108 protein-coding genes and 1 pseudogene (2 of these 109 cut by a window edge) are annotated in these 113,140 nt (G+C 70.6%); 60 read left to right on the top strand and 49 right to left on the bottom strand.

Going from position 1 to position 113,140, the window contains the following annotated elements; translation table 11 throughout:
* Positions 1-633: the beginning of a MocR-like transcription factor YczR gene (yczR, locus tag QRN40_RS09295; protein WP_285115310.1), read on the bottom strand. 846 nt of this gene lie to the left of the window's left edge; 633 of the gene's 1,479 nt are visible here — the first part of the coding sequence; its start codon is at positions 631-633; its stop codon lies off the left edge, out of view.
* 63 nt (positions 634-696) lie between these two features.
* Between yczR and yczE the strand changes: the two genes are divergently transcribed.
* Entirely contained in the window at positions 697-1,590 is an 894-nt protein-coding gene (gene yczE, locus QRN40_RS09290) for a membrane protein YczE (RefSeq protein WP_285115308.1), read from the top strand.
* Positions 1,591-1,614: 24 nt separating this feature from the next.
* On the opposite strand, the gene QRN40_RS09285 is transcribed toward yczE, so the two are convergent.
* Positions 1,615-2,373 (bottom strand): MerR family transcriptional regulator, encoded by a 759-nt coding sequence (locus QRN40_RS09285; protein WP_285115307.1) that lies wholly within the window; start codon positions 2,371-2,373, stop codon positions 1,615-1,617.
* An 83-nt stretch (positions 2,374-2,456) separates the two neighbouring features.
* On the opposite strand from QRN40_RS09285, the gene QRN40_RS09280 reads away from it, so the two are divergent.
* Positions 2,457-3,191: an MBL fold metallo-hydrolase gene (locus QRN40_RS09280; RefSeq protein WP_285115305.1), complete on the top strand. Its 735-nt coding sequence runs from the start codon at positions 2,457-2,459 to the stop codon at positions 3,189-3,191.
* 16 nt (positions 3,192-3,207) lie between these two features.
* On the opposite strand, the gene QRN40_RS09275 is transcribed toward QRN40_RS09280, so the two are convergent.
* From QRN40_RS09275 to QRN40_RS09255, 5 genes are all read right to left on the bottom strand, one after another.
* On the bottom strand, positions 3,208-5,403 hold the full coding sequence (locus tag QRN40_RS09275; protein ID WP_285117468.1) for an APC family permease: 2,196 nt from the start codon (positions 5,401-5,403) through the stop codon (positions 3,208-3,210).
* 232 nt (positions 5,404-5,635) lie between these two features.
* On the bottom strand, positions 5,636-6,265 hold the full coding sequence (locus QRN40_RS09270) for a PadR family transcriptional regulator (protein ID WP_285115304.1): 630 nt from the start codon (positions 6,263-6,265) through the stop codon (positions 5,636-5,638).
* Entirely contained in the window at positions 6,262-7,095 is an 834-nt protein-coding gene (locus tag QRN40_RS09265) for a DUF4097 family beta strand repeat-containing protein (RefSeq protein ID WP_285115303.1), read from the bottom strand. The genes QRN40_RS09270 and QRN40_RS09265 overlap by 4 nt, the downstream gene beginning before the upstream one ends.
* Before the next feature lie 170 nt (positions 7,096-7,265).
* Positions 7,266-7,847: an antibiotic biosynthesis monooxygenase gene (locus QRN40_RS09260; protein ID WP_285115302.1), complete on the bottom strand. Its 582-nt coding sequence runs from the start codon at positions 7,845-7,847 to the stop codon at positions 7,266-7,268.
* Between the two features lie 46 nt (positions 7,848-7,893).
* The gene (locus QRN40_RS09255) at positions 7,894-8,940 is read right to left on the bottom strand and encodes a LacI family DNA-binding transcriptional regulator (RefSeq protein ID WP_285115301.1); all 1,047 of its coding nucleotides are present in this window, start codon (positions 8,938-8,940) and stop codon (positions 7,894-7,896) included.
* 331 nt (positions 8,941-9,271) lie between these two features.
* On the opposite strand from QRN40_RS09255, the gene QRN40_RS09250 reads away from it, so the two are divergent.
* The 4 genes from QRN40_RS09250 to QRN40_RS09235 all read left to right on the top strand — a co-directional run bounded on the left by QRN40_RS09250 (position 9,272) and on the right by QRN40_RS09235 (position 14,716).
* On the top strand, positions 9,272-10,525 hold the full coding sequence (locus QRN40_RS09250; protein WP_285115300.1) for a sugar ABC transporter substrate-binding protein: 1,254 nt from the start codon (positions 9,272-9,274) through the stop codon (positions 10,523-10,525).
* Positions 10,526-10,555: 30 nt separating this feature from the next.
* Entirely contained in the window at positions 10,556-11,716 is a 1,161-nt protein-coding gene (locus tag QRN40_RS09245) for a carbohydrate ABC transporter permease (RefSeq protein WP_285115299.1), read from the top strand.
* Positions 11,713-12,630 carry a carbohydrate ABC transporter permease gene (locus QRN40_RS09240; RefSeq protein ID WP_285115298.1) on the top strand — a complete coding sequence of 306 codons (918 nt, stop codon included), beginning with the start codon at positions 11,713-11,715 and terminating at the stop codon, positions 12,628-12,630. The genes QRN40_RS09245 and QRN40_RS09240 overlap by 4 nt, the downstream gene beginning before the upstream one ends.
* A 91-nt stretch (positions 12,631-12,721) precedes the next feature.
* The gene (locus tag QRN40_RS09235) at positions 12,722-14,716 is read left to right on the top strand and encodes a glycogen debranching N-terminal domain-containing protein (protein ID WP_285115296.1); all 1,995 of its coding nucleotides are present in this window, start codon (positions 12,722-12,724) and stop codon (positions 14,714-14,716) included.
* A gap of 16 nt (positions 14,717-14,732) precedes the next feature.
* Here QRN40_RS09235 and QRN40_RS09230 read toward each other — a convergent pair whose 3' ends face one another.
* Complete coding sequence (locus QRN40_RS09230) at positions 14,733-15,806, bottom strand: NAD(P)-binding domain-containing protein (RefSeq protein WP_285115295.1); 1,074 nt, start codon at positions 15,804-15,806, stop codon at positions 14,733-14,735.
* Positions 15,807-15,949: 143 nt separating this feature from the next.
* On the opposite strand from QRN40_RS09230, the gene QRN40_RS09225 reads away from it, so the two are divergent.
* A complete protein-coding gene (locus QRN40_RS09225; RefSeq protein WP_285115294.1) occupies positions 15,950-16,183 on the top strand; it encodes a DUF3073 domain-containing protein in 234 nt (77 codons plus the stop codon).
* A gap of 94 nt (positions 16,184-16,277) precedes the next feature.
* Here the strand turns inward: QRN40_RS09225 and QRN40_RS09220 are convergent, their stop codons facing one another.
* The 4 genes from QRN40_RS09220 to QRN40_RS09205 are packed head-to-tail and all read right to left on the bottom strand — an operon-like array spanning position 16,278 to position 20,858.
* Complete coding sequence (locus tag QRN40_RS09220) at positions 16,278-17,600, bottom strand: Ig-like domain repeat protein (protein WP_285115293.1); 1,323 nt, start codon at positions 17,598-17,600, stop codon at positions 16,278-16,280.
* 60 nt (positions 17,601-17,660) lie between these two features.
* The gene (gene purM, locus QRN40_RS09215; RefSeq protein ID WP_285115292.1) at positions 17,661-18,770 is read right to left on the bottom strand and encodes a phosphoribosylformylglycinamidine cyclo-ligase; all 1,110 of its coding nucleotides are present in this window, start codon (positions 18,768-18,770) and stop codon (positions 17,661-17,663) included.
* A 43-nt stretch (positions 18,771-18,813) separates the two neighbouring features.
* A complete protein-coding gene (purF, locus tag QRN40_RS09210; protein ID WP_285115290.1) occupies positions 18,814-20,385 on the bottom strand; it encodes an amidophosphoribosyltransferase in 1,572 nt (523 codons plus the stop codon).
* A gap of 29 nt (positions 20,386-20,414) precedes the next feature.
* On the bottom strand, positions 20,415-20,858 hold the full coding sequence (locus QRN40_RS09205; RefSeq protein ID WP_285115289.1) for an MFS transporter: 444 nt from the start codon (positions 20,856-20,858) through the stop codon (positions 20,415-20,417).
* A 74-nt stretch (positions 20,859-20,932) separates the two neighbouring features.
* Between QRN40_RS09205 and QRN40_RS09200 the strand changes: the two genes are divergently transcribed.
* Positions 20,933-21,064 carry a hypothetical protein gene (locus tag QRN40_RS09200; protein WP_285115288.1) on the top strand — a complete coding sequence of 44 codons (132 nt, stop codon included), beginning with the start codon at positions 20,933-20,935 and terminating at the stop codon, positions 21,062-21,064.
* A gap of 12 nt (positions 21,065-21,076) precedes the next feature.
* On the opposite strand, the gene QRN40_RS09195 is transcribed toward QRN40_RS09200, so the two are convergent.
* Positions 21,077-21,433, bottom strand: a complete 357-nt coding sequence (locus QRN40_RS09195; RefSeq protein ID WP_285115287.1) for a sterol carrier family protein — start codon at positions 21,431-21,433, stop codon at positions 21,077-21,079.
* Between the two features lie 91 nt (positions 21,434-21,524).
* Between QRN40_RS09195 and purD the strand changes: the two genes are divergently transcribed.
* The gene (gene purD / locus QRN40_RS09190) at positions 21,525-22,787 is read left to right on the top strand and encodes a phosphoribosylamine--glycine ligase (protein ID WP_285115286.1); all 1,263 of its coding nucleotides are present in this window, start codon (positions 21,525-21,527) and stop codon (positions 22,785-22,787) included.
* 48 nt (positions 22,788-22,835) lie between these two features.
* Here the strand turns inward: purD and QRN40_RS09185 are convergent, their stop codons facing one another.
* Positions 22,836-24,080, bottom strand: a complete 1,245-nt coding sequence (locus QRN40_RS09185) for an FAD-binding protein (RefSeq protein WP_285115285.1) — start codon at positions 24,078-24,080, stop codon at positions 22,836-22,838.
* A gap of 181 nt (positions 24,081-24,261) precedes the next feature.
* Here QRN40_RS09185 and QRN40_RS09180 point away from each other — a divergent pair, with 181 nt between their 5' ends.
* Genes QRN40_RS09180 through QRN40_RS09160 form a run of 5 tightly spaced genes read left to right on the top strand, consistent with a single transcriptional unit; the run spans position 24,262 to position 27,702 of the window.
* Positions 24,262-24,708, top strand: coding sequence for a DUF6325 family protein (locus QRN40_RS09180; protein WP_285115284.1), 447 nt, complete (start codon positions 24,262-24,264; stop codon positions 24,706-24,708).
* Positions 24,709-24,718: 10 nt separating this feature from the next.
* On the top strand, positions 24,719-25,081 hold the full coding sequence (locus QRN40_RS09175) for an SHOCT domain-containing protein (protein ID WP_285115283.1): 363 nt from the start codon (positions 24,719-24,721) through the stop codon (positions 25,079-25,081).
* Positions 25,082-25,125: 44 nt separating this feature from the next.
* Positions 25,126-26,028, top strand: a complete 903-nt coding sequence (locus tag QRN40_RS09170) for a phosphoribosylaminoimidazolesuccinocarboxamide synthase (RefSeq protein ID WP_285115282.1) — start codon at positions 25,126-25,128, stop codon at positions 26,026-26,028.
* Positions 26,029-26,072: 44 nt separating this feature from the next.
* Complete coding sequence (locus QRN40_RS09165) at positions 26,073-26,759, top strand: RraA family protein (protein ID WP_285115281.1); 687 nt, start codon at positions 26,073-26,075, stop codon at positions 26,757-26,759.
* A 43-nt stretch (positions 26,760-26,802) separates the two neighbouring features.
* The gene (locus tag QRN40_RS09160; protein WP_285115280.1) at positions 26,803-27,702 is read left to right on the top strand and encodes a VOC family protein; all 900 of its coding nucleotides are present in this window, start codon (positions 26,803-26,805) and stop codon (positions 27,700-27,702) included.
* Positions 27,703-27,770: 68 nt separating this feature from the next.
* On the opposite strand, the gene QRN40_RS09155 is transcribed toward QRN40_RS09160, so the two are convergent.
* Entirely contained in the window at positions 27,771-29,444 is a 1,674-nt protein-coding gene (locus QRN40_RS09155) for a DHA2 family efflux MFS transporter permease subunit (RefSeq protein ID WP_285115279.1), read from the bottom strand.
* Positions 29,445-29,455: 11 nt separating this feature from the next.
* Positions 29,456-30,034 carry a PadR family transcriptional regulator gene (locus QRN40_RS09150; RefSeq protein WP_285115278.1) on the bottom strand — a complete coding sequence of 193 codons (579 nt, stop codon included), beginning with the start codon at positions 30,032-30,034 and terminating at the stop codon, positions 29,456-29,458.
* Positions 30,035-30,133: 99 nt separating this feature from the next.
* On the opposite strand from QRN40_RS09150, the gene QRN40_RS09145 reads away from it, so the two are divergent.
* Positions 30,134-30,655: a gamma carbonic anhydrase family protein gene (locus tag QRN40_RS09145; protein WP_285115277.1), complete on the top strand. Its 522-nt coding sequence runs from the start codon at positions 30,134-30,136 to the stop codon at positions 30,653-30,655.
* Between the two features lie 20 nt (positions 30,656-30,675).
* Here QRN40_RS09145 and QRN40_RS09140 read toward each other — a convergent pair whose 3' ends face one another.
* The 7 genes from QRN40_RS09140 to QRN40_RS09110 form a co-directional block, all read right to left on the bottom strand.
* Positions 30,676-31,281, bottom strand: a complete 606-nt coding sequence (locus tag QRN40_RS09140) for a uracil-DNA glycosylase family protein (protein WP_285115276.1) — start codon at positions 31,279-31,281, stop codon at positions 30,676-30,678.
* Between the two features lie 9 nt (positions 31,282-31,290).
* Positions 31,291-32,454, bottom strand: coding sequence for an alcohol dehydrogenase catalytic domain-containing protein (locus tag QRN40_RS09135; protein ID WP_285115275.1), 1,164 nt, complete (start codon positions 32,452-32,454; stop codon positions 31,291-31,293).
* A complete protein-coding gene (locus QRN40_RS09130; RefSeq protein WP_285115274.1) occupies positions 32,451-33,341 on the bottom strand; it encodes a phosphonatase-like hydrolase in 891 nt (296 codons plus the stop codon). The genes QRN40_RS09135 and QRN40_RS09130 overlap by 4 nt, the downstream gene beginning before the upstream one ends.
* A 26-nt stretch (positions 33,342-33,367) precedes the next feature.
* Entirely contained in the window at positions 33,368-34,525 is a 1,158-nt protein-coding gene (locus QRN40_RS09125; protein WP_285115273.1) for a TIGR03364 family FAD-dependent oxidoreductase, read from the bottom strand.
* A gap of 20 nt (positions 34,526-34,545) precedes the next feature.
* Positions 34,546-36,135, bottom strand: a complete 1,590-nt coding sequence (phnE, locus tag QRN40_RS09120) for a phosphonate ABC transporter, permease protein PhnE (RefSeq protein ID WP_285115272.1) — start codon at positions 36,133-36,135, stop codon at positions 34,546-34,548.
* Positions 36,135-36,953 (bottom strand): phosphonate ABC transporter ATP-binding protein, encoded by an 819-nt coding sequence (phnC, locus tag QRN40_RS09115; protein ID WP_285115271.1) that lies wholly within the window; start codon positions 36,951-36,953, stop codon positions 36,135-36,137. The genes phnE and phnC overlap by 1 nt, the downstream gene beginning before the upstream one ends.
* A gap of 204 nt (positions 36,954-37,157) precedes the next feature.
* Positions 37,158-38,090 (bottom strand): phosphate/phosphite/phosphonate ABC transporter substrate-binding protein, encoded by a 933-nt coding sequence (locus QRN40_RS09110; protein ID WP_285115269.1) that lies wholly within the window; start codon positions 38,088-38,090, stop codon positions 37,158-37,160.
* A 165-nt stretch (positions 38,091-38,255) separates the two neighbouring features.
* On the opposite strand from QRN40_RS09110, the gene kynA reads away from it, so the two are divergent.
* The 6 genes from kynA to purQ are packed head-to-tail and all read left to right on the top strand — an operon-like array spanning position 38,256 to position 43,312.
* Positions 38,256-39,116 (top strand): tryptophan 2,3-dioxygenase, encoded by an 861-nt coding sequence (kynA, locus tag QRN40_RS09105; RefSeq protein ID WP_285115268.1) that lies wholly within the window; start codon positions 38,256-38,258, stop codon positions 39,114-39,116.
* Entirely contained in the window at positions 39,113-40,195 is a 1,083-nt protein-coding gene (locus QRN40_RS09100) for an amidohydrolase family protein (protein ID WP_285115267.1), read from the top strand. Before kynA ends, QRN40_RS09100 begins: the two co-directional genes overlap by 4 nt.
* A complete protein-coding gene (locus QRN40_RS09095; protein ID WP_285115266.1) occupies positions 40,192-41,466 on the top strand; it encodes a kynureninase in 1,275 nt (424 codons plus the stop codon). The genes QRN40_RS09100 and QRN40_RS09095 overlap by 4 nt, the downstream gene beginning before the upstream one ends.
* Positions 41,459-42,304, top strand: a complete 846-nt coding sequence (locus QRN40_RS09090; RefSeq protein ID WP_285115265.1) for a PaaX family transcriptional regulator — start codon at positions 41,459-41,461, stop codon at positions 42,302-42,304. Before QRN40_RS09095 ends, QRN40_RS09090 begins: the two co-directional genes overlap by 8 nt.
* A gap of 49 nt (positions 42,305-42,353) precedes the next feature.
* The gene (purS, locus tag QRN40_RS09085; protein WP_285115264.1) at positions 42,354-42,614 is read left to right on the top strand and encodes a phosphoribosylformylglycinamidine synthase subunit PurS; all 261 of its coding nucleotides are present in this window, start codon (positions 42,354-42,356) and stop codon (positions 42,612-42,614) included.
* Positions 42,614-43,312 (top strand): phosphoribosylformylglycinamidine synthase subunit PurQ, encoded by a 699-nt coding sequence (gene purQ, locus QRN40_RS09080; RefSeq protein ID WP_285115263.1) that lies wholly within the window; start codon positions 42,614-42,616, stop codon positions 43,310-43,312. Before purS ends, purQ begins: the two co-directional genes overlap by 1 nt.
* A 6-nt stretch (positions 43,313-43,318) precedes the next feature.
* Here the strand turns inward: purQ and QRN40_RS09075 are convergent, their stop codons facing one another.
* Positions 43,319-43,687: a TfoX/Sxy family protein gene (locus tag QRN40_RS09075; RefSeq protein ID WP_285115262.1), complete on the bottom strand. Its 369-nt coding sequence runs from the start codon at positions 43,685-43,687 to the stop codon at positions 43,319-43,321.
* Between the two features lie 106 nt (positions 43,688-43,793).
* On the opposite strand from QRN40_RS09075, the gene QRN40_RS09070 reads away from it, so the two are divergent.
* From QRN40_RS09070 to QRN40_RS09055, 4 genes are all read left to right on the top strand, one after another.
* Positions 43,794-44,357 carry an RNA polymerase sigma factor gene (locus tag QRN40_RS09070; protein WP_285115261.1) on the top strand — a complete coding sequence of 188 codons (564 nt, stop codon included), beginning with the start codon at positions 43,794-43,796 and terminating at the stop codon, positions 44,355-44,357.
* Positions 44,354-45,172: a hypothetical protein gene (locus QRN40_RS09065; RefSeq protein WP_285115260.1), complete on the top strand. Its 819-nt coding sequence runs from the start codon at positions 44,354-44,356 to the stop codon at positions 45,170-45,172. The genes QRN40_RS09070 and QRN40_RS09065 overlap by 4 nt, the downstream gene beginning before the upstream one ends.
* 65 nt (positions 45,173-45,237) lie before the next feature.
* Positions 45,238-47,556 carry a phosphoribosylformylglycinamidine synthase subunit PurL gene (gene purL, locus QRN40_RS09060; protein WP_285115259.1) on the top strand — a complete coding sequence of 773 codons (2,319 nt, stop codon included), beginning with the start codon at positions 45,238-45,240 and terminating at the stop codon, positions 47,554-47,556.
* 100 nt (positions 47,557-47,656) lie between these two features.
* A complete protein-coding gene (locus tag QRN40_RS09055; RefSeq protein WP_285115258.1) occupies positions 47,657-48,652 on the top strand; it encodes an alpha/beta hydrolase in 996 nt (331 codons plus the stop codon).
* A 386-nt stretch (positions 48,653-49,038) separates the two neighbouring features.
* Here QRN40_RS09055 and QRN40_RS09050 read toward each other — a convergent pair whose 3' ends face one another.
* Positions 49,039-49,959: a DMT family transporter gene (locus QRN40_RS09050; protein ID WP_285115257.1), complete on the bottom strand. Its 921-nt coding sequence runs from the start codon at positions 49,957-49,959 to the stop codon at positions 49,039-49,041.
* Between the two features lie 170 nt (positions 49,960-50,129).
* Here QRN40_RS09050 and QRN40_RS09045 point away from each other — a divergent pair, with 170 nt between their 5' ends.
* The 7 genes from QRN40_RS09045 to QRN40_RS09015 all read left to right on the top strand — a co-directional run bounded on the left by QRN40_RS09045 (position 50,130) and on the right by QRN40_RS09015 (position 57,079).
* A complete protein-coding gene (locus tag QRN40_RS09045) occupies positions 50,130-51,317 on the top strand; it encodes an LLM class flavin-dependent oxidoreductase (RefSeq protein ID WP_285115256.1) in 1,188 nt (395 codons plus the stop codon).
* 44 nt (positions 51,318-51,361) lie between these two features.
* Positions 51,362-52,054, top strand: coding sequence for a CE1759 family FMN reductase (locus tag QRN40_RS09040; RefSeq protein ID WP_285115255.1), 693 nt, complete (start codon positions 51,362-51,364; stop codon positions 52,052-52,054).
* Between the two features lie 136 nt (positions 52,055-52,190).
* A complete protein-coding gene (locus QRN40_RS09035; RefSeq protein WP_285117467.1) occupies positions 52,191-53,669 on the top strand; it encodes a glycosyltransferase family 2 protein in 1,479 nt (492 codons plus the stop codon).
* A gap of 103 nt (positions 53,670-53,772) precedes the next feature.
* Positions 53,773-54,492 carry an ABC transporter ATP-binding protein gene (locus QRN40_RS09030; RefSeq protein WP_285115254.1) on the top strand — a complete coding sequence of 240 codons (720 nt, stop codon included), beginning with the start codon at positions 53,773-53,775 and terminating at the stop codon, positions 54,490-54,492.
* Positions 54,489-55,820 (top strand): FtsX-like permease family protein, encoded by a 1,332-nt coding sequence (locus tag QRN40_RS09025; RefSeq protein ID WP_285115253.1) that lies wholly within the window; start codon positions 54,489-54,491, stop codon positions 55,818-55,820. The genes QRN40_RS09030 and QRN40_RS09025 overlap by 4 nt, the downstream gene beginning before the upstream one ends.
* A gap of 17 nt (positions 55,821-55,837) precedes the next feature.
* A complete protein-coding gene (locus QRN40_RS09020; protein WP_285115252.1) occupies positions 55,838-56,152 on the top strand; it encodes a chorismate mutase in 315 nt (104 codons plus the stop codon).
* Between the two features lie 3 nt (positions 56,153-56,155).
* Entirely contained in the window at positions 56,156-57,079 is a 924-nt protein-coding gene (locus tag QRN40_RS09015; protein ID WP_285115251.1) for an SDR family NAD(P)-dependent oxidoreductase, read from the top strand.
* Between the two features lie 18 nt (positions 57,080-57,097).
* Here QRN40_RS09015 and QRN40_RS09010 read toward each other — a convergent pair whose 3' ends face one another.
* Complete coding sequence (locus QRN40_RS09010) at positions 57,098-57,388, bottom strand: hypothetical protein (RefSeq protein ID WP_285115250.1); 291 nt, start codon at positions 57,386-57,388, stop codon at positions 57,098-57,100.
* Positions 57,389-57,471: 83 nt separating this feature from the next.
* On the opposite strand from QRN40_RS09010, the gene QRN40_RS09005 reads away from it, so the two are divergent.
* Positions 57,472-58,755 (top strand): GNAT family N-acetyltransferase, encoded by a 1,284-nt coding sequence (locus QRN40_RS09005; RefSeq protein ID WP_285115249.1) that lies wholly within the window; start codon positions 57,472-57,474, stop codon positions 58,753-58,755.
* A gap of 24 nt (positions 58,756-58,779) precedes the next feature.
* On the opposite strand, the gene QRN40_RS09000 is transcribed toward QRN40_RS09005, so the two are convergent.
* A complete protein-coding gene (locus tag QRN40_RS09000; protein ID WP_285115248.1) occupies positions 58,780-60,066 on the bottom strand; it encodes an adenylosuccinate synthase in 1,287 nt (428 codons plus the stop codon).
* A gap of 132 nt (positions 60,067-60,198) precedes the next feature.
* On the opposite strand from QRN40_RS09000, the gene QRN40_RS08995 reads away from it, so the two are divergent.
* The 8 genes from QRN40_RS08995 (at position 60,199) to QRN40_RS08960 (ending at position 69,835) form a co-directional block, all read left to right on the top strand.
* Positions 60,199-62,964: an MMPL family transporter gene (locus QRN40_RS08995; RefSeq protein WP_285115247.1), complete on the top strand. Its 2,766-nt coding sequence runs from the start codon at positions 60,199-60,201 to the stop codon at positions 62,962-62,964.
* A 36-nt stretch (positions 62,965-63,000) separates the two neighbouring features.
* Positions 63,001-64,911 carry a YhgE/Pip domain-containing protein gene (locus QRN40_RS08990; RefSeq protein ID WP_285115246.1) on the top strand — a complete coding sequence of 637 codons (1,911 nt, stop codon included), beginning with the start codon at positions 63,001-63,003 and terminating at the stop codon, positions 64,909-64,911.
* Between the two features lie 50 nt (positions 64,912-64,961).
* Positions 64,962-65,624, top strand: coding sequence for a TetR/AcrR family transcriptional regulator (locus QRN40_RS08985; RefSeq protein WP_285115245.1), 663 nt, complete (start codon positions 64,962-64,964; stop codon positions 65,622-65,624).
* Complete coding sequence (locus QRN40_RS08980) at positions 65,621-66,334, top strand: hypothetical protein (protein ID WP_285115244.1); 714 nt, start codon at positions 65,621-65,623, stop codon at positions 66,332-66,334. Before QRN40_RS08985 ends, QRN40_RS08980 begins: the two co-directional genes overlap by 4 nt.
* A complete protein-coding gene (locus QRN40_RS08975) occupies positions 66,331-68,184 on the top strand; it encodes a YhgE/Pip domain-containing protein (protein WP_285115243.1) in 1,854 nt (617 codons plus the stop codon). The genes QRN40_RS08980 and QRN40_RS08975 overlap by 4 nt, the downstream gene beginning before the upstream one ends.
* A gap of 73 nt (positions 68,185-68,257) precedes the next feature.
* Positions 68,258-68,422 (top strand): hypothetical protein, encoded by a 165-nt coding sequence (locus QRN40_RS08970; RefSeq protein ID WP_285115242.1) that lies wholly within the window; start codon positions 68,258-68,260, stop codon positions 68,420-68,422.
* A 133-nt stretch (positions 68,423-68,555) separates the two neighbouring features.
* On the top strand, positions 68,556-69,401 hold the full coding sequence (locus QRN40_RS08965; RefSeq protein ID WP_285115241.1) for a metallophosphoesterase: 846 nt from the start codon (positions 68,556-68,558) through the stop codon (positions 69,399-69,401).
* On the top strand, positions 69,389-69,835 hold the full coding sequence (locus QRN40_RS08960; protein WP_285115240.1) for a DUF3052 domain-containing protein: 447 nt from the start codon (positions 69,389-69,391) through the stop codon (positions 69,833-69,835). Before QRN40_RS08965 ends, QRN40_RS08960 begins: the two co-directional genes overlap by 13 nt.
* A gap of 50 nt (positions 69,836-69,885) precedes the next feature.
* Here the strand turns inward: QRN40_RS08960 and QRN40_RS08955 are convergent, their stop codons facing one another.
* Positions 69,886-70,521 carry a TrmH family RNA methyltransferase gene (locus QRN40_RS08955; RefSeq protein ID WP_285115239.1) on the bottom strand — a complete coding sequence of 212 codons (636 nt, stop codon included), beginning with the start codon at positions 70,519-70,521 and terminating at the stop codon, positions 69,886-69,888.
* A 95-nt stretch (positions 70,522-70,616) separates the two neighbouring features.
* Between QRN40_RS08955 and QRN40_RS08950 the strand changes: the two genes are divergently transcribed.
* Both QRN40_RS08950 and QRN40_RS08945 read left to right on the top strand, forming a co-directional pair.
* Positions 70,617-71,414, top strand: a complete 798-nt coding sequence (locus QRN40_RS08950) for an HAD-IIA family hydrolase (protein WP_285115238.1) — start codon at positions 70,617-70,619, stop codon at positions 71,412-71,414.
* 27 nt (positions 71,415-71,441) lie between these two features.
* Positions 71,442-71,972, top strand: a complete 531-nt coding sequence (locus QRN40_RS08945) for a DUF4303 domain-containing protein (protein ID WP_285117466.1) — start codon at positions 71,442-71,444, stop codon at positions 71,970-71,972.
* 16 nt (positions 71,973-71,988) lie between these two features.
* Here the strand turns inward: QRN40_RS08945 and QRN40_RS08940 are convergent, their stop codons facing one another.
* Both QRN40_RS08940 and pyrE read right to left on the bottom strand, forming a co-directional pair.
* Positions 71,989-74,124 carry a hypothetical protein gene (locus tag QRN40_RS08940; protein ID WP_285115237.1) on the bottom strand — a complete coding sequence of 712 codons (2,136 nt, stop codon included), beginning with the start codon at positions 74,122-74,124 and terminating at the stop codon, positions 71,989-71,991.
* Positions 74,124-74,672, bottom strand: a complete 549-nt coding sequence (gene pyrE / locus QRN40_RS08935; protein WP_285115236.1) for an orotate phosphoribosyltransferase — start codon at positions 74,670-74,672, stop codon at positions 74,124-74,126. The genes QRN40_RS08940 and pyrE overlap by 1 nt, the downstream gene beginning before the upstream one ends.
* Before the next feature lie 116 nt (positions 74,673-74,788).
* On the opposite strand from pyrE, the gene QRN40_RS08930 reads away from it, so the two are divergent.
* The 6 genes from QRN40_RS08930 (at position 74,789) to QRN40_RS08905 (ending at position 79,539) form a co-directional block, all read left to right on the top strand.
* Positions 74,789-75,640, top strand: a complete 852-nt coding sequence (locus QRN40_RS08930) for an exodeoxyribonuclease III (protein WP_285115234.1) — start codon at positions 74,789-74,791, stop codon at positions 75,638-75,640.
* 15 nt (positions 75,641-75,655) lie between these two features.
* A complete protein-coding gene (locus QRN40_RS08925) occupies positions 75,656-76,084 on the top strand; it encodes a hypothetical protein (protein WP_285115233.1) in 429 nt (142 codons plus the stop codon).
* Positions 76,085-76,172: 88 nt separating this feature from the next.
* Positions 76,173-77,036, top strand: coding sequence for an ABC transporter ATP-binding protein (locus QRN40_RS08920; RefSeq protein WP_285115232.1), 864 nt, complete (start codon positions 76,173-76,175; stop codon positions 77,034-77,036).
* A 71-nt stretch (positions 77,037-77,107) separates the two neighbouring features.
* Positions 77,108-78,145: an aliphatic sulfonate ABC transporter substrate-binding protein gene (locus tag QRN40_RS08915; protein WP_285115231.1), complete on the top strand. Its 1,038-nt coding sequence runs from the start codon at positions 77,108-77,110 to the stop codon at positions 78,143-78,145.
* Between the two features lie 8 nt (positions 78,146-78,153).
* Positions 78,154-78,966 carry an ABC transporter permease gene (locus QRN40_RS08910; protein WP_285115230.1) on the top strand — a complete coding sequence of 271 codons (813 nt, stop codon included), beginning with the start codon at positions 78,154-78,156 and terminating at the stop codon, positions 78,964-78,966.
* A gap of 105 nt (positions 78,967-79,071) precedes the next feature.
* The gene (locus tag QRN40_RS08905) at positions 79,072-79,539 is read left to right on the top strand and encodes an SRPBCC family protein (protein WP_285115229.1); all 468 of its coding nucleotides are present in this window, start codon (positions 79,072-79,074) and stop codon (positions 79,537-79,539) included.
* A gap of 66 nt (positions 79,540-79,605) precedes the next feature.
* Here QRN40_RS08905 and QRN40_RS08900 read toward each other — a convergent pair whose 3' ends face one another.
* On the bottom strand, positions 79,606-80,445 hold the full coding sequence (locus tag QRN40_RS08900; protein WP_285115228.1) for an SDR family oxidoreductase: 840 nt from the start codon (positions 80,443-80,445) through the stop codon (positions 79,606-79,608).
* Between the two features lie 94 nt (positions 80,446-80,539).
* On the opposite strand from QRN40_RS08900, the gene QRN40_RS08895 reads away from it, so the two are divergent.
* Positions 80,540-80,791 (top strand): hypothetical protein, encoded by a 252-nt coding sequence (locus QRN40_RS08895; protein WP_285115227.1) that lies wholly within the window; start codon positions 80,540-80,542, stop codon positions 80,789-80,791.
* Between the two features lie 18 nt (positions 80,792-80,809).
* On the opposite strand, the gene QRN40_RS08890 is transcribed toward QRN40_RS08895, so the two are convergent.
* The 3 genes from QRN40_RS08890 to QRN40_RS08880 all read right to left on the bottom strand — a co-directional run bounded on the left by QRN40_RS08890 (position 80,810) and on the right by QRN40_RS08880 (position 84,036).
* Positions 80,810-82,234, bottom strand: coding sequence for an APC family permease (locus QRN40_RS08890; RefSeq protein WP_285115226.1), 1,425 nt, complete (start codon positions 82,232-82,234; stop codon positions 80,810-80,812).
* An 85-nt stretch (positions 82,235-82,319) separates the two neighbouring features.
* A complete protein-coding gene (locus QRN40_RS08885) occupies positions 82,320-83,216 on the bottom strand; it encodes an SDR family NAD(P)-dependent oxidoreductase (RefSeq protein WP_285115225.1) in 897 nt (298 codons plus the stop codon).
* Between the two features lie 7 nt (positions 83,217-83,223).
* The gene (locus QRN40_RS08880; RefSeq protein ID WP_502878906.1) at positions 83,224-84,036 is read right to left on the bottom strand and encodes a class I SAM-dependent methyltransferase; all 813 of its coding nucleotides are present in this window, start codon (positions 84,034-84,036) and stop codon (positions 83,224-83,226) included.
* Between the two features lie 166 nt (positions 84,037-84,202).
* On the opposite strand from QRN40_RS08880, the gene QRN40_RS08875 reads away from it, so the two are divergent.
* Genes QRN40_RS08875 through QRN40_RS08865 form a run of 3 tightly spaced genes read left to right on the top strand, consistent with a single transcriptional unit; the run spans position 84,203 to position 87,449 of the window.
* Positions 84,203-85,663 carry a DUF6421 family protein gene (locus QRN40_RS08875; RefSeq protein WP_285115224.1) on the top strand — a complete coding sequence of 487 codons (1,461 nt, stop codon included), beginning with the start codon at positions 84,203-84,205 and terminating at the stop codon, positions 85,661-85,663.
* The gene (locus QRN40_RS08870) at positions 85,660-86,382 is read left to right on the top strand and encodes an SDR family NAD(P)-dependent oxidoreductase (protein WP_285115223.1); all 723 of its coding nucleotides are present in this window, start codon (positions 85,660-85,662) and stop codon (positions 86,380-86,382) included. Before QRN40_RS08875 ends, QRN40_RS08870 begins: the two co-directional genes overlap by 4 nt.
* The gene (locus tag QRN40_RS08865) at positions 86,379-87,449 is read left to right on the top strand and encodes a threonine aldolase family protein (protein WP_285115222.1); all 1,071 of its coding nucleotides are present in this window, start codon (positions 86,379-86,381) and stop codon (positions 87,447-87,449) included. The genes QRN40_RS08870 and QRN40_RS08865 overlap by 4 nt, the downstream gene beginning before the upstream one ends.
* Positions 87,450-87,685: 236 nt before the next feature.
* Here QRN40_RS08865 and QRN40_RS08860 read toward each other — a convergent pair whose 3' ends face one another.
* Genes QRN40_RS08860 through QRN40_RS08835 form a run of 6 tightly spaced genes read right to left on the bottom strand, consistent with a single transcriptional unit; the run spans position 87,686 to position 93,607 of the window.
* On the bottom strand, positions 87,686-88,549 hold the full coding sequence (locus QRN40_RS08860) for a phytanoyl-CoA dioxygenase family protein (protein ID WP_285115221.1): 864 nt from the start codon (positions 88,547-88,549) through the stop codon (positions 87,686-87,688).
* Complete coding sequence (locus QRN40_RS08855) at positions 88,546-89,475, bottom strand: glycoside hydrolase family 43 protein (RefSeq protein WP_285115220.1); 930 nt, start codon at positions 89,473-89,475, stop codon at positions 88,546-88,548. Before QRN40_RS08855 ends, QRN40_RS08860 begins: the two co-directional genes overlap by 4 nt.
* A complete protein-coding gene (locus tag QRN40_RS08850; RefSeq protein ID WP_285115219.1) occupies positions 89,472-90,431 on the bottom strand; it encodes a glycoside hydrolase family 43 protein in 960 nt (319 codons plus the stop codon). The genes QRN40_RS08855 and QRN40_RS08850 overlap by 4 nt, the downstream gene beginning before the upstream one ends.
* Positions 90,428-91,321 carry a carbohydrate ABC transporter permease gene (locus QRN40_RS08845; RefSeq protein ID WP_285115218.1) on the bottom strand — a complete coding sequence of 298 codons (894 nt, stop codon included), beginning with the start codon at positions 91,319-91,321 and terminating at the stop codon, positions 90,428-90,430. Before QRN40_RS08845 ends, QRN40_RS08850 begins: the two co-directional genes overlap by 4 nt.
* On the bottom strand, positions 91,318-92,301 hold the full coding sequence (locus QRN40_RS08840) for a carbohydrate ABC transporter permease (protein WP_285115217.1): 984 nt from the start codon (positions 92,299-92,301) through the stop codon (positions 91,318-91,320). The genes QRN40_RS08845 and QRN40_RS08840 overlap by 4 nt, the downstream gene beginning before the upstream one ends.
* The gene (locus QRN40_RS08835) at positions 92,294-93,607 is read right to left on the bottom strand and encodes an ABC transporter substrate-binding protein (RefSeq protein WP_285115216.1); all 1,314 of its coding nucleotides are present in this window, start codon (positions 93,605-93,607) and stop codon (positions 92,294-92,296) included. The genes QRN40_RS08840 and QRN40_RS08835 overlap by 8 nt, the downstream gene beginning before the upstream one ends.
* 203 nt (positions 93,608-93,810) lie before the next feature.
* Between QRN40_RS08835 and QRN40_RS08830 the strand changes: the two genes are divergently transcribed.
* From QRN40_RS08830 to QRN40_RS08820, 3 genes are read left to right on the top strand one after another with little or no spacing between them, the layout of a single operon-like run.
* Positions 93,811-94,821: a LacI family DNA-binding transcriptional regulator gene (locus QRN40_RS08830; RefSeq protein ID WP_285115215.1), complete on the top strand. Its 1,011-nt coding sequence runs from the start codon at positions 93,811-93,813 to the stop codon at positions 94,819-94,821.
* Between the two features lie 50 nt (positions 94,822-94,871).
* Positions 94,872-96,659, top strand: a complete 1,788-nt coding sequence (locus QRN40_RS08825; RefSeq protein WP_285115213.1) for a glycoside hydrolase family 2 protein — start codon at positions 94,872-94,874, stop codon at positions 96,657-96,659.
* 40 nt (positions 96,660-96,699) lie between these two features.
* Positions 96,700-96,999, top strand: a complete 300-nt coding sequence (locus QRN40_RS08820) for a hypothetical protein (RefSeq protein WP_285115212.1) — start codon at positions 96,700-96,702, stop codon at positions 96,997-96,999.
* Positions 97,000-97,376: 377 nt separating this feature from the next.
* On the opposite strand, the pseudogene galU reads toward QRN40_RS08820, so the two are convergent.
* The 7 genes and pseudogenes from galU to QRN40_RS08785 all read right to left on the bottom strand — a co-directional run.
* Positions 97,377-98,261, bottom strand: a pseudogene (gene galU, locus QRN40_RS08815) (UTP--glucose-1-phosphate uridylyltransferase GalU); the annotation flags it as partial.
* Between the two features lie 25 nt (positions 98,262-98,286).
* A complete protein-coding gene (locus QRN40_RS08810; protein ID WP_285115211.1) occupies positions 98,287-99,705 on the bottom strand; it encodes a UDP-glucose dehydrogenase family protein in 1,419 nt (472 codons plus the stop codon).
* Between the two features lie 21 nt (positions 99,706-99,726).
* Complete coding sequence (locus tag QRN40_RS08805) at positions 99,727-101,235, bottom strand: glycosyl hydrolase (protein WP_285115210.1); 1,509 nt, start codon at positions 101,233-101,235, stop codon at positions 99,727-99,729.
* On the bottom strand, positions 101,228-102,796 hold the full coding sequence (locus QRN40_RS08800; protein ID WP_285115208.1) for a glycosyltransferase family 2 protein: 1,569 nt from the start codon (positions 102,794-102,796) through the stop codon (positions 101,228-101,230). The genes QRN40_RS08805 and QRN40_RS08800 overlap by 8 nt, the downstream gene beginning before the upstream one ends.
* Before the next feature lie 469 nt (positions 102,797-103,265).
* The gene (locus QRN40_RS08795; RefSeq protein ID WP_285115207.1) at positions 103,266-104,330 is read right to left on the bottom strand and encodes a zinc-dependent alcohol dehydrogenase family protein; all 1,065 of its coding nucleotides are present in this window, start codon (positions 104,328-104,330) and stop codon (positions 103,266-103,268) included.
* 149 nt (positions 104,331-104,479) lie between these two features.
* Positions 104,480-106,633, bottom strand: coding sequence for an ATP-dependent Clp protease ATP-binding subunit (locus QRN40_RS08790; RefSeq protein WP_285115206.1), 2,154 nt, complete (start codon positions 106,631-106,633; stop codon positions 104,480-104,482).
* Between the two features lie 123 nt (positions 106,634-106,756).
* A complete protein-coding gene (locus QRN40_RS08785) occupies positions 106,757-108,283 on the bottom strand; it encodes an MFS transporter (protein WP_285115204.1) in 1,527 nt (508 codons plus the stop codon).
* Positions 108,284-108,371: 88 nt separating this feature from the next.
* On the opposite strand from QRN40_RS08785, the gene QRN40_RS08780 reads away from it, so the two are divergent.
* From QRN40_RS08780 to QRN40_RS08765, 4 genes are read left to right on the top strand one after another with little or no spacing between them, the layout of a single operon-like run.
* The gene (locus tag QRN40_RS08780; RefSeq protein ID WP_285115203.1) at positions 108,372-108,767 is read left to right on the top strand and encodes a MarR family winged helix-turn-helix transcriptional regulator; all 396 of its coding nucleotides are present in this window, start codon (positions 108,372-108,374) and stop codon (positions 108,765-108,767) included.
* A gap of 26 nt (positions 108,768-108,793) precedes the next feature.
* Positions 108,794-109,138 (top strand): hypothetical protein, encoded by a 345-nt coding sequence (locus QRN40_RS08775; protein WP_285115202.1) that lies wholly within the window; start codon positions 108,794-108,796, stop codon positions 109,136-109,138.
* A gap of 55 nt (positions 109,139-109,193) precedes the next feature.
* Positions 109,194-109,817: a MerR family transcriptional regulator gene (locus tag QRN40_RS08770; RefSeq protein ID WP_285115201.1), complete on the top strand. Its 624-nt coding sequence runs from the start codon at positions 109,194-109,196 to the stop codon at positions 109,815-109,817.
* Entirely contained in the window at positions 109,814-110,752 is a 939-nt protein-coding gene (locus QRN40_RS08765) for a hypothetical protein (RefSeq protein ID WP_285115200.1), read from the top strand. Before QRN40_RS08770 ends, QRN40_RS08765 begins: the two co-directional genes overlap by 4 nt.
* A gap of 13 nt (positions 110,753-110,765) precedes the next feature.
* On the opposite strand, the gene QRN40_RS08760 is transcribed toward QRN40_RS08765, so the two are convergent.
* Together QRN40_RS08760 and QRN40_RS08755 are read right to left on the bottom strand one after the other, a co-directional pair.
* Positions 110,766-112,292 (bottom strand): APC family permease, encoded by a 1,527-nt coding sequence (locus QRN40_RS08760; protein ID WP_285115199.1) that lies wholly within the window; start codon positions 112,290-112,292, stop codon positions 110,766-110,768.
* 182 nt (positions 112,293-112,474) lie between these two features.
* Positions 112,475-113,140, bottom strand: the 3' portion of a protein-coding gene (locus QRN40_RS08755) for a class I SAM-dependent methyltransferase (RefSeq protein WP_502878905.1). Its footprint extends 453 nt past the window's final position; 666 of the gene's 1,119 nt are visible here — the last part of the coding sequence; its start codon lies off the right edge, out of view; it ends in the stop codon at positions 112,475-112,477.

Below are 113,140 nucleotides of genomic sequence, written 5' to 3'. Positions count from 1 at the left end.
GAGCCGGGCACCCGCCAGCCGGATCGCCTCGATCGCGTGCGGATAGGTCGGCACCTCGATCACGACGCGGTCGCCGCGCCCGAGGAAGGTGCGGGCGATCAGCGCGATCGCCTGCTGGGCGCCCACCGTCACGAGGATCTGGTCGGCGGACGTGGGCAGCCCTCGGCGCGTGTAGCGCTCGGCGATCTCGGCGCGCAGGTGCGGCAGGCCGACGGGGTCGTAGCCGGGGTCGGGGAGGAAGCGCGGCAGGTCCTCGGCCGCGGCGCGTGCCGCGGCGGGGAGGGATGAAGCCGCAGGGAGGGACGCCTTGGTGAAGTCGAGCATCCCCTCGCCGCCGACCGCGGGCAGCGGAAGAGTGCGTCCCGGGAGGCGGGTGACGCTGCCCGAACCGCGCACACTGTCGATGAAGCCGGCCTCGCGCAGCTGGCGGTAGGCGGCGGCGACGGTCGTGCGGCTCAGCTCGAGCCGCCCGGCCAGGTCGCGCTCGGCGGGCAGCCGGGTGCCGATCGGGATGCGGCCGTCGAGCACCAGCAGGCGGATGCGGTCGGCGAGCGCCTGGTAGCTCGCGCCGGCGGTGCGCCAGCTTCCGAGCAGGTGCTCCAGGGACCGAGCGGTGAGTTGCGCATCCGACATGCAGGCCACTTTAGTGGAATTGGCATCTTGTTGCGAGTCCAATCGTTGCGATTGGATTGGAACATGGCCGCTCGACTACTTCTCACCCGCCGCCTCGTGCAGCTGCTGATCGGACTCTTCCTCTACGGGATCGCGATCGCGCTCATGGTCCGCGCCGGCATCGGGCTGTCGCCGTGGGATGTGCTGGCACAGGGGGTCTCGCTCAAGACCGGCATCCCGTTCGGCTTCGTCACCAACCTGATCGGGCTGGTCGTGCTGGCGTTCTGGATCCCGCTCCGGCAGCGTCCCGGGCTGGGCACCATCCTCAACGTACTGCTGGTCGGTCCCAGCGCCCAGCTCGGTCTCGACCTGCTCCCGCAGCAGACGGAGCTGTGGGCGCAGGTGCTGTTCTTCGCCGGCGGCCTCGCCCTGCTCGCCGTCGCGACCGGCCTCTACATCGGCCCCCGCCTGGGACCCGGTCCGCGTGACGGGCTCATGACGGGCCTGCACGCCCGCACCGGCCGGCCGATCTGGATGGTGCGCACCGGCATCGAGGTGACCGTGCTGATCATCGGGTGGGTGCTCGGCGGGAACGTCGGCATCGGGACGCTCGCGTTCGCGCTGCTGGTCGGCCCGCTGTGCAGTCTCACCCTCCCCTTCTTCGCGATCCGGCTGCCGCAGGACGCTGCAACGGCTGCGGCACAGCTGGAGGGCGAGCTCGAGGGAACGGCCGAGCAGTCGGCCGGCCTCGGGGAGGAGCAGGATGTCGTCCGTTTCGACGTGCGCGACGGCATCCTGCTCGAATCCGACCGCGCCGCCCACGACCGCGGCTTCCGCGCGGACTCCCCCTTCGTCCAGGGCCCGCAGCCCGACCGCGCCCCGCGGGTCCCCGCGGAGCAGCTCCCGTCCCGTCCGTCCCGGCAGATCGCCGCCCACTGGCTGGACGACCGCATCACGCGCCGCCCCCGCCACCCCTGACCCCTTGTCCGGCCGGGTTGCCGGCTAAGCGAGATGGATGGCGTAGACGCGGAGGGCGTCGCGCACGAAGGTCGCACCCTCGACGCCGCCGTAGTTCGCCGCGAAGCGGTCGTCGGCGACGTACATCTCGCCCAGACCGGTCAGGTACGCGGCGAGCGGCGCGCCCGTGCCGTAGCCGGGCGTCCCGGGGATGTCGGCCAGCCACGCGGCGTGACGCCGCGCGAGCGCCTGCGCCTGCTCCGAGTCCGGCGAGACACCGCTCGCGGCGGCCGCCTGCCAGTCGGCGGCGAGCTGCGCCTGCCGCTGCTGCCACTCGGCACGCTCCTCCGGGGTTTTGCTGCGCCACCAGCGGTCGGACGTCGCGTAGGCGTCCTTCCCCCAGCGCTCCTCGACCTCGTCCTTGTACTGGGTGTGATCGAACCCGTCGAACATCTGCTCGGCCACGATCTCCTCTCCTTCCTCCACTGCGTGGATCGTCGACTCGACCGACGCGATCTGCCGCGCCAGCCGCTCCCGCTCCGCACGCAGCCACTCGAGGTGGTCGCGCAGGGCGGGCACCGCATCCGTGCGGTCGTCGAGGACCCGGCCGACGGCGTCGAGGCCGAGACCGAGCTCCCGGAGAAGCAGGATGCGCTGCAGCCGCACGAGGGAGTCGCGGTCGTAGTACCGGTAGCCGTTGCCGCCGACGCGGCTGGGCTTCAGCAGCCCGACGGCGTCGTAGTGGCGCAGCGTGCGGCTGGTGGTACCGGCGATCCGCGCGATGTCCTGGATGGACCAGTCCATGTTCTCCTCCTCTCGTGCGGTAGCAGCATCCACGCTAGGAGTTGACGTTACGTCAAGGTCAAGCGTCCGGCTACAGTGACGTCGTGCGCCGTATCCGCTCCACCACCCGTGTCGCCCCGGGCATCCTCTTCGTCGAGGGGCCGCTCTCGAACTGGACCGTCTTCCACGGCCGGGATTCCGTCGAGCTGATCGACTGCGGCTATCCGGCCGACCGCCCGCTCGTGGAGGAATCCATCCGCCTCGCCGGTGCCGACCCTGCGCAGCTCACGCGCATCCTGATCACCCACGGCCATTCCGACCATCTGGGAGCGAGCGCCCGGTTCGCCTCGGAGCGCGGCGTGGTGGTCGCGGCCGCTCCCGAGGAGCTGCCGAACGTGCGCCGCGAGGCCACCGAGCAGGTGACTGTCGGCGACCTGCTGCCGTCGGTGCTGAAACGCGGAACCGTGCGGTGGACCGTCGCGGCGGTGCGCGCGGGAGGCCTCGGCGACGTCGGCGTCCCGGATGCAGTCGCGCTGGAGGGCGAGGAGGTCCGACTCAGCACCGGTCATGTGTTGACGATCGTCCCGGCGCCGGGCCACACGTCGGGAAGCGTCTGCTTCCTCGAGCCGGAGTCGCGGGCCCTGCTCAGCGGGGACGCGATCGTCAGCGGCCATCCGCTGCTGCGCGAGCGCGGCGAACTGCAGCAACTCCCCGCGTTCTTCCACCATGACGCCGACGCGGCCGCACGGAGCGCGCGCCGACTCGTGCTGTGCGACGCCGAGGTCGTGCTGCCGGGTCACGGCCCGCTGATCGCTTTCCCGGCCTCCGCCCGGCCGTAAGTTCGGCCGCGGCGCTCTAGCGCTTCGCCCGCGCGGGAACCTTCTTCTGCGCGGCACCGGAGCCCACCGGCTCCCCGCCCTGCTGCGACTCGACCGGCGCCGGCGACTGCGACCCGTCGGGGACCTGCGCCTGCGGCTCCGGAATCGTCGCGGCGACCGACTCCGCGCTCTCCTTCGGCTCCCCGATGGTGATCGGCATCTCGTGGATGTGGATGCGCGGGTGCGTCCGCGAGGCGGGGACCAGCGGGCGCCGAGCGACCGGGCGCACCGGCTCGCCGCGGCGGTCCTGGCCGGGCAGCGGGCGCGAGCGCCGGCCGTAGATGAGCGACGACGAGTCCAGCAGCCACGGCACCAGCGCGACGGTCACGCCGTGGCACAGCATCAGCTGCCTGCTGATCCGGCGGGCACGGTGGTTGTGCAGGATGCCCTCCCACCAGTGGCCGACGATGTACTGCGGCAGGTAGACGGTCACGACCTCGGAGCCGTGCTCCTCGCGGCGGTGCTTGAGGTACTTGATCAGCGGGATGCCGAACTCGCGGTACGGCGACTCGATGATGGTGAGCGGCACATGGATGTTCTGCTCGATCCACTGGCGCTGCAGCTTCTGCGTCGCCTCCTCGTCGATCGAGACGTGGACGGCCTCGATGGAGTCGTGACGCGCGGCGATGGCGTAGTCGAGGGCCTTCAGCGCCGGCTTCTGCATCTTCCCGATGAGCACGATGGCGTGGTCGCCGACGCTGCCGAACGTCGTGACCGGGTCGACCTCGACCTCCTTCTCGACGTCGCGGTAGTACCGGTTCACGCCGAGCATGAGGAACCACAGGATGGGCATGAAGATGAAGACGAGGTACGCCCCGTGGGTGAACTTCGTGATAGTCACGACGATGAGGACGATCGCGGTGAGACAGGCGCCGAAGGCGTTGATGCAGAGCGAGCGGATGATGCCCGTGCGTTCCCGGCCCGTCTGCCCGCCGGAGCGCAGCAGCGAGATCCAGTGCTTGACCATCCCCGACTGGCCGAGGGTGAACGAGACGAAGACGCCGATGATGTACAGCTGGATGAGCTGGGTCAGGTTCGCCTGATACACCAGCAGCAGCACGGTGGCGGCGAGCGCCAGCACGATCATGCCGTTGGAGTACACGAGGCGGTCGCCGCGCGTGTTCAGCGCCTTCGGTGCGTACGAGTCGCGGGCGAGCACCGAGCCGAGCAGCGGGAAGCCGTTGAACGCGGTGTTCGCCGCGAGGAGCAGCACGACCGCGGTCGCCGCCTGGGTCAGGAAGAAGAAGAATGTGTTGTTGCCGAAGGTCGCCGACGCGATCTGGGCGATGAGGCTTCGCTGCGGATCGGTGGCGCACTGAGCCCATCCCTGCAGGTCGCAGGGGTTCTCGGCGTAGTGCACGCCGCTGATCAGCGCGGTGGCGGTCAGACCCGCGAACAGGGTGATCGCGATGCCGCCCATGAGGCCGAGGGTCACGCGGGCGTTGCGGATCTTCGGGGTGCGGAACGCGGGGACGCCGTTGGCGACCGCCTCCACACCGGTCAGGGCCGAACATCCACTGGAGAAGGCGCGCAGGAGCAGCAGCACGACCGCCGCCTGAGTGAGGGACGCGCCGTGGACCTGGTAGCCGGCGGACTCCGCGACGGGCGCATCCCCGAACGTAGTGCGGATCAGCGCCGTCACGATCATGAGCAGGATGCTGCCGATGAAGATGTAGGTCGGCAGCGCGAACGCCTTCGACGACTCGCGCACGCCGCGCAGGTTGACCGCGGCGAGGAGGATGACGAATAGCACCGCCAGCTCGACCCGCCACGCGGCGAGGAACGGCAGTGCGGAGATGATGTTGTCGACGCCGGAGGCGACGGAGACGGCCACGGTCAGGACGTAGTCGACCAGGAGGGCGGAGGCCACGATGAGGCCGGCCTTCTCGCCCAGGTTCTTGTGGGCGACCTCGTAGTCGCCACCGCCCGAGGGGTACGCCTTGACGAGCTGACGGTAGCTCAGCACGACGGTGACGAGGAGCACGACGACCGCGACGGCCACCCACGGAGCGAAGCTCAGGAAGGCGAGCCCGCCCAGCAGCAGGATCATCAGGAGCTCCTGCGGGGCGTAGGCGACGCTGGAGAGCGCATCCGACGCGAAAATGGGTAGAGCGAGGTGCTTCGGGAGCAGTTGTCCTTCGAGCTTTTCGCTCGGAAGCGGGTCGCCGATCAACCAGCGCTTCGGGGATCTCCCCTCATTTGTCACGAGGTGCGAGCATACTCGCTGGCAATGCACTGTCAAGTCGGCGCGTCGGCAGGTCGTTCGCCGGAGCCTCTGCAAACACTGGGGATCGACCCGCCGGGGGCGCCTCCGCCGCGGATTGCCGCGGCGGGGCGACCAGCAGGGGCCTCACTGGGAGCGAGATGAGCATTCGCTGGCTCTTTCCAAAAGCCGGACGCGGCGATCAGCGCCGGCTGATCGCCTCGACTACGACCCGGCGCACGCGCGCCAGTTCGTCGGTGAGCAGCGGCACGACGTCCGCCGAGAGGATGCCGCGAGCAGCCTGATGGCGGAGGTCCGTCCGGAGCTGCTGGCGGAACTCGTTGAGCACCGCCTCCGCCTCGCGGGCCGCCGCGTTCGCGGTCGCCCGCGCATCCCGTCCGGCGTCGCGCGCCTGCTGACGCGGGTCCACGCGGGTGGCCCCGCGCTTCGCCTCCCGGGCGGCCGAGGCGAGCTCGGCGCGCAGCGTGCGCATCGCGTCGTCCACCCCGGCCCGGACCTCGTCGGCGAGCCGGCGGACCGAGTCCGTGACCTCGTCCTCGATCGCGTCGAGTTCCGGCCGGCGAGCGGCCAGCTCGGCGCGGCCGGCGTCCGTGATCGCGTAGACCGTCTTGCGACCGTCGGCGCTCTTGGTGACCAGGCCCTCCTCCTCCAGCTTCGCCAGCCGGGGGTAGATCGTGCCGGCGCTGGGGCTGTAGGTGCCGCCGAAGCGCTCGGTCAGCGCCTGGATGAGCTCGTAGCCGTGCCGCGGCGACTCGTCCAGAAGGCTCAGCAGGTAGAGACGGAGGCTGCCGTGCGAGAACACGGGGCTCACGCCGAGGCCTCCTGGCCCTGCGGTGCGGCGACGCTGCGGAGGACGGCGGCGTCGCCGGAGACCGAGTTCACGGAGATCTCGACCCAGCGGCCGTCGAGCGTGCCGGAGGTGCCGGTGTAGCCCTTGCCCATCCCTCCGACGACGGTCATGTTGTCGAGCTGCACGCGACCGGACACCGTGTTCACCCGGTACCGCGCACCGACCGCTTCGGGGATGCGGATGGTCGTGTCGCCGGAGACGGTGTTGACCGCGATGTCGTCGGGGGTCCCGGCGACGTCGATCATCACGTCGGCCGAGACGCCGTCGGCGGAGAACCGGCGGATGGCGCCGCTGGCGGTCACGTCGCCCGAGACGGTGTGGGCGACGATGCGGCCGGTGTGGTCGCGGACGGAGAGCTCGCCGCTGACCGAGTTGAGCTCGATGTCGCCGGTCAGGCCGTCGGCCACGATGTCGCCGTTGACGGTGCTCAGCCGCGCATCGGTGTGGAGACCCGAGATGAGGGCGGCGGCGGAGATGACGCCGAACTTGAGCTCGACGTCGCGCGGGACCAGAACGCTCACGTCGGCGCGGGCGCTAGAGCGCATCGACTTGAACACCTCGATGAAGTTGTCCCAGCGCAGCTGCGGGTGGTCGATCTCGAGGCGGTCGCCGTCGATCACGATCTTGAGGTCGCGGCCGGTGACGGAGTGCACTTCGATGCGCGCACCCGGCTCGTCGTGCCCGACGATGTCGATCTGACCACCGATGAAACCGACCTTGAGCGCGCGGACCACCTCGAGGTCGATCGTGCGGCTCTCTCCCGGCTGGATCAGCCATTTCTCCTGCGTCATGCTTCCTGCTCCTTGCTCGTCCGGCCCGATTCCCGGGACCGTCGGTGACTCGCGTTATATCGCGATTGTTGACGCGTTCACGATATATCGCGAGTGAAGGCGATGCAAGCGGTTCTCCGGGACAGAACGGGAATCTCAGGGGCCGCTCAGGGAGAACCCCGATCGCGCGGCTACCGGCGGAGCCAGGGCTGCAGCAACCGCGTGACGAACGGCAGCAGGACGTACGTCATCGTCGGCGTCAGGCACAGCGTGGTGATGAGCACGGTCGCGACCGGCCACAGCTGGTGCCAGCCGGGGACGAACGAGATCACCAGATACGTGAACGCCAGCGAGAGCGGGAAGAACCCGAGCCAGATCGTCACGGCCTGCTTCCAGCGCGGCGGCGCTGCCGGCGCTCCGGGCTGAGGCTGGTCGAACCACCCCTCGATGCCGGTCCGCCGCTCGACACGGGAGACCTCCACGAGCTCGCGGCCCTCGTACAGCCAGTCGGCGCGCTCATCGGACGCCTCCCATGCCTCCAGCGTGTCCGCGTCGGCGAAGCGGTAGAGCATGTGCCACTCGTCCGAGTCGGCGTGCGCCCTCACCCATCCCGAGCCGAGGAAGCCCTCGAAGCCGTTCGCCAGGTTCACCCCCGACTGGACCCAGCGGGTCACCTCGGGGAGGCGGTCGCCGTCGACGCGGCGGGTGATGGAGACGGTGATGGGCAGGCGACGCGCTCGTGACGCATCCAGAAGGGACTCTTGTGGAGACATGGCCTTATTGTCCCCGGTCCTCGTTACGCGCGGATTTCGGCGCCGCTCAGCGCGGGCCGATGAGCGGCGGACCGTCGCGCACGACCAGCCGCGGGGTGACCAGCCGGTGGCGCGGGTCGGAGACCTCGCCGTCCGGCCGCACGCGCCCCCCGTGGACGCCGGTCAGCAGGTCGAGCACGCCCGCGGCGACCTCGTCGAGCTGCTGGGCGACGCTGGAGAAGCCCAGGGAGGCGGCGACGGGGGTGTCGTCGTATCCCACCACCGGGACGCGGCCGCCGGTCGCGGTCAGCACACCCAGAGCGAGCGAATCCGAGGTGCACACCACACCGTCCACGGGGCCCGACTGCGCCTCGATCCGGCGGATGGCGTCGGCGCCGTTCGGCACCCCGTCCTCCTCCGCCGCCTCCAGCATCCGGAGCTCGTCGCCGGTCAGACCACCGCTGGCCGTCATCGCCTCGAGCCAGCCCTCACGGCGGTCGTCGCCGGTGCCCGACCCGGCGGGCCAGCCGAGGAAGGCGACGCGCGGGCCGCCCCGGGAGAGAAGGTATTCGGTCGCATCACGCAGGCCGGAGCGTCCGTCGACGTCGACCCAGAGGTGCTCGGGATCGGTCATGTCGTCGATGCCCCACGGCCGGCCGAAGGTGACGAACGAGCGGCCGTGATCGATCAGCCACTCGGTGCGCGGGTCGCCGTGGAAGGTGGAGGTGAGGACGAACGCGTCCACGTCCGCCCCATCCGACAGGCGCCGGAACTGCTCGATCTCGTCCTCCGGGCCGTCGGCCGTGAAGAGCAGGACGCGCAGGCCCTGGCGGTCGGCGCGCTCGGTGAGGGCGTGCAGGAAGCGATCCAGGATGCTGCCCGAGATGCCGTCCTGCGTGATCGGATCGAGCCGGATGCCGATCGTCGAGCTCTTCTGGGTGCGCAGGCGGCGGGCGGAGGCGTGGGGCCGGTAGCCGAGCGAATGGATGGCCTGCTGGACCCGTTCGCGCGTCTCCGGGCGCACGAGCTCCGGGGCGTTCAGCACGTTGGAGACGGTCTGACGCGAGACGCCGGCGATCCCGGCGACATCGCTGACGGTCGGCTGCGCTCCCATCGCGACCCCTTCCTCCACCGGCTGGATATGACCCTACTGGTGCGCTTGACACCTTCGGAACCACGAGGTTACTGTGGCACTCATCCCGGATTTGATCGTTCAAAGTCACCGTAGCAGTTGACGATTTGATCGATCAAATAGCGGGAGTGAGGCACCAGGCACGGACCAGGGAGGTCGGATGCGCGCATCGCTGCGGAGCACAGATCCTCCCCTGTCCCCTGCCCCCGGGTTGCTCACAGCCGGCACCACCACACGGGTTGTCCACCACCTGCCCGACCCTGCACGCGTGCGCCGCATCCACCGGGCACACTCATCTCAAGGAGACACACGAATGCGCAAGATCACACACCGCTGGCTCGCGGGCGGCGCCGTCGCCGCGGCGGCAGCACTCACCCTCACAGCATGCGGCTCCGGCTTCGGCGGCGGCAGCAGCGGCACCGACACCGGCAAGCTCACGTCGTCCGACAAGGCCCTGTCGGTCATGATCGGCTCGTCCGGCGACGCCGAGACGACGGCGGTCAAGTCGGCCGTCGCCGACTGGGCGAAGAGCTCGGGCACGAAGGCCAGCGTGGTCGCGGCCAGCGACCTCAACCAGCAGCTGTCGCAGGGCTTCGCCGCGAAGAAGCCGGCCGACGTGTTCTACCTCTCGACCGACGCCCTTGCCGGTTACGCCTCCAACGGCTCGCTGCTCGCGTACGGCGACCAGCTGAGCAACAAGAGCGACTTGTACCCCAGCCTGGTGAAGTCGTTCACCTACGACGGCAAGTTCTACTGCGCGCCGAAGGACTTCTCGACCCTCCAGCTGATCATCAACACCGACGCCTGGAGCAAGGCCGGTCTGACGGACGCCGACATCCCGACCACCTGGGATCAGCTCGAAGCGGTCTCCAAGAAGCTCACCACGGGCAGCCAGGTCGGCCTCGGCATCTCCGGGGAGTACGCACGCATCGGCTCCTTCATGGTCCAGGCCGGCGGCAACCTGATGAACGACGACAGCACCAAGGCGACCGCGAACAGCGACGCCAACGTGAAGGCGCTCGACTTCGTCAAGCAGATGCTCAACGGCGGCGAGCTCAAGTACGCCAAAGACCTCGGCGCGGGCTGGGGCGGCGAAGCGTTCGGCAAGGGTCTCGCGGCCATGACGATCGAGGGCAACTGGATCACCGGTGCGCTGAAGTCCGACTTCCCGAACATCAAGTACAAGATCGCCGAGCTGCCCAAGGGGCCCGCCGGTCAGGGCACTCTCCAGTTCACGAACTGCTGGGGCATCGCGGCAGACAGCCCCAACCAGGCCGCTGCGCTCAAGCTGGTGGAGAAGCTGACCAGCAAGAGCGACCAGCTCGCGTTCTCGAAGGCCTTCGGCCCGATGCCGTCGATCAAGTCCGCCGCCGCCGAATGGAAGTCGGACAACCCCGACCTCGTGCCGTTCCTGGCTGCCGCCGACTACGCGAAGGGTGTACCGACCGCCAAGGGCTCGGCCGACGTCGTGACCGACCTCAACAGCAAGCTCGAGTCGCTCGCCACCGGCGACCCGAAGTCGATCCTCGACGCCACGCAGAAGAACCTCGAGGCTCTGGTCAAGTAGGCCCGAGCAGCACTCAGAGAGGCACACGCCATGTCTGCAACCACGAGTCGGTCTCGTCGCACCGGAATCCGGCGCGGCGAGACCGCCTCGGGGTGGTTGTTCACCGCCCCGGTCATCCTGCTGCTCGGCGTCTTCCTGGTCATCCCGGTGCTCATGGCGCTGTGGGTGAGCTTCTCCGACTGGGGCGGTCGTGGCAGCCCCTTCGCGTCGAGCGTGAACTTCGTCGGCTTCGACAACTACTCGAAACTCCTTGCGGGCGGCGGGCTGGCCGAGCAGGACTTCGGCATGTCGCTGAAGAACAACGCCTGGTACGTGGTGCTGGTCGTGCCCATCCAGACGGCGGTCGCCCTCGGCCTCGCCGTGCTGGTCAACCGCGCGATCCTCCGCGGGCGCGGCTTCTTCCGCACCGCCTTCTACTTTCCCTCGGTGACGAGCTCGGTGGCCATCACCGTGCTCTGGCTGTTCCTCTTCAGCACGAGCGGCGCGGTCAACAAGGTGCTCTCCTGGGTCGGCATCCACGGACCGAACTGGTTCAACGACCCGACCGGCATCATCCACGGTCTGCTGTCCGCGTTCGGCGTGACGCAGGGGCCGCCGGCGCTGACCCAGAACACCACCCTGGGCGTCTCCTGGTGGGACTGGCTCGGCGGTCCCTCCGTCGCGATGTCGGCCTTCATCATCATGGCCGTGTTCACGACGAGCGGTACGTTCATGCTGCTGTTCCTCGCGGCGTTGCAGAATCTCGGCGGCGACGTGACCGAAGCGGCGATGATGGACGGCGCCAACGGCTGGCAGCGCTTCTGGCGCGTCACCCTCCCCCAGCTGCGGCCGACGCTCTTCACCGTGCTGACCCTCGGACTCATCGGCTGCTGGCAGGTCTTCGACCAGATCTACACGGGCACCCGCGGAGCGCCGGGCAAGACCACGCTGACGCCCGCGTACCTCTCCTACCAGACGTCATTCGTGAACCAGGAGTGGGGCCAGGGAGCCGCGATCGCCTTCATTCTGTTCGTCATCATCGTCGTCTTCACCCTCTTCCAGCGCTGGGTGCTGCGGGAGCGGGCGGTCTCCAAACGGCGGATGCGGCTGTACCAGCCGGCCCTCGCCGCAGGCACGGCCGCGGGCGGAGCGCCCAGCAGCGCACCGTCCGCGGGCAGCGACGACTCCGACCGGAAGGGAGCGCTCCGATGAGCTCCACCATCGTTCAGGCGGATCAGTCGCAGGCGGCCGCGGCGCGGCCCGCCCAGACGGCCGGGCCGCGCCGCCGTCACCGCTCGCGCGGCACGATCGTCGCCACCTCGATCACGTACGCGATCCTGATCGCCATCGCGGTCGTCTACATCATGCCGTTCCTGATCCAGCTGGCCACGTCGTTCAAGACCGACGCCGAGGCGGCCAGCAATCCGGTGGCCCTCATCCCGCAGACGTTCACGACCGCGGCGTACACGAAGCTGTTCCTCAACTCCGACTTCCCCGTGTGGTTCGGCAACTCGGTGCTGGTCACTGTCTTCGTCACGCTGGGGCGGGTCTTCTTCGACTCGCTCGCCGGTTACGCGCTGGCCCGACTCCACTTCCGGGGTCGCTCGCTCGTGTTCGCCGCCCTCGTCGCGGTGATGTCGGTGCCCATGGTCGTGCTGCTCATCCCCAAGTTCCTGGTGATCAACCAGTTGGGCATCTACGACTCGTACACCGGCATGATCCTGCCGCTGCTGACCGACGCCGCGGGCGTCTTCATCATGAAGAACTTCTTCGAGTCGGTCCCCGCGAGCGTCGAGGAGCAGGCGCGCATCGACGGCGCCGGCACGTTCCGCGTGTTCTGGTCGATCGTGCTGCCCATGGCGCGACCCGCGCTGATCACGATCGTCATCCTCTCCTTCCAGGGGTCGTGGAACGAACTCGCCCACTTCATCGTGTCCACCCAGAGTCCGTCGCTCACCACCCTGACCAAGGGTGTCGCCGGGCTCGCCAGCGGTCAGTTGAGCCAGGGGAGTCAGTACCCCCTCAAGCTGGCGGCCGCAGCGATCATGACGATCCCCGTCGCCGTGCTGTTCTTCGTGTTCCAGCGACGGATCATGAACACCAGCGAGGGAGCGGTGAAGGAATGACGGTCGCACTTCCCCCGGAGCCTCCGCGATGACGCTCAGCCGAAGCACCACCCATGAACACCGCACACCGAACGAAGGCACGACCACCGCGATGACCCAACCCCTCCAGCCGCTCCTCCACGACAGCGTCGTGGTGCTGACCGCTCCCTCCCAGGCCTGGTCGGCCGGCGACGGGCGGATCGACGGGTACGGGATCCACGGCTTCTACCATTCGGACGTCCGCGTGCTCGACCGCGTGCTGCTCACCGTCGGCGACGGCCCGACGGAGCACATCGCGACCGCCGGTCCGGAGGCGTCGACCGCGGTCTTCACCGCACTCGCCCGCGGCCTCGACGACGCGACAGCCGACCCGCGCGTGCGCATCGAGCAGACGCGGACGGTCCGTTCCGCATCGCTGGAGGAGCGCATCGTGCTGCGCAACGCGCTGAGTGAGAGCATCCGGACCACACTGAGGATGGAGCTCGGGGCCGACTTCACGGCCATGCAGAACCTCAAGGCCGGGTTCGCGGGAAGCGAGCATCCCGTGACGGTCACGGCCGACGGGAGCGGGGCCGTCATGCACAGCGGGCCGGTCTCGGCCCGCGTCCGCGCGGAGGGCGCCGAGATCCTCGTCGCCGACACGCGCGTCACCGTGAGGTGGGACGTGGAGGTGCCCGCACACGGAGACGTCGCGGTCGGATGGCACATCGAGGTCGCGGACCCGTCGGCCGTCGTCGCCGGTGCCGCGCCGTCGGACGAATGGGCGGCGTTCCGCGCGGCCACCGGCGACTCGCGGCTCGCCGCCTGGCTGCAGCGCGCGATCGCCGACCTGCAGTCGCTGCGGATGTCGACGGTCGACGATCCGGACGATGTGTTCCTCGCTGCGGGCGCGCCCTGGTTCTTCACGCTGTTCGGCCGCGACTCCCTGTGGGCCGCCCGAATGCTGCTCCCGCTCGGTCACGAGCTCGCCGCCTCGACGCTGCGGGTCCTCGCCCACTACCAGGGCACGCGAACGGTCGCCGAGACGGCCGAGCAGCCGGGCAAGATCATGCACGAGCTGCGGCCCGCTCCGCTGGCGATCCCCGGCGAGGGCATGCTGCTCCCCCCGCTCTACTACGGCACCGTCGACGCCACCGCGCTGTGGATCTGCCTGCTGCACGACGCGTGGAAGTGGGGGATGCCCGACGACGAGATCGCGCCGCTGCTTCCTCACCTCGAAGCCGCCCTGGGGTGGATGCGCGACTACGGCGACAGCGACGGCGACGGCTTCCTGGAGTACATCGACACGACGGGCCACGGTCTCGCGAACCAGGGGTGGAAAGACTCGGGCGACTCCATCCAATGGCGGGATGGAACACTCGCGGAGGGTCCGATCGCGCTGTGCGAGGTCCAGGGCTACGCCTACGAGGCGGCGATCGGGGGCGCTCAGCTGTTGGACGCGTTCGGTCGACCGGGCGCCGAGGACTGGCGCACGTGGGCGGCCGACCTGAAGCAGCGGTTCGCCGAGGCGTTCTGGATCGACGACCCCGCGGGCGCCTACCCCGCCGTCGCGCTCGACGCGGCAAAGCGAAAGGTCGACACCGTGACCAGCAACATCGGGCACCTGCTCGGGACAGGCATCGTCGGCGACGGTCAGGCGGAACTCATCGCCCGGCGTCTGGTCTCCCCGGAACTCTGCTCAGGCTTCGGTCTGCGGACGATGTCGACCGACTCCACCGGCTACTGGCCGCTGAGCTACCACGGCGGCAGTGTGTGGGCGCACGACACGGCGATCGCGATCGGCGGGCTCGCGCGGGAAGGGTTCCGAGCCGAGGCCGGACTGCTCGCGGACGGCCTGCTCGCCGCCGCTGACGGCTTCGACTACCGGATGCCCGAGCTGCACTCCGGCGACAGCGCGCGGGTGACGAGCACGCCCATCCCGTACCCTGCGGCGTGCCGGCCGCAGGCGTGGTCCGCCGCCGCCGCTGTCGCGGTCCTGAGCGCGCGGCTGGGCCTGAGTCCGGACGCACCCGCGGGACGCTTCGACGTCGACCCCGAGCCGGGTGCCGGCCGCATCCAGGTCTCGGGCCTCCGCTTCGCCGGACGGCCCCGCGACGTGGAGGTCTGACCCGGAGGGCGGGAGGCTACAGCTGCGCCATGATCTGGCGGGCGATGATGCGTCCGGCGCGGTTCGCCCCGATGGTCGACGCCTGCGGGCCATACCCGGCGAGGAATATGCGCGGGTCCTGCCACGATGCGCCCGAGCCGACGGTCAGTCCGCCGCTCTTCTCGCGCAGCCGCAGCGGTGCGAGGTGACGGAGCTCCGGGCGGAAGCCCGTCGCCCAGATGATCGCGTCGGCGCGAGTGAACGAGCCGTCCGCCCACCGCACCCCGTGCTCCTCGATGCTCGTGAACATGGGCCGCTCGATCAGCACGCCGCGCTCGATGCCCGCGGCGATCCGGCGGGTGCGCGGCACGCCCGTCCCGCTGACGATGGAGGGCAGCGCCTGGCCGGCGCGGGCCGCCGCATCCTGCATCGCCACAGCGGCCACACCGCCCTCGATAGTGAGCTCGGACTCGTCGCGGAAGTCGACCGGACGCCGGGTCGCCCACGTCAGCGACTCGGCCACGCCCTCCAGCTCCAGCAGAAAGCCGATCGCGCTCGTGCCGCCGCCCGCAACGACCACAGACTGACCGGCGAACTCGTCCGCCGAGACGTAGGTCGAGGTGTGGATGTGCCGCCCGGCGAAGCTGTTCATCCCGGGGTAATAGGGCACGAACGGCGACCCCCAGGTCCCCGACGCGTTGACGACCATGCGCGTCGCCGTCTCGCCCGCGCTGTGCTCGACGATGAGATCGGCACCGCGATCGCGCACGCTGTGCACGGCCACCGGCCGCTGCACCTGGAGGCCGAAGTGCTCCTCGTAGCGACGGTAGTATCCGGCGACGATGTCCCTCGCCGGGAGGGAGCGGTCGGCCGTCTCGAAGCTCAGCCCGAGCTCGGCCATCCCCGGGAGGTCGTTGACGTGATGAGCGCTCCCGAGCTTGAGCGCATCCCACCGGTGCTGCCACGCGCCGCCGGTGCGCGGACCGCGGTCGTAGACGATGAAATCGACCCCCGGAGTCAGCTCGAACCGACGAAGATAGTAGGCGACGGCGAGACCGGCCTGGCCTGCGCCGATCACCACCACCTGGGTGTCGGTCCTGGTCGTGCTCACGCGCTCATCCCATCACTTCTCGCTGTGCGGGAACTCGGGGGTCCGTGATGTCCGCATGCTAAACTCCATGCTAGTTTTCACTGTTTCTATTCGATCCCCGGGGAGCCTCTCTCGCCCGGGCTGGGACCAAAAGGGGGTCACGCATGGGGCGCGGCCGTCAAAAGGCAAAACACACCAAGATTGCGCGGCAGTTGAAGTCGTTCAGTCCCAATGTGAACTACGACGCCCTGGAGCGTGAGCTCACTGGTCATTCCCACGGCGAAGACGAGCAGTACGCCAAGTGGGCCGAGTACGAGTCGGACGAAGAGACCGAGTCGGAAGACGCCTACGAGTACGAGGACGAAGACGAGGAGACGGGCACTCCGAAGCGCGCGTAGCGCTGCGGGTCGCCGTCGAGCATCCCTCGCTGAGGCCTGACGCCTGAGCGTCACGGCTTGTCCCGGACGTTCGTCACGCCTCGTCCGCGGTTCGTCATGCCCGCGCTTCGCGTACCCCCGCGGCGCGGACCAGTCCGACGGCGCCCAGGATGCCGCCACCGGTCAGCAGGACCCCGCCGAGCATCATCGCGAGGTCTTGTCCGGCCCGTGCGGTGGCGGCCGCCGGGCTGACGGCCGTGGGGTCGTCCGGCGGGAGCGCGGAGGACACCGCGCCGCCGGCGCCCGCGTGGGTGTCGCCGCCCGCTGCAGCCGCGGCGGGCGCCGGCGGAACGGCCGGCAGCGCGACGGTCGCGGAGGCGGCCGTGACCGCGGTGGACGCGCGCTGCAGCAGCACGAAGAAGGTCGCCGCGGGCGAGCCGGGCGGTCGAGAGGCGAGCGGGATGCGCACCGTGGCGGAGGCCTGCCCGTCGGCCAGCGTGACCGTGGTCGTGAGCGCCGTGTAGTCCGGGCCGGCGTGCGCGGTGCCGTCGGCGGTCATGACGTCGACGGTCGCAGCCCCGACGGCGGTCGGCCGGGTGATCGCGACGGAGACATCCGTGCTCCCGGCGACGACCGAGTCCGCTGAGACGCTGAGCGGTGAACTGGCCGCGGCGGCGTCGAAGGCGACCGTCCCGACCGAGGACAGGAGCGCGGACCCGTCGGCGGGACGGTAGGTCGCAGTCACGGTGTGGGGTCCGGCGGTCGGCACCGGCAGGTCGGCAAGCGCGACGCCCGTCGGCGAGAGGGATGCCCCGACCGGGGTGCCCCCGTCGAGAGCGAAGGCGACCGTGCCGGTGCCGGGGGCGGCGAGCAGCATCCTGGCCACCGTGGCCGACAGCGAGACGACGCCACCCGCTGCGACGGGCGCGGGGGCGCTGACGGTCACCGTGGTCGCCGCCGTGCACGCGGGAGCCGAATCGAAGGGGACCTGGGTGGTGCCGAGGCGCCACGCCAGATCCGGCTCGGCCGCCGCGTCCACGGTCAGCAGCCAGACGCCGTGGTGCTCGCCCGGTTGGAATTCCGTGGGCTGCCCGCGACCGGCGGCGCCCGCCGTGAGGTCGTTCGCTCCGGCGCCCGCAGGCATCGTGAGAGGGGCGGAGTCCGTCGAGCGGTAGCCGAGGACGACCGTGCGCGACGAGACGGCGCCGAGGGGCGCATCCTGAATGCAGTCCACGAGCGGGACCAGCGCGGCGGACGCGGGGGTCGAGGCGGGGCTCGGGGGACGGCTCGACGTCGAGGACGGCGTCGGGACCGGAGTGCTGGGAGCAGCGGAGGGCGAGGCGGACGCCGCGACCGCGGGAGCCACGACGAGGACGGCCGCGAAGGCCGCGAATGTGACCCCGAACACCAGGCGAAGGCTGGCGTGCGGTCGGCTCACACGCGCCACTCTAGCGGGCGGCCGGCCCTCGCCGCTCCGACCAAAAAGGGTGACGTGGCGTCAGCCTGCGTAGGAGCCGACGAGGCGCACCGCGCCGCCGTCGACGCCCTTGGCGCCCTGCTCGAACCCGGCCAGGTCGCGTGGCGCGGTGGAGACCGTGCCCGCGCGCCAGGTGGGGATGCCGTCGGCGGTGATCGCCGCGGCGACCGCATCCGCCGCCTCCGGAGCCACGACCGCGAACATCCCGATTCCGAGGTTCCAGGTGCCCTCGCTCGACTCGAGCGAGCTGCCCGCGAGGTCGCTCAGGATGCGGAACACCGGCGTCGGCGACCACGTCGAACGGTCCACCTCGACCCACGAGCCGACCGGGAGCACGCGTGCGAGGTTCGCCGCGATTCCCCCGCCGGTCACGTGGCTGAGCGAGTGGAGCGCGCCGGCGAGCGACGGATCCTGCAGCACCCGCAGCAGCGGTGCCGTGTAGAGCCGCGTCGGCTCGAGGAGCGCCTCGCCGACGACGCCACCGAACTCCGCGGACTGGTCGGTGAAGCCGATACCCCGGGCCGCCAGGATGTGACGCACCAGCGAGTAGCCGTTGGAGTGCAGTCCGGACGAGGCCATCGCGAGGACGACATCCCCGTCGCGCACACGGTCGGCCCCGAGCACGGCGTCGGCCTCGACGGCGCCGACCGCGGCGCCTGCGACGTCGTAGTCGTCCGGGCCGAGCAGGCCGGGGTGCTCGGCGGTCTCGCCGCCGACCAGGGCCGTGCCGGTCTGGGCGCAGGCCTGGGCGATGCCGGCGACGATCGCGGCGATCCGCTCGGGGACCACCTTGCCGCAGGCGATGTAGTCGGTCATGAACAGCGGTCGTGCGCCGACCACGACGATGTCGTCGACGACCATGCCGACCAGGTCCTGCCCGATCGTGTCGTGCTTGTCGAGCGCCTGCGCGAGGGCGACCTTCGTGCCGACGCCGTCGGTCGAGGTGGCCAGCAGCGGGCGAGCGAAGTCCTTGAGGAAGGAGACGTCGAACAGGCCGGCGAAGCCGCCGACGCCGCCGAGGACCTCCGGTCCGTGCGTGCGGCCGACCGCCGCCTTCATCAGCTCGACGGCCCGGTCGCCGGCCGCGGTGTCGACGCCTGCTGCGGCGTAGGAGGCGCTGGAGTCTGTCACCCCACCATCGTATCGGCGGCCGGGGAGGGCAGCTGCCAGCGGGCTACTCCTGCCGGGCGGGGTCGCCGAAGGAGAGGAGGGGCTCGAGTTCGGAGTCGGGGCCGGGCTCGCAGCCGTCGGACGTGGCGTCGGAGCCGTCGTCGGTGGGCGACACGGACGGGCGCTCCAGCAGGTTCTTGCCCAGGTGGTGCGCATCCGGCAGCTCGATGGGGTAGACGCCGGTGAAGCAGGCCGTGCAGAGACGCTCGCGCGGCTGCTCGGTGGCGTCGATCATGCCGTCCTCGGAGAGGTAGCCGAGGCTGTCGGCGCCGATGGACTGGCGCACCTCCTCCACCCCCAGACCGGTCGCGATCAGCTCAGCGCGGGAGGCGAAGTCGATGCCGTAGAAGCACGGCCAGGTGATGGGCGGGCTGGAGATGCGGACGTGCACCTCGGCGGCGCCCGCCTCGCGCAGCATGGAGACCAGAGCGCGCTGCGTGTTGCCGCGGACGATCGAGTCGTCGACCACGATCAGGCGCTTGCCCTTGATGACCTCCTTCAGCGGGTTCAGCTTGAGCTTGATACCGCGCTGGCGGATGGTCTGCGACGGCTGGATGAACGTGCGGCCGACGTAGGAGTTCTTGACCAGACCCTGACCGAACGGGATGCCGGACGCCTGCGCGTAGCCGATCGCCGCGGGCGTGCCGGATTCGGGCGTCGGGATGACGAGGTCGGCGTCCACGGCGTGCTCGCGGGCGAGCTGGCGGCCCATTTCGACGCGCGCCTCGTAGACGCCGCGCCCGGCGATGGTGGTGTCGGGACGCGCGAGGTAGACGTACTCGAAGACACAGCCCGCGCGCTTCTCGGTGGCGAAGCGCTGGCTGCGGAGGCCGTTCTCGTCGATGGCGATCAGCTCGCCGGGCTCGACCTCGCGAACGAAGCTGGCGCCGACGATGTCGAGCGCTGCGGTCTCGGAGGCGACGACCCAGCCGCGCTCCAGACGGCCGAGCACCAGTGGGCGGACGCCCTGCGGGTCGCGCGCGGCGTAGAGCGTGTGCTCGTCCATGAAGACCAGGCAGAAGGCGCCGCGCAGGCGCGGGAGCACCTCCAGCGCCGTCGACTCGAGAGTGTGGTCGAGGTCGCCGGTGAGCAGCGCCGTGACGACGGCCGTGTCGGTCGTGTTGCCGCGGGAGAGCTCGCCGTCGTGCTGCGGGTAGCGCTCGTGGACGAGCTGCATGAGCTCGGCGGTGTTGGTCAGGTTGCCGTTGTGGCCGAGGGCGACCGTGCCGCTGGCGGTGGAGCCGAGCGTCGGCTGCGCGTTTTGCCAGCTGGATGCGCCGGTCGTCGAGTAGCGGGTGTGGCCGACGGCGATGTGGCCCGGCAGCGAGTTCAGGGCGTTCTCGTTGAACACCTGTGAGACGAGCCCCATGTCTTTGTAGATGAGGATCTTGTCGCCGTCGCTCGTCGCGATGCCCGCCGACTCCTGGCCGCGGTGCTGCAGCGCGTAGAGCCCGAAGTAGCTGAGCTTGGCGACCTCCTCACCGGGAGCCCAGACGCCGAAGACGCCGCAGGCATCCTGTGGCCCCTTCTCTCCGGGCAGCAGATCGTGAGTGAGAAGACCGTCGCCTCCGGCCACAGCGGACCCCTTTCAGGAAGTCGGGATGTTCAGCTCTGGGTGTCGCTCGTGCTGTCGTTCTGCGTGCCGGGCTCCGGCTGCGAGCCGTCGCGCCGCGCGGGCGACGAGCCGGACTCGGGGATGCGCACGTCGATTCTATCCGCCTGCACGCTGCGCGCTCGACGGGCGGTCGCCCGATCGAGGAGGAGCGCCACGACCGCGCCGACGGCGACACCGATCGTGGCGCACACCGCGAGCAGGAAGCCGAAGACGGAGCCCCGGTCGTAGGTCGGATTCTCGGGGAACGAGAAGGTGAGGATGAGCGCGATGATCCCGAACAGGACGGCGCCGGTGATCATGAAGCGGAAGTACCGCGGCGAGCGTCGCACGCTGACCTCGGCCGGGGTGACCGTCTCCTCGGGCTGCACGGCGTCCTCGGGCCGCGCGTCGGGCGTCTCGTCGCTCGGGCGCGGCTGCTCGGGGGTGTCGCTCATGGCTTCATTCTCCCAGACCGAAGCTGGGCGGCCGTCGCGCGTCATGGAGCCTTGATCATCACGTCTGAGATGGTGTGAGCACCTCTCCTCGGCCATCCACTGTTCCTGCGCTGCGCGCGGTCCTCGCCCGAGTCGGCGTCGCCGCCTTCGCGACCGTGATGGCCGGGGCAGCGGTGGTCGCGGTGCTGTTCGGCGTGCATCCCTGACCCTGCCGGGCGTCAGTAGCGAAGCGGGATGAGGCCCTCGAGGGAGGCGCGCTGGCCGGAGGCGCGCACCGAACCGGACGCCAGGCCGTCGTCCCAGGTCAGGGAGCCGGAGGCGAGGGCCAGCCAGGTCGCCGCGTCGGTCTCGATGACGTTGGGCGGAGTCCCGCGGGTGTGGCGGGGTCCGGGGATGCACTGCACGGCACCGAAGGGCGGCACGCGGACCTCGACGGTGTTGCCGGGCGCGCGCTCCGCGAGCAGCTGGAGCAGGTAGCGCACGGCGGTGGCCGTGGTGTTGCGGTCGGCGTCCCCGGCGACGGCCGTTCGCACGGCCGGTCCGCCCACCTCGTCCGGGATCTTCGCCTTCGCCATGCGATCCATCCTCCCACCCGGTTGCGGCGGGTTGTCCACAGGTTGCGGGCGGAGCCTGTCGGCCGCATCCGCTCCCTCTAGCATTGGGGGCGTGAAGATTCTCGTCCTCGGTTCCGGTGCCCGTGAGCACGCCATCATCACCGCGCTCCTGGCCGAGGAGGAGCGGCACGAGATCGTCGCCGCACCCGGCAACGCCGGCATCGCGCAGGACGTGCCGGTCGAGCTCGGGCTCGATCCGCTCGACGGCGAGGCGGTCACCGAGTACGCCGTCGAGAACGCGATCGAGCTGGTCGTGATCGGTCCGGAGGCCCCGCTGGTCGCGGGCGTCGCCGACCCGCTGCGCACGCGCGGCATCGCGGTGTTCGGGCCGGGCAAGGCTGCGGCCCAGTTGGAAGGGTCGAAGGCCTTCGCGAAGCGGATCATGGATGCCGCCGGCGTCCCCACCGGCCGCGCCGTGCGCGCCGAGACCCTCGCCGAAGCGCTGACAGCGATCGACGAGTTCGGCGCTCCGTACGTCGTCAAGGCGGACGGCCTGGCCGCGGGCAAGGGCGTGCTCGTGACGGAGGACCGCGACGCCGCGGTCGAACACGCGACGCAGTGGCTGCTGCACGGCGGCGTGCTGGTCGAGGAGTTCCTCGACGGGCAGGAGGTGTCGCTGTTCCTGGTCAGCGACGGGCACGACGTGCTGCCGCTCTCCCCAGCGCAGGACTACAAGCGCCTCCTCGACGGCGACGCGGGTCCGAACACCGGCGGGATGGGCGCCTACTCCCCTCTGCCGTGGCTGCCGGACGGCTTCGTTGACGAGGTCATCGAGACGATCGCGCTGCCCACCGTGCGGACGATGGCCCGGGAGCAGACCCCGTTCATCGGGCTGCTGTACTGCGGCCTGATCCTGACCGACCGCGGCATCCGGGTGATCGAGTTCAACGCCCGCTTCGGCGACCCGGAGACCCAGGTCGTCCTCCCCCGGCTCGTCACCCCGCTGTCCACGCTGCTCTTCGCCGCCGCGACCGGCGGGCTCTCCGGGCTGCCCCGCCCGGAGTTCGCCCTGGACACCGCGGTCACCGTGGTGCTGGCGAGCGAGGGCTACCCCGAGTCGCCGCAGACCGGTCGCCCCCTCACCGGGCTGGCCGAGGCGGCCGGTGTCCCCGAGGTGACGATCGCCCACGCGGCGACCGCTCGCGACGAGGCGACCGGAGAGCTGCTCGCGACGGGCGGCCGCGTGCTGTCGGTCGTCGCCCGCGGCACCGGCTTCGCCGAGGCGCGCGACCGCGCCTACGCGGCGCTCGACCACATCCACCTCGCCGGAGGGCAGTACCGCACCGACATCGCCGCCCGCGTCGCCGACCGCTGACAGCCGGCGCGCGGCGGCCCGCGCGGCGCGCGGCCGCGCGCAGCCGCCTCAGCCGAGGAGGCGCGTGAGGAACGGGTTGCGGAAGCGGCCCTCGGGGTCGAAGCGCCCGGCCAGTTCCGCGAAGTCGGCGAGGCGCGGGTAGAGGGACGGCACGACACCGTCGCGGTCGACGTAGAGCTTCCCCCAGTGCGGACGCGCGCCCAGCGGGAGCAGCGCCGCCTCGAGCTGCGGGAGCACCGCCTCCACCCCGGCCTGGTCGCGGAACCAGGTGAAGTGCAGGCCCACGGCGTCCGTCCCGAACGCCGTCGACAGCCACAGGTCGTCGGCCGCGATGGTGCGGATCTCCGAGATCTGCAGCAGCGGGGCGATCACCGGCGCGAGCGCGCGGACCGCTTCGATCGCCTCGACCGCGCGAGCGCGCGGCACGAGGTACTCGGACTGGATCTCTTCGCCGTTCGATGGTGTGAACTCGAACCGGAAGTGCGCGAGGCGCTCGCTCCACGGGCCGACCACGCCGAGCTGCTCGGTGGTGTTCCGCACATCCATCGTCGGAATCATGTGGCGGGCCTCGGTGAGCGCCGACGCTCCGAAGAAGTCGTCCTCGATGAGGGTGTGCTCGCCGTCGAGCTCCTTGAGCCAGGCGAGGGCGACCGCATCCTCGTCCCAGGTGGTGAAGAGGCTCACGCTGTACGCGGCGGAGGTGACCTCGTCGAAGCGGCCGAGCACGGCATCCCACGGCACTCCGCCGAAGAGGCGCTGCCGGGCGTCGAACGTGGGCTGGATGTCGAGGGTCACCTCGGTCACCACGCCGAGAGCGCCGAGACCGACCACCGCCCCCTCGAAGCCGTCATCGCCGCGCCGCAGGTCGACGAGCTCACCCGAGCCGTTCAGGATGCGCAGGCCCGCGACCGCGGTGGCCAGGTTGCCGTTGCGGTCGCCCGAGCCGTGCGTCGCGGTGGCGATCGCCCCCGCGACGGAGATGTGCGGGAGGGATGCGAGGTTGTGGAGCGCCCATCCGGCCTCCTGGAGCTCGCGGGCCAGGTCGCCGTAGCGGACGCCGCCGCCGACGGTGACCGTCCGCGCCGCCTCGTCGATGCGGACCGGCCCGGGCAGCCCCGCGGTGCTGACCAGCAGCCCCGGGGTGTCGGCGAGGTCGTTGAACGAATGCCGGCTGCCCAGCGCCCGCACGGACGCGGCGCCGACCACGAGCTCCCGCATCTCCTCGACAGAAGCCGGCCGCTCGATGCGCTCCGCGCGGTACTCGTAGTTGCCAGCCCAGTTCTTCTCGCCCATGCGGCGCTCCCTCGGTCCGTCCTCGAGAGCGGCGGTCCGCTCCGGTCGACATCCCCATTCTAGGAATGTGACCGGGCACACTCCCAGGACCGCACTCCGCCGGAAATGATGCATTGCCGGGCCGTTCGACCGCGCAGTATGGTGCGCGTGAAGCGGGCTGAACCGCGGGAAAGGGGCTGAAATGGCCGAATTCGAATACGGTCCGGCGGAGTTCATGGTCGCGCAGTTCGACACGGATCGGCCCTCGCCAGGAGTCGTCGAGGCGATCCTCGAACTGGTCGAGAGCGGGACGGTCCGACTCCTCGACCTGGTCTTCGTCGAGCGCCACGACGACGGCAGCGTCGACATCATCGAGCTGCAGGAGATCGGCGACGAGATCGGGATGACCGACATCACTCTCGAGGCCAGCGGCATCGCCGGCGACGAGGACGTCTCGCAGATCGCCGAACTCCTCGAGCCCGGATCCACCGGAGCGATCCTCGTGATCGAACACCTCTGGGCCAAGAACCTGGCGAGCCGTTTCTTCGAGTCGGGAGGTGTCGTGCTCCACAGCGAGCGCATCCCCGCACCCGTCGTGAATGCGGTGGCGTCCGACGCGTACGAAGAGCTCGAGACCACGGAGAGTTGAGGAGGACACCATGCCGTTGAGGCGAATGGGACGCCCGGGACTGATCGGGATGGCGGCGCGCACAGCAGTCGTCGCGGGGACCGCGACCGCGGTCTCCGGCAGCGTGCAGCGGCACCAGCAGGAGAAAGCGCAGAACCAGTACGAGCAGCAGCAGTACGAGCAGCAGCAACAGCAGCTCGAGATGCAGCAGATGGCGCAGCAGGCAGCGGCTCAGCAGGCTGCGCTGCAGCAGCAGGCGGCGCCGGCTCAGCCCGCGGTCGCCGGCGGCGGGGACGACATGATGGCGAAACTCCAGCAGCTGGCCACACTGCACACGCAGGGCGTGCTCACCGACGAGGAGTTCGCCTCCGCCAAGGCAAAGCTGCTCACCTGACCGCCCGACCCGGGCCGTTCGCTCACCCGCTCTACGATGGACGGGTGAGCGAACTTCCGGGATGGGTCCACGTCTACTCGGGCAAGGTGCGGGACCTGTTCGTCCCGACCGGGGCGGACGGGCTCGACGACACCGACAGCGTGCTGGTGGTCGCCAGCGACCGCGTCAGCGCCTTCGACCATGTGCTCGAGCCGGGCATCCCGGGCAAGGGCGGACTGCTCACGACCCTGAGCCTGTGGTGGTTCGACCAGCTGGACGATGTGCCGAACCACCTCATCCCCGACCACGCGCTGGTCGGCGAGCGTGTGGTGGAGCGGATTCCGGGCGAGGTGGCCGGGCGGTCGATGCTCGCGAAGCCGCTCGACATGTACCCGATCGAGTGCGTCGTGCGCGGCTACCTCACGGGCAGTGGATGGGCGGAGTACCGCGCGTCGCAGAGCGTGTGCGGCATCCCGTTGCCCGCAGGGCTGCAGAACGGCGACCGGCTGCCGGAGCCGATCTACACGCCGGCGTGGAAGGCTCCCATGGGCCAGCACGACGAGAACATCAGCTTCGAGCGCACGGTCGAGCTGGTAGGCCGGGATGTCGCGGAGGAGCTGCGCCGGCTGTCGCTGCACGTCTACGAGCGCGGAGCGGCGATCGCGGAAGCGCGCGGCGTCATCATCGCCGACACGAAGTTCGAGTTCGGGGCCGATCGGGAGTCGGGCGACATCACCCTCGCGGACGAGGTGCTGACCAGCGACTCGAGCCGGTACTGGGATGCGGCCGCCTACGCCGCCGGCCGCACGCCGGAGGAGCGGATGGCGAGCTTTGACAAGCAGATCGTGCGTGACTGGCTGGCGGCGAACTGGGATAAGACGGGCACCCCGCCCGCCCTCCCGGCCGATATCGTCGAGCGGACGGCTGCCCGCTACCGCGAGCTCTTGGAGCGCCTGACCGGCGAGTAGCGCGCATGCGCTGCCACGCATATCCGCGGGTATAGCGTCGCGTCATGGACGCCGCATCCACCCCCGCCACCGCCGCGATCGCCGACGCCGCCGTGCGTCTCGGCCTCGCCGTGGGAACCGCTCCCGTCGACCTGATCGCTCTGCTGCCGGGGCGCCCGTTCGCCGGGCCCGCCGCCCCCGTCACACATCTCGGCAGTGTGGATGTGCTGCTCGAGACGATCGACGACGCTCCCCCGGGCGCGGTGCTGGTCGTCGACAACGGCGGGCGCGACGACGAGGCGTGCGTCGGCGACCTGATGCTGCTGGAGGCCGCGAGCGCCGGGATGTCCGGTGCGGTCATCTGGGGACGCCACCGCGACACCGCACAGCTGCGCGAGATCGGGCTGCCGGTGTTCAGCCGGGGCGCGCATCCGTTCGGTCCGCGGCGTGTTCCGCCCGCCGGGACGGCCATGCGCTCGGCGTTCCTCGACGGCGTCGCGGTCACGCCCGAGCACTGGATCGTGGCCGACGACGACGGGGTGCTGGTGCTGGCCGCGGGCGACCGCGAGGCGCTGTTCGCCGAGGCGGCGCGCATCCAGTCGGTCGAGGGAGCGCAGGCCGAGCGGATGCGCGGCGGCGCGTCCCTGCGCGACCAGCTCGACTTCGCCCGGTACCGCCGGCTGCAGTCGGAGGATCCGGGGCTCACCCTGCGCCGGTACCTCGCCGAGACCGGCGGCGCGATCGAGACGTGAGCGTCCGTGAAATACGGTGACCTCCGAGCCTGTTAAAGGAGGTATGCCCGAACTGCTCCCCGCCGACTCCGCCATGGGCGCCGTCACCCTCCGCGTCGCCGACCTCGACCGGATGACCGCGTACTACCGCGACGCCGTCACGCTGCGCGTGCTCGCGTCGGAGGGTCACCGCGTGATCCTGGGCCGCGGATCCACCCCGTCCGTCGTGCTGGAGCACGCGCCGGAGCTCGCCCACGCGGGGCCGGGAGAAGCAGGTCTTTTTCACACCGCGATCCTCTTCGACAGCGAGGAGGCGCTGGCCGCGGCCGTCTACTCGGTCGCCCGACGCGCTCCAGGGACCTTCACCGGCAGCGCCGACCACCTGGTCAGCAAGGCGTTCTACTTCACCGACCCGGAGGGCAACGGGGTCGAGCTCTACTGGGACCGCGACCGGTCGCTGTGGAGTTGGACCCACGGTCAGGTCGAGATGGGCACCCTGTTCCTCGACCCCAACGGCTTCCTGGAGGAGCACCTCACGGAGCGGGGAGCGGCGCTCGCGGAGTCGGGCTCGGACGACGCTGCCGTCTTCGGCGACGCCGCCGTCGGGCACGTGCACCTCTCGGTCGGAGACGTCGCGACCGCCCGCGAGTTCTACGTCGACCGGCTCGGATTCGAGGCGACGGCGGCGCTGGGCGGATCGGCGCTGTTCGTCAGCGCCGGCGGCTACCACCACCACATGGCGATGAACACGTGGAACAGCCGGGGCGCCGGACGACGCCGACTGGCCCTCGGCCTCGGCGAGGTCGAGCTGCGCCTCCCCTCCGCCGACGCTGTGGGCGCGCTGGAGGAGCGGATGCGGCACTACGGCGTCCAGACCCGCGACGACGGCAGGACGCTGGCGTTCGACGACCCGTGGGCGAACGCGGTGCGGGTGGTGTCGGAAACGGAGGACATCGCCGCCTGAGCTCGTCGGAGAACGGAAAAGGGAGGAGTTCGCAGCCGCGATGGCTGGGAACTCCTCCCTTTTCGGTGTCAGTCGGTGACCGGAGCGGCGTGGACGCCGTGCGGCGGCTCCTCGCCGGGGGCCGCATCCGTCGCGGGCGGCACGTCGGCGACGTGCGAGCCGTGGACGGTCGCATCCACCGGGACCGGGGCGGCGTGGGCGCCGTGCGTGGATGAGACGCCGTCGGTCGCGTCGACGGCCGTCGCACCGGGCGCTGCCGCCGCACCGGCCGGGCGCGACCAGGCGGGCGGCTGCGGGCGCTCCCACCAGACGACGACCAGCGCGCCGAGGAAGGCGACAGCAGCGGGCAGCAGCAGGGCCTCCGACATGGCCTGCGTGAAGCCGGCGTGGAGGAACTGCGGGAGCTCGGTCCCGGCGGCCGCTTCGCTCGCGTTCGCCGAGCCGCCCGGGACCTTCGGCAGGTCGACGGCCAGACGTCCGGAGATGAGGGCGGCGATGGATGCGCTTCCCAGCACGGCGCCGATCTGACGCGTCGTGTTGAACACGCCGGACCCCGCGCCCGCCTGGTTCATGGGCAGGTTGCGGGTCGCGGTCGTGGAGATCGGACCCCACACTCCCGACATCGCGATGCCGAGGAGGGCGCTCGGGATGAGCAGCAGGAAGATGTTGACGTCCGGCGACAGCATCCGCGAGTACAGGAACAGCGAGAAGGCGAACAGGACCAGCGCCGGGGTGGCGATGTTGCGCGGGTTCACCCGGTCGATGAGCTTGCCGACGAACGGCGCGAGGACGCCCGAGAAGACGGCGGTCGGCGCGAGCATCAGGGCGGACTCGGTCGGGGTGAGGCCACGGACCGTCTGGAAGTAGAACACCAGCGGCAGCGCCATACAGGTCACCGCGAAGCCGACCGTGGTGATGGCGGCGTTCGAGAGCGAGAAGTTGCGGTCGCGGAAGAGCGGGAGCGGCAGCAGCGGCTCCTTCTTGTTGACGGCCTGCCACACCACGAACGCGGCGAGCACGACGATGCCGGCGATGATGAGGCCCCACACGGTGATCGGGCCCCAGATGACGCCCCAGTCGTAGGTGCCGCCCTCCTGGATGCCGAACACCAGCAGGAACATGCCGACCGCGGACAGGATCACGCCGAGGATGTCGAACCGGTGGGTGTGCGTCGGGAGCTTCGGCACCAGGCGCATGGCGAGGATGAACGCCACGATGCCGACGGGCACGTTGATGAAGAAGATCCACTCCCAGCCGAGGGTGTCGACCAGGATGCCGCCGAGCAGCGGGCCGATCAGGGTGGCGACGCCCGCGACGGCGCCCCACAGCCCCATGGCCGCGCCGCGGCGCTCGGGCGGGAAGATGCGGGTGATGACGGCCATGGTCTGCGGCGTCATCAGTGCGGCGCCGAGGCCCTGGACGACGCGGGCTGCGATCAGGAAGCCGATCGATCCCGCGAACCCGCACCAGGCGGACGCCGCAGTGAAGATGACGAGGCCGATCAGGTAGATGTTCTTCGGGCCGAAGCGGTCGCCGAGCCGGCCGGTGATGAGCAGCGGCACCGCGTACGCGAGCAGGTAGGCGCTCGTCACCCAGATGACGGCGTTGTAGTCGGTGCCGAGGTCGAGGCCCTTCATGATCGACGGGTTGGCGACCGACACGATGGTCGTGTCGATCAGGATCATGAAGAACCCGATGACGAGGGCCCAGAGGGCGGGCCACGGCTTGTATTGACGTTCCATGAGGTCTTCTCTCAGTGCTTTTCCTCGGACCAGGACACTACGCCGGTCTCGAGGTCTGCGATCAGGGATTCGAGCAGTGCCGCGTCCGCGGCGGCGAGGGCTCGTTGGTAGCGCACATCCAGCCAGTACTTCGCGGGGACCCCGCGCTCGGTCAGGTGCGCAACGGCGTCATCCAGCACCGTGGTGTCGGCGCGGATGAGGGAGACGCGCTTGCGGAGCAGCGCGACGACGGTCTCTACGGGGAGGTTGTGGGCCTCCCCGAGCCCGAGAGGGAACTCGGGGTACTCGTTGGTGGGTGTGCCGATGATGTCGGTGATGCGCTCGCCGAGGGCGCGCGTCCCGTCGTCGGTGATCTCGTAGGTGGTGCGTTCGGGCCGGTTGCCCTCGCGCTCGGTGCCGGTGGCGCGGACGAAGCCGTGCGCTTCGAGCCGGTCGACCGTGTGATAGAGCGAGCCCGGGCGCACCTTGACCAGTCGGTCCTCCGACCGCTGCATGAGGGTCTGGTACATCTCGTAGGGATGCGACGGACGCTCGGCGAGCAGCGCGAGCGCGGCGACCGCGAGGGGCGTGAGGGTGCGGGGTTCGGACATGTAAATGGATGCTTCCGGTTCGATTATTCCAGAAGGAATATACGGCACGGACCAAGCGCTCGTCAAGTACCGTGAGGGCGTCAGCAGGAAGGAACCGCCATGCTCTTCGCCCTCCCCGGGGATCGGTCCCCGAAGGTCGCCGACGACGCCTGGGTCGCCCCCGGCGCGACCGTCGTGGGCGACGTCACCCTCCATCCCGGCGCCAGCGTCTGGTACGGAGCGGTCGTGCGGGCGGACAACGCTCCGATCGTCATCGGACCGGACTCCAACCTGCAGGACAACGTCTCGGCCCATGTCGACCCCGCCTTCCCGCTGACCGTCGGCGCCCGGGTCTCGGTCGGCCACAACGCCGTACTCCACGGCTGCACGATCGAGGACGACGTCCTGATCGGGATGAGCGCCACCGTCATGAACGGCGCCCGCATCGGCACCGGGTCGCTCGTCGCCGCCGGGGCGGTCGTCACGCAGGGCGCCGACATCCCGCCGCGCTCGCTCGTGGCCGGGGTCCCCGCGAAAGTGCGTCGCGAACTGACCGACGAGGAGCTGCGAAGCATCGCGGAGAATGCGGCCGTGTACCTCGACAAGACGGCGCAGCACCGGGACGCGGTCGCCCTGGACTGAGCGCCCTGGCCCGCCCGGCCTCAGCCCGCGTCGAGCATCGCGCGGTTGAGGGCGAGCAGCTGGTCGGTGAACATCCGCGCGCCGCCCTGGGCGGGATGCCGCACCGCCGGCGCCTCGATGCCCGCCTCGGCGAGCGCCCCCTGGGCCTTCCGCCCGACCGCGACGACGGTCTGCACGCCGAGGGCGCGGATGAGCTCGAGGGCGACCGGGCCGCCCTGGCGGACCTCCGACGACCGCGGCGTCCGATTCGTCTGCGGGTGCCCCGGGACGAACGGATGGTGCGGGTAGACCGGCCACGACAGCGGAAGCGGACCCTGCCACTGCTCCATCGTCGCCCAGAACACGCGGCTCGACGCCTCCCACGGCGCCTGCGGCCCCGAGGGCAGTTCCAGTCCCGGGAGGACGCCCGCTTCGACTTCGCGCACCGAGGTGAACGGGACGCCGGTGACCGTCATGCCGCGCCATCCCGGCGCCTCCCCGAGCAGCAGGATGGGCGCGTGCGGGAGCTCGAGGTAGCGGCGCAGGTTGCGCTCGCGCAGGCGCCCCGGCTCGTCGTCGCCGTAGAGCAGCTCGGCGTCGTCCGGCTCCGGCACGGCCCGGATGAGGTCGAAGAAGCGGTCGAACACCACATAAGGCTACGGCCGCACGCCGATGCGCGGATGTCCGGTCGCGGCGAGCGCCGCATCCACGTCGGCGAGCGGGAACGTCTCGCCCACCTGCTCGGCGAACGGATACCGCTGCCACGCGGCGGCGAGGAAGCCGACCGCCTGCTCCAGGTGCCGCGGCGCGTAGTTGTGCACGCCGCGGATGGTGAGGAGGCGCCGGACCAGTTGCTCCGGAACGATCCCGAGCTCGGGGCCGGGCGATACGGAACCGACGAGGACGAGCACGCCGCCGACGTCCACCGCTCCGAGCAGCGACCGGACCGCGGCCGGGTTGCCCGACAGCTCGAGCGCGATCGTCGGAGCCGGGGAGCGACCTCCCACCTTGGCGAGCACCGCGGCGAGGCCGGTCGGCGATCCCGCTGCTGCTCCCGGATCCGCGACGCCTGACGCGCCGAATGCGAGCGCTGCGTCCCTCCGCTCGGGCACGGGGTCGCTGATCACGACGCGCGCTCCGGCCTCCACCGCCATGGCGGTCGCGGTGAGGCCCAGCATCCCGGCACCGGCGATCAGCACAAGCGCGCCCTCGAGCGGGACGATGACGGATGCCGCCTCCACCGCCGCTGCGACCGTCGCCGTGGCACAGGAAGCCGGTGCGAGCACCTCCGCGGGCAGCTCCTCGGGCACGCGCACCAGCGGCGTGCCGTCGAGGATGTGGGTGTGGGTCGCGAAGCCGCCCGACAGCTCCCAGCCGCGGCGCATCCGCTCATGTCCGTACTTCTGCAGGCTCAGGCACTTCTGCGGCAGTCCGCGGCGGCAGCGCACGCAGCGGCCGCACGGGACGGCGACGGACCACACGATCCGCTCGCCGAGCGAGACGCGGTGGCCGTCCGTCGTCTTCGCCCCGCCGCGCCCCAGCGCGACCACGCGGCCCACCTGCTCGTGCCCGAGCACGAGTGGGGCCGGTGCCTGGCGATGGCCGAGCACCGTGTGGATGTCCGACCCGCACACCGTCGCGAGCTCCACCTCCACGAGCACGTCGCCGGGCGCCAGTCGCACACCCGGCACCGCGACCGCCTCGTGGGCGTGCCCCTCCCCCGGCCACACCATCGCGGTGGCCGACGGGTACACGCTCACCCCCATCCCCAGGCGCGCCGGCGGCTCGACGACGCGCGGGGTGACCGCCTTGATCGTCACCGGGTGCCGGACCCCTCCGCGGCGTCGTCCGCCGGAACCTCGAAACCGAGCAGCTCGGGCAGGTCGGCGACGCTCGGCAGCACCGCATCCGCCCCGGCGTCCAGCAGCGTCTGCTCGTCGTGCGCGCCGGTGAGGACGCCGACGACCAGACCCGCGCCGGCGGCGATCCCCGAGGCGATGTCGCTGGCGGTGTCGCCCACCACGACCATCCCCTCCACGCTGGATGCACCCGTGCGCAGGAGCGCCGTCAGCGGCAGGTCGGGGAACGGCCGGCCGCGGCCCGCCTCGGCCGGGCTCAGCGTCACATCCGCCAGGTCGCGCCATCCGAGGGCGTCGAGGACCGCATCCTGCGTCGTCCGCGAGAAGCCCGTCGTGAGCGCCACCTTGACCCCGGAGCTGCGCAGGCGGCGGATCAGCTCCTCGGCACCGGGGACAGCGCGCAGCCCCTCGCTGGCCGCGAGCTCCGCGTAGGCGGACTCGAAGACGGCGTTCGCATGCTGCGCCTGGTCCTCGTCGCCGGTCAGCGAGCGGAACACGGCGATCTTCGACTGGCCCATGGTGTCGCGCACGAAGGCGAGCGCGGCGGCGCGGTCGTCAGGCGTCTCGCCGATGCCCGCCACCTCGGCGGCGCGCTCGAACGCGCGCTCGACCAGTCCGTCGTCGACGACGGTCGTGCCGGCCAGGTCGAGCACGACGAGTTCCAGATCGGCGAGGTCGTCCTCGTCGCGGTCGTCGGCGTCGTCCTCGCGGTCCAGGGCGTCCTCGACGACGTCGAACTCGTCCCAGTCCACGTCGCCGTCCGCGCCCGCGGGGGCGGCCGTCGCCGCCGGTCCGGAGACGACGGTCACGTCGTCGAATTCGCTGGTGATGCGTCCGTCAGGGGTCATGATGGTGCCTTTCGTTGCGGTCGGGACTAGCGGGCGCGAGCGGCGCCTGCGGGAAGAAGGGAGCCGGGAGCCCCCGAGAACAGCTCGTCGACGACCCGGTCGGCGAGGCCGAGCCCTGTCGTCATGCCGATGCCGGTGGTGACCGAGACGACGCGGACGTCCGGGGCGGGCGCAGCGACGAGGAACTCCTCCGGCGCGGAGGCGTAGACGCCCTGCCAGCGCTCACGGACCCGCAGCTCGCTCACTCCGAACAGCTCGCGCGTCTGCTCCAGCAGCAGCGCGAAGGCCTCCTCCGGCTGGAACGGCGTCACGTCGGCGCCGCGGTAGTGCGTGTCCCCGACCACCAGGGTGCCGTCGGGCCGCTGCGTGTACATCTGGTTCACATCCATCGCGGCGAGCGCCGGCTGCTCGGCAGCGAGCCGCTCACGGAGGGCCGCCGCGCTCGGAGTGTGCGCGAACCCGGCGTACCGGACCAGCGACCAGCCGGTGAGGAGCGGCGCGGACAGCGGCTGGTCGAGCGCGGCCTCGACGAGCATCATGTCGAGCCCGCAGCGCTGGATGCCGTGCGCCTCCGCGATGCCCGGGAACAGCTGGTCGACGTCGTGGTTCACCGCGACGACGACCGTGTCCGCCGCCACGCGGCCGCGGGTGGTGTGCACGGTCCCGGTCTCGACGCCCACGACGGCGGTCTGCCAGAAGAAGTCGACACCGTGCGCATCCAGCCACCGCATGATCGCGACCGCGGCCTCGCGCGGGTCCACCTGCAGGTCCGACGGAAGGAAGGCGCCGCCGAGTGCCACCCCGTCCGCGACGGGGACCCGCTCGCGGGCCTCCGCCGGCGTCAGGATGCGCACACCGTGACCGCCTCGGCGCTCCCGGAACTCCTCCAGCACGGCGAGCTCGTCGTCCGCCCGGGCCACGACGACCGTGCCCGATTCGCGCAGCCAGAAGCCCGCCTCGGGCGCGAGGGTCAGCCACAGCTCGCGGGCCAGCTCGGCGTAGGCGCGCGCCTCGCCCTCCTGCCCGGTGATGCAGAGGTGCCCGAAGTTGCGGACCGAGGCGCCGTTGACGCTCGAGGCCCGGTCGACGACCGCGACCGTCAACCCGCGACGCAGGGCGGCCACGGCATGGCCGAGACCGACGATGCCTGCGCCGACCACCGCGAGATCGTAGTGCCTGCCCATCCGATGCCTCCCTGTTCCTGTCAGCGCAGCGCCCGCCGCATCCACACGGCGAGTCCTTCGACGACGAAGACCGTCGCCATGATCACGAGCACGAACGCGAAGACCTCGTTGTAGGCGGAGACCCGGGCCGCGTTGTTGAGGTAGAACCCGATCCCGCCGCTGCCGACCACGCCGAGCACGGTCGCCGCGCGGATGTTGCTGTCGAAGAGGTAGAAGCTGTGCCCGACGAACGCCGGGACGCTCGGCGGAACGGTCGCGGCCGAGTACACCTGCAGGCGGCGGGCGCCGACGGCGGTGAGCGCGCGCTGCGGACCGGCCGGGACCTCCTCGATGGAGTCGGCGAACAGCTTGCCCAGGAGCCCGACGCCGCCGAACGCGAGCGCCACGACCGCCGCCGTCGGCCCGAGCCCGGTGATGATGATGAGCACGATGGCGAGCACCAGCTCCGGGACGCCGCGGATGGCGACGAGCAGCGTCCGGAAACCGTTGCGGGTGACCGGGCCGGGCGCGACGTTCCGCGCAGCCAGCGAGCCGATGGCCAGGGAGAACACCAGGCTGACGACGGTCGCCGCGAGCGCGATCAGCACGGTGTCGCGCATGGCCACCGCGATCTGCTCGACCGTGTACGGCTGGAACGTCGGCGGCCACAGCCGGATGAGGCCGAGGTTGCGCCAGAAGGTCAGGAAGTCGCCCCAGTGGATCTGCGCGATCCAGAACGAACCGAGCACCACCACGGCCAGCACCGCGACGGTCGCCGTGTTGCGCACCCGGCGCTGCGCCCGCGTGCGCGCCGGGCCGCCGCCGAGCATGACCCGGCGGATGCTGGACGAGACGACCTCCATCACCACACAGAGGGCGAACATCACGAACGCCAGCGCGATCGCGGTGCGGTAGTCCAGGGTCGCCAGCGCGCGCCACAGTTCGTAGCCGAGCCCCGCGACACCGACGTAGCCGAGGATGATCGACCCGCGCAGATTGATGTCGTTGCGGTGGAGCACGGTCGCCACCCAGCTCGGGGCCACCTGCGGCAGCACGCCGGACAGGAACTCCTGCGACCGGCTGCCGCCCGCGGCACGGATCGCCAGCCGTGGACCTTCGTCGATCTGCTCGATCGCGTCGGCGAACAGCTTCGAGATCATGCCGATCGAATGGATGCCGATGGCCAGGATGCCGGGAAGCGTGCCGAGCGTGAACATGACGGCGAAGATCATGGCGAGTACCACATCCGGGATGGACCGGGTCGCCACGGTGATGCCGCGGCCGAGCCACTGCAGGCTGCGATGCGGCGTCGTGTTGGCCGCCGCGATGCAGGCGACCGGCAACGAGAGCAGGGCGGCGAGCAGGGTGCCGAGGATCACCATCCCGAGCGTCTCGCCGATCGCCGGCCAGAGCACCTCGGGCGGCGGGAAGCGCAGCGGGAACGCGCGCTCGAGGAACGCCTCGGCGTGCGGGAGGCTGCGCTCGAAGGTCTGGAAGCTCAGCCCGAGGATCGGGAAGGCCCCGATTCCCAAGCCCAGCAGGGCGAGCAGGACGGCGACGGCCGCGATCCGCGAGCCGGACGGGCGGGGACGCGCGACGCCGGCGCGCGCCGCGACGGGGACGGTGACCATCAGGCGGGCTGCACGGGAACATCGACGAGCTCGGTCGCGATGGCGGCCAGCTCGCTCGTGGTGGTCGCGACGCGACCGTAGATCTCCATGACCTGCGCCTTGTCCAGCCCGGAGGTGGGCGTATCCAGCACGACACTGCCGTGCCGGAGCCCGACGATGCGGTCGCCCCAGCCGAGCGCGAGATCCACCTGGTGGAGGCTGCACACCACGGTGAGTCCGTCATCCAGAGCGATCTCGCGGATGAGGTTCATGACCTGCTCGCTCGACTCCGGGTCCAGGGAGGCGACGGGCTCGTCCGCGAGCAGCACCTCCGGCTCCTGCATCAGGGCGCGCGCGATCGCGACGCGCTGCTGCTGACCGCCGGAGAGCGTGTCGGCACGCTGGTAGGCCTTGTCGGCGAGTCCCACCCGCTCCAGGTGGGCCTGCGCGCGGCGGCGAAGAGAAGCCGGGTAGCTGAACACACCGAGCCGCGGACCGCGCAGGGTCGCGAGGGCGCCGGTCAGGACGTTCTCCAGCACGGAGAGCGGACCGACGAGCTCGAACTGCTGGAAGATGAATCCGACGCGGGAGCGCAGCGCGCGCAACCCCCGCCCGCGGAGGCCCGGCACCGACTGGCCGAGGACGCGCACGTCGCCGCTGGTCGGAAGCTCCAGTCCGTCCAGGTGACGGAGCAGGGTCGACTTGCCGGAACCGGAGAGTCCGAGGAGCACGACGATCTCGCCGCGGGCGACCGTCAGGCTCACGTCGTCGAGCGCGGTGGTCTCGGCGAACCGCTTGGTCACACCGGTGACCTCGATTGCGCGTGAAGTGTCGGACATGGTTCCTCATCGCTCGAGAGACAACGTCCAGTCAGGCTAGGAGCCGGGTGCGACGGAGGGCGCAACTCGCGGTAAAGCGGGGGTGAACGGGGGACGGACGGCGGGTGTTCCGGGGTACACGGCCGGCCCTGCGCAGTCCGCCGAACGACGGACCGCCCGCCCCGGAATCCGGGACGGGCGGCCTGAGTGCGGCCGGTCAGGCCGTCACTTGGCCTCGCACTGCGTGGCCTTGGTGACCTTGCAGATGTCGCGGATCTGGTCGTAGTACTTGTCGTCGACCGGGCTGAAGGCGGCGAACGTCGCCTTGAACCCGTCGGAGTCGGCGTCCTTGATGCCCGCCTTCTGGATGTCCGCGATCGTGACCGTGGACAGCTTGTCGGTCAGCGTCTTCTTGACGTCGTCCGGCAGCGTGGTCGAGAAGACCATCGGCGCGCCGGGGACCATCGTCTTGGCGACGACCTTGAGGCCCGACTGGGCGTCGACGGCGGAGTCCTCGGCGAACCCGGCGTCGCACTCGGCGCCCTGCGAGACCTTCAGCGCCGATGCGTCGTGCTTGCCCGCGAAGACCGGTGTGATGTCCTTCTCCGGGTCGATGCCGGCCTTGATCAGGTTGTAGGTCGGGAAGAGGTAGCCGGAGGTCGAGCTCGGGTCGACGAAGCAGACCTTCTTTCCCTTGAAGTCCTCCAGCTTGGTGATCTTCGAGTTCGCCGGAACGATCGCCTCGGAGAAGTAGCCGGGCTCCTGGCCCTCCTTGGTGATGATCGAGGCGAACGGCTGGATCTTGGCGCCGCCGTTGGTGGCCGTCACGTAGGTGAAGCCGGAGAAGCTGGCGACGTCGATCTGACCGGCGATCGCGGCCTGGATGAGCGCGGTGTAGTCGCTCGACTCGCGGTACTCGACCTTCTTGCCGGTGATCTTGGCGATGTAGTCGGCGATCGGCTGGTAGTTCGACTGGGTGTTCACCGTGTCGGGGACGACGCCGAAGACGAGGGTGCCGGAGTCCTTCGCGAACGACACCGCCGAGTCGGAGGCGCCGTCCGTCGAGGCGGCGTCGGCCGAGCCGGTGCAGGCGGCGAGACCGAGCGAGAGCACGAGCGCCGCGCCGACGGCGAGCGTCTTGGTGAGGGAGAGTTTCATCGGGTGGACCTTCCTGGTGAGGGATTCGGGCGCGACGCATCTGGGCTGCCGCGCTCCGACCGGCACGCTAGGGACGCCAGACGACGGCGCGGGCAACCGCTGGTTACACCGCCGTGAACGTTCCGCAGTGTTGCACTTCACGGACGACCGGCGCAGAATTGCAGCATGGCCGCCGGCGACAACACCCGTGAGTTCGATCCCGATATCGTCACCGACTTCCGGGAGCGGATGTCCTACGGCTCCTACCTGGAGCTGGAGACGCTGCTGAGCGCCCAGCGTCCGGTGAGCCGGCCCGAGCACCACGACGAACTGCTGTTCATCATCCAGCACCAGACGACAGAGCTCTGGCTGAAGCTCGTCCTGCACGAGCTCGAGTCCGCGCGCGACCTGCTGCGGGCGGACGACCTGTCGCCGGCCTTGAAGCGCATCGCCCGCGTCAAGCACATCCAGCGCACGCTCACCGAGCAGTGGTCGGTGCTCGCCACCCTCACGCCGACCGAATACGCGGAGTTCCGCGGCTTCCTCGGCAACTCGTCCGGGTTCCAGTCGTACCAGTACCGAGCCGTCGAGTTCGTGCTCGGCAACAAGAACCGGCGCATGCTGAGCGTCTTCGAGAGCGACCCGGCAGCGCACGCCCTGCTCGCCGAGCTGCTCGCGGCGCCGAGCATCTACGACGAATTCCTTCGGTATCTCGCCCGCGCCGGCTTCGACGTGCCGACGGCGCTCCTGGAGCGGGACGTCACCGAGGCGCACGTCTTCACCCCGGAGCTGGTCCCCGTGTTCCGGGAGATCTACGAGCACGCGAACGAGCACTGGCCGGAGTACGAGGCCTGCGAAGAGTTCGTCGACCTGGAGGACAACTTCCAGCTCTGGCGGTTCCGCCACCTGAAAACCGTTCAGCGCACGATCGGCATGAAGACGGGCACCGGAGGGTCGAGCGGTTCGGCGTTCCTGCAGAAGGCGCTCGAGCTCACCTTCTTCCCCGAGCTCTACGCCGTGCGCACCGAGATCGGAGCCCCCGCATGAGCGAGCCGCACCCGGCAGCCGCCGAGACCTTCCTCTCCGTCGACGCCGTCTGGAACGGTCGCCGTTTCCTCGGACCGACCACCTTCCGAAGCGACGGCGAGCGCCTCCATCCTGTCGACGACGTGCCTGCGCGCAGCCGCGTCCACCTCGGCGGAACCCTCTTCCCGCGGCTCACGGACCACCACACGCACCTCGGCCTCACCGACCAGGCGGCGCTCTTCACCGGCGGGATCACGCACGCGATCGACCTCGGCTGGGTGCCGGCCGTCGCCGCGGGCTGGCTCGCCGACGACCCGACGCGGCCCTCGGTCGCCATCGTGGGCTCGCTCATCACGTGCCGGGGCGGCTACCCGGTCAACGCCGGGTGGGGGCCGCCGGGCTCCGCCACGGAGGTGGGCGGCGAGCGCGAGGCGCGGCTGGTCGTGCGGGGGAACATAACCCTGGGAGCCTCGCGGATCAAGGTCACCCTCAACACCGCGGCCGGCGAAACGGTGGACGACCGGGTGCTCCACGGAATTGTGAGCGAATCCCATGCGCAGGGCGTGCCGGTCACCGTCCACGTCGAAGGCGCGGGCCAGACCGCCAGGGCCGTCCGCGCGGGCGCCGACCAGCTGGCGCACACTCCCTTCACCGAGCGCCTCGACGACGAGCTGATCGCCGAATGCGTGCATAGGAGGATGAGCTTGGTCAGCACCCTCGACATCCACGGCTGGGGAGAACCGACCGAGCACCACCGCATCGCCTCCGACAACCTCGGCCGCTTCGCCGCGGCCGGCGGGCGCATCCTGTACGGCACCGATCTGGGGAACGGTCCCCTCGCCGTCGGCGTGAACGCCCGGGAGCTCCGCGGGATGATCGACGCGGGCGTCCATCCCGACGACGTGCTGCGCTCCATCGCCGGCCTGCGCCGCCCGGACGACGACCGCGCCCCCACCATCGGCCCGCGCCTGGCGTGGGTGGCCGGCACGGCGCCGGACGACCCCGCCGCACTGCCGGACTGGCTCGCGACGGCTCGCGGACTCACCGTCCGCCAGTTCGGCGAACTCCCCGACCGCACACCATCCGAGGACCCCGCATGACCGACTTCGACCTCGCGCCCCCCGCATCCCTGCTGCCGGACGCCCTCACCGCCGCCCGCGCGCTCGACGCCGCCGACTCGCTCGCGGCCTTCCGCGGCCGCTTCGCCGGCATCGACGACGGCAGCAACGCGGTGACTGCCTACTTCGACGGCAACTCGCTGGGCCGACCGACGCGGGCGAGCATCGACGGCATCCACCGCTTCCTCCTCGACGGGTGGGGCGGCCGGCTGATCCGCGGCTGGGACGAGGAGTGGATGGAACTGCCGTTCACGATCGGCGACGACCTCGGCCGGGCGGCGCTCGGCGCCGCAGCGGGCCAGACGTTCATCGGCGACTCCACCACCGTCCTCCTCTACAAGCTGGCGCGCGCCGCCGTGGACAGCCTGCCGGAGCGGAGCGAGATCGTCCTCGACACCGACAACTTCCCGACCGACCGCTACCTGCTCGACGGGATCGCGCGCGAGCGCGGCCTGGACCTGGTGTGGATCGAGGCGGACACCGAGGCGGGCGTCACGCCCGAGCAGGTCGCGGCGGCCGTCGGCCCGCGAACGGCACTCGTCGTGCTCAGCCACGTCGCGTACCGGTCGGGATTCCTCGCCGACCTTCACACGATCACCCGGATCGTGCACGATGCGGGCGCGCTGGTGCTGTGGGACCTGTGCCACTCCGCCGGATCGGTCCCGGTCGAGCTGGATGCCGCCGGCGTCGACCTCGCGGTCGGCTGCACGTACAAGTACCTCAACGGAGGCCCCGGCTCGCCGGCCTTCGGCTACGTCAACCGGCGCCTCATCCCGCAGCTGACCCAGCCCATCCAGGGGTGGATGGGCGCGAGCGACGTCTTCCTCATGGGCCCGGAGTACCGCCCGGCCGGCGACATCCGCCGCTTCCTCAGCGGCACGCCGCCGATCGTCGGCATGTTGGCGATGCGCGACACGATCGCGATGATCGACGAGGCCGGGATCGGCGCGGTGCGGACCAAGTCGGTAGCGCTGACGCAGTTCGCCATCGCCCTCGCCGACGAATGGCTGACCCCGCTGGGGGCGACGCTGGCCAGCCCGCGCGACCCCGAGAGCCGCGGCGGCCACATCACGCTGAACCACCCGGCCATGCGCGAAGTGACGGCCGCGCTCTGGCAGCAGGACGTCATCCCGGACTACCGCGACCCGGGCGGACTTCGCGTCGGCCTGTCTCCGTTCAGCACCAGCTTCGAGGAGGTCCACGCCGGGATGGCCGCGGTGCGCGACACCCTCGGCGAGCTGACGCATGAGTGAGGCTGCGGCCGCGCGCGAAGACCTGGAGGCGAGCAGCGGCAGTGCGACGGCGCTCCTGCGTACCGTCGTCGGCAGCATCCTGCGGCCGATCGGCGGATGGATGAGCGCCGCCGGCGCCGTCCGGCTGATGGACGACCTCGGCATCCCTGCGGCCACGGCCCGCTCGAGTCTCGCCCGGTTGTGCTCGCGCGGTGTCCTGCGGCGCGAGCAGCGCGACGGCGTCGCCGGGTACGCGGTTGATCCGGCCGCCGTCCCGATGCTGCAGAGCGGGGATGCGCGCATCTACGGCGAGCGCGTGGAGGCGTCCGCCTGGTGCCTCGTGTCGTTCTCGTTCCCGGAGCATCGGCGGGCCAGTCGCGACCGCCTCCGGCGCCGGCTCGCCGCGCTCGGCTGCGGGAGCGTCGCCGACGGCCTGTGGATCGCGCCCGCCGGCCTCGAGGAGGAGGTCGCGCACGCCGCGCAGTCGCCGGACGGCGACGCGGCGGTGGTCCTGTTCACGGACGCCGTTCCCCGCGGCGACCTCGCCGAGGGTCTCTCCCGCTGGTACGACCTCCCGGCGATCCGTGCCGTGCACGAGTCGTTTCTCGCGCACTTCGGAGCGGCGCCGGCCCCGGCCGACGATGCGCAGGCCTTCGCCCTGTGGATGCGCGCGCTCGACGAGTGGCGCGTCATCCCCTACCGGGACCCCGGGCTGCCGTCGGATGTCCTGCCCGGCGACTGGCCGGGAGCCGCCTCCGCCGGCCTCTTCCGGCGGCTCCGCCGCGACCTCGAGGACCGCGCCGTCGCGTACGCCTCCGCCGTCGCGGCCCCGGAACGGACTGTCGCCGCCGCACGGTAGAATCGTCGACGAACCCCCACCCCGACGCCCGAGTGAGCGGAGTATCCCCGTGCCGACGATCGTTGTAGAAGTGATGCCCAAGGCCGAACTGCTCGACCCGCAGGGCAAGGCGGTCGCACGAGCGCTCGCCCGCACGGGCCGCGGCGGCGTCACCGGGGTGCGCGTCGGCAAGCGGTTCGAGCTGACCGTCGACGGTCCGATCGACGACGACCTGCGCGCGACGGTCCAGGAGATCGCCGACGAGATCCTCTCCAACTCCGTGATCGAGGACGTGGTGGGCATCCACTACCCCGCCGAGGTCGACGCCTGATGCGCATCGGCGTCATCACCTTCCCGGGTTCGCTCGACGACCGCGACGCGCTCCGCGCCGTCCGGCTCGCCGGCGCCGAGCCGGTCGCGCTCTGGCACGGCGAGCACGACCTGCAGGGCGTCGACGCGCTCGTGCTCCCCGGCGGCTTCAGCTACGGCGACTACCTGCGCTGCGGCGCCATCGCCTCCCTCTCGCCGATCATGACCGAGGTCGTGGATGCGGCGGCCAAGGGCATGCCCGTGCTCGGCATCTGCAACGGCTTCCAGATGCTGGCCGAGGCGCACCTCGTCGCCGGCGGCCTCATCCGCAACGATCACGGCACCTTCATCCGCCGCGACCAGCACCTCACGGTCGAGAACGCATCCACCCCCTGGACCAGCGGTTTCGGGCAGGGCCAGGAGATCGTCATCCCGCTGAAGAACGGCGAGGGCGGCTTCATCGCATCCGCCGACGAGCTCAACCGCCTCGAGGGCGAGGGGATGGTCGTCTTCCGCTACAAGGGCGTCAACCCCAACGGCTCCCTCAACGACATCGCGGGCGTCCGCAACGAGCGCGGCAACGTGGTCGGCCTCATGCCGCACCCCGAGCACGCGGTCGAGCCCGGCTTCGGCCCGGACACCCGGGACGCGATGCGCTCCGGGACGGACGGGCTCACGTTCTTCACGTCCGTCATCCGCTCGGCACTCGTCGAGGCGTAACTCCGCTCAGCCGGCGGCTTTCCGCGGCTTCTTCTGCTTCGGCGGCATCCGGCCGACCTGCTCCAGCGCGACGCCGATCCATTCGCGCAGGCGGTCGGGGTCGTCCCTCCACGCCTCGGGCAGCGAGACGTAGCCGCCCATCGGCCGTTCAGCCGGGCCGTAGGGGCCGGCTCCGTCGATGGCGAGAAGCTGCTCGCGCACGGCTTCGTCGGGCAGGCGCACCCCGATGGAGTCGCCGAACAGCCCGGCGAACATGTTGCCGTTCACGAACGCGGCCAGGTTGGCGAACATCGGCTTGACCTGAACTCCGGACGCCTCCGGAATGAGCGTCCGGAACAGGTCCTGGGTCTCCTGCGAGGGTCGTGGGACGTGCATGGCGGGCCTCCTCGCGGCACACCCTAGCGCGCGGAGCCGCGGCGCGAGCTGCCGAAGTCGGACGCCGTTCGGGAACCGCCGCCCCCGTCGTGGACACTTCATAGTTGTGAGGGGAATCCGAATCGACGAGCCGGACGTGCTCCAACGCGTGAACGCCGGTGATCCGGATGCGTTCGGGGCACTGTTCGACCTGCATCACGACCGCGTCTTCCGCCAGGCCGTCCGGCTGACCGCGTCGATCCACGACGCGGAGGACGTGACCGCGGTCGTGTTCCTGGAGGCCTGGCGCCGCCGGGACGCCATGCGGGTGGTGAACGGCTCCGTCATCGGCTGGCTGCTGGTGATGACCAACTTCGTCTTCCGCAACTACGCACGCGCCTCCCGCCGCTACCGGGACGGCCTGCGGCAACTGCCCCCGCCGGAGCACGCCCCCGATCATGCGGACGCCGTGGACGACCGCATCGACCGGGATGCGCGCCGAGCGGCACTGCGCGCGGCGCTCGCCTCGCTTCCGCGACGCGACCAGGACATCCTGACCCTCTGCGTGCTCGAAGAGCTCAGCACGGCCGACGCCGCGGAGGCGCTGGGGGTGGCGCCCGGAACCGTGAAGTCGCGGCTCTCCCGAGCGAAGGCCCGACTCGCGGAACAGATGAACGGAGGAGAGCGATGAGCGACGAGCCCACCTTCGACCCGCGTCGCAAGGCGGCGATCCGCGAGCTGGTGGTCGGCAACGCGGCCGCCCACCCCGGACGCGCCGGCGGACGGAAGCGCACCGCGCTGATCGTCACGCTCGTGCTGCTCGCGGTGAGCATCTCCGGCGGCACGGTGGCCTACGCGCTCAGCACCGGCCTCATCGACCCGCAGCCGATCGCCGCGCCGACGGCGACAACCACGCCTGAGCCGACGGTCACACCGACGCCCACGCCGACCCCCACACCGACCCCGACACCGGCTCCCGACAGCTCGGTCCAGGACCCGGCCGACACATCCACCTGGATCATCGGCTTCGACAGCGTCGGTCCCCTGACGGTCGGTGCGCCCTTCGCGACCCAGGGGCAGGGGGTCCCCGCCCTGCAGGACGTGACCGATTCGCGCTGCCTCGCCGGACAGAGGGACTACCAGGCCGCCGGCGGCGTGAGCTTCGTCCTAGTCGGGGCGGCGGACGGCTCAGACGGGACGGCTGCCATCCAATTCGGCAACTACGGCGACGGCTCGGACGACCGAGCGGTGAGCCCCAAGACGGAAGCCGGCATCGGCGTCAGTTCGACACGGGAGGAACTGTTCGCGGCGTACCCGGACATCCAGCAGACCGGGAGCTACAGCGACTCCGTCGTCTACTACGGCCGGACGGACGGCCAGGGCGACTGGATGGTGTTCGGCGTGATGCACGACGTGGTCTTCACCATCCAGCTCGGGAACGACGCGGTGCAGCCTGGGGGTCAGGGGACGGTCAGGTCCATCCCCTCGGAACGCTGCCCCGCCTGACCCTCCGCGAAGCCCGGTAGACTGGAGTCCTCCCCCGCCTGCCCCACCCAGCCTGGAGTGCCCGCGTGACCGACACCGCCACCGCCCACGTCGTCGACACCGTCGCGAACGCCGTCGAGACTCCCGAGCGGGAACAGCCGTACGCGGCGCTCGGCCTCAAGCCGGACGAGTACGCGCGCATCCGCGAGATCCTCGGCCGCCGGCCCACCAGCGGCGAGCTCGCCATGTACTCGGTGATGTGGTCGGAGCACTGCTCCTACAAGTCGTCGAAGATCTACCTGCGCCAGTTCGGCCAGAAGGTCAGCCCGGCGATGAAGAAGAACCTCATGGTCGGCATCGGCGAGAACGCGGGCGTCGTGGACGTCGGCGAGGGCTGGGCGGTCACCTTCAAGGTGGAGTCGCACAACCACCCCTCCTACATCGAGCCGTTCCAGGGCGCCGCGACCGGCGTCGGCGGGATCGTCCGCGACATCATCTCGATGGGCGCGCGCCCGGTCGCCGTGATGGACCAGCTGCGCTTCGGCGCCATCGACAACCCGGACACCGCCCGCGTCGTGCACGGCGTCGTCTCCGGCATCTCGTTCTACGGCAACTGCCTGGGCCTCCCGAACATCGGCGGCGAGACCTACTTCGACCCGATCTACCAGGGCAACCCGCTGGTCAACGCGCTATCCGTCGGCGTCCTCCGCCACGAGGACCTGCACCTCGCGAACGCGTCCGGCGCCGGCAACAAGGTCGTGCTGTTCGGCGCCCGGACCGGTGGCGACGGGATCGGCGGGGCGAGCATCCTCGCGTCCGACACGTTCTCCGCGGGCGGACCGACCAAGCGTCCGGCCGTCCAGGTGGGCGACCCGTTCGCCGAGAAGGTGCTCATCGAGTGCTGCCTGGAGCTGTTCCGCGACAAGCTGGTCGAGGGCATCCAGGACCTGGGCGCGGCGGGCATCTCCTGCGCGACCAGCGAGCTCGCCTCCAACGGCGACGGCGGGATGTTCGTCGAGCTCGACAAGGTGCTGCTGCGCGACCCGAGCCTCACGGCCGAGGAGATCCTCATGTCGGAGAGCCAGGAGCGCATGATGGCCGTCGTCAAGCCGGAACTGCTCGACGCGTTCCTCGCCGTGACCGCCAAGTGGGATGTGGAGACCAGCGTGCTCGGCGAGGTCACCGAGACCGGCCGCCTCGTCATCAACTGGAAGGGCGAGGAGATCGTCAACGTCGACCCGCGCACGGTCGCCGTCGACGGCCCGGTCTACGAGCGCCCGGTCGCCTACCCGACCTGGATCGACGCCCTGCAGGACGACTCGGCCGCCGTGCTCGCGCGCCCGACCACGGGCGACGAGCTGCGCGAGCAGACCCTCGCCCTCCTCGGCAGCGCAAACCTGGCCGACAAGGGCTGGATCACCGACCAGTACGACTACTTCGTCGGCGGCAACACCGCGCTCGCCTTCCCGGACGACGCCGGCATGATCCGCGTCGACGAGGAGTCGGGTCTCGGCTTCGCCATAGCGACCGACGCCAACGGCCGCTACTGCCAGCTCGACCCGAAGCAGGGCGCCAAGCTCGCCCTCGCCGAGGCCTACCGCAACGTCGCCGCCTCCGGCGCCACCCCGGTCGCCGTCACCGACTGCCTCAACTTCGGCAGCCCGGAGAACCCCGAGGTCATGTGGCAGTTCTCCCAGGCCGTCGAGGGCCTGTCGGACGCCTGCCTCGAACTCGAGATCCCGGTCACCGGCGGCAACGTCTCGTTCTACAACCAGACCGGTGACACCCCGATCTTCCCGACCCCGGTCGTCGGTGTGCTCGGCGTGATCGACGACGTCGCGCGGCGCATCCCGAGCGGCTGGCAGGACGAGGGCGAGAACATCTACCTCCTCGGCGTCACCCGTGAGGAGCTCGACGGATCGGCGTGGGCCGGCACCATCCACGGTCACCTCGGCGGACACCCGCCGGCGGTCGACCTGACCGCCGAGCGTTCGCTGGCGGAGGCGCTGCACGCCGCGGCCCTCGAGGGTCTCGTCTCGTCGGCCCACGACCTGGCCGACGGCGGACTCGCGCAGGCCCTCGCCGAGAGCGTCATGCGCTTCGGCGTCGGCGCACGCGTCTGGCTGACCGAGATCCAGGAGCGCGACGGCGTGGATGCGGCGACCGCCCTGTTCTCGGAGTCGACCGCCCGCCTCATCGTGACGGTCCCGCGCGAGGACGACGTGAAGTTCCGCGGCCTCTGCGAAGGCCGCGGCATCCCGGCACTCCGCATCGGCGTGACCGACGCCGAGGTCGGCGCCCAGCCGGTGCTCGAGGTGCAGGACCTCTTCACGATCGGCCTGGAGGAGCTGCACGGAGTGCACCGCTCCACCCTCCCCGAGCACTTCGGTCCCACGGTCGCCTGACCCGCCCGACCTGCGGGTAGCCCCCGAGCACAGGAAAAACGCCCCGAGTCCGCGCGATTCGGGGCGTTTTTCCTGGGCTCGGCGGCGCTACGGTGAGGGGATGCGTGCTCGAGCGGCCCTGGTCAGTTCACTCGTCGGCGTGGGGGCGGTGGTTGCAGGGGCGGTGGCGTTCGCGCGGGCGTCTCCCTGGCCGAGCGCGCTGGTCATCCGGCGGGTGTTCACCAAGGGGGCGCGCGAGACGGTTGCCGAGATGCAGCCGTTCGTGCCTCAGGAAACGACCGCCGACGTCGGAGTGGATGCGGGCGTGGACGGGCTCACTTTCGACGTGTTCCGTCCGGAGGGCGCCGACGGCCCGCTGCCGACGGTCGTCTGGGTGCACGGGGGCGCCTGGCTGTCCGGGTCGAGCCGGGATGTGGAGCCGTACCTCCGCATTCTCGCGGCGGAGGGCTTCACGGCGATCGGGCTGAACTACACGCTCGCGCCGGAGGCGGCGTACCCGACCGCCCTCCGCCAGGTGAACGCCGCGCTCGCGCACATCATTGCGAACGCGGGATCGCTCGGCGTCGACCCTTCGCGCGTCGTGCTCGCCGGGGACTCCGCGGGCGCCCAGCTCGCCGCCCAGCTGGCCGCCCTGACGACGAGCGCAGACTATGCTCAGCTCGTCGGCATCCCTCCCGCGCTTCGCCCCCAGCAGCTGCGCGGCATCATCCTGAACTGCGGTGTGTACGACCTGGATGCGCTGGCCGGCCTGACCGGGCTGGTGGGCTGGGGGTTCAAAACGGCGATGTGGGCGTACAGCGGCACCAAGGACTGGTCGGACAGCCCGGCCGGCCGGACGATGTCGGTGCTCCGGCACGTGACCTCGCGCTTCCCGCCGACGTACATCTCGGGCGGCAACGGGGACGGTCTCACGGTCACCCAGTCGGTCCCGATGGCGGCCGCGCTGCGAGCCGCGGGGGTCGACGTGACCGAGCTGTTCTGGCCGGCGGATCACGCGCCGGCACTCCCGCACGAGTACCAGTTCCACCTGGCGTATCCCGAGGCGCGGGACGCCGTGACGGCGACCGTGGCGTTCCTGCGGTCGCACCTCGGCTAGACGCGCCGCCGCCCGGCCCCTCCGGACGCGCATCGGTTAGCGTCGGAGAAAGACGCCTGATTCTCCGGCGGAAAGCGGCCGGGACGGAGATCCGGAGGAGATCGGCCGGGAACTTCGACGATGGCCTCCGAAACTCCGACGATGGCTCGGGCAGACGGGGCTTGCGCGGTTACCGCGCCGCCGCCTCCTGCCGCCTACCGTGTCTCCCGCGCCTGCCGCTCCTGCGCGGCCGCCGCGCATCGGTTAGCGTCGGAGAAAGACGCCTGAATCTCCGACGCAAAGCGGCCGGGACGGAGATGCCGAGGAGATCGGCCGGAATCTCCGGCGATGACCTCGGAAACTCCGATGATGGCCGCGGCCAGCGTCGGGCGGCCAGGGTCGCGCGGCTAGCGCGCGGCCGCCTCCTGCGCCGCCAGCTCGGCCTGGCGGCGGGTGAACAGCCGCACGCGCTGCTGCGTGAGCAGGATTCCCGCGATGACGATGAGCGCCCCGACCGGCTCGTTCCAGGTCAGGTGCTCGCCGAGGATGAGGATGCCCAGCGCCACGCCGATCACCGGCGTGACGTAGGTGACGCCGGAGGTGACGGTCGGACCCCACGCGCGCAGCACGTTCATGTTCCAGATGTAGACGACGCCGGTCCCGAGCGCTCCGAGCGCGAGCAGCGACAGCAGCACGGGCCAGCTGAACTCGATCGGATGCCAGGCGACGATGGGCGTGAGCAGCAGCATGACCACGGCCGCCAGCCCGATGTTGAGGAAGGCGCTCGCGGTCGCGGACACCTCCCGCGGGCTGATGAACCGGCGGATGTAGCCGAAGCTGAACCCGTAGCAGGTCACCGCACCCAGGCAGGCGAGCTGGCCCCACAGGCTGCCGGCCAGCGCATCCACCGCCCACGGTCCGACCACCACGACGACACCAAGGATGCCCACGAGCACGCCCAGCACCTGGTCGCGGTTGAGCTTCTCCACGCGGAACACCGCCGTCACGAGGATCGCCGTCGTGATCGGCGTGACCGCGTTGTAGATGCTCGCGAGGCTGGAGGAGACGTACTGCTCGGCCCAGGCGAAGAGGAGGAACGGGATGACGCAGTAGGTCACGGCGACGACCGCGAAGTGCAGGTAGACGATCGGCTCCCGCGGCAGCCGCACCCGCATCGCCAGCGCGATGATGCCGAGCGTCACCGCGCCGAACACCAGCCGCGCCCACGCGACCTGCCCGAAGCTGACGCCCTCGAGCGCGATCTTCATGAACAGGAAGCTGGCGCCCCAGACGAGCCCCATGGCGGCGAATTGCAGAGCGACCTTCACCCCTCGACGCTAGCGGGTGCCACCGACGGCCCGCGCGCGGAAATCGGACAGCGATGCACGAGATGCGGCCAGAGTGCCGGACGGGGATCATGGGACCGGGAATACTTTCCCGCCTCGTGCGTTGTATGCGTTTGCATAGATACGGCGACAAACAACAAGAGGAGCCAGCAATGCAGTACGGAATCTTCTCCGTCAGCGACATCACCCGCGACCCGGTGTCCGGTGAGACGCCGAGCGAGGCGGAGCGCATCGACGCGATCGTCAAGATCGCCACGCACGCGGAGGAGGTCGGGCTGGACGTCTTCGCGATCGGCGAGCACCACAACCCGCCGTTCTTCTCCTCGTCCCCCACCACCCTGCTGGCCCACATCGCCGCCCTCACCGAGAAGCTCACGGTCACCACCTCGACCACGCTGATCACGACGAACGACCCCGTGCGCGTCGCCGAGGAGTACGCGATGCTGCAGCACCTGTCGAAGGGCCGCATGGACCTCATGGTCGGTCGCGGCAACACCGGCCCCGTGTACCCGTGGTTCGGCCAGGACATCCGCCAGAGCCTGCCGCTCGCGCTCGAGAACTACAACCTCCTGCACCGGCTGTGGCGCGAGGACGTCGTGGACTGGGAGGGACGCTTCCGCACACCGCTGCAGGGCTTCACCTCCACGCCGCGCCCGCTGGACGACGTGCCCCCGTTCGTCTGGCACGCCAGCATCCGCACCCCGGAGATCGCCGAGCAGGCCGCCTTCTACGGCAACGGCTTCTTCGCCAACAACATCTTCTGGCCGAAGGAGCACTTCCAGCGGCTCATCGCGTTCTACCGCGAGCGCTTCGAGCACTACGGCCACGGCACCGCCAAGGAGGCGATCGTCGGTCTGGGCGGTCAGGCCTTCATCGCGAAGAACTCGCAGGACGCGAAGGACCAGTTCCGCCCCTACTTCAACGAGGCCCCCGTCTACGGCAACGGCCCGACGATGGAGGAGTTCACCGACGCGACGCCGCTGAGCGTCGGCAGCCCGCAGGAGATCATCGACAAGACCCTCACGTTCCGCGAGTGGGCCGGCGACTACCAGCGCCAGCTCTTCCTCATGGACCACGCCGGCCTGCCGCTGAAGACCGTGCTCGAGCAGCTCGACCTGCTCGGCGAGTACGTCATCCCGGTGCTGCGCAAGGAGACCGAGGCCCGCAAGGACCCGGAGACCCCGGACGCCCCCACCCACGCGTCGCTCGTCGCTGCCAAGTACGGCGACCAGGCTCCGCGCCAGCCGCGCCCGAACGCGAACCGCGGTGACAACGTGACCGGCGGATCGCCCTACCAGGACACCGAGGCCGAGCTCCAGGCGAGCTACCCGACGCTCTGACGCCGACGCTCACCAACGGACTCGAACCGAGAGAAGGACACACCATGAGCACAACCGCACAGCGACCGTTCCGCGTCGTCGTGGTGAACGCAGGGGTCAGCGATCCGTCGTCCACCAAGATGCTCGCAGACCGTCTCGCCCTCCGCGTGGAGGCGGCCGCCCAGCGCGACGGCCGCACCGTCGAGACGCTCAACCTCGACCTGCGCGAGCTGCTGCCCGAGCTGGGGGCGGCACTCGCCTCCGGCCACCTGGGCCCGAAGTTCACGAAGGCCGTGGAGGCGCTGCGCTCGGCCGACGGCATCATCGCGACGGCCCCCGTCTACAAGGCCGAAGCGAGCGGACTGTTCAGCTCGTTCTTCCAGGTGCTCGACAACGACCTCCTCATCGCCAAGCCCGTGATCCTCGGTGCCACCGCCGGGACCGCGCGCCACGCGCTCGTGGTCGACGGCGAGATGCGCTCGCTGTTCGCCTTCCTGCGGACGATGACCACGCCGACCTCCGTCTTCGCCTCCACCGAGGACTGGCAGGACAAGGCGCTGGGCAAGCGCATCGACCGCGCGGCGCGCGAGCTGGTCGTCCTGATGGAGTCCGAGATCGAATCGAAGATCACGGACGCCTCGTGGGACAGCTACCAGCACGAGTTCGGCTCGGCGGGCGGCAACGAGCTCGGCATCGACCTCGGGTCGGACCTCATGCGGCTGGCCGCGGGCGGCACGCTGCCGGGAGCACGCCGCTAGCGCGCATCCCGCAGCGGACCGCTTTTCCGTGCACGAACAGGCCCCGGGAGACCGGGGCCTGTTCGCGTCTGGGCCGGGCGGCTCCGCGATAGGGTGCTGGGTAGAACAGGGAGGTCTTGGGGTGGACGTTCTCACCGTGCTGCAGTGGATCGGCGTCGTCGTATGCCTGATCCTGGCGCTCTCCGGGCTCATCCCCGTCATCGCGGCCGCCGCGAGCTTCGTGGTGATCCCCTTCCACGCCTGGATCAACCACTACAAGAAGGCCGCTCCGTACCTCCCCCGCGTGGCCATCGTCGTCCCCGCCTGGAACGAGGGTGCGGTGATCGGCGCATCCATCGACCGCCTCATGAAGCTGGACTACCCGCGCGAGGCCCTGCGCATCTACGTCGTCGACGACGCGAGCACCGACGACACCCCCGACGTCGTCCGCGATCGCGCCGCCCAGTACCCCGGCAACGTCCACCTGCTGCGTAGGCAGCAGGGCGGCCAGGGCAAGGCGCACACGCTCAACCACGGCATCGCGAAGGTGCTGGAGGACGACTGGATGGAGGCGCTCCTCATCATGGACGCCGACGTCATCTACACGCCCACGTCGCTGCGCCGGATGACGCGCCACCTCGCCGACCCCGAGGTCGGGGCCGTCTCCGCCTACATCCGCGAGGGCAGCGCCGACCGCAACTACCTGACCAAGTTCATCAGCACGGAGTACGTGCTGTCGCAGCCCGCGGCCCGACGAGCTCAGAACGTGCTCGGCGCCCAGGCCTGCCTCGCCGGCGGAGCGCAGCTGCACACGCGCGAGAACCTGCTCGCCATCGGCGGCCGCATCGACACCAGCACGCTCGCCGAGGACACCATCACCACGTTCGAGACGCAGCTGCAGGGCCGCAAGGTCGTCTTCGAGCCGCACGCGCACGTCCTGGCCGAGGAGCCGCGGGCGATCGACGGGCTGTGGAAGCAGCGCCTGCGCTGGGCGCGCGGCAACGTCTCCGTCACCGCTCGCTACTCGAAGGTCTGGTTCCGTCCCTCCCGCACGCACCACCTGGGGGGCATCAGCTTCGGGATCGTGTGGTTCAGCCTGTGGCTGCTGCCGCTCATCATGATCCTGTCGTCGATCGGTCTGGCCGGGCTGCTCTTCCTGCAGAACGAGATCGCCACCGGGGTGTTCCGGCTGCTCTGGATCTCCGCCGCACTCGCGTACCTGTTCGTGCTGGTCCTCGGCTCGCTGACCGACGGCGCGACGACGAAGAAGGAGCTGGGCCACGTCCTGCTCTTCCCCGGCATCATCAACATGTTGGTCATGATCACCGCGCTGTTCCCTCCGGTGACACTCGTCTGGCTGCCCGGGCTGTTCGGGGTGACACTCAGCACCGCCGCGCTCTTCGCTCTCACGCTCGCGATCTACATCTGGATCCCCTTCTCGATGGTGTTCGCGTGGCTGGCGCGGAAGTCCGAGAAGACGCGCGCCGGTCGCTGGCTGGCTCCCACGCTGATCTACCTGGCGGGCTACGGATCGCTGCTGTGCGCGATCACGTTCGACTCCTACCTCAAGGAGCTCGGGGGCGCCGAAGCGAAGTGGGACAAGACCGAGAAGGTGGGCCGGGTCGCCGCCGGCTGAGCCCACGTCGTACCAGGGGACGACATCCACGGGATGATGCCGCCGCCCAGCGATGCCCCTTGCGGCCGATGCCGCCGGACGGGCGGATCGCCAGGCTGGAGGCATGACTTCAGCACCACATGCCGCGCCTGCGGCTCCGCCCGTCCTCGCCGCGACAGCCCTCACCAAGAGCTACGGCCCGTCCACCGCCTTGGCGGGCGTCGACTTCCGGCTGCAGCCGGGCGAGTCCGTCGCGATCATGGGGGCATCCGGCTCGGGGAAGACGACCCTGCTGCACTGCCTCGCGGGAATCATTCCACCCGACACGGGTTCCGTGGTCCTGTCCACCTCGGCGGGCGCATTGGAGCTGACCGCTCTCGATGAGGCCGGCCGGTCACGGCTGCGCCGGGAGTCCTTCGGCTTCGTCTTCCAGCAGGGGCTGCTGCTGCCCGAGCTGACCGCGGTGGAGAACGTGGCCCTGCCGCTGATGCTCACCGGGACGGATCGGCGCGCCGCCGAGCAGACGGCCGCGATGTGGCTCGCCGCGCTCGGCCTTGCCGGATTCGAGTCGCGCCGCATCGGCCAGCTGTCGGGTGGCCAGGCGCAGCGCGTCGCCATCGCGCGGGCGCAGACCACCGGGGCCGCCGTCGTCTTCGCCGACGAACCGACCGGCGCTCTCGACTCGCAGACCTCCGCCGAGGTGATGGATGCGCTCATCCGCTCGACCACCGAGCGCGGGCGCTCCCTCGTCGTGGTCACCCACGATGAGACGGTGGCCGCGCGCTGCTCGCGCGTGCTGCGGCTGGCGGACGGCCGCATCGTGGACGGGGTGAGCGCACGATGACGACCCTCCGCCTGGCCTGGCTGTTCGCCCGCCGCAGCGCGACCGCCCGTTCGACCGTCGTGCTGCCGGTCGTCGCGTTCGCGGTGGTGACCGCCTTGCTCCTCATCGTCGCCGGTGGCGCGCAGGCGTTCTTCTCCTGGACGGACGAGTCGGCTGCGGTCTACCAGCTGCTGGCCGTGGTCGCCCTGTCGCTGCTGGTGGTGCCGCTCGTCGGCCTGGGCGGTTCGGCCGCCCGGCTCTCGGCACGGCGGCGCGACGACCGCCTCGCCGGGTTGCGCCTGCTCGGCGCGACGCCGCGCCTGGTGACCGCGCTCACCGTCATCGAGTCGACCGCTCTGGCGGTCGTGGGCGCGGTCGCCGGTGTGGTCGTGTACCTGACCGTTACGCCGCTGGTGGCGCTCATCCCGTTCCGCGGAGAGGCGCTCGGGATGTCCGTCCTGCTGAATCCGCTCTGGATCGCGGTCACGATCGTGGGTATCGGGGCCCTCGCCGCCCTGAGCGCGGTCGTGGGACTGCGCAGCGTCATCCTGTCGCCGCTCGGGGTCCGGACGCGGCAGCAGGCGCCCCGCCTGCACTGGGTGCGCGTCGTCGTGACCGTCGCGGTGCTCGCGGTCGCCTTCGGCCTGCTGTCACTGGTCCAGGGCGCGCCCACACTCGGCATCGTCATGGCCGTGCTGGCCGTCGGTTTCGGCGGCAGCATCGCGGTGCTCAACCTGATCGGCCCGTGGGTGCTGCGGCTGGTCGCCACCGGTCAGGCGCGCCGTGCACGCACCGCGCGCCGTCTGCTGGCCGCACGGAGCGTGCTCGAATCGCCGAAAGCGGCCTGGCGCCAGGTGTCCGGCGTGGCCATGACGAGCTTCGTGGCGGTCTTCGCCGGCGTCGGCGTCGCCCTCATCGACCTCGCCGCGGGCGGAGCCGACTCCGAGACGCTGACCCTCGTCGGCGACATCCGGACCGGTGTGCTCATCACGATCGTGGCGTCGTTCCTGATGGTCGCGTGCGCCGCCGGCGTCAACCAGGCCGCCGCCATCCTCGACCGTCGCGACCTCTACGTCAGCCTCGACCGCATCGGGATGCCCGTCAGCGAGATCAACGCCGCGCGTAGCCGGGCGGTGCTCTCGCCGCTGCGGATCACGTCCATCGGCTCGGCGGTGACCGCGGCCGTCGTGCTCTTCCCGCTGACCGGGGCGAGCCTCCTGCTCGCGCCCCTCACTCTCGTCACCGTGGCCGGCTGCCTGGCCGCGGGCATCCTGCTCGTGTGGGCTGCTCTCCGCGCCACCCGGCCGGTGCTGGCACGGGTGCTCGCCGAGCCGTCGCCCACACTGTGACCCGGTAGGGTCGGAGCATGCCCGAGAACAGCGACGTGGCGGCCGCACTCCAAGAGCTGCACAGCATCCGCCAGAGCATCGACAACATCGACGCCGCGGTCATCCACATGCTCGCCGAGCGGTTCAAGTTCACGCAGCAGGTGGGCGCGCTGAAGGCCGCGCACGGACTCCCTCCCGCGGATCCCGAGCGCGAGAAGGAGCAGATCCAGCGGCTGCGCGCCCTGGCCGAGGAGAGCCACCTCGACCCCGCGTTCGCGGAGAAGTTCCTGACGTTCATCGTCGCCGAGGTCATCCACCACCACGAGCGCATCGCCGTCGAGAACGGCAAGTAGCGGGTGGGCTGGGACGTCACCGCGCTTCCGGACGCGCGCGGCCGGACGGTCGTCGTCACCGGGGCCAACGCCGGTGTGGGGTATTGGACTTCCGAGCAGCTCGCTCGCGCCGGCGCGCACGTGGTGCTCGCCTGCCGCGACCCCGAGCGGGCCGAGGCGGCGGTCTCGACGATCCGTCGCCGGGTGCCGCGGGCGACCGTCGAGGCCATGCCGCTGGACGTGACGGACCGGCGCTCGATCGACGCCGCCGCCGACGCGCTGCTGGCCCAGGACCGAGTGGATGCGCTGGTGCTGAACGCCGGGATCGTCCACCCGCCCCGCGAGCGCCGGACCGACGAGGAGGGCAACGAGCTCGTCCTCTCCACGAACGTCCTCGGCCACTTCCGGCTGGTGGCGCGCGCGCTGCCGGCGCTGGAACGCATGCCGGGGTCGCGGATCGTCACGCTCGGCTCGCTGGCGTCCCGGCTGGGCCGCGTCCGCCTGGACGACCTCCAGCTGAAGGACTCGTACACCTCGTGGCGCGCCTACTCGGGGTCGAAGGTCGCGGCGCAGGTGTTCGGCTTCGAGCTGGACCGCCGCCTGCGTGCGGCCGGGTCGACCGTGCAGAGCGTGGTGGTGCATCCTGGATACTCGACCTCGGGGCGGACGCCCGGCATTCGCGGCGTCAACCAGCCGTCACGCGCCAAGCGTTTCGTCGACAACCTCCAGGCCGCGTGGACGCAGGGCAAGGACGACGGTGCCCACGTGCCTGTTCGCGCGGTGCTCGACCCCGCGGTCGCCGGCGGCGACTACCTCGGCCCGGCCGCCTGGACGAAGGGCGCGCCCGTCCACACCCCCGCGACGCGCGCCTCCCGCTCGCCGCGCCTCGGAGCCGCGCTCTGGCCGCTCTTCGAGCAGGCCTCGGGGCAGCCGTTCCCGCTCCCCTGAGCGCTCGTTCCCGCCGCGCTAGGCGACGACGATGGTGAGGAGGCGGTGCGTGGCCGGGACCGCCGCACGCAGCGCGTCGCGGGCGGCCGCGTAGTCGGCGCCCTCGGCCTCGATCTCCTGGACCGCGGCCTCGCGGATGATCGCCTTGGCGATCACGCGGCCGCCGCGCGGCATCGCGTTGTGCACCTGCAGCAGGTCGAAGCCCTCGGGGACCTGCTCCTCGATCCGCGAACGCGCGGAGTCCGCATCATCCGCCTCGGCCGTGAGCTCGCGGGTCTCGCTGCTCTGGATGAGTCCACGCACCTTCATGCTTCAACGCTAGCGGACGGCGACCGCGCGTCCCTCCGGTCTGAGCCCTGCCGCAGGTCGGGGGCGCCCGATACGGTGAGGGGATGGACTTCCTCAGCCAGCCCATCGACCCCACCTCCGAACGCGACCTCTCCGCGGGCGGCCTGCGACTCGCGCTGGTCGACACGACGGATGCCGACGCCTTCGACGGCTGGATCCGCGCCGACTTCCGCGGGTTCCACAGCGAGCGGCCCAAGAAGGAGGTGCTCGAGGAGGCGCGCGGGTACCTCGGCGGCCGTCGAACCACCGGCGTCTACGACGACGCCATCCCGGCCCAGGAGCCGGTCGGCACCGTCAACTCGTGGGTCGCACCGCTGACCGTGCCGGGCGGCGAACGGGTGGATGCGTGGGCGATCAGCTCGGTCACCGTCGCACCCACGCACCGCCGCCGCGGGATCGCCCGGGCGCTCCTGGGCTCCGAACTGCGCAGCGCGCACGAGCTGGGGATTCCGCTCGCCATCCTCACCGTCTCGGAGTCGGTCATCTACGGCCGCTGGGGCTTCGGCCCGGCCACCTACGCGACCTCCTGGACCATCGACACGAAGCGCGTGCGGTGGGCGGGCACCGAGATGACGGGCCGCCTGTCGTTCACCGACCCGGAGGAGTACCGCGACACCGCCGAGGGCGTGCTCGACCGCGTGATGGCCGGCCGCGCCGGTGAGATCGGCTTGGAGACGTACCTCGCCCACCGCCTCACCGGTCCGCTGAAGGGGGACCCGGAGGCCGACAAGTACCGCCTGGTCCGTTACGACTCGCTGTCCGGCGAGCCGGAGGGCTTCGTGTCGTACCTCGTGAAGGGCGACGAGGTCGACTTCACCCGCCACACGGTCGAGGTGAACTACCTGGCCGCCGCGACCGACGACGCCCTCACCGCGCTATGGCGGTACCTGCTCGAACTCGACCTGGTGGCGAACGTCAAGGTGTGGACGCGCGGGGTCGACGAGCCCCTCCCCGCCCTGGTGTCGGACATCCGCGGAGCGCAGGTCACGTCGGTTCAGGACCACCTGTGGGTGCGCATCCTCGATGTTCCCGCTGCGCTGCAGGCCCGCAGCTACGAGCGCGACGGCTCGCTGGTGCTCGAGGTGGCGGACGACTTCGGCATCGCCGACGGCCGCTACCGGCTGACCGTCACCGACGGACGTGCGGAGGTCGCCGCGACCGACGATGCGACCGACGTGACGCTGCCGGTCAACGCTCTGGGGAGCGTGTACCTCGGCCACGACACGGCGCGCGGCCTCGCCGTCGCCGGCCGCATCCAGGGCGACGCGGATGCGCTCGACCGCCTGTTCCGTACGGCGGTTCCGCCGCGGCTGAGCACCTGGTTCTAGGCGCGGCGATCTGGATGACGCGGATCAGTCGATCAGGTCGTGGCGGACGATGATCTGGTCGCGCTCCGGACCGACGCCGATCGCCGAGATGCGCGCACCGGAGAGCGCCTCCAGGGCGAGCACGTAGTCCTGCGCGTTCTTCGGGAGGTCGTCGAAGGTGCGCGCGCCCGAGATGTCCTCGGTCCAGCCGGGGAACTCCTCGTAGATGGGCTTCGCGTGGTGGAAGTCGCTCTGCGACGCGGGCACCTCGTCGTGGCGCACACCGTCGACGTCGTACGCGACGGCGACCGGGATGCGCTCGATGCCGGTGAGGGTGTCCAGCTTGGTCAGGACGAAGTCGGTCACACCGTTCACGCGCGCCGTGTAGCGGGCGACCGGTGAGTCGTACCAGCCGGTGCGCCGCGGGCGACCGGTGGTCGTGCCGAACTCGAAGCCGCGCTCGCGGAGGAACTCACCCCACTCGTCGAACAGCTCGGTCGGGAACGGACCGGCGCCGACGCGGGTCGTGTAGGCCTTGACGATTCCGATGACGCGGTCGATGCGGTTCGGGCCGATGCCGGAGCCGGTCGCCGCGCCGCCGGCGGTCGAGTTGGAGGACGTGACGAACGGGTACGTGCCGTGGTCGACATCCAGCATGGTCGCCTGGCCGCCCTCGAACAGCACGTACTTGCCCTCCTCGAGGGCCGTGTTGAGCAGCAGCGAGCTGTCGACGACCATCGGGCGCAGGCGCTCCGCGTGCTCGAGCAGCTGCTCGACGACCTCGTCGACCGTGATCGCGCGGCGGTTGTAGACCTTCACCAGGAGGTGGTTCTTCTGGTCGAGGGCCCCCTCGACCTTCTGGCGCAGGATGTTCTCGTCGAAGAGGTCCTGGATACGGATGCCGACCCGGTTGATCTTGTCGGCGTAGGTCGGGCCGATGCCGCGGCCGGTGGTGCCGATCTGGCGCTTGCCGAGGAAGCGCTCGGTCACCTTGTCAATGGTGCGGTGGTACGACGTGATCACGTGCGCGTTGGAGCTGACCTTGAGGCGGGAGACGTCCACGCCGCGGGCGATGAGCGCATCCAGCTCTTCGAAGAGCACCTCGATGTCGACGACGACGCCGTTGGCGATGACCGGCGTGACGCCCTCGGTCAGGATGCCGGACGGCAGCAGGTGCAAGGCGTACTTCTCGTCGCCGACGACGACCGTGTGGCCGGCGTTGTTACCGCCGTTGAACTTGACGACGTAGTCGATGCGGCTACCCAGGACGTCGGTCGCCTTGCCTTTGCCTTCGTCGCCCCACTGGGCGCCGATGATCACGATCGCGGGCACGTTGGAGTCCTCTCGTGGATGGAACGCGTCGGCGCCACGCGGACGACCGTCGCACTCGATCCTATCGTGAGCGGCATTTCCGCCTCGTTTCCAGCATTGCCGCGCGAGGAGGATGGTCCTAGGTTGAGCGCGATGTCGTCCTTCCTGTACTCGCTCGGCCGCGTCGCCTACCGGGCGCGTCGGCTGGTTCTGGCGGTCTGGCTGGGCGCGCTGGTGCTGATGTTCGTCGGCACCGGGCTGCTGAGTCACGGCACCGACAACACCTTCACCATCCCGGGGACGGAGTCCCAGCAGGCATTGGATGCGCTGGCGCGCACCTTCCCGGAAGTCAGCGGTGCATCGGCGCAGCTGATCGCCGTCGCGCCGAAGGGCGGCGACGTGCGCGACCCGTCGTTCCAGTCGGCGGTGGAGAAGGCGGTGGAGGAGATCGCCGCCATCCCGCAGGTGACGTCCGCCTCCTCGCCGTACTCCGGACCGTCGACCGGCAACATCAGCGCGGACTCCTCGGCTGCGCTTGTGCCCATCCAGCTCTCGGTCGGGACGGTGGATGTGTCGCAGAGCACGAAGGATGCGCTGCAGCAGGCGGGGAGAACGCTGCAGAAGGACCTCCCGCCGGGGTCGCAGGTCGCCGTCGGCGGGCAGGTGTTCTCGTCCAGTCCCGCCGGCATCAGTGTCACAGAGCTGCTGGGACTCGCGGTGGCGTTCCTCGTCCTGATCGCGACCTTCCTGTCGGTGATCGCGGCAGCCATGCCGCTGATCAATGCCCTGCTGGGGGCCGGCCTGTCGCTCGCGATCATCTTCGCCGCCACCCACTGGCTGACCATCGCCTCCACCACCCCGCTGCTCGCGCTCATGCTGGGGCTGGCGGTCGGGATCGACTATGCGCTGTTCATCATCTCGCGGCACCAGGAACAGGTGCGCAAGGGCATGGAGCCGGAGGAGTCCGCCGCCCGCGCGGTGGCGACCGCCGGCTCGGCGGTTGTCTTCGCCGCCGTCACCGTCATCATCGCGCTGCTCGGACTCGCGGTCGCGCGCATCCCCTTCCTCACCACCATGGGCGTCGCCGCAGCGCTGGCGGTCGCCATCGCCGTGCTGATCTCGACGACGCTCACTCCGGCGCTTCTCGGCTTCGCCGGGGTGCGGATCGTCCCCAAGCGGGCGCGGCCGGGATGGGCGGAACAGCACGCCGCCGAGCGGGCGAAGCGCGCGGAGCACGCGGAGCACGCAGCCGCGAAGCGGCCGCCCGCGAGACCGGCGCGGGCGCCGCGCCCCCGCCCCGACCATCCCGTGGCCCGGGGCTGGGTCCGTGCCGTCACGCGCATCCCGGTCCTCACGATCGTGGTGGTCGTCGGCCTCCTCGGGGCGCTCACCCTTCCCGCGATGTCCCTCAGGCTCGCCCTGCCCGACGCCGGCTCGCTGGATGAGACGGAGCCCGCCCGTGTGACGTACGACCTGGTGGCGGAGCACTTCGGCCCCGGGTACAACGGGCCGCTGATCGTGACCGGGTCGGTGATCGGGAGCAGCGATCCGGTCAGGCTGATGAACGACCTGGGCGCCGAGCTGCGCACCGTCCCGGGCGTCGCGGCCGTCCCGCTCTCCACCCCGAACCCCACCGGCGACACCGGTATCGCCCAGGTCGTTCCGACCGGCGCGCCCGACTCGGTGGAGACCCAGGACCTCGCGGCGACCCTCCGCTCGATGCACGACCACTTCGAGCACGAGTACGGCATCGACCTCGCCGTGACCGGCTACACCGCGGCCGGCATCGACATCTCGGAGCGGCTCGGCGCAGCACTGCTGCCGTTCGCGCTGCTGGTCGTCGGCCTGTCGCTCGTCCTCCTCACGATGGTGTTCCGGTCGATCGTGGTGCCGGTGACCGCGGCGCTCGGTTACCTGCTGAGCATCGGCGCCGCCTTCGGCGTGACCAGCCTCGTCTTCCAGAGCGGCCTGTTCGCCGGTCCGCTCCACGTCGCCCACGTCGGCTCGGTGATCAGCTTCATGCCGATCATCCTGATGGGCGTGCTGTTCGGCCTGGCCATGGACTATGAAGTGTTCCTGGCCAGCCGGATGCGCGAGCAGTACGTGCACGGCGACTCCCCCCGGGATGCGGTGCACAACGGGTTCGTCGGCTCGGCGCGGGTGGTGACCGCCGCTGCGGTGATCATGTTCGCGGTGTTCGCCGCGTTCATCCCGGAGGGCGACGCATCCATCCAGCCGATCGCGCTCGGCCTCGCCGTGGGGGTGGCGATCGACGCGTTCGTGGTCAGGATGACGCTCATCCCGGCGGTGCTGGTGCTGTTCGGACGAGCGGCCTGGTGGATCCCCCGCGCCCTCGATCGCGTGCTCCCGAAGTTCGACATCGAGGGCGAAGGACTGCGGGCCGAGCTGGATGCGGCCGACTGGCCGGTGCGCGACGAGCCGTACGCGGTCGCCGCAGCCGGTGTGCGAGCCGGAGGGTCCGGTCCCCTGGACCTCATGGTGCTCCCGGGAGAGGTGAGCGTGGTGGGCGACCCGGAGCACACCGCCCTGGCGCTCGCGCTCACCGGACGCGGTCCGGTCGGCGCGGGCCGGCTCAAGGTCGCGGGGCTCCTCCTTCCGACGCGGCGCGGCTCCGCCCGCGCGGCGAGTGCGCTCGTGCTCGTCGACCGCACCGCCGACGCGGTCGCCGCCGTGCGCGACGCGCTCTCGGCGCATCCCGGACTGCTCGTCGTGGACGGCGCAGCGTCGGTCGTCGGTGCCGAGCGGGAGCGGCTGGCCGCGGCCCTCCGGGATGCCGCGGCCGACGGCGTCGCGGTCGTCCTGACCGACGGGGACACGGTGTCGATCACCGACCTGCGACCCGCTGCGGGCGATCCCGTCTCCGCCGGGATGGCCGCACCGCCGGCGACCTCCATCTGACGGCCGCCACCGGCCGAAGCGACGGGAAGGCATCCCATGACCCGCACACCGTTCGACGCTCGCACCGGTGCCGATCGCACCCGGCTGCTCACCCTGGTGGGCCTCGCGCTCGCCCCGCTCATCGTGGTGGCGGTGCTGAGCTGGGGCCTGCTCGCGCCGGGACAGCACCTCGACCGGGTCACCGCCGCCGTCGTCAACGACGACCAGCCGGTCACGAAGAACGGGCAGACCATTCCCCTCGGGCGGCAGTTCGCCGGCGCCCTCATCTCGGGCGGCTCCGTCTCGATCGCCGCCGGGAGCTCCAGCACTGCACCCACCGAGCCGCCGCCCTCCGACGACGCGTCGAACTTCGACTGGGTGCTGACCAACGACGACGACGCGCGTGCCGGGCTGCAGAGCGGGCACTACGCGGCGGTGATGACCATCCCGAAGTCGTTCTCCGCCGACGCGACCTCGATCGGCGGCCCCGCGGCGAGCGCGACGCAGGCGACCGTGACGGTCCGGACCGGGCCTGCGGCCGCGCTGGTCGACCCGGCGCTGGCTGCGGCCGTCACGCAGGCCGCGACGGCGTCGCTCAACCGCCAGCTGACCGTGCAATACCTGCAGAACGTGTACACCGGCTTCGACACCATCGACCAGCAGATCGGGCAGGCGGCGACCGGGGCCGCGTCGCTCGCGGCCGGGACGGCGTCGCTCGCCTCGGGAACCGCCTCGCTCGCGACAGGCGCGGCATCGCTCGCCGCCGGGACGCAGTCGCTGGATGCCGGAGCGCAGTCGCTGTCGTCGGGGCTGTCCCAGCTCGCCGCCGGCAGTGCCTCCCTGCCCGCGCAGACCGCGGGGCTTGCGCGCGGCTCGGCAGCCGTCGCGGGTGTGGCCGATCAGGCCGCGGCGGGGACGGCGTCGGCGACGGACCGCTTCACCCAGATCGTCGCCGAGGTGTGCGCGACCCCCGCGGCGGGGCTCTGCGCCCGCGCGAACGCGGCACTCACGACGCTCCAGAGCGCGGACGGCAACGTGCAGACCATCGCGAACGTCGCCGACCAGGTCGCCACCGGCAACGCGGACCTCGCGACGGCGACGCCCCAGCTCGTCGACGGCATCGATGCGTCGGCGACGGGTGCGTCGCAGGTGGCCGCGGGGGCGTCCCAGTCGGCGGCAGGTGCCGCCCAGGTCAGCAGCGGGGCGGCGTCCGCGGCGTCCGGCGCGCAGCAGAGTGCGGACGGCGCCGCCCAGCTCTCGTCCGGGCTGCAGCAGGCGACCACATCCATCCCGACGTACAGCGACAGCGATATGACGACGCTTTCGGCCGTCGTCGCGCAACCCGTGGTGACCGATCAGCAGGCACCGCTCACCGGCATCGCCTCGCTGCCGTTCTTCGTCGTGCTCGCGCTGTGGCTCGGCGGCATCGTGACGTCGCTGGCCCGGCGGGCCGTGCCGACGCGTTTCCTCCTGACCTCCGCGCCGAGCGCGGGACTCGCGCTGCGTTCGGCCGGCCTCGTCGCACTCATCGGCGCCGGCCAGGGGATCGTCGTGGCGGGAGCCGCGCAGTTCGGGATGGGCCTGCGACCGGATGTGTGGATCGGGTTCGCCCTCGCCGCGGCCTTCACTGGCGCGGTGTTCGGCGTGATCAATCAGGCGCTGGCGGCGGCCTTCGGCGGCGTGGGCCGCCTCCTCGCCCTCGTCGTGGCCGTCGTGGCCCTGGTCGCGGGCTTCTCCTCGACCGCCCCGCCGCAGCTGCTCGCGGTCGCGCAGGCGCTGCCGACCGCGCCCGCCTCCGCTCTGCTGCGTTCGGCCGCCACGGGCGACGCGGCGAGCGCCTGGGCGTCCGCCGGTCTCCTGCTGGTGTGGCTGGTCGGTGCGTTCGCCCTGACGTTCGCCGCCGTCGCCGGCAGGCGGTCGGTGCGGCTGCGGGATGTCGTCCCTGCGCGCGCGGCGACCGCGAGGTGACCTTCCACTAAGTTGCACACGAGTGTGCAAGAAGGGCGTACACTGGACGTATGCCCACCACCTCCACCCGTGCGCCGCGCCGTGACGCGGCCGCCAACCGCGAGGCGATCCTCGGGGCAGCGGCGGTCGCCCTGAACGAGGACATCGACGCCTCCCTCGAGAGCATCGCCGCGCGCGCCGGCCTCAGCCGCCGCGCCGTCTACGGTCACTTCGCGACGCGCGACGAGCTGCTCGTCGAGGTCTTCACCCGCGGCGCGCGGCGCCTCGCCGCCCTGCTGGACCCGGTGTCGCATCCCGACCCGCTGGTCGAGATCGCGCTCTTCGGGGCGACCCTCTGGGCCGAGGTCGAGCACGTGCGCGTCAGCGCCGCGCTCGCCGTCCGCGGACCGCACCGCGCGATGGTGGGCACCGCCCTCGACCCGGCGCGGGAGCGACTGCGGGCGACGGTCCGGCGCGGCCGGGAGTCCGGCCACATCCGCACCGATCTCGACGGCGAGACCGTGACGCGCCTGATCGAGAACGCCGCCGTCTCCGTGCTCGACGAGGCGACGCGCGCACGACTCACCCCCGAGGAAGGCCACCGCCTGGTGATGCTCGCCGGCGTCGGCGCCGCAGGGATGGGGTGGCGCGAGGCCGGCGAGCTGATCGCGTCCACTCCCGAACTCGCATTCCACCCCCAGCACCACGACCTCCCGGAAGGCGGCACACGATGAAGGTCGTCCTCGACCACGTCACCAAGGGCGCCGCGCTGCCCGCGACGTCCGCCTCGTTCGAGACCGGGCGCGCCACGCTCGCGCGCGCCGAGACCGAGCAGCGGCCGACCGTTCTCGGACTGATCGCGTCCGGACGGATGCGTCCCGACGGCGGTTCCGTCACGATCGACGGCGCGGCGGACTCCTCGGCGATGCGCCGACGGATCGCCCTCATCGACGCACCCGACGTCTCCGAGCCCGCCTCCGACGTGACCGTCGGGGGGATCGTCGCGGAGGAGCTGATGTTCGCCGGGCGCCCCTCCCATCCCGTCGCCGTCAGCCGCTGCCTGCGCGAACTCGGCGCCTCGGACTGGGCACGGCACTCGATCGGGACGGTCCCGCCGATGGTCCGCATCCGGCTCCTCGCCGAGCTCGCGCTGCTGCGCAGAGGGGTGGATGCGCTGGTCCTGGTGTCGCCCGACCGTCACGGCGGCGACCCGGTCGACTGGTGGCGGTTCGCCCGCGAGCTGGCCGGCCGCGACAAGGCCGTGCTGGTCGTCGCCGGGGACGCCTCCGCCGCGGCGATCGCCGCGGCCTCCCTGGTCTCGCGTATGGACGAGACCGATCCGAACACCTTCGACGAAGACCCCGGCCGCGACGACACCGACGATCTCCCGGACCTGATCGTCACCGAGCCGCTCCAGGCCGAGCCCATCCAGGAAGAAGCATGAAGATCCCGCAGATGATCGCGGCGGAGTTCCGCCGCCTCACCGCCAGCCCGATGTCCATCGTGGCGCTCATCGCACTGATGTGCGTCCCGGTGCTGTACGGCGGCCTGTACCTGTGGGCGAATCAGAACCCGTACGCGAATCTCGACCGCATCCCCGCGGCCATCGTGGTGGACGACACCGGGACGACCGTGGACGGCGCGACCGTCAATTACGGCGACGACGTCGCCGATCAGCTCATCCAGGACGGCTCGTTCCAGTGGCACCGGGTGGAGAAGAGCTCTGCTGCGAGCGGCGTGGACGACTCCAAGTACGACTTCAGCATCACCTTCCCCGCCGACTTCTCGTCGGCCCTGGCGTCCGCCTCCGGCACCGACCCGCACCGCGCGGTCGTCACGCTGACCACCAACGACACCAACAGCTACCTCGCCTCGACCATCGGCACGCAGGCGGCGGAGAAGATCCGCACCTCCATCGTCAAGCAGGTGAACGAGCAGGCGGCGAAGCAGTTCCTGATCGGGCTGGCCGACATACGCTCGAACCTCGTGTCCGCGGTGGATGGTGCGAACAAACTGGCGGACGGCAGCGCGAGGGCCCAGTCGGGAGCCTCGCAGCTCGCGGACGGCACAGCGCAGCTCGCGTCCGGATCGCAGGAGCTCGCCGGCAAGCTGGGCGAACTCGCATCCGGCGCCCAGCAGGTCAGCGACGGCGCGGCGCAGGTCGCGGCGGGCAACCAGCAGCTGGCCGCGAAGGCGAACCAGGCCGCGACGGCCGCCTCGCAGATCGCGACGGACGCACCCGCCGCCGGGCAGCGGCTCATCCAGCAGCTGCAGGCCAGCGGGGCCGACCCCGCCGTGATCGCGCAGGTGCAGGCCACGCTGGGTCAGATCGACTCGACCGTGCAGTCCGGCAACTCGCAGATCCAGGGCGCGGTCGGGCAGATCAACCAGCTGTCCGCGGGCGCGGACCAGGTCGCGGGCGGCGCATCCCAGGTCGCAGCGGGCTCCCAGCAGGCGGCCTCGGGCGCCTCGCAGGTCGCCTCCGGCGCCTCCACTGCGGCCTCGGGCGCCGCCCAGCTGCGCGACGGGCTCACCACACTGCACGACGGCACGACCCAGTTGCGCGACGGCCTCAAGGACGGCGTCGACCGCATCCCGGACAACTCCCCCAGCCTGCAGAAGAAGCAGGCCTCGACCATCGCCGACCCGGTGAACCTCAAGAACGACTCCATCACGTCCGCAGGGACCTACGGCGCCGGGCTCGCCCCGTTCTTCGTGGCGCTCGCGGCGTGGATCGGCATCTACGCCCTCTTCCTCATCGTCAAGCCGGTCTCCCGCCGCGCCATCACGGCGCTGCACTCGCCGGTGAAGATCACGCTGGCCGGGTGGCTGACGCCGGGCCTTCTCGGCGCCGTGCAGATGATCGGGCTGTTCGCGATCGTCTCCGGGGCGCTCGGCTTCCGGATCGACAATCCGCTCGGGATGTACGGCCTGATGGGGCTCGCCTCGATCACCTTCGCGGCCATCATCCTCGCGCTGAACGTCTGGCTGGGCAGCGTCGGGCAGTTCCTCGGGCTCGTGCTCATGGTGCTTCAGCTGGTCACTGCGGGAGGCACATTCCCGTGGCAGACGCTCCCGGGCCCGCTCGCCGCACTGCACCACGCGCTGCCGATGTCGTACGCGGTGGACGGCATCCGCCAGGTCATGTACGGCGGAAGCGCGGCGACGGCCTGGGCGGACGCCGGCGTGCTGGCCCTGTGGATGCTGATCGCGCTGCTCGTCGCGGCGATCGGCGTGACGAGGATGACCCACTTCCGCACGCTGCGCGACCTGCGGCCGTCGCTGATCGGCTAGCCGGACTCTGGCGGGCGGACGGGTGCCGGGGCTAGGGTGACGCCACCGGCACCCGATCGTCAGGAGGATCACCATGGCCGATCTCGAGGTTCAGGCAGCGCTCGCGCAGGCGCGCCAGGCGGCGAGCGCCGCCAGCTACGACATCCAGAAGCTGGCCGAGGACTCCATCGAACGCCAGGCGCTGCACAACCTGATCACGGCGGTCGACGCCATCATCGAGGCGCTCGACGCGGACTGACGTCGTCGAGTGGTGACATCTGGTCACCACTCGAGGCGGATAGGCGCAACGACTCACCACTCGAGGGTCACCACTCGAGGGTGCGGCGCCGCTGCGAGGGTGCAGCGACGGTGGCCGGCGCTAGGGTGGCGGCGTGAGCGAAACCCTGCGCATCCTGCACCTCTCCGACACGCATCTGTACGGCGACGGCCGGCTGCAGTACGGAGTCGTGGACACGCTCGCGGCGCTGGATCGCGTGCTCGCGCGCGCGGCCTCGCTCGCGGAGGTCGATGTCGTCGTCGTCTCCGGCGACCTGTCCGACGACGGGACCGCCGAGTCGTACCGGAAGCTCGCAGCCACCCTGGAACCGTGGGCGGCCCAGCGCGGCGCAGCGCTCGTCTACGCGATGGGCAACCACGACCTCCCCGACGGCTTCGAAGAGGTGCTCGGCGCGCGCGAGACCGTGACCACGGTCCGCGGCTTCCGCATCGTCACGGTCGACACGAGCGTGCCCGGCGCCGGATACGGGCACGTGGAGGAGGCGCAGCTCGACCGGCTGCGCACGGTTCTCGCCACGCCGTCCGAGCGCGGCACCGTCGTCGTGCTCCACCATCCGCCCGTCGCGCCCTCGACGGTGCTGTTCGAACCGCTGCGGTTGGTCGACCCGCAGCCGCTCCTCGACGTGTGCAGCGACGGGGATGTGGATGTGCGGCTCATCCTGGCCGGCCACTTCCACCACGGCCTTGCCACCGAGGCCGGGCCTGCGGGCATTTCCGTCGTCGTCGCCCCCGCGGTCGCCAACACGACCGACGTGCTGTGGCCTCCACCGCACGAGCGGGCCGTCCGCGGCGCCGGCTTCGCGTGGGTCCAGCTGCCGGAGGACGGGCCGGTCCGGGCGCACTTCGTGACGGCTCCTGCTCCCGAGGACGGAGAGACCGTGTACGACCTCGACGCGGCCGCCATCCAGCGAATCGCCGACGACGCCGGGTGGAAGCGGTGACGCCCGACGCCTCCGCAAGCGGCGCGGCCCCGGGCGGGGCGGCCGGCTACTCGGGCACACCGCTCTGGAAGAAGCTCGGGCTGAAGCCGGGGATGCGCGCGACCGTCCTGCACGCGGACGCGGGCTGGCGCATCCCGCTGGAGGACGGCCCCGAGGTCACGTGGACCGACGACGGCGCGCGGGGACTCATCCTCGCCTTCTACCGGACCGCCGCCGTGTTCCTCGCCGAGCTCGACCAACTGGGCGAGCCGATCCGCCCCGACGGGATGCTCTGGGCGGCCTGGCCACGCAAAGCCGCCGGGCACGTCAGCGATCTGGACGAGAACCTCATCCGCGACGCCGCCCTCGCGCGGGGGCTGGTCGACGTGAAGGTCGCCGCCCTCGACACCGACTGGTCGGCACTGAAGCTGGTCTGGCGCCGCGAGAACCGCTGACGGCTGCAACGGGACGCGCGCGGCCTGACGCGAGCGCGCGACGCGAGCGCTCAGGCGAACGGCACGTGCTGGCGCACCCACGAGTGCATGGCGACGGCGGCCGCCGCAGAGGCGTTGATCGACCGCGTCGAACCGAACTGCGAGATCTCGACCACCGCGTCCGCCGCCTCCAGCGCCTCCGGTGACAGGCCTGGGCCCTCCTGCCCGAACAGGAGGACGCAGCGGAACGGGAGGGCGAACGTCTCGATCCGGACGGACCCGGGCACGTTGTCGATCGCGATGACCGGCAGTCCGGCGCCGCGGGCCCAGGCGACGAAACCCGCTACATCGTCGTGGTGCACCACGTGCTGGTAGCGGTCGGTGACCATGGCGCCCCGCTTGTTCCAGCGGCGGCGCCCGATGATGTGGACGGTGTCGGCCGCGAAGGCGTTGGCGCTGCGGACGATGGACCCGATGTTCATGTCGTGCTGCCAGTTCTCGATGGCCACATGGAACGGGTGGCGGTGCTCATCCAGGTCGGCGACGATGGCCTCCATCGTCCAGTACCGGTACCGGTCGATCACGTTGCGGGTGTCGCCGTGCCGGAGCAGCTCCCGGTCGTACCGCGGGTCGTCGGGCCATTCGCCCGGCCACGGGCCGACGCCGTACGTGGTCAGCTCGTGCGTCGGGTTCGGCGTCTCATCCACTCGTTCAGCGTATCCACCGCGGCCGCCCGCCTCGGCGCCGCCGGGGCACGGCCCCTAAGCTGGACGCATCCGCTTCCCGGTGAAAGGGGTCCCACGTGACGCGTCGCGACGAGATCGAGTGCTGGCTCACCGACATGGATGGCGTGCTCGTGCACGAGAACCAGGCGCTTCCGGGCGCCTCGGAGCTCATCCAGCAGTGGCGCGACCAGGGGACCCCGTTCCTGGTGCTGACCAACAACTCGATCTTCACGCCGCGCGACCTCGCGGCCCGGCTGCGCACCTCCGGGCTCGACGTGCCGGAGGAGTCGATCTGGACCTCCGCCCTGGCCACCGCCGACTTCCTCAAGTCGCAGATGCCCGGCGGCAGCGCGTACGTGATCGGCGAGGCGGGCCTGACGACCGCCCTGCACGAGGCCGGCTTCATCATGACCGACACCAACCCGGACTACGTGGTGGTGGGCGAGACCCGCAGCTACTCGTTCGACGCGATCACCAAGGCGATCCGGCTGATCGGCAAGGGCGCGCGGTTCATCTCCACGAACCCGGACGCCACGGGCCCGAGCGCCGAGGGACCGCTGCCCGCGACGGGCGCGGTCACCGCCATGATCACGAAGGCGACCGGCCGCGACCCCTACGTCGTCGGCAAGCCGAACCCGATGATGTTCCGGTCCGCGATGAACCGCATCGGCGCGCACTCCGAGAACACGGCGATGATCGGCGACCGCATGGACACCGACGTCGTCGCCGGGATCGAGGCCGGGCTGCACACCATCCTGGTGCTGACCGGCATCAGCGACCCGGCGGAGATCGAGCGCTACCCGTTCCGCCCGGACGAGGTGCTTCGCGGGGTGGACGAGCTGGTCGTCCACGACCCGCTCGAGACCGAGCTCTGACCGACGCCCCGCGGCGGCCCGGTGGCGATGGTGGACGACTTCGCGCGCATCCGCTCCGCCATCCGCGACGCCGCCCGGACGGCATGGACCCGTCTGCGGGACGAGCGACCGTCCGAGAGCTTCTACTACTTCGGCCTGTGGACCACGCCGCTCGCGCACCGTCCGGTGCCGACCGCGTGTTCGGAGGAGGGGCTGCGGCGGGCCGTCGCGGATGGGGATGGGGATGCTCTGCGGTGGTCGGTGATGGATTCGCCGTACGACCTGTTCGGCGACGAATCGTTCGCGCGGCTGGAGCCGCTGTTCGAGGAGTTCGGTGAACCGTACGACCGTCCGCCGGTGATGAATGCGGCGCTCGTCGATGCGATGGCCGGTGCTCTCGCCGAGTTGGACGAGGAGGGGTTCTTCGGCGTCGGAGCAGCCCGGGATGCAGTGGTGGTGAACGTCACGCTGCCTGGCGCCGACGATATCGGCGCGGCGATCGAGTCCGCTCGCCGCCTCAACCCGCCCGGCGCGCTGCTGCGGTACGAACGCGACCTGCGCTCGGGCTCGGGCGACTGACCTGGGAGTCGGGGGATCAGGCGGTCGGGCCGGGGCCTGCGACCGACGTCGTGAGCGGTTGCCCGCTCGAGCGGGTGGCGAAGCAGTAGTAGGAGCGCTGGCCGTCCTTCCACTGCTGCTCTGTGGCCGGGAACGAACCGACCACCTGCAGGTCGGGATAGGCGCCGGCCGCGCCGAGGTCGACCACGCCTCCGGCGGTGCACAGCCCGGGGATCTGCTGGGCGAGGGCGTCGGCCCCGGGATACGCGGCCGCGGGGTCGGCGGAGAGCAGGTTCGTGTAGACGAGCTGCGCGGTGTGCGGGGTGGTGCAGTCGACGACCGTGAAGTCCTCCGCCCAGACGGAGGTGAAGGGCTGGATGCACTCGCCGCCGCCGAGCGTGTCCCAGGGGTGGGTGCCCGGTCCGACCGCGGCCGCGGGCTTCGGGGTGACCGTCGGCACCGGCGTGGGCGTCGGCGTGGGGGTCGCCTTCGGAGTCGGCGTCGTCGAGGCGAAGGGCTGCGCCGCAGGCGCGGCGGCGCCGAACCACGAGGGGATGCGGGTCCCGAGTGCGAAGAGTCCGATCAACACCAGGATGACCGCCAGGGCACCGGCGACGGTGAACAGGATGCGGTTGTTGCGAGACCCCCAGAGCCCCGGGGTGGTCGGGCCTGTGGGGCCGGCCGGCACTCCGGTCGACGTTGCCGGGATCGCGGCGACGCCGGCCGCCTCGTCGGAGGGAGCGCCTCCCGATCGCCGTCTCAGGTCGTCGCGCGTGTCCACCGGCGCGATGAACGGAGCGGTGGCCGGGAGCTGCGGGCCCTCGACACCGGCGGCCGGTTCGGGCTCTGGCTTGTCCTCGAAGGGGTCGACGGGCGCCGAGTGGTCCTCCTCCGGCTCGTCCGGGCCGCCGAACAGGTCCGCCAGCGGGTCGGCATCCGGCTCGGACTGCTCCTCGCCCGGCTCGGACTGCTCCTCGTCCGGCTCCGACGGCACCGGCTCGTACGGAACCGGCTCGGAGGCCGCTGCGATGCTGGCGGCGTCGATCGTGCTCGTGGCCGGGGACGGCATCCCGCCGAGCGCGACTTCCGCCTCAGCCGCCGGGATCGCCGGCTCGGACGGCAGGACGACCTGGGGCTCGTCAGGCTCCGCTCGGAGCAGCGCCGCGAGCTCCGCGGCATCCAGTTGCTGCGTCGGAGTGTCCTCGACGCGGGTCGGCGGCGCCTGCGGCTCCGTAGGCGGCACCTCGGGCTCCGCTGCCGGCGTTTCGGGCTTTGGAGGCGGCATCACGAACGACGGGTCGAGCGGAATGACGCTGGTCGTGTCCCCGATGATCGAGCGGCCGGACGGCTCGTCCGTATCGGGCGCTCCGAAGCCCAGCAACGCCGCGAGGCCGTGACTCTCATCGGAGTCATCATCTGCCGTCGCGTCCGCGGCGGGAGGCGCGTCGAAGATCGTGCGTGGTTCCTCGACCGGCGCGGGTGGCGTGGGCAACGCCGGTTCGATCACCCAGGATCGGACGGGCGCAGGTGCTTCCTGCTCCGGCTCGTCCGGCTCCGGCTCGTCCGGCTCCGGTTCGACAGCCCGCGACTCCTCCGCTTCCGGAGTCGGCGCCGCCGCACCGACGAACGGAACGGTCTCGGCGGGGCCCGTCTTCGGCTCGACGTAGTTCGAACGGTGAACCGGAGGCGCGACGACCTCGGACTCCTCCGATGCATCCTGAGTGCTCGGGGCGTCAGGCGCGACCGGCTCGAACAACGTCGGGGTCTTCTCCGCCGCGGACGCCGGCTCCTCCCGAACGAGCGGGTCGCCGCCTTCGCCCGGCTTGAGGTTCCAGCTGAAGGCGACGGGGAACTCCGTGACCGGCTCCTCTGCGGCCGCCGGTTCGTCCGCATCGCTGGTGAGCAACTCGTCGAACGCCGCCGGCTCGTGTGGAGAAGACTCGCCGGACGTGTCCGGAAGCCCGGGATCTACAGAAGCCGCGGGCTCCTCCTCTGCAGGCTGCTCCTCGGCAGGCACGGCCCCAGGCGCATCCGGGACCTCGGCACGACGCTCGATGCGCCGGCCACCGGTCAACTGCTGCAGGAGCCAGTCGTCGGACTCCGCGCCCACCTCGGCATCGGGGTCGCGCGGGCGCCCGTCGTCCTCCGCGCCCCTCCCGCGCTCGTCGGACACTACGCCAGCCCCAGATCCTTCAGGCCGATGGCGGCGAAGTACGGGTACCCGGCACCCTCGATGACCTCGCGGGCGCCGGTGTCGCGGTCGACGACCACGGCGACGGCGGCGATCTCGGCACCGACCTTCTTCAGCGCCTCGATCGCCTTCAACGGCGAGCCGCCGGTGGTCGAGGTGTCTTCGAGGACGATGACGCGCTTTCCTTCGAGGTCGGGGCCTTCGACCTGCTTGCCCCGGCCGTGGTCCTTCGGCTCCTTGCGCACGACGAACGCATCGTAGGCGAGCCCCTGGGCGGCGCCCTGGTGCAGGATGGCCGCGGCCACCGGGTCGGCGCCCATCGTCATGCCGCCGACGGCGACCACGTCGGGGACGTCGCGGATGAGGTCGATCATGACCTGGCCGATCAACGGCGCCACGCGGTGGTCAAGGCTGACCTTGCGCAGATCGACGTAGTAGGTCGCCTTCTTGCCGCTGGTCAGCGTGAAGTCGCCGTGGAATACGGCCTCGGCCGAGATGTAGTCGATGAGCTGCTGTCGTGCGTCCGTCACATCCCTGATTCTAGAGGGGAACGTCGTTCCGACCGGGAGTTCTCCACAGGGCCTTGACACTCCCCGGCCGCCGGGCCGACGCGGGCCGCGTCGGTGGCGGCCGATACGATCGGGTCATGCGCGTCGCCACCTGGAATGTGAATTCGATCCGCACCCGCGTCGGCCGGGTGGTCGATTGGATGGTCCGCGAAGACGTCGATGTGCTCGCCATGCAGGAGATCAAGTGCAAGCCCGAGCAGTTCCCGTACGCCCCCTTCGAGGAGGCGGGCTACGAGGTCGTCCTCCACGGCCTCAACCAGTGGAACGGCGTGGCGATCGCCAGCCGGCTGCCCATCGAGGATGTGACGATCGGCTTCCCGGACATGCCGGGGTTCCTGAAAGATCACGACGGGCCCGAGCTGCCGAAGGAGGCTCGCGCGATCGGCGCCACCGTCGAGGGCGTGCGCCTCTGGAGCCTGTACGTCCCCAACGGCCGCGCGCTCGCCGACCCGCACTACGTCTACAAGCTCGACTGGCTGGCGACGCTGGCGGCCGACACGGAGCAGTGGCTGGCCGCCGATCCGAACCTGCAGCTGGCGCTCATGGGTGACTGGAACGTCGCCCCGCTCGACTCCGATGTCGGCGATCCTGCGCTCGTCCCCGGCCTCTCGACGCACATCTCACCGCCCGAGCGCACGGCCTTCGCCGCGTTCGAGAAGGCGGGCCTGACCGACGTCGTCCGGCCGCTCGTGCCCGACGGCTACACGTACTGGGATTACAAGCAGCTCAGATTCCCGCGCAACGAGGGCCTGCGGATCGACTTCATCCTGGGCTCCCGGGCGTTCGCCGACCGCGTGGTCGGCGCGAGCATCCACCGCAACGAGCGCAAGGGCGAGGCGCCCAGCGACCACGTGCCGGTGCTCGTCGAACTCGCCGCGCCTCCCGCGGCGGCCGATGATGACGACGACCGGCCGATGATCTTCGGCTGACCGGCCGCTGCGACGATGACGACCCCGCCGCCCGGCCCGGGATACCCGCCCCAGCCTCCGGTCCCGGGTCCGGTCCCGGGCTACGCCATACCGGCACCGCGCCGGCCGGTGATCGTCTGGGATCTGGTGACCTCGATCATCCTGCTCGTCCTCGCGGTCGTCGTCGCCGCGGTGCTGACCTTCGCCGCCGTCTTCCTCGTGTTCGCAAGCGACCCGTGCGGCGGGTCCACGGTGTGCGACACCGGCCGTATGGGTGCCGGCTTCTTCGTCGCGCTGCTCGGCCCCGGGGCCGTCACGCTTGTGGCCATCGTCGCGGCCATCGTCCTGCTCGTCCGGCGCCGCGTGAGCTTCTGGGTGCCGCTCGCCGGCATCCTGCTCTCGGCCGGCATGTGGGCGGCCGGCGCGGCGCTCGTCGTCTCGGGCGTTCCGGGCGCGACGTTCTGACGGCGGCGGCACGAGGCCGCCACTTTCGTTACGTCGCGTTTCAGCGGGCCAGCGGGGTGCGCGGCCCTGTCGGTAGCGTCAGAGCACCATGACCGCCGCCTCCTCCGCTTTCGCCGTCGAGTTCGACCGTGTGACGCGCACCTTCGCGACGCCCGGCCGGCGCGGCGCGCGCGGAGCGGCGAGCGCCCCGGAGGACCGCCCGGTGCTGCGCGACGTCTCGCTCCGCGTCCGCGCGGGCGAGGTCGTCGCCATCCTGGGCCCGAGCGGCTGCGGCAAGTCCACCCTCCTGCGGATCGCGGGCGGCCTGGACGCCCCCTCCGCCGGCACCGCGCGGATTGACGGCACCGCCGTCGCCGGGGTGGATGCGCGGTGCGCGGTCGGCTTCCAGGAGCCGCGCCTCCTCCCCTGGCGCTCCCTCGAGGACAACGTCGCGCTCGGCCTCCCGCGTAGACTCGACCGGGCTGCCGGCCGCGACCGCGTCGCCCGGCTGCTAGACCTCGTCGGGCTCTCCGGCTCCGCGGCCCAGCGCCCGCGGGAGGTCTCCGGCGGCATGGCCCAGCGCGCCTCCCTGGCCCGCGCACTCGCACGGAACCCCGGCGTTCTGCTGCTCGACGAGCCGTTCGGCGCCCTCGACGCGCTCACCCGGCTCCGGATGCAGGACCTCCTGCTCGACATCCACACCGCCGCGCCGACCACCATCCTGCTGGTCACGCACGACGTCGACGAGGCCCTTCAGCTCGCTGACCGGGTGGTCCTGCTCGGGAGCGAACCCGGCCGCCCCGGCTCGACCGTGACGAGCGTCACCGACGTCCCCGGCGACCGCCCGCGGGACCGCGGTTCGGCCGAGCTCGCCGAGCTGCGCGCCGAACTGCTCGACGGCCTCGGCATCGACCGCCACGGCCGGGCCCACGGCGACCAGCGCACGGAAGCCGTCCCGGCCCTGCCGTACTGACCCGCACACCGCACCACAGCATCCCCGCACCGCACCGCAGCATCCACAGCATCCACATCGAAAGAGGCATCATGCGCCGTAAACCCGCCATCCTGACCGCCGCCGCCGGCATCGTCGCGGCCGCCAGCCTGCTGCTGACCGGCTGCGTGTCCGGCGAGGGAGCCGCCGCCGGCGCCACCAACAGCGCCGGAGTCACGCACGGCGGCACCCTCAACATCGACTTCGCGACGTACAACCCGCTCAGCCTGGTGATCAAGAAGGAGGGCTGGCTCGAGAAGGCGCTGAAGAAGCAGGACATCACCGTCAACTGGGTGCAGTCCGCCGGCTCCAACAAGGCCAACGAGGCCCTCCGCTCCGGGGCCATCGACGTGGGCTCCACCGCGGGTTCCGCCGCACTTCTCGCTCGCGCGAACGGGTCGCCCATCAAGACCATCGACATCTTCTCCCAGCCCGAGTGGTCCGCCATCGTCGTGGGACCGAAGTCCACCATCACCTCGGTGAAGGAGCTGAAGGGCAAGCAGGTCGCGGCCACCAAGGGCACCGACCCCTACTTCTTCCTGCTCCAGGCGCTCGAGGCGAACGGTCTCTCGGCGAAGGATGTGACCATCCAGAACCTCCAGCACGCCGACGGCTGGGCGGCTCTGCAGAACGGCTCGGTGGATGCGTGGAGCGGCCTCGACCCGATCATGGCGAACGCCCAGAAGTCGGGCGCGAAGCTCATCTACCGCAACGTGAAGTTCAACACCTACGGCTTCCTCAACGCGACGGAGTCGTTCCTCTCGTCGAAGCCGGACGTCGCCCAGACGGTGGTGAACACCTACGAGTACGCCCGCGCGTGGGCGCAGAAGCACCCGGCCGACACCGCCAAGATCCTCTCCGACGTGGCCGGCATCGACCCTGCGGTCGCGACCACGGTCATCACCGAGCGCAGCAACCTGGATGTGTCGAACGTCCCCGGAAAGGCTCAGCTGACCGTGCTGAAGAAGGTGGGCCCGATCTTCGTGCAGTCGAATGACGTCAAGTCGCAGTCCGACATCGACAAGGCGCTCGACTCGCTGCTCGACCCGTCCTTCGCGAAGAAGGCCGACCCGAGCGCCATCGCCGGCTGACGCATCCCATGACCGTCCAGAACGCTCCGGAGGCCGTCGCGACGGCGCGCACCCGCATGCCCGTCCTGTCGCGCCGCGGCGTGCGGATCGCCGCGGGCTTCCTGATCCCCGTGGTCGTGCTCGCGACGTGGCAGCTCGCGTCGACCTCCGGGGCGTTCACCTCCTCCCAGCTGCCGTCGCCCGCCATGGTATGGGAGGCGGCCGTCGACCTGGCGCAGCGCGGGCTGCTGGGTCAGTACATCGCCATCTCCACGCAGCGCGTGCTCATCGGCTTCGCCTGCGGCGCAGCCCTCGGCATGCTGCTCGGTGCGCTCGTCGGCCTGTCGCGCTGGTCGGACGCGCTGTTCAGCCCGACCCTCGCCGCCCTCCGCGCCGTCCCCTCGCTCGCCTGGGTGCCCCTGCTGATCCTGTGGTTCAAGATCGGCGAGGACTCGAAGATCATCCTGATCACGATCGGCGCGTTCTTCCCCGTGTACACGACCGTCGCCGCCGCCCTCAAGCACGTCGACCGCCACCTGGTGGAGGCAGGCCGCGCGTTCGGGCTGAACGGCGTGCGGCTGTTCAGCACGGTGCAGCTTCCCGCCGTGCTGCCGTCGGTCATCTCCGGTCTCCGGCTGGCGCTCGCGCAGGCGTGGCTGTTCCTGGTCGCGGCCGAGCTGATCGCGTCGTCCATGGGACTGGGCTTCCTGCTGACCGACTCGCAGAACAACGGCCGCACCGACCGGCTGTTCCTGGCGATCATCCTGCTGGCCATTCTCGGCATCATCACCGACTCGCTGCTCGGCCTGTTCGAGAAGTGGGCGGCCCGCCGCTGGGGCTGAGCCCCGCGGGTTGCCACGTTCACCCTGGGAATTCCAGGCCCTATAACCGATCCGGTACCGCGCCTACCGTCGCCGATGACTCAGAAGACGACGAAAGGAGCCGTAATGGCTGCAGTGACCCAGTCCATCGACGTGAACGTGCCGGTCTCGACGGCGTACAACCAGTGGACGCAGTTCGAGTCCTTCCCGCACTTCCTCGACGAGGTCGAGGAGATCCGCCAGGTGGACGACACGACGAACCACTGGCGCGTGAAGATCGGTGGGGCCGAGCGCCAGTTCGACACCGTCATCACCGAGCAGCTCCCCGACGAGCGCGTGGCGTGGAAGTCGGTCGCCGGCGACACGGAGCACGCGGGCGTCGTCACGTTCCACCGCCTCTCCGACGCAGAGACCAAGGTGACCGTCCAGCTGGAGTGGGCACCCTCCGACGCGCTGGAGAAGATCGGTTCTGTGTTCGGCCTGGATGACCACGCCGTCAAGAAGGACCTCGAGAACTTCAAGAAGTTCATCGAGTCGCAGGGCGCCGAGACCGGCGCCTGGCGCGGCGAGGTGGACCGCGGCGAGACGGTCTGACCCGTCCCTTCGAACGAACCGCGGCGCCGATGGATCCCACCGGCGCCGCCGTTTCGTGTGCGAGCGCTACAGGATCGGGCGGCCGCCGGTGACCGAGATCCGCGCGCCCGAGATGTACGACCCCTCGTCCGATGCGAGGAGCACGTAGACCGGTGCGAGCTCGGCGGGCTGACCGGCGCGGCCCAGCGGGGTGTTACTGCCGAACTGGGTGACCTTCTCGTTGGGCATCGTGGAGGGGATCAACGGCGTCCAGATCGGACCGGGCGCCACGCTGTTGGCCCGGATGCCCTTCTCCCCGAGCAGCTGCGCCATCGACGCCGTCATGTTCGCGATGGCCGCCTTCGTCGCCGCATACGGCAGCAGCGTCGGCGAGGGCATGTCCGAGTTCACCGACGACGACCCGATGATGCTCGCCCCCGGCTTCAGGTGCGGTACGGCCGCTTTGGCGAGGTGGAAGAACGCCGAGATGTTCGTCGCGATCGTGTGGTCCCATTCCTCATCTGGCGTCTCCTCCAGCGATTCGCGGGTCATCTGGTAGGCCGCGTTGCTGACGAGGATGTCGAGGCCGCCGAGCTTCTCGACCGTCTTGGCGACGAGATCGCGGCAGTGCTGCGGGTCCGCCACATCGCCCGGCAGCAGGAGCGCCGTGCGCCCCGCCTCGCGGACCCACTTGGCGGTGTCCTCCGCGTCCTCCTGCTCGTTCAGGTACGAGATGGCGACATCGGCGCCCTCGCGTGCGTACGCGATCGCGACCGCCTTGCCGATACCGCTGTCGGCGCCAGTGATGAGGGCGACCTTGCCGCTCAGCCTGCCGTTGCCCCGGTAGGTCTCCTCGCCGTGGTCGGGCCGCGGGTCCATCGCATCCGTCGTGCCGGGCGGCTGCTGCTGTTGCTCAGGGAAAGACATCCTGACCTCCTGTTCGTGTGGCACAACGCAACACCCGCACGGCCCGGCGGTCAGGGGCTTGGGCGGCTCGGGTTGTGCGCGTACCGTCCTCGCAATGAATGCAGCAGCCGACGCACCCGACGAACACCGGAGCGACGCCGACCAGACGGCGAAGGACCGCTCCTACAGCCCGTCCAGCGAGCGCGAGACCGAGGCGAAGCAGGACGAGTCCACCGGTGCCGCGGTCCGCCCGGGCACCGGAGGCCCCGACGACGTGGGCGACATCCCGGTCCCGCCCGAGGACGACCTCGACCCGGCGACGATCGTCGAACGAGGCGACCCCGGGCACCGCCGCGGCGACGGCTGACCCGCCGCCGGCCGCTCGCTAACGGACCTGCGACGCGGAGCGCTCCTCACGGCGCTTCGCGGCTGCGGCGTAGATGCGCTCGACGACCCAGAGCAGCACGCCGATGGCCAGCAGCCCGAGGGCGATCGAGTACTGCCCGGCCGGGCGGCCCGACGTCCACGGGAACACCAGGTACAGGCACGTCAGCGCGCCCACGATCGGCAGCACGGTCGGCGAGCGGAAGTGCTTGTGGTCGACCGGCTGCTTCCGCAGCACGAGAACCGCGACGTTGACCACCGCGAACACCGCCAGCAGCAGCAGGGATGTCGTGCCGCCGAGCAGGGCGACGATCGATCCCTTCGGGTCGAGCGAGACATAGCCGATGAGGCCGACGGCGAGCGCTGAAGTGAACAGGATGGCCGCCCACGGGGTCCGGCGCTTCTCCGACACCTTGGAGAGGAACGGCGGCAGCACCTTCTGCCGGCTCATGCCGTAGAGGAGCCGGCTCGCCATCATCATGTTGATCAGCGCCGTGTTGGCGACGGCGAACATCGAGATGAACGGAAGCAGGTCGTTGATGGGGAAGCCCGGCGCAGCCGCTTCGACAGCCGTGACCAGCGGGGCCTCGCTTCCGGCGAGCTGACCGATCGGGACCAGCGCGACGACCGTGATCGACACCAGCACGTAGATGACCGCGGCGATGCCGAGTCCGCTGAGCATCATCTTCGGGAAGATGCGGCTCGGATCCTTCGTCTCCTCGGCCATGTTGACCGAGTCCTCGAAGCCGACCATGGCGAAGAACGCCAGCGAGGTCGCCGTGCTGACCGCCAGCAGCACGCTCTTGTCCTCGGGCGTCTCGAACGCGACCACCCGCGACCAGTCGGCGTTGCCGCCGAAGATCGCCCACATCCCGATGAAGATCACGAGCAGCAGGCCGGACAGCTCTACGAGGGTGAGCACCACGTTGAGCCAGACGCTCTCCGTCACGCCGCGGAGGTTCACCAGCATGATCAGCACGATGAACGCCAGCGCGATCAGCAGCGTGGTCAGGTTGTCGTCCGGGATGCCGAAGCCGAGCGTCAGATTGACGGCGAACGCCCGCGACGCCGTCGACGCCGACGTGATGCCCGAGGTCATCACCACGAAGCAGACGATGAACGTGAAGAAGTGGATGCCGAACGCCTTGTGCGTGTACAGCGCCGCGCCCGCGGCCTGCGGGTACTTCGTCACCAGCTCCAGGTACGAGAACGCGGTGACCGTCGCCACGGCGAACGCGAGCAGGAAGGGGAGCCACGCCGCTCCGCCGACCTCCGCGGCGACCTGGCCCGTCAGGGCGTAGACGCCGGTTCCGAGGATGTCGCCCACGATGAAGAGGAGCAGCAGCCCCGGACCGAGGGCCCGTTTGAGCTCCGGCTGCTCCGGCTCGACGGTCTTGACCACCTGGGTCCACGACGGATCGCTCACGATCGGCTCCCTTCGACGTCACTTCGACGTCACTGGGGAGCCACTGTATGTGAGTTCTCTCAGAAAAGGGAGCCCTCCGCCGCGATCACTGCCGGCCGGTGAACTCGTCCATCGAGTCGTACACGCCGAAGACCCGCCCGGCCACGGCGTCCCAGGCCCGGGTGGGGAGGATGCCGCGCAGCGTCTTGGCGAGTCCGACCGTCCAGGGAAGCATCAGCATCGGACGGCCCGCGAGCATCGCCCGCCACACCCGGTCCACCACGTACTCCGGCGTCATCACCGGGGTGAGCAGCGGTCCGCGAGCGCCCTCGAACATCCCGGTGTCGATGTAGCTCGGTGCGACGGTGGTGACCTTCACGTGCCCGAACCCCTGGCGCTCGAGCTCGAGCCGGACGCTGTCGCTCCAGCCGATGAGCGCCCACTTGCTTGCGGCGTAGACGCTCATGCGCGGGTTCGCGATGGTGCCCGCGGCGGAGGCGATGTTGACGATCCGGGCCTCGCGCGCGCTCTCCAGCATCCCGGACAGGAACTCACGCGTGACGTACATCGGCGCGAGTGCGTTCACCTGCATGGTCGTCCGGGTGTCCTCGCCGTTGTCGTGCTCCCAGAAGAACTTGCCGCGCACGATCCCGGCGTTGTTGATGAGCACGTCGACGCCGCCGAGCTCCTTGCGGACGGCCTGCGCGCTCTGGGCGATGGCACCGAGTTCTGAGAGGTCGACGACGTACGGGAGGACGCTCGTCGCGGGCCGGCCCACGGACGAACTGGGCGACTTCGGCGGTGCGCCCCAGGCGGCGGCGGTGCGCCCGGCGAGGATCTCGCGCCGCAGCCGGTGCGTCAGCTCCGTCAGCGCCGCCTCGTCGCGATCCCACAGCACCACAGCGCGCGCACCCTCGAGCACCGCGCGCTCGGCGTAGAGGCGGCCCATCCCCGAGGCCGCGCCGGTGATCAGTACACGTGCGCCCCGGACCGTTCTCGCCATGAGTCCATCATCGCAGCGGGTCGGCCGAGTGGGGAGCAGTGGCCGGCTTCCGCAGCTCGATCAGGTGCCGGCTCGAGGTCGCGACGAACACGCCGTCGCGCCGGAGCTGCGCATCCAGCTCGCGGAGCCGGTCGCGGTACGCATCGACCGTGAAGCCCGGAACCCACCAGATCACCTTGCGCAGCAGGTAGACCACGGCGGCGATGTCGTAGATCTCGATGCGCGTCCGCGCGGTCCGGAGGTCGACCAGCTCGAATCCGGCGCGTTCGGCCGCGGCGACCTCGTCGTCGTGATGACGTCCGCGCCGGGCCTCGGGAAGCGGCCCGAGGAAGAACTCGATCAGCTCGAACGCACTGGCCGGACCGACGTGCTGCGCGAAGTAGCAGCCGCCCGGGCTCAGCACGCGGAAGAGCTCATCCCACCAGATCGTCGCCGGGTGGCGACTCGTGACGAGATCGAACGCGTCATCCGCGAACGGGAGCGGCGGCTCGTCAGGATCGGCCACGACGACCACGCCACGCGGATGGAGCAGCCGGGTCGCCTTCGCGACGTTCGGCGGCCAGGACTCCGTTGCCACGGCGGTGGGCGGGAAGACCTCCGCCTGCGACAGCACCTCGCCGCCTCCGGTCTGCACATCCAGCGACGCCGTCGCGGTCGCCAGGCGTGCCGCGAGCTGCCGCGAGTACCGCCATGGCGGCCGCTCCTCGGTCGCGCGGCCGTCGAGCCACGAGAAGTCCCAGCCCGAGACGTCCACCTGCTCGCCCAGTGCGATGAGCTCGTCGAAGGGGGGTATAGCGGCGGCGCGCGCTTCCGTATCCACGCCGCCACGGTACCCCGCGACGTACCGGCGATTCCCTGCGTCTCGTCGAGCGCTCGCGCAGTTTTCCGCCGGAATGGACAACAAAACGCTTGCGATCCCCGGATAGGCTCGTCACATCCATCACACTGCCGCGTGCGAGCGGCCGACCAGCGACGGGAGGTTCGTCATGTCTCAATTCGTCCAGAACTTCACTTCAGACGCCATTGTCGGGGAGCCCGAGGTCGTCGAGGACGGCCGGCCCGTTCGCGAGGTGGCGAACGATCCCGCCTGGCTGCGCCTCAAGGAGGCCGCCGTCGCACTGCAGGCGCTTCAGGTGAAGGACGGCTCGGTCGAGCAGGAGTCCGACCGACCCGACGCCGCCGAGCACGTCCGCACCATCGTCGACTCGATCGCCGCACTCGCACCGGCGTTCCCGCACGACGCGTCGTACCTGGCCGCGCTCCGGCGCGACTTCGGCCGCTGGGCCGATCAAGGCTTCGGGGTCCCTGACTTCCTCGACGCCCTGAACGAGTTCCAGCCGCAGCAGCACCGCGAGGATGGGCTGGGCCACCTGGTCGTCTTCCCGATGTACACGCAGAACGGCAGCTCGAACCGCCTGATCGAGGCCGTGCTGGTCGAGGTCATCTGGCCGGAGTTCGTGGCGGAGCTGGAGGCCGGCGAGTACGGCAACAAGCTCTTCGTCGCCCTCCGCTTCGTCGACTTCACGCCCGGCTACGACACCAACTCGGCCGTGCTGTTCCCCGAGACGGTCGCGATGCGCGAGATCCCCTCGTTCACCTGGGGTGCGATCTTCCAGGACCGCGAGGCGGCGCGCTACCGCCGTGTCGTCCGCGCGGCCGCCGAGATCACCAAGCTGGAGCTGCCGGCGGACGCCGCCGCAATGCTGGACGACCAGCACCTCACGGAGGAGACCTTCGTGATGTGGGACATCATCCACGACCGCAGCCACATGCGCGGCGACCTGCCGTTCGATCCGTTCATGATCAAGCAGCGGATGCCGTTCTTCCTCTACTCGCTGGAGGAGCTGCGGTGCGACCTGACCGCGTTCCGCGAGTCGGTGAAGCTCGAGCGCGAGCTCAGCGCCCTGCCGGACAGCGAGCTGTCGGAGGCGCAGCGCGAGATCCGCGACCACGCCCATCTGGTGCAGTACGCGGTGATCTTCGACCGGATCTTCCGGTTCGCGATCACCGGCAGCCGCGTGCGCAACTACGACGGCCTCGGCGGACAGCTCCTGTTCGCGTGGATGCACCAGCACAACGTCCTGCACTGGACCGACACCCAGCTCACCATCGACTGGGAGAACGTCCCGGACGTCGTGATCGCCCTCAGCGACCAGATCAACGAGCTGTACTGGCGTTCGATCGACCGGCCGAAGGTGGCGCACTGGCTGGCCGCCTACGAGATGCTCACGCGGACGCTGACGCCGCATCCCGCCTCCAACTGGGCGCGCGGACTCTCGGACGAGGTGCTCTCCGGTCCGCCGAAGGGCTACACCGACCAGGTGCTGGACGACGAGTTCCCGCTGTCGATGTTCTACGAGGCGCTGAACAAGAAGATGACCGCCGTCATCGAGTCGACGGCCGGCATCACCGGCACCACGGACGCGGCGCCCGCGGACGCGGCATGACCGACGCCCCCACGGCGCACCCGGCGGCCCGGACCTCCTCGGAGTCCGGGCCGTCGGGCGTGGCCGGACGGCTCGTCCTGATCGCAGGCGCCACCAGCGCCTCCGGCGAAGCCGTCGCGCGCGCTCTCGTGGCCGCCGGTGCTTCGGTCGTCGCGGTCGGCACCCGGCAGGAGGCGCTGGCCACGCTCGAGGCCGCCGTGCCCGGCGTCCAGACGTACGCCTGCGACCTCGCCGATCGGGATGCGGTGGCCGAGCTCGCCGCGCGCGTCCACTCGGAGTCCGGCCGGGTGGACGGCCTCATCCACCTCGTCGGAGGCTGGCGCGGCGGCGGCGGCCTCGCCGGGCAGAGCGACGAGGACTGGGACTTCCTGGAGCGCGGCTTCCGCACCCTCCGGAACACCACCCGCGTCTTCTTCGACGACCTGGTCGCGTCCCCTGCCGGGCGTCTCGCCGTCGTGTCGTCGACCTCGGTGGAGAAGCCGTTCCCGGGCGGCGCGAACTACGCCGCGGCCAAGGCGGCGGCCGACGCCTGGGTGCGCGCGATCGCGCAGGGCTTCAGCAAGCAGGCGCCGCAGTCCGCCGCCGCGATCTTCGTGGTGAAGGCGCTGGAGGGCCTCGAGTCGCAGCTCGGCGACGACGTCGTCCGGCTGTGGGAACAGGACGCTGCGACGGTCAACGGCCGTCGCCTGCCGCTGGAGCCTGAGAGGATGGACGGGTGACGCTTCAACTCCACGACCTCGCCCTCCGCGGTTTCGCCTCCGACAACTACGCCGGCGTGCATCCCGAGATCCTCGACGCGATCGCGGCGGCCAACAACGGCCACCAGATCGCCTACGGCGAGGACGTCTACACCGCCCGCCTGCACGAGGTGTTCGCCGAGCACTTCGGCGAGGGCGTCGAGGTCTACCCCGTCTTCAACGGCACCGGCGCGAACGTGGTCGGCCTGCAGTCGATGCTCCCGCGGTGGGGTGCCGTGGTCTGCGCGAAGACCGCGCACATCAACACGGACGAGGCCGGGGCGCCCGAGAAGGTCGCCGGCATCAAGCTGCTGCAGGTCGAGACCCCGGACGGCAAGCTCACTCCCGAGCTCATCGACCGCGAGGCGTGGGGATGGGGAGACGAGCACCGCGCGCAGCCGCTCGTCGTCTCGATCACGCAGACCACCGAGCTGGGCACGGCGTACACGGTCGAGGAGATCCGCGCGATCGCCGATCACGTGCACAAGCTGGGGATGAAGCTCCACATGGACGGCTCCCGCATCTCGAACGCCGCGGCCACGCTCGGAGTGCCGCTGCGGGCGTTCACGACGGACGCGGGCGTCGACGTGCTCAGCTTCGGCGGCACGAAGAACGGGATGCTGTACGGCGAGGCCGTCGCGGTGCTCAACCCCAAGGCGTCCGAAGGTCTGGTGTACCTCCGGAAGCTGAACATGCAGCTCGCCTCCAAGATGCGCTTCATCTCGGCTCAGCTGATCGCCCTGCTCACCGACGACCTGTACCTGCGGTCCGCGTCGCACGCCAACGCGATGGCGACCCGGCTGCGCACTGCTCTCGAGGCGGGCATCGCCGACGGCAGCATCGAGGGAGTCGGCTTCAGCCAGAAGACGGAGGCCAACGGCGTCTTCGCCACGCTGCCGTCCGGCGTCGCCGACCGCCTGCGCGAGCACTTCCGCTTCTACGACTGGGATGCGGCCAACAACGAGGTCCGCTGGATGTGCGCCTTCGACACGACGGAGGACGACATCGACGCGTTCGTCGCGGCGCTCACCCAGGAGCTGAAGGCGTAGGAGCCCGTGCCCCTCAAACTGGGGGCAGGCCGGGGTACAAAGATGTCCTCCAAACGACCGACACAACGGGCACTTTCGTGTAGTCTCGAAGAGCGCCGGAGGAACCCGAATATCCATCCGGAGTAACCCCGAACGTATGCCGGGCCGTGTGAAGAAACCCTAGTCTTCCCATAGCCCGGCATCGTGGGTTTAACGGGAAATGCACGGACGGGAAATGCGCGGCCGCCGCGATGGCTTCAGGCGTCGCCCATCATCAGGCCCTCGATCGTGTGCTTCTGCGTGATCGGCGTGAGCTCATCCACCACCGGGCACACCAGGTGGCGCTTGACCCGCTCCGGGAGCGCGTCGTAGAACCCGTGGGTGACCTGCATGTCGTGATGCTCCGCGTTGCCCGCGCCCGGCGCATCCACGCCGAGCACCAGGACGGGACGCGACTTCTGGGAGGTGTTCTCCGTGCCGCGGTGCAGCGTCAGCGCCGAGCGCGCGGAGATGTCGCCGCGCTGCGGATACTTGCGCACGGCGCGCTCGAGGAAGCGCGGGTAGAGGCTCGAGTCCGGGAACATCTCGTGCTCGAAGCCGACGGGCAGGTCCCACTGGGTCCCCGGCGCGATCTCGAACGGCCCCATGTCCGCCTCGGTGTCGACCGCGGTCAGGTTGAACGCGAGCGAGGTGAGACGCCCGGTCTGCTTCGTCTCGTCCGGCATCGGGAAGTCGCGGTGCCACGGCTGATCCTTCGCGCCAGGGCCGGGGACGTCGAAGCCGAGCTCGATGATCTGGTAGTCCGGGCCGAGCACGGCCTCGCAGACCCCGCGGACCCACGGGTGGTCGACGAGCTCCAGCCACCCGCGCATCTGCTCCGGGTGGATCTCGACGTAGTACCGCTTCGTGCCCCGGCCGACGGCGCCGCCGGGACGCTGCAGCGCGTCGTCGAAGGCGACCTCGATGTCCTCGCGGAGGCGGTCGGCCCATTCCGGGGTGAAGGCGCCCTTCATGCCGACCGTGCCGTCGGTGTACAGAGCGGTGACGGCCTCCCGAATCTCCGGCTCCAGCCCGGCGGTGTCCGGGATCGACGGGGTCGCGCGGGGCACGTCGTCGCTCATGATGCTCTCTCCTTCTCGGTGTCTTCGATCCGCAGCGAGCCCAGGTGCAGGCGCCGCGCAGTCTCGTCGGCGTCCCAGGAGTGGAACGCGATGATGTCCGTGCCGTCCGGCGCGACGGTGAGGGAGTTGTGGCCGGGACCCCGCAGATCGCCGCCGCTGCGGAGCAGGGCCGGCTGGTCGACGTGCGACCAGGGTCCGAGGGGGTGCTCGGCGGTGGCGACGCCGACCGCGTAGCCGGGACCGGTCCAGGCACCGCCCGAGTAGGTCAGCCAGTAGCGTCCGTCACGCTCGACGACCGCGGGGCCCTCGAGGGTGTGCCAGTCGAAGCGGCGGCCGTGGATGAGGCGGTCGCGCTCGTAGAGCTGCCAATCGGCGTTCGGCGCGAGCACGGGGACGACCGGGCCGGCGAGGGACGCCATTCCGGCATCCAGCGGGGCGACGGCGAGGTGCGTGCCGGGTCGCTCGTGGTCGAGCACGTCCCGGGCGAAGAAGAGGTACCAGCGTCCGTCCGCATCGCGGAACGGGTGCGCGTCGATGGCGAACAGCTCGTCCGGCGTCAGATCGACGCCGAGGTCGCGGAACGGTCCGGTCGAGGCGTCGGCACGGGCGACGCGCAGATGGTGCCCCTCGATCCCGCGCCCGACCGAGTAGTACATCCAGTAGGCGCCGTCGACCTCGGCCACCTCGGGCGCCCAGTAGTCGTCGCCGAGCTGGTCGGGCACGCGCTCGAGCACCGCGCCGGCCGACTCCCACCCGACGAGGTCGTCGGAGACGAGCGCCTCGAACACCCGGTCGCCATCGCTGCCCGGGTGCGTGCCGTAGGCGACGTAGCCGCCGTCCGCCAGGCGCAGGACGAACGGGTCGGCGAAGTACCCCTCCCAGACCGGACCCCAGTGGCGCGTCACGCGCACGGCGGTGTCCGTCACGACGACAGCTCCGGGAGCCCGTTCCGCCAGGTGACCGGGACGGCGTGCATCCCGCGGTAGGCGAACGCCTCGTCCCAGGAGTGGAAGAGCATCCAGTCCCTGCCGCGGAACGTCACCAGGTCCTCCCCGCCGGGCCCCAGGTAGCGGCCTTCGGAGCCGGGCGTCGACAGCAGCGGCTTCGTGGACTTCGTGTAGGGGCCGAGCAGGCTCTTGGCCGTCGCGACGCCCGTCACGTAGGAGGAGTTGGAGTAGTCGTTCGCGGAGTAGAGGAGCACGTACTCGTCGCCGTGCCGGACGATCACCGGCGCCTCTACGAGCGTTCCCTCCCACGACTCGGTCTGCTTGATCAGCTTCGTCGGCTCGCCCGTGAGCGAGGCGCCGTCGGCCGAGAGCGGCTGGACGTGGATCCAGGTGTCGTAGCCGCACTTCCACACCAGGTAGCGCTGGCCGTCGGCGTCCGAGGTGACGCTGGCATCGATCGCCCCGCCCTCCTCGACCGGGCAGACCAGCGGCTTGTCGGCGGTCGACGCGAACGGACCCTCGGGCTTGTCGGCGAAGGCGACGCCGATGCACTGGTACCTGCTCGCGGCATCCGATGCCGTGAAGTAGAGCGCGAACCGGTCGTCGGCGAGCTTCGCCGGCCCCGGAGCCCAGGTCTTGCCCGGCAGCGCCCACGACGGCAGCGTCGGCAGCGCATCCTGGTCGCTCATCTTCCAGGTCTTCATGTCGCCACTGGTCGCGACCTGCACGTTCAGCGCCGGGGTGTTCGTGGCGTACGCGTAGACCCGGTCGCCGACGACGAGCGCGCCGGGGTCGGGGAAGTCGCTGTCGATCTGGAACGGCGCGATCGACGGCGACGGCTCCGCGCTGGGGCCGGATCCCGCCGAGCAGCCGACGAGACCGGCAGCGAGCGCGAACGCGGCGCCGATCGCGGCGGCTGCCCGGCGGACGGTCATCCCTTGACCCCGCTGGTGGCGACGCTCTCCACGATCTGCTTCTGCGCGAAGAAGAACAGGATGAGCACCGGCACCGACGCGATGACCGCGCCCGCCATGACGATGGCGTAGTGGGTGGAGTAGGCGCCCTGCAGCTGGGACAGACCCGGCTGCAGCGTGAGGTTCTCCGGGCTGAGCAGCACGTAGACCGGCCACAGGAAGTCGTTCCAGTTCGCCAGGAAGCTCAGCACGGCGAGGGTCGCAAGAGCCGGCCGGGCGAGCGGGAGGACGATCTGCAGGAAGATGCGGAAGTCCCCCGCGCCGTCGATGCGCGCGGCCTCCTCGATCTCGGCCGGCAGCCCCACGAAGAACTGGCGCAGGAAGAACACGCCGAAGGCGCTCGCGGCTCCCGGGATCGTGATCGCCCAGATGGTGTCGAGCCAGCCGAGGTTCTGCACGATGAGGTAGTTCGGGATCAGGAAGATCACCGGCGGCACCAGCAGCGTCGAGATGATCAGGCCGAAGACGATCCGCTTGCCCCAGAACTCCAGGCGGGCCAGCGCGTAGGCCGCCATCGAGGCGGTGACCAGGATTATCACCGTCTGCAGCGCGGCCGCCGCGAGGCTGTTCAGGAACCAGCGGAAAACGGGCTGCTGCCCGCTCGCGAGCGTGGTGTACGCCTCGGTCGAGAACGGGTTGGGGAAGGCGGAGTACGGGTTGCGGATGGCGTCGCCGTCCGTCTTGAACGACGTCAGCAGGATCCACGCCAGCGGCAGGATGACGGCCAGCGCCAGCACGATGAGCACGGCGTAGAGCATCGTCTTCCGGAGCGAGGCCTGCGGCGTCGGCTTACGACGGGCGCGGATGTTCCGCGTCGTCGCGGTCTTCTCGGGAGCGGTCGTGGTCGTCATGGCATGTTCTTCTCTGCGCGCTCCCGCTGCAGGCGGAAGTTGATGATGCTGATGATCGCGAGGAAGGCGAAGAGCACGTAGCTCATCGCTGCCGCCGCGGCCAGGTTGTTCTGCGACAGGCCCTGGTCGGCGATGTACATGATCGCCGTGCGGGTCGTGTTGCCCGGGCCGCCCTTGGTGATCAGGAACGACTGACCGAACATATTGGCGCTCGCCAGGATCGTGATTGTGATGACGAAGGTCATGACCTGGCGGAGGCCCGGGAGCGTGACGCTGATGAACTGGCGCCAGGGGCCCGCGCCGTCGAGCGCTGCGGCCTCGTAGAGGTCGGGGCTGATGCCCTTGAGCCCGGCGAGAATGATCACGGTGTTGAAGCCCATGGTCCACCAGACCGTGACGCCGGCCAGGGTGACCCACACCCACGGCACGTCGACGGTCCACGGCAGGTTGTCCGGCAGGCCGAGCATCCCGAGCAGGTGGTTGATGATGCCGGCCTGGGTGTCGAGCAGGTACTTCCAGATCACGCTGATGACGGCGACGCCGAGCACGTACGGGGCGAAGAAGACGCCGCGGAAGAATGAGCCGGCGCGGATCTTCTGGTTCAGCAGCACCGCGACCAGCAGCGGAATGAGCAGCAGGAACGGCACGCTCGCCAGTGTGAAGATGCCGGTCGCGGCCATCGACTGCCAGAAGTCGCCGGAGGTCGCGCTATCGGGAGTGAACAGGTCGAGGTAGTTCTGCAGCCCGATGAACTTCTGGGTGGCCCGGAACGGGCTCCAGTTCGTGAGGCTGATCCACAGGCCGAAGACGGCGGGAGCCAGCACGAACACGATGAACAGCACGAGGAACGGTGCCAGGAACAGGTAGGCGATGCCCGTGCGGCGCGGCGCACCCGGGCGCCGGCCGGCTCCTCTGCCGGAACGGGACGGGCGTGGCGCCCCGGTCTCCCGGGGCGCCACGATCGAAGTGGTGTCAGTCACCGTACTTCGCTTTGTTCTGCTTCAGCAGGGTGTCGGCCTTCGCGGCTGCGTCGTCCAGCGCCTGCTTCGGCGACTTCTTGCCGGTCACGGCCTCGTTCACGGCGGTGGTGATGGTGGCCTCCACCGTGGTGATCCCGGGGGCGATCGGCTCGTAGTGGGCGTACTGCAGCTCGTCGAGGAACGGCTTCAGGTTCGGGTAGTCCTGCACCAGCTTCGGGTCCTCGCGGACCGAGTTCTTGGCGGGGAGCTCACCGGTCTGCGGCCAGTCGGCCGAGTTGTCGTTCATCCACTTGACGAAGGTCGCGGCGGCAGCGGTCTTGTTCTTGTCCTGCCCCTTGTTGTTCATGAACATCCAGTGGGTGGAGCTGGACCAGACGGCCTTCTGGTCGCCGATCTGCGGCACGGCCACGGCCTGCCACTTCAGCTTGTCGAACGCGGTGTTCGTGGTCTGCCAGACGCCGTTCCAGTTGAAGGCGGTCTTGCCGGCGATGAGTGCGTTGATGTTGCCGTCCTGAGCGACGTTCGCCGGGCTGTAGCCCTTCTTGATCAGGTCGGTCATCCAGGTCAGCGCCTTGACGCCGGCGTCGGAGTTGAAGGTCGCCTTGCTGACGTCCTTGTTGAAGAGGTCGCCGCCGTACTGCCACAGCAGGCTCTCGAACTCGAAGGTGCCGGTGAAGACGTAGCCGTCGACCCATTCGCCCTGGACGCCCGCCGCCTTCAGCTTGTCGAGCGCGGCGAGGTACGACTCCTGGTCCTGCGGGATCGCGTTGGGGTCGAGGCCGGCCGACTGCATGACGTCCTTGTTGACGTACAGGCCGAGCGGGGTGACGCTCCACGGCACGGCGTACTGGCCGCCGTTGTACTTGCCTGCGTCGAGCAGGCCCTCCGGGAAGTCGCTGGCCTTGTAGCCGAGCGACTTGACGATGCTGTCCGACTTGAGGACGAGCCCCTGAGCCGCGTAGGTGGCGATGTCGTCGCCGTGGCCGACCGCGACGTCCGGGCCCTTGCCCGCCTTGACCGCGAGCGGCATCTTGCGGGCGATGTCCGCCCACTCCATCGGAACGTCCTTGACCACGATGTTCTTGTGCTCGGAGTTGAACTTGTCGATCAGCTTCGGGACCAGCACGGGGGCCGCGCCGCCCGTCCAGCCGTTCCAGAAGCTGATGTTGACCTTGGGTCCGGTGTAGTCGCCCGAGGCGACTTCGGCGCCTCCCGACCCGGCGCTGCTTCCGCAGGCCGTCAGCGCGAGGCCGAGGCCCGCTGTGACGGCCAGCGCGATCGCGCGTGCGGCGAATCGCTTCTTCATGTGATCTCTCCCTTGAGTGGTCCGTTCACGCGCTCTCCGCTGTGGCAAGAACGTGATCGATGGTGCTGGAGCCGGTACACGCGGCATGTCCCGTGAATTTACAGCGCTGCACATGGCATGTCAACCCAGCCGATGCCGCGGTGCCCAGCCCACTGTAGAGTGACCCCGCGAGCAACGCTCCGACGGACAGGGAAGGAGGCACCATGGCAGTCAGGCTCCAGGATGTGGCCGAGCACGCCGGCGTCTCCATGAAGACGGTCTCCAATGTCGTCCGCAATTACGCCCATGTCAGCCCGGCGATGCGCGAGCGCGTACAGCGCGCGATCGACGAACTGGGCTACCGCCCCAACATCATGGGCCGCCGTCTCGCCACGGGCCGTACGGGCCTCCTCGCGCTCGCATTCGCCGACGTGACGCTCCCCTACTTCGCCGAGCTCGCCCGCGTCGTCGCCGACGAGGCGGAACGCCGCGGCTACCGGGTCCTGCTCGAGCAGACCGAAGGCACGATCGAGGGCGAACGGGCCGTCGTCCAGGCCGGCGAGTCGGGCCTGGTCGACGGCATGATCTTCCAGCCGAGCGTCATGAACTCGTCGGAGCTGGCGCAGACGCGCACGGACATCCCGCTGGTCGTCCTCGGCGAGAACGCGGCCCCGCTGACCGTCGACCGCATCATGATCGACAATGTGGAGGCAGCCCGCACCGCAACCGAGCACCTGCTGGCGCAGGGCCGCAAGCGGATCGCCTTCGCCGGGCACGAGAGCTCGCGTCCGACGCGCACCTCGAAGCTCCGCATCGCGGGCTACCAGCAGGCGCTCGAGGAGGCCGGGCTGACGCCCGAGCCCGAATTGCTGATCTCCAGCGTCGCGGTCTCCGCCGGGAACGCCGTGCGGGCGGTCGGGGCCGCACTCGACGACGGCCTGCGCTTCGACGGCCTGGTCTGCCGCGACGACCTCGCGGCGATCGGTGCGCTCCGCGCCCTGCAGGAGCGCGGCATCCACGTGCCCGACGACGTCGCCGTGACGGGATGGGACAACACCCCGATGACGGCCGTCACCTACCCGTCGCTCACGTCCGTCGCCCCCGACATGCGCGGCCTGGCGTCGCGAGCGGTGGAGATGCTGCTCGAACGCATCGACGGCTTCGACGGCATGGGGCGCCACGAACTGGCGCCGTTCTCGCTGGTCACCCGGGAGAGCGCCCCCGCGCTGCCCTGAGCGGGATTTTCCGACTTTACAGCGCTGCACGGATCGGGCATGCTGAGGGGATGCTCACCGAGGAACGCCGCGTGGATGCGGCAACCGCCCAGGACGGCCGCTACCCGCGGCCGCAGCTCGTGCGGGCGGACTGGCTCGACCTGTCCGGCCCGTGGACGTTCGCGTTCGACGACGAGGACCGCGGCCGCGGGGAGCACTGGGAGCGGTCCGGCGCGCTGAGCGGCGTCATCCAGGTGCCCTTCCCGTTCGAGTCGGAGGCGTCCGGTGTCGGCGACACCGGCTTCCATCCCGTCGTCTGGTACCAGCGCACCGTGTTGCGGGACGAGCTCCCGTCGGGTGAGCGCCTCATCCTGAACTTCGGCGCGGTCGACCACTCGTGCGAGGTCTGGGTGGAGGGCCGCTCGGCCGGCCGTCACGAGGGCGGGTCCACCCCGTTCTCGCTCGACATCACCGACCTCGTCGGCGACGGCGACTTCTCCGTCACCGTCCGCGCCGAGGACGACCCGGCCGACGTCGCGCAGCCGCGGGGCAAGCAGGACTGGCGGAACCACCCGCACTCGATCTGGTACCACCGGACCACCGGCATCTGGCAGCCCGTCTGGCTCGAGGCCGCCGCGGACGTCCGCGTCGTGCAGCTGCACTGGCTCACCGATGTGCCGGCCGGCGAGGTGACCGCCCAGCTGCGTCTGAGCCGCCCGGCGCCGGCCGGCTCCACGGTGCGGATCACGGTCGCGCTGGGCTCCGAAACACTGGCGAGCGTCGAGACGACGATCGCCGGGCGCGAGGCGGAGGTGCCGTTCCGCATCCACCGCCAGACCAACGGGCAGGCCTACGAGGAGCTGCTGTGGTCGCCCTCGCACCCGACCCTTCTCGATGCCACGGTGAGCCTCCTCACTCCCCGCGGTGCGGGCGACGTGGTCACGTCGTACTTCGGTCTCCGCTCAGTGGCGGTCGAGGGCGGCCGCTTCCTGCTCAACGACCGCCCGCTCTACCTGCGCTCGGTGCTCAACCAGGGCTACTGGCCCGAGTCGCACTCGGCCGCGCCGAGCGCCGATGCGCTCCGCGCCGAGGCGCAGCTCATCCTCGACCTGGGCTTCAACGCCACGCGTCTCCACCAGAAGTACGAGGACCCGCGGTTCCTGTTCTGGGCCGACAAACTCGGCCTGCTGGCCTGGGGCGAGGCGCCCGCCGCCTACGCCTTCAGCCCGGAGGCGATCCGGCGCAGCGTGACGGAATGGTCGGCCGTGCTCGACCGCGACCGGTCGCATCCCTCGATCGTCACCTGGGTGCCGCTCAACGAGAGTTGGGGTGTGCAGCACATCGCGCACGACCCGCGGATGGTGTCGTACGCGAAGGCGCTGGTGCACCTGACGAAGACGGTGGACCCGAGCCGGCCGGTCATCTCGAACGACGGGTGGGAGCACGCGGCGTCCGACATCCTGTCGATCCACGACTACGACCACGACCCGGAGCGGGTGCGCGAACGGTACGCGAACCGCGAGGGCATCCTCGCTGCGCCGTTCACCCTCCCGGGCCGCCGCCTGATCGTCGACGGCGAGCAGCGGCTCGACGCGCCGATCATGCTGACCGAGTTCGGCGGCATCTCGTACACCGAGAACGGTCCGGCCGACGCGTGGGGCTACTCCACCGCCACGAGCCAGGCCGACCTGGTGGAGCGACTGCGCGCCCTCGTCGGCGCCGTGCGTTCGTCCGCTCCGCTGGCCGGCTACTGCTACACGCAGCTCGCCGACACCGGTCAGGAGACGAACGGGCTCGTGTTCGAGGACCGCCGCCCGAAGGCGCCGATCGAGGAGCTGCGGACGATCTTCGGAGCGTGAGCGCTGTCGACGGGAGCGGCCGCGGCGTACCGTGCATCCCATGACCGAGAGCACCACCGCCGACCTGGACGTCCCCGCCGGCGCCAGCCCGAAGACCGTCGCCCACGTCATCCACTACCGCCGGAAGACGTACGTGACGAAACCGGCCGAGGGATACGCGCTGCTGAAGCGGGTGCGGACGCTGCTGCGGGACGGCACGACGGACCTCGTTCCGCTGACGCACCGCGACGGTTTCGTGTGGCTGGCCGTCGGCCCGAGCATCCCGATCGCGATCGACGAGATCGAGACGGATGCGTGCCACACCGAGAGCCACACGCTCAAGCGGCTGGGACTGGGCTGACGGACGCGGCGACCAACGTAGGAGACGCGGCCGCTTCCGTCGGATAACCGTCCCGGGATCTCCTACGTACCGCGGTACGGGCGGACCGGAGCGGTCCGCGCGGGGGGCGTGGGGGTTGAGGGGGTCGCCTCCCGCGCGGACCGCGTTCAGGCGCCCGCGGTCGGGACGAGTTCTCGGGGTGGGGCCTCGACGTCGGCGGCCGGCTTCGCCGGAGTGGCCTTCGCGGGCTTCGGCTTCGCAGCGACGTCGGCCGACGACGATGCGGCCGCGGACGGCGAAGCCGAGGACACCGCCACAGCCACCGCCACCACCGGCACCGCCGCGGGCGCCGGCATCGCGGGGAACGTCGGGATGGGCGCGGTCTCCGCCGGGCCGGCGGTCGTCGCGAACTCCTTCAGCCAGGGCAGGAGGTCCGGGCCGAGGTCTTCGCGGGCGACGGCCATCTGCACGATGGCCTTCAGGTAGTCCAGCCGGTCGCCGGTGTCGTACCTGCGTCCGCGGAAGATCACGCCGTGCACACCACCGGTCCAGGCCGGCGCGGTCGCGAGGCCCTGCAGCGCATCCGTCAGCTGGATCTCGCCGCCCTTGCCCGGCTCCGTCTTCTCCAGGATGTCGAAGATCTCCGGACGGAGCACATAGCGGCCGATCACGGCGTAGTTCGACGGCGCGTTCTCGCGGCTGGGCTTCTCGACCAGGCCCGTGATCCGCACCACGTCGTCATCGTCCGTCTCGACCACCGCGGCGGCGCCGTACAGGTGGATGGACTCGGGCGGCACCTCCATGAGGGCGACGACCGTGGTGTTCAGGGCGTGCTGCACCTCCAGCATCCGGGACAGCAGCGGGTCGCGTGCGTCGATGATGTCGTCGCCGAGGAGCACGGCGAACGGCTCGTGCCCGATGTGCATCTTGGCGCGGAGCACCGCGTGGCCGAGGCCCTTCGGGTCGCCCTGGCGGACGTAGTGCATCTCGGCGAGCGAGGTCGAGTAGCTGACCTTGAGGAGCCGGTCCATGTCGCCCTTCTTGGCGAGGGCGTCCTCCAGCTCCGCGTTGCGGTCGAAGTGGTTCTCGAGGGCGTTCTTGTTGCGGCCGGTCACCAACAGCACATCGTTGAGACCGGAGGTCACGGCCTCCTCGACGACGTACTGGATGGCCGGCTTGTCCACCACCGGGAGCATCTCCTTGGGCATGGCCTTGGTGGCCGGGAGGAAGCGCGTCCCCAACCCGGCGGCGGGGATGACCGCTTTGGTCACATAACTGGTCATGGTTCTCTCCTGAGGTCGACGGGGTTCAGCGGACGGGGGCGAGGGCGGCGAGGTCGTCGGCCAGCGGCGCCACCTCGGGCACGGTGCCCATGGCGTAGACGCTCCAGCCGGCGCGGCTCCACGCCGTCGCGTCGAGGCAGTTGCGGCCGTCGATCACGCTGCGGCCGCTGACGATGTCGCGCAGGGCGGCCGGGTCGGCGGTGGTGAACTCGTCCCACTCGGTGAGCACGACCGTCAGGTCGGCGCCGGTGAGCGCCTCCTCCATCGAGTCCGCGTAGCCGAGCGTCGGGAACAGGCGCTGCGCGGTCGCCCGGGCCTGCGGGTCGTAGACGACCACCTGAGCACCGCGCAGGTGCAGGGCCGCCGCGACGTTCAGCGCCGGGGAGTCGCGCACGTCATCCGTGTGCGGCTTGAACGCGGCGCCGAGCACGCCGATCCGGCGGTTCAGCACGGAGCCGCCGAGCGCCTTCAGCGCCAGGTCGATCACCCGCTGCCGTCGGCCCATGTTGATCTCGTCGACCTGCTGCAGCAGACCGACAGCGCCGTGCGCGCCGAGCTCGTTCGAGCGGTGCATGAGTGCGCGGATGTCCTTCGGGAGGCAGCCGCCGCCGAAGCCGAGGCCGGCGTTGAGGAACTGCCGTCCGATCCGCTTGTCGTGACCGAGTGCGTCAGCGAGGAGCGAGACATCCGCCCCGGCCGCGTCGCACACCTCCGCGATCGCGTTGATGAACGAGATCTTGGTGGCGAGGAACGCGTTCGCGCTGACCTTCACCAGCTCGGCGGTCGGCAGGTCGGCGACGAGCACGGGCGTGCCCTCGGCGATCGGCTTCTCGTAGACGCGGCGCAGGGTCGCCTCCGCCGCAGCGGACGTGCCGCCGAAGACGAGCCGGTCGGGAGACAGCGTGTCCTCGACGGCCTTGCCCTCGCGCAAGAACTCGGGGTTCCAGACCACCTCGACATCGATCCCGGCGGGGACCACGTCGGCGACGATCGCACGGAGGCGGGCGCCGGTCCCGACCGGGACGGTGGACTTTCCGACGATGAGACCGTCGTGGGTCAGGTTCTCGGCGACCCCGCGCGCCGCAGCCTCCACGTAGGAGAGGTTCGCGGCGAACGAGCCCGACTGCTGGGGCGTGCCGACGCAGATGAAGTGCACGTCCGAGACGGCGACGGCCTCCGCGAGATCGGTCGTGAAGGTGAGCCGGCCGGCGGCGACGTTCCGGCGGATGAGCTCCGGCAGGCCGGGCTCGAAGAACGGCGCGCGTCCCTCCTTCAGCTCCTCGACCTTGCGGGGGTCGGTATCGACGCCGACGACGTCGAAGCCGAGCTCGGCCATGGCGGCCGCGTGGGTGGCGCCGAGGTAGCCGGTGCCGATGACGCTGATGCGGGGAGCGGGCCGGCCTTCGGCCGCCTGCGGGGTCTGGGTCTTCTTGGGAGCGGTCATGATGATCGTCCTTTCCGGTCGTTAGGGAGCGGGAGTGAGCTCGAAGTCGTCCTCAGGTCTGGTGAGGCCGGCGATGAACGCGGAGAGCGAGTCGGAGCGGGAGTCGATGCGCCAGTCGTTCGTGGCGCGCTCCCCCTGCACGTAGCTCGTGATGGCGAGGTTGAACCAGCTGAAGCCGATGATGTCCGAGTTCTCGGGACGGCCGAGCGACTCGAAGAACGAGCTCACCCAGGTCGCCTTGTGGCCGCCGATCTCCGAGGCTCCGACCTCCGAGAGCAGGATGGGCTTCTTGGCGATCGAGCGCAGCATGTCGAGGCTGGTCTTGAACGTGTAGTCGAACGTGTACTGCTGGTCCGCCCGGTACGGCGGGCGCAGGTAGCCGGAGAGACCGACCCAGTCGACGTACGCGTCCCCCGGGTACAGCGAGCGGAGGTACTCCTCCGACCGCAGTGACGGCGACAGCTTGTTGACGATGTTCGGGGACCAGTCCCAGATCACGAGGTCGTTGGCGCCCTCCTGCTGGAAGATGTCGTGCACGTGCTGCCACATCTTCACGTAGTCGCCGGGGTTGTTGCCGTTGATCGTGCCGCCGTTCCCGTCGCTCTCGGACCACGGGTACCAGTTGCCGTTCATCTCGTGGTCGAGACGGATCGCGAGCGGGAGCCCGGTGGCCACGATGTCCTTGGCGTACTGGTGCAGGTAGGTGTCGAATTTGCCGTCGATGATCTTGGGCAGCGAGTACTCCGGGGAGTTCACGACGTTGTTCGCGTCGCCGATCGGGCGCGATTCCCAGGTCAGCAGCGGGAGGCGGCCCTGCTGCCAGGAGCGGGTCACCGCGTTGGCGCGGAAGTTCTCATCCCAGCCGCTGAAGTAGCCGACCATGTTGGGCGAGACGCCCACCTTGGCGCTGGTGGCGTCGAAGGTGGCCCAGTTGAAGGGAGCCTGCTCGGTGTACATGCCGTAGTAGCGCTTGGCCGGTGCGACGAGGTCGGCGCGGGCCGGGGCGGTGATGGGTGCGGGCGCGCTTCCGCCGCCGCCGCTGCCGTTCCCCGACGAGCCGGAGCCGGTGGCGGAATGGCTGGACCCGGCAGCGGTGGAACCCGAGGCGTGCGAGCCCGAGGCGCCCTTGGCCTGCGCGGCGGAGAGCTGCGCCTGGACGCTGGCGAGCTGGCTCTGCGCGGCCGAGGCCTTCTGCTGCGCGGTGGCGAGCTGCTTCGCCGTGGCCGCCTGGGAGGCCAGGCTGGCCTTCTCCATCGCCGTCAGCTTGCCCTTCTGAGAGGCGATGGTGGCGGTCGCGCGGTCGAGGTTGCGCTTGAGTTCGGCGTTCTGGGCGGCGAACGGCGTCACCACCTCGGCGGCCTGGTCGACCGCCTTGCGCAGCGGCGCTCCGGTCGGGGAGACCCACACGTAGGCGGAGATGCCGACGAGCACGGCGGTGAGGACGATCGCGGCGGCTGCTGTCGCCTGCGATCGCGCTTTGGACTGGGACCACCACACGGCGGCCCGGGTGGGGGCGGTCTGGTCAGACAAGGAAGAGAGCCTCCAGGGTCAGGATCGCGATACCGATCAGGTACGGGATGGCGGCGAGCGGGTTCAGCCGGCGTCGCGCCTTCTTGGTCACGGACGGGGTGGATGCGGCCTTGGCCTGGGCGCGAGTGGTGACCTCGGTCCGGGTGGTGACCTCGGTGCGGGTGGCCAGCTGCGTGCGGGTCGCGAGCGCTGTGGCGGTGGTCATTCCGCCCACGGAGTCAGGGAGAACGGGACCGGACGCCGGCAAGACGTCCGACTCGGCCGTACCGGAGGCGTGCGCCGCGATCTCCGCCTCGGAGCTGATCTCGGCGGGACCGCCGGCGTAGGCGCCGGCGCGGGTGCCCCATCCACTCGCATGCGCCATGCGGAAGAACCCGAGCAGGCGGATCGGCATGAGGAAGAACGTCGAGACGATGATGAACACCGGCAGCCGGAAGAAGTCGCTCGGCTTCTCGGAGAGGTGGCGGATCTGGCGGATCGACATGCTGATCACCGAGGAGGCGACCATCAGCGCGACAACCGTCAGGATGCCGCCCTCGATCCCGTAGGACTTCAGGAAGCCCTCGTAGAAGTTGTAGCCACCGCCGGTGATCGACCGGTAGATCCAGCCGCCGATCACTCCCGCGAGCATGAACGGGAGCAGGATGTCCATCACGAAGAAGAAGGCCAGCAGCGGCGCGTGGCCGAGCATCCACGGGAGCATCCGCATCGTGTTGTACTGGCTGCCGCGCGCCCAGCGGAGCTGCTGCTTGAACAGCTTCTTCACCTTGAGGGGCGCATCCGTGTAGACCAGGCTGGTGTGCTGGTAGACGGTGCGGTAGCCCTCCTTGAGGGTGAGGTTCGTGAGCGTACGGTCGTCCGACACCTCGAGGAAGACCCCGAGGAACTTCTCGGTCATGAACTTGTCCATGACCCGCATCAGGATCGAGCGGCGGAAGGCGATGGTGCGGCCCGGGAGGCAGCCGATCTGCCCGACGACGCTCTGCGCGGGCATCGAGTAGAGGGCGCGGGAGTTCTCCAGCCAGTCCGCCCAGCGGGTGATCCAGCTGCGGGTCGGCTCGAGGATGCGCTGCTTCGTCGTCACGCCGCCGACGCGCTGGTCGGCGAACGGCTTGACGAGTTCGGCCAGCGTCCCGTCGGTCCAGATCGTGTCGGAGTCGACCAGCACGGTGATCTCACCGGTCGACATCTTCGTGCCGATCATGACGGCGTTGCGCTTGCCCGGGATGGGCGTGTGCACCCAGCGCACCAGGGGCGCGAACTCCTCGCAGACCTCCGCGAGCTCCGGGTTGGGGGCGCCGTTGATCACGACGATGATCTCGCCCGGCTTCTGCTCGACCATGCGGCCGAGCACGTCGCGGAACAGGTCGAGCGGCTCGTCGACCACGGGGACGACGACGCTGGTCGTCCCGTGGAATTCGCCGGTGTACGCGCGGTAGCGGCGCGACATCAGGACCTTCACGATCCAGATGACCCAGATGAGAGCTGAGTAGATCGCGAAGAGGTAGAACTCCGGGTGCCCGCCGAGCATGTGGCGGAGCTGTAACAGAAAGATGAACACGGACGGGACCTCTCACGTGGGGTGGGGTGGGCATCCGCAACGCTGGGGATCTGGTCGGGTTCGGGTGGGTTGTGGATAGTTCTACGTGGGGTACGCACCGACCCGCAAGTGGGGGTGGAACGGGTGTCTTCCGCGTGTCGCGTCGTCCCCCATTGGAGGGTGTCCGCAGACACGCGGACACTCGGCGGACGGCTTCGACCGTCGCCGACCGACCCGGGTGACGAATGGAGAAGTCCCGATCAGGGTGGCATTCGCCCAGCCGGAGCGTCCCGGGCGATTCGCCGCGACGGCGCGCCCGGGATGCGCGCGCCCTGTACCCCGGTCGCGCGGCCGAGAGAGGGCCGCGGAATGTTACGAACTTTTACACGTGCGACATATGCCGTTCACATCCGGGCGTCCGATCGGGACGACGAGAAAGCCCGCCGGCACATCGCGTGCCAGCGGGCTTCGTCGTTTCTGGGGTCTCGGTTCAGGGACGCACGAGCGTCTTGATCGCGCGGCGCTCATCCATCGCGGCGTACGCCTCGGCGATGTCGGTGAGCGGCACCTCCAGGTCGAACACGCGTCCGGGGTTGATGGCGCCCGACCAGACGTCCTGGAGGAGGTCCTCGACGTAGTTGCGCACGGGTGCGACGCCGCCGTTCACGCCGATGTTGCTCTGGAACAGCGGGCGCACCGGGAGCTCGGGGCCGCCGTTCGGCACGCCCACGTAGCCGACCATGCCGCCGGGACGGGCGGAACGGATCGCCTGGTCCATCGACTCCTTCGTTCCGACCGCCTCGAGCACGCAGTCGGCGCCGATCCCGTCGAACAGCTCCTTGACGGCGGCGACTCCGGCGTCGCCGCGCTCGGCGACGATGTCCGTCGCGCCGAACTCGCGGGCGAGCGCCTGGCGCGTCTCGTGGCGCGACATCGCGACGATGCGCGAGGCACCCAGCCGCGCGGACGCCAGCACGGCGCAGAGACCGACAGCTCCGTCGCCGACGACGACCACGGTGCTCCCCTCGGTGACACCGGCGGAGACCGCGGCGTGGTGTCCGGTTCCCATCACATCCGAGAGCGTCAGCAGGCTCGGGATGAGTTCAGCGCTCGGGTACTCGGGGGTCGCGACGAGCGAACCATCGGCGTGCGGGACGCGGACGAACTCGCCCTGGCCGCCGTCGGCGAAACCACCGATGCGGTCCTCGGAGCCCCACCATCCGCCGTTCAGGCACGAGGTGCTGACGCCGTTGCGGCAGTTCACGCACGTCATGTCGCAGTCGTAGAACGGTGCGATGACGAAGTCGCCGGGCGTGATCGTCCGCACGTTCGCACCGACCTGCTCCACGACGCCGACGAACTCGTGCCCGATGCGGTGCGGCTCCTTCGTCGGGGTCACGCCGCGGTACGGCCAGAGGTCGCTCCCGCAGACGCACGCGGCGACGACGCGGACGACCGCGTCGAGCCCGTCCGAGCCGGGACCGGTGTACAGGGTGGGGGTGGGGACGTCTTCGAGGCGCACATCGCGCTCTCCATGGATGACAGCAGCACGCATGATTCGAGCCTACGCGCACGGCGGGGCCGTCTCCGACGTGGGAAAAGGAGGAGAACGGCGTCCTGGAGGGGCGGAAAACGCGAAAGGGAGGAATTCACATCCGCAGATGGACGGGAACTCCTCCCTTTTTGGCAGGAGGCGGACGCGCGCTAGTCGCGGACCGGTACGACCGTGAGGTGGTCGGCCTCGCGGTCGAGGTCGACGCGCACCAGGTCGCCGTCGCGCACCTCGCCGGCCAGGAGCTCGGTCGCGAGCCGGTCCTCGATCTCGCGCTGCATCAGCCGGCGTAGCGGCCGCGCGCCGTAGATCGGGTCGTAGCCCCGCTCGGCGAGCCACGCCCGCGCATCGGGGGTGACCGCCAGCTCCAGCCGCCGCTCGGCGAGGCGGCGCATGAGCCGGTCGATGCCGAGTTCGACGATCTCGCCCAGCTCCTCCTGTGTCAGCGTGGAGAACACGACGATGTCATCCAGCCGGTTCACGAACTCCGGCTTGAACGCCTGGCGCACCATCTGCAGCACCGCCTCCTCGCGCTCGGCCGGGCTCAGCGTCGGGTCGACGAGGAACTGGCTGCCGAGGTTGGAGGTGAGGATGAGGATGGCGTTCCGGAAGTCGACCGTGCGGCCCTGCCCATCCGTGAGCCGGCCGTCGTCGAGCACCTGCAGCAGCACGTCGAACACCTCGGGGTGTGCCTTCTCGACCTCGTCGAGCAGGATCACCGAGTAGGGTCGCCGGCGCACGGCCTCGGTCAGCTGACCGCCCTGCTCGTACCCGACGTATCCGGGAGGGGCGCCCACCAGCCGCGAGACGGAGAACTTCTCGCCGTACTCGCTCATGTCGATACGGACCATGGCCTTCTCGTCGTCGAACAGGAAGCCGGCGAGCGCCTTCGCGAGCTCGGTCTTGCCGACGCCGGTCGGGCCGAGGAACAGGAACGAACCCGTGGGCCGGCTCGGATCGGAGATGCCCGCGCGGGTGCGGCGCACCGCATCCGCGACCGCCTGCACAGCCTTCTTCTGGCCGATGATGCGGCGGCCGAGCTCCTGCTCGAGGTGCAGCAGCTTCTCGGTCTCGCCCTGGGTGAGGCGGTCGACGGGGATGCCCGTCCAGGCAGCGACCACGGCGGCGATGTCGTCGGCGGTCACCTGCTCGTTCACCATGCGCGGGTGCTCGTGCTCGGCCTGCTCGGCCTCCGCCAGCTCCCGCTCGATGCCGGGGATCGTCTCGTACTCGATCCGCGACGCCTCCTGGTAGCGGCCGTCGCGCAGCGCGAGGTCGCGCCGGGTCTTGGCCTCCTCCAGCTGCGACCGCAGCTCGCCGACCCGGTTCAGCGACGCCTTCTCGGCGCGCCACCGGGCCTGCAGCTCCTCCAGGCGGCGTTCCTGCTCCTGCAGGCGCTCGCGCAGCTGCTCGAGGCGCGCCTTGCTGGCGTCGTCCTTCTCCTTCTTGAGCGCGAACTCCTCCAGCTTCATCCGCTCGACCTGACGCTGCAGCGTGTCGATCTCGACGGGGGCCGAGTCGATCTCCATCTTGAGCCGGGATGCGGCCTCATCGATGAGGTCGATGGCTTTGTCCGGCAGCTGGCGCGCGGTGATGTACCGGTTCGACAGGGATGCCGCCGCGACGAGCGCGGAGTCCTCGATCGTCACACCGTGGTGCGCCTCGTAACGGCCCTTGAGCCCGCGGAGGATCGCGACGGTGTCCTCGACCGACGGCTCACCCACGTACACCTGCTGGAAGCGGCGCTCGAGCGCCGCATCCTTCTCGATGAACTCGCGGTACTCGTTGAGGGTGGTCGCACCGATCAGGCGCAGCTCCCCGCGGGCGAGCATCGGCTTCAGCATGTTGGAGGCCGCGACCGAACCCTCGCCGCCGCCCGCACCCATCAGGATGTGGAGCTCGTCGACGAAGGTGATGATCTGCCCCTCCGCGTCGTTGATCTCCTTGAGGACCGCCTTCAGGCGCTCCTCGAACTGGCCGCGGTACATCGCGCCCGCGACGAGCGCGGACAGGTCGAGAGCGACGAGCTGCTTCCCCTTGAGGGAGTCGGCCACGTCGCCCGCGACGATGCGCTGGGCGAGGCCCTCGACGACCGCCGTCTTGCCGACGCCGGGCTCGCCGATGAGCACGGGGTTGTTCTTGGTGCGGCGGGTCAGCACCTGGCTGACGCGCCGGATCTCGGCGTCCCGCCCGATGACCGGGTCGAGCTTGCCGCTCTTGGCGATCTCCGTGAGATTGACGCCGTACTGTTCGAGAGCGCTCTTGGCGTCCTCCTGAGTGGAGGGAGCGCCCTGCATGTTCGCCATGTGGTTCCCCTTTTCGTTGCGATCAAACTTGAGTCTACTAAGCTCAACTTTGTCGCGGGAAGAGCAATTCCCGAAATCCACGAGGAAAAGCAGGGATGCGGCGAGCCGCAGGACGCTCCCCTGTCAGTCCTCCACCAGGCGATCGACGCGAGCCCGGAGGCGGCGGCGCTGGGGCACCGCGGCGACGATCAGGCCGGCGACTGCGAGCGCCGCGCTGAGGTAGAGCCCCGGCAGGAAGTGCTCCAGCTGCGCCGCGATCCCGGTGCCTGCGCCGCCCGATCCCGCGATCAGGGCGGAGGTGACCGCCAGGGCGAGGGCCCCGCCCACCTGCGAGCTGGTCTGCACGAGCCCGGCCGCGAGTCCCTGCTCGTCGTCGCTGACCCCGGTGGTCGCCTGCACCTGGATGGACGGGAAGCCGATCCCGAAGCCGACACCCAGCAGCAGCACGGACGGCAGGATGTCGAGCCAGTACACCGGGGCGGTCCCGAGCCGCAGGAAGAGCAGGTAGCCGGCCGACAGCGAGGCCAGCGCCACGATGATCAGCGGCGGCGGCCCGAAGCGGTCGATCAGGCGGTCGGTGAACGGTGCGCTGAAGGCCACGACGAGTCCCGTGGGCAGCAGGGCCAGCGCCATGCTCAGCGGCGACCAGCCGAGGACGTCCTGCAGGTACAGCGTGAGGACGAACTGGAAGGACACGTACGACCCGAAGAGGGTGATGGCGGCGAGGTTGGCGCGGAGCACCGAAGCGACGCGGAAGATCCCGAACCGGATGAGCGGATGCCGCACGCGCAGCTCGACGACGACGAACACCCCGAGCAGCACTCCCGCGGCCACGAAGCCCAGGATGGTCTGCAGCGAGCCCCAGCCGACGCCCGGCGCCGAGACGACGGTGTAGACGAGCGCGAGCATCCCGAGCGCCAGCGTCACAGCACCGGCGATATCGTGACCGGCGCCGCGCTCGCGGGCGTCCTTCGGGACGAAGAAGAAGCCGAGCACGAGGGCGAGCAGAGCAAGCGGAACGGAGAACAGGAACGTCCAGCGCCAGCTGAACGTGGTCATCAAGCCGCTCATGATCAGGCCGAGCGAGAAGCCGCTCGCAGCGAACGTGGTGAAGATCGAGATGGCGCGATTGCGCTGTGGACCCTCCTCGAAGTTCGTCGTGATCAGCGAGAAGGCGGCGGGCGCCGTGAACGCGGCCGCCACTCCCTTCACGAACCGGCTGGCGATGAGCAGCCCGGCGTCGGCGGAGAGCCCGCCGGCGAGCGACGCGACGGTGAACACGGTCAGCGCGACGAGGAGCACGGTGCGGCGACCGAGCAGGTCCGCGAGGCGGCCACCGAGCAGCAGGAGGCTGCCGTAGCCGAGGACGTACCCGGAGACGATCCACTGCAGCGAACCGGTGTCGAGGCCCAGCTCCTTGCCGATGGAGGGGAGGGCGACACCGACCATGGAGACGTCGAGGCCGTCGAGCGCGATGACGATGCAGGTGGCGAGCAGGAGCAGCCAGCGCGCGCGGCTCCAGCGGACGCGGTCGCCTGCGGCGGAGGTGGGCGTGGAGGACGTGGAGGACGTGGAGGACGTGGAGGACGTGGACGGCGCGGATGCGCCGGGGCGGACGGCCGGACGGGATGCGGTGTCGGAGTTGAGCACGAGAGCAACTCTATGACACGGAATAGATTGTGTCAGCAACCTATGCACATTCATCGAAATCTCATGGAAGTGGCGGTATCGTGAAGGCATGAACATCCAGGGCGACGTCTCGGCCCGCTGGCGCGAGCTGCAGAGCCTCTACCTCAGCACCGCGGCCGAACTGGATCGCACCCTCCAGCAGAGCATGCAGCTCGGCCTCAGCGAGTACGAGGTGCTCGACCTGGTGGCCGGCTACGCCGACGACGAGTGCACCATGCGCAACCTCGTCGACGTCATGCCCATGACGCAGAGCGCGCTGTCGCGGATCGTCGACCGGCTGGTCAAGGCCGGACTCGTGGAGCGGAACACCTGCGACTACGACCGCCGTGCGCTGTTCGTGGGCATCACTCCGGCCGGCGCGGCCACCCACCGCGAGGCGAAGCGCACGTACGACGGCCTGCTCGAGAAGGCGTTCGCCGGCGCCGAGGACGTGGCCGCGCAGTAACGCCGCGGCGCAGTACTCTGGGCGCCATGGTGGATCCGGCCGAACTGCGCGTCGTCCTGATGGACAGCGCGACCGCTGCGACCCTCGCACAGGTGCTGCCGCTGCTGCTGCTGACGCTGATGGTGGAGCTGCGGCGGGTGGAGGTGCACCGCCGCGGGCGCAACGTCCGGCTCACACGAGTGCTCCTAGGCGTCTTCTTCGTCGCGTTCGGGGTCGTCGAGACGGTCTTCGTGCTGTCGATCGACGGCACGTTCATCCCGTTCACCTGGAGCGACCTCATCGCCGCACTGAGCATTTTCGCGCTGCTGGCACTGCTGTTCGTGCTGTCGCTGCTCGAATCGCCGTACCACCGCCGCCACGACGAACTGTAAGTACTGGTAGTGACACTACCGGTAGTGACACTACCGGTAGTGCTACTATCACTGCGTGCTCATCACCGAACTCGCCGAACGTTCCGACACCGCCCCCACCACGATCAAGTACTACGTGCGCGAAGGGCTGCTTCCGGCGGGTGAGCGGGTCGGCGGCAACCGCACGCTCTACGGCGAGGAGCACGAGCGACGCCTGCGGCTCATCCGCGCGATGCTCGAGGTCGGCAAGCTGTCCATCGCCTCGGTGAAGAACGTGCTCGACGCGCTCGACGAGCCGGATGCGCCCATCGCCCACACGTTCGACGTCGCGCAGCAGGCGCTGTCCCGCTCCGCGGTTCCGCTGGCCGACCCCTCGCCCGCGTCCCTGGAGCGCATCGACGCCGTCGCCGAGCGGGCCGGATGGACAGGCTGCGAGGACAACGTCGGGCGTGACATCGCCGCGCGCGTGGTCGACGCCTTCGCCGCGTCGGGGTTCCCGCTGCCCGACGACTACCTCGACCGCTACGCGGCCGCCGCGCGCATCCACGCCGACGCGGACCTCGGCGCGGTCGCAGTGCTCCCCGACGCGTCCCGGATGACCGAGCTCATGGTGATCGGCACCGTGCTCGGCGACTCGCTCGCGCTCGGCCTGAGGCGCATGGCCCAGGCCGTCGTCACCGAAGAGAGAAGAAGCTCATGAAAGCCGTGTTCACCTGGCACCGCCCGTTGATGACGGTCGCCGCCCTGATGGTGGTCAGCACGCTGGTCTGCCTCGTCGGCCTGCTGGTCGACCCGCGGCAGGTCACCGGGCTCGACGTCTGGGCCAAGCCGCTGAAGTTCTCGCTGTCGATCCTGCTGTACAGCGTGACCTGGGCGTGGCTGATCGCGCACCTCCCCCGCTGGCGCCGGATCGCGCACGCGACCGGAACGGTGGTGGCCGTTGCGCTCATCGTCGAGCAGGTGCTCATCGTGGGCGCCGCAGCGGCGGGGACCACCAGTCACTTCAATGTGTCGACGCCGGTCTCGAGCGTCGTCTGGGGCGTGATGGCCGTGTCGATCACGACTCTCTACGCGTGCACGTTCCTGACGACGATCGCCGTGTTCTTCCTTCGCCTGAGCACGCGGTCGACAACACTCGCCGTCCGCGCCGGGGCCGTCATCGCGCTCGTCGGGATGGGGCTCGCCTACCTGATGACCAGCCCGACGGCGGCCCAGCTGGCGGACTTCCGCGGCATCGCAGGCGCGCACACCGTCGGACTGGCCGACGGCGGTCCCGGGCTGCCGGTGCTCGGGTGGAGCACCGTCGGCGGCGATCTGCGCATCCCGCACTTCATCGGGATGCACGCCCTGCAGCTGCTCCCGCTGTTCGCGGTGCTGCTGGGCTGGCTCGGGCGGCACTGGCGGCCGCTCGCCGACGACCGCGTGCGCACGCGGCTGGTCTGGGTCGCCACGGCCGTCTACGCGGGCGTCGTCTCGCTGGTGACGGTGCAGGCGCTGGGCGGCCAGTCGATCGTGCGCCCCGACGGCGTCATCCTCGCCGCCGGGACGGCCCTGGCGGTCGCCGGCCTCGTGGCGGCCGCCCTCGTGCTCACCATCCACCCGCGCGCGCACGCCCCGCTCGCGCCCGCCGCCTAGCGAGGCGGCTGAATCAGCGGGCGGCGGGGTCGCGGTCGTCGATGTTGGCGGGGGCGGCGGCGTCGAGCTCCTCCGGGAGTTCCAGCGGACGGCGCGTGTAGTAGCCGCGCGCCTTGCGGTAGAAGAGCACGATCGGCACGATGCCCACCAGGATCAATCCGAGGCCCAGGACGTTGACCACGATGGCGTCGCCCTGGAAGTTCTGCACGATGCCGACCACGAAGATGACGCCCATGAAGATCGCGCCGACCGCCGGCCACAGCCCGATCAGGATGAAGTTCTTCACCGACTTCAGCAGCACGCGGCGGTATGCGACCACCACTGCGACGCCGGCGAGCGTGTAGTAGAACGCGATCTGGATGCCGATGGACGCGATGGCGTTCGCCATGATGTCGCCGACGTTGCCGATGAAGTTCGATCCGATGAACAGCACGATCGAGACGCCCACGATCACGAGCGTCGCGAAGGCGGGGGTCTTCCACTTGGGGTGGATGCGGCCGAACGCCTTCGGGATGGTGTTGTCGCGGCCCATCGAGAACAGGGTGCGGGTGACCTGGATGAGCGTCGTCTCCAGCGTCGCGATGGTGGACAGCGCGACCGCGACCACCAAGAGCTTGCCGCCGATGCCGGGCCAGACGGCGTCGCCGAGCACCGACAGCACGTTGGCACTGTTGGCCTCGATCGTCTTCGCGGGCAGGATGACCAGGGTCGCGATGGTGAAGATCTCGAACAGCAGGAAGACGATGATCACGCCGATGATGCCAGCGGAGCCGGCATTCTTGTGGCCGTCCTTCGTCTCCTCGTTGAGGTTGGCCGCGACATCCCAGCCCCAGAAGTAGAAGGCGGCGATGAGGGCGGCGGACACGAAGACGCCTTGGCCGGTCAGGTGCTGGAAGCCGAGCCAGTCCCAGGAGAACGACGGACCGGCGTGCGCCGACGTCGCGGCCCGGACGATCATCAGCACGGCGAAGAGGATGAGGATGCCGACCTCGATGACCGACATGATCCACTGCGCGCGGGCGGTGACGTGCACGCCGAAGAGGACGCACGCCGCCATCACGAGGAACCACACGGCACCGACACCCGTGATGAGCGGAACGTTGTCGGCCTGTTCCGGCGCGAACAGCGTGACCGTCATGGCGCCGGCGGGCAGCGCGCCCGCGACCATGAAGATGGTCGCGGAGATGACGAGCGCCCATCCCGACAGGAAGCCGAGGATGGGGTGGAGCGCCCGAGCGACCCACGAGTACGCGGCGCCGGCGTTCACGTCCAGGCGGCCCAGGTACAGGAACGCCCACGCGATGCCGAGCATCGGGATGCCGCACCAGAGCAGGGCGGCCGGAGCGCCGAGGGCGGCAGCTCCGACGAGCGTCGCGGTCGTGGCCGCGATCGAGTAGGCCGGGGCGCTTCCCGCGACCGCCATCACGATGGAACCGGCGGCGCTCACGCCGTCGGCCTTGAGCGCGTGGTCGCGCTCGCTGCGGTTCTGCTCGGCGCCGCCTCCGTGCGGGGCGTCCGGCCGGGAACTCGTCTGCGTCATTGCTCTCCCTGGCTTGAGGGTCGCGCGTTCGGCGGCGCGAGGCGCGACGTCGATGTGCAACAGGGGGACGTTAGCAACAACGGGCCTGAAGAACAAGAAGATTACGACGGATTCGGTTGCCGATCTGCTGATCGAACCCTGAAAACGTTGCGAAAAGCCACATCCGCGGCCGAAAGCCGCTCTCAGTCATCCTGGTGCGACGCCGTGACGGTGAACTTGGCGTTCCGCGCGATCTGGCGCGTCGGCCCGACCGAGCGCTCGAGTGCGGGGCGGTAGCCGAGGTGCGAGTTCCAGACGGTCCAGAGTTCGCCGCCCGGAGCGAGCACCCGGCCCGCCTCGGCGAAGAGCCTGAGCGCGATGCCGGTGTGCACGGCGCCGCCGATGTGGAACGGCGGGTTGAGCAGGATCAGGTCGGCCGAGGCGTCGGGCTGCGACGCGAGGCCGTCGTCGCGCACGACGGTCACGCGGTCGGCGACCCGGTTCGCGGCGGCCGTCGCGGCGGCGGAGGCGACGGCGGCGGCGGACTGGTCGGTGGCGACGACGCGGAGCTCCGGCCGGGCGACGGCGAGCGCGGACGCGAGCACGCCCGTCCCGCAGCCGAGGTCGACGGCCGTGCGCGCATCCGGGACCGCCCGGTCGAGTACGGAGAGGAGGAGGCGGGTTCCGATGTCGATGGAGGTTCCGGCGAACGCGGCGCCGTGGGCGCACACCCAGAGGCCGGTCTGCGCATCCTGTGCTCGCTCCGGCCAGCGGTCGAGCACGGTCGCGGCGGCGGGATGCGGCTCCCGCGCGGTCAGAACGCGCGCCTTCTGCCGCGCGAGGGACGCCTCCACCGAGCCGAACACCTC

Source organism: Leifsonia sp. fls2-241-R2A-40a, assembly GCF_030209575.1.
Classification (GTDB): Bacteria; Actinomycetota; Actinomycetes; order Actinomycetales; family Microbacteriaceae; genus Leifsonia.
This window is presented reverse-complemented; position numbering and strand designations above follow the sequence as displayed.

What these genes read in the sequence shown, in the direction of transcription:
- QRN40_RS08820 (WP_285115212.1), top strand. Translation starts at nt 96,700, where the DNA reads ATGACCGAGAGCACCACCGCCGACCTGGACGTCCCCGCCGGCGCCAGC.
- QRN40_RS09010 (WP_285115250.1), bottom strand. Translation starts at nt 57,388, where the DNA reads ATGAAGGTGCGTGGACTCATCCAGAGCAGCGAGACCCGCGAGCTCACG.
- QRN40_RS09225 (WP_285115294.1), top strand. Translation starts at nt 15,950, where the DNA reads ATGGGGCGCGGCCGTCAAAAGGCAAAACACACCAAGATTGCGCGGCAG.
- yczE (WP_285115308.1), top strand. Translation starts at nt 697, where the DNA reads ATGGCCGCTCGACTACTTCTCACCCGCCGCCTCGTGCAGCTGCTGATC.
- QRN40_RS08830 (WP_285115215.1), top strand. Translation starts at nt 93,811, where the DNA reads ATGGCAGTCAGGCTCCAGGATGTGGCCGAGCACGCCGGCGTCTCCATG.
- QRN40_RS09065 (WP_285115260.1), top strand. Translation starts at nt 44,354, where the DNA reads ATGAGCGACGAGCCCACCTTCGACCCGCGTCGCAAGGCGGCGATCCGC.
- QRN40_RS09160 (WP_285115280.1), top strand. Translation starts at nt 26,803, where the DNA reads ATGCCCGAACTGCTCCCCGCCGACTCCGCCATGGGCGCCGTCACCCTC.
- QRN40_RS08810 (WP_285115211.1), bottom strand. Translation starts at nt 99,705, where the DNA reads ATGACCGCTCCCAAGAAGACCCAGACCCCGCAGGCGGCCGAAGGCCGG.
- QRN40_RS09005 (WP_285115249.1), top strand. Translation starts at nt 57,472, where the DNA reads ATGGACTTCCTCAGCCAGCCCATCGACCCCACCTCCGAACGCGACCTC.
- QRN40_RS08795 (WP_285115207.1), bottom strand. Translation starts at nt 104,330, where the DNA reads ATGCGTGCTGCTGTCATCCATGGAGAGCGCGATGTGCGCCTCGAAGAC.
- QRN40_RS09205 (WP_285115289.1), bottom strand. Translation starts at nt 20,858, where the DNA reads ATGAGCGACACCCCCGAGCAGCCGCGCCCGAGCGACGAGACGCCCGAC.
- QRN40_RS09040 (WP_285115255.1), top strand. Translation starts at nt 51,362, where the DNA reads ATGAGCACAACCGCACAGCGACCGTTCCGCGTCGTCGTGGTGAACGCA.
- QRN40_RS09090 (WP_285115265.1), top strand. Translation starts at nt 41,459, where the DNA reads ATGAGTGAGGCTGCGGCCGCGCGCGAAGACCTGGAGGCGAGCAGCGGC.
- QRN40_RS08760 (WP_285115199.1), bottom strand. Translation starts at nt 112,292, where the DNA reads ATGACGCAGACGAGTTCCCGGCCGGACGCCCCGCACGGAGGCGGCGCC.
- QRN40_RS08990 (WP_285115246.1), top strand. Translation starts at nt 63,001, where the DNA reads ATGACCCGCACACCGTTCGACGCTCGCACCGGTGCCGATCGCACCCGG.
- QRN40_RS08835 (WP_285115216.1), bottom strand. Translation starts at nt 93,607, where the DNA reads ATGAAGAAGCGATTCGCCGCACGCGCGATCGCGCTGGCCGTCACAGCG.
- QRN40_RS09165 (WP_285115281.1), top strand. Translation starts at nt 26,073, where the DNA reads ATGGACGCCGCATCCACCCCCGCCACCGCCGCGATCGCCGACGCCGCC.
- QRN40_RS08765 (WP_285115200.1), top strand. Translation starts at nt 109,814, where the DNA reads ATGAAAGCCGTGTTCACCTGGCACCGCCCGTTGATGACGGTCGCCGCC.
- QRN40_RS09130 (WP_285115274.1), bottom strand. Translation starts at nt 33,341, where the DNA reads ATGACCCCTGACGGACGCATCACCAGCGAATTCGACGACGTGACCGTC.
- QRN40_RS09045 (WP_285115256.1), top strand. Translation starts at nt 50,130, where the DNA reads ATGCAGTACGGAATCTTCTCCGTCAGCGACATCACCCGCGACCCGGTG.
- QRN40_RS08995 (WP_285115247.1), top strand. Translation starts at nt 60,199, where the DNA reads ATGTCGTCCTTCCTGTACTCGCTCGGCCGCGTCGCCTACCGGGCGCGT.
- QRN40_RS08825 (WP_285115213.1), top strand. Translation starts at nt 94,872, where the DNA reads ATGCTCACCGAGGAACGCCGCGTGGATGCGGCAACCGCCCAGGACGGC.
- QRN40_RS09075 (WP_285115262.1), bottom strand. Translation starts at nt 43,687, where the DNA reads ATGCACGTCCCACGACCCTCGCAGGAGACCCAGGACCTGTTCCGGACG.
- QRN40_RS08875 (WP_285115224.1), top strand. Translation starts at nt 84,203, where the DNA reads ATGTCTCAATTCGTCCAGAACTTCACTTCAGACGCCATTGTCGGGGAG.
- QRN40_RS08885 (WP_285115225.1), bottom strand. Translation starts at nt 83,216, where the DNA reads ATGGCGAGAACGGTCCGGGGCGCACGTGTACTGATCACCGGCGCGGCC.
- QRN40_RS08870 (WP_285115223.1), top strand. Translation starts at nt 85,660, where the DNA reads ATGACCGACGCCCCCACGGCGCACCCGGCGGCCCGGACCTCCTCGGAG.
- QRN40_RS09145 (WP_285115277.1), top strand. Translation starts at nt 30,134, where the DNA reads ATGCTCTTCGCCCTCCCCGGGGATCGGTCCCCGAAGGTCGCCGACGAC.
- kynA (WP_285115268.1), top strand. Translation starts at nt 38,256, where the DNA reads ATGGCCGCCGGCGACAACACCCGTGAGTTCGATCCCGATATCGTCACC.
- QRN40_RS08850 (WP_285115219.1), bottom strand. Translation starts at nt 90,431, where the DNA reads ATGACCGTCCGCCGGGCAGCCGCCGCGATCGGCGCCGCGTTCGCGCTC.
- QRN40_RS09265 (WP_285115303.1), bottom strand. Translation starts at nt 7,095, where the DNA reads ATGACGCAGGAGAAATGGCTGATCCAGCCGGGAGAGAGCCGCACGATC.
- QRN40_RS08860 (WP_285115221.1), bottom strand. Translation starts at nt 88,549, where the DNA reads ATGAGCGACGACGTGCCCCGCGCGACCCCGTCGATCCCGGACACCGCC.
- QRN40_RS09255 (WP_285115301.1), bottom strand. Translation starts at nt 8,940, where the DNA reads ATGGGAGCGCAGCCGACCGTCAGCGATGTCGCCGGGATCGCCGGCGTC.
- QRN40_RS08915 (WP_285115231.1), top strand. Translation starts at nt 77,108, where the DNA reads ATGCGCCGTAAACCCGCCATCCTGACCGCCGCCGCCGGCATCGTCGCG.
- QRN40_RS09175 (WP_285115283.1), top strand. Translation starts at nt 24,719, where the DNA reads ATGCCGTTGAGGCGAATGGGACGCCCGGGACTGATCGGGATGGCGGCG.
- QRN40_RS08910 (WP_285115230.1), top strand. Translation starts at nt 78,154, where the DNA reads ATGACCGTCCAGAACGCTCCGGAGGCCGTCGCGACGGCGCGCACCCGC.
- QRN40_RS09110 (WP_285115269.1), bottom strand. Translation starts at nt 38,090, where the DNA reads ATGAAACTCTCCCTCACCAAGACGCTCGCCGTCGGCGCGGCGCTCGTG.
- QRN40_RS09240 (WP_285115298.1), top strand. Translation starts at nt 11,713, where the DNA reads ATGAGCTCCACCATCGTTCAGGCGGATCAGTCGCAGGCGGCCGCGGCG.
- QRN40_RS08970 (WP_285115242.1), top strand. Translation starts at nt 68,258, where the DNA reads ATGGCCGATCTCGAGGTTCAGGCAGCGCTCGCGCAGGCGCGCCAGGCG.
- QRN40_RS09180 (WP_285115284.1), top strand. Translation starts at nt 24,262, where the DNA reads ATGGCCGAATTCGAATACGGTCCGGCGGAGTTCATGGTCGCGCAGTTC.
- QRN40_RS09235 (WP_285115296.1), top strand. Translation starts at nt 12,722, where the DNA reads ATGACCCAACCCCTCCAGCCGCTCCTCCACGACAGCGTCGTGGTGCTG.
- QRN40_RS09250 (WP_285115300.1), top strand. Translation starts at nt 9,272, where the DNA reads ATGCGCAAGATCACACACCGCTGGCTCGCGGGCGGCGCCGTCGCCGCG.
- QRN40_RS08775 (WP_285115202.1), top strand. Translation starts at nt 108,794, where the DNA reads ATGGTGGATCCGGCCGAACTGCGCGTCGTCCTGATGGACAGCGCGACC.
- QRN40_RS09055 (WP_285115258.1), top strand. Translation starts at nt 47,657, where the DNA reads ATGCGTGCTCGAGCGGCCCTGGTCAGTTCACTCGTCGGCGTGGGGGCG.
- QRN40_RS09260 (WP_285115302.1), bottom strand. Translation starts at nt 7,847, where the DNA reads ATGTCTCCACAAGAGTCCCTTCTGGATGCGTCACGAGCGCGTCGCCTG.
- QRN40_RS09185 (WP_285115285.1), bottom strand. Translation starts at nt 24,080, where the DNA reads ATGGGCGAGAAGAACTGGGCTGGCAACTACGAGTACCGCGCGGAGCGC.
- QRN40_RS09150 (WP_285115278.1), bottom strand. Translation starts at nt 30,034, where the DNA reads ATGTCCGAACCCCGCACCCTCACGCCCCTCGCGGTCGCCGCGCTCGCG.
- QRN40_RS08845 (WP_285115218.1), bottom strand. Translation starts at nt 91,321, where the DNA reads ATGACGACCACGACCGCTCCCGAGAAGACCGCGACGACGCGGAACATC.
- QRN40_RS08920 (WP_285115232.1), top strand. Translation starts at nt 76,173, where the DNA reads ATGACCGCCGCCTCCTCCGCTTTCGCCGTCGAGTTCGACCGTGTGACG.
- QRN40_RS08900 (WP_285115228.1), bottom strand. Translation starts at nt 80,445, where the DNA reads ATGTCTTTCCCTGAGCAACAGCAGCAGCCGCCCGGCACGACGGATGCG.
- QRN40_RS08945 (WP_285117466.1), top strand. Translation starts at nt 71,442, where the DNA reads ATGGTGGACGACTTCGCGCGCATCCGCTCCGCCATCCGCGACGCCGCC.
- QRN40_RS09025 (WP_285115253.1), top strand. Translation starts at nt 54,489, where the DNA reads ATGACGACCCTCCGCCTGGCCTGGCTGTTCGCCCGCCGCAGCGCGACC.
- QRN40_RS08895 (WP_285115227.1), top strand. Translation starts at nt 80,540, where the DNA reads ATGAATGCAGCAGCCGACGCACCCGACGAACACCGGAGCGACGCCGAC.
- QRN40_RS09095 (WP_285115266.1), top strand. Translation starts at nt 40,192, where the DNA reads ATGACCGACTTCGACCTCGCGCCCCCCGCATCCCTGCTGCCGGACGCC.
- QRN40_RS08930 (WP_285115234.1), top strand. Translation starts at nt 74,789, where the DNA reads ATGCGCGTCGCCACCTGGAATGTGAATTCGATCCGCACCCGCGTCGGC.
- QRN40_RS08980 (WP_285115244.1), top strand. Translation starts at nt 65,621, where the DNA reads ATGAAGGTCGTCCTCGACCACGTCACCAAGGGCGCCGCGCTGCCCGCG.
- QRN40_RS08790 (WP_285115206.1), bottom strand. Translation starts at nt 106,633, where the DNA reads ATGGCGAACATGCAGGGCGCTCCCTCCACTCAGGAGGACGCCAAGAGC.
- QRN40_RS09245 (WP_285115299.1), top strand. Translation starts at nt 10,556, where the DNA reads ATGTCTGCAACCACGAGTCGGTCTCGTCGCACCGGAATCCGGCGCGGC.
- QRN40_RS08975 (WP_285115243.1), top strand. Translation starts at nt 66,331, where the DNA reads ATGAAGATCCCGCAGATGATCGCGGCGGAGTTCCGCCGCCTCACCGCC.
- QRN40_RS09020 (WP_285115252.1), top strand. Translation starts at nt 55,838, where the DNA reads ATGCCCGAGAACAGCGACGTGGCGGCCGCACTCCAAGAGCTGCACAGC.
- phnC (WP_285115271.1), bottom strand. Translation starts at nt 36,953, where the DNA reads ATGTCCGACACTTCACGCGCAATCGAGGTCACCGGTGTGACCAAGCGG.
- phnE (WP_285115272.1), bottom strand. Translation starts at nt 36,135, where the DNA reads ATGGTCACCGTCCCCGTCGCGGCGCGCGCCGGCGTCGCGCGTCCCCGC.
- QRN40_RS08985 (WP_285115245.1), top strand. Translation starts at nt 64,962, where the DNA reads ATGCCCACCACCTCCACCCGTGCGCCGCGCCGTGACGCGGCCGCCAAC.
- QRN40_RS09155 (WP_285115279.1), bottom strand. Translation starts at nt 29,444, where the DNA reads ATGGAACGTCAATACAAGCCGTGGCCCGCCCTCTGGGCCCTCGTCATC.
- QRN40_RS09125 (WP_285115273.1), bottom strand. Translation starts at nt 34,525, where the DNA reads ATGGGCAGGCACTACGATCTCGCGGTGGTCGGCGCAGGCATCGTCGGT.
- purQ (WP_285115263.1), top strand. Translation starts at nt 42,614, where the DNA reads ATGCGCATCGGCGTCATCACCTTCCCGGGTTCGCTCGACGACCGCGAC.
- QRN40_RS09100 (WP_285115267.1), top strand. Translation starts at nt 39,113, where the DNA reads ATGAGCGAGCCGCACCCGGCAGCCGCCGAGACCTTCCTCTCCGTCGAC.
- QRN40_RS09195 (WP_285115287.1), bottom strand. Translation starts at nt 21,433, where the DNA reads ATGGCGAAGGCGAAGATCCCGGACGAGGTGGGCGGACCGGCCGTGCGA.
- QRN40_RS08925 (WP_285115233.1), top strand. Translation starts at nt 75,656, where the DNA reads ATGACGACCCCGCCGCCCGGCCCGGGATACCCGCCCCAGCCTCCGGTC.
- QRN40_RS08905 (WP_285115229.1), top strand. Translation starts at nt 79,072, where the DNA reads ATGGCTGCAGTGACCCAGTCCATCGACGTGAACGTGCCGGTCTCGACG.
- QRN40_RS09285 (WP_285115307.1), bottom strand. Translation starts at nt 2,373, where the DNA reads ATGGACTGGTCCATCCAGGACATCGCGCGGATCGCCGGTACCACCAGC.
- QRN40_RS09030 (WP_285115254.1), top strand. Translation starts at nt 53,773, where the DNA reads ATGACTTCAGCACCACATGCCGCGCCTGCGGCTCCGCCCGTCCTCGCC.
- QRN40_RS08780 (WP_285115203.1), top strand. Translation starts at nt 108,372, where the DNA reads ATGAACATCCAGGGCGACGTCTCGGCCCGCTGGCGCGAGCTGCAGAGC.